Below are 114159 nucleotides of genomic sequence, written 5' to 3'. Positions count from 1 at the left end.
GTGACGGTTCCACTGGTGACCGTGCCCTCGTCGCCGCGGCTGATGCTCTGCACCTTGACGCCCTCGGCGAGCACCTCGCCGGCCGCGACGCTGCCGGAGGAGCCGGTGCCGCTGTCGCCGCTGTCGCCGGTGGTCGGGCTGTCGCCGACGTAGTAGGCGTCGACGCGGGCGCCGTCGACCAGGCCGCCGGGCATCTGCGCGGCCTCCATGGTCACGCCGACCACGGTCTGGCCCTCCTTGAGGCCCTTGCCTTCCTGGATCATCTCGGGGACCAGGACGCTGCCGGGGACGAGGTCGGTGGTGGCGTAGAAGTCGCCGAGCTGGCTGCGCTGGTCCCAGCGGATGTACGGGACGTCGCTGTCCTTCGGCATCATCACCTGCTCGACGTCCGAGTCGGAGATGCCCTCGCCCGCGGGGACGCGGTCGGAGATCTGCACGGCGGCGACCTGGTTGCCCGCGCGCAGCACGAGCACGGCGGTGCCCAGCGCGCCGGCGAGGATCAGGAGCACGGCCAGTGCCGCCAGCGCCGGTTTGCGTTCGCGAGGAGCAAACGGCAGTCTGTCGCCGGACTGCGGAACAGGGGCGGCCGACCTGCCGCCCGCGGCTGCCGTGCGTTCCCTGGTCTTCACGGAATCACCCCGTAACTCGCCGTTTCCTGGCCGAAATTCCCCTACCTGATCGGCCGAGAACGCCGCAACAGGTTGTCAAGCCATCGAACCGTAGCAGTAGCCTAAACCCCCCTCAACCCGCGTCAGGCAACGAGAGCGTCACAGCCCATCGACAGTTCCGATAGCTGAGACGACAACCGTGCCGGGACCGCAAATCACCAGCTTGCAGGGGCGCGGGGGGCACGCACCGACGGGCGTACGGGCCCACGCGCGCGCCGGGTGCGGGGGCCGGCGGGCCCGTTGGCGGGCTCCTCTGTGACAGACGAGCGGACCGGGTATTGGCGAATCCGGATATGTGCACTCGCCAACTCGTCAAATGGATGGAATTCCGCGGGCGTCGGGGCGCGATTACGGATGTCGGTGGTCGTCGCTACGATCCGGTGGGAAAGGGGGATACACATGCGACGGCCGGTGCGGCAGCGGGTGCGCGGCGGGCTCGGGAGGTCCGGGGGGATGGTGAAGGCCGTGAGGGCCGCGGCCGCGTCGGCGTGCGCCGGGGGCGCCCGCCGGTCCGTGGCCGTCGGACTGCTGCTGCTCCTGGCGCTCCTGCCCGGGACGGCGGCGGGCGGCGCGGTCGCCGCGGGCCGGGCGGAGGGGGACGGCGCCGGGCAGGCGGCGTATCTGGCGGAGCGGTTGCGCGAGGACCCGGTGTACGTGACGGACCAGGCCCCCCGCGAGATCGCGCGGTCCTCCGCACCGGAGTTCGCGAAGACCGCGGAGAAGGCGGGTGTGCCGACGTACGTCGTACTGCTGCCCGAGCGCGGCCCGTTCGACGAGCGGCTGCTCGGCGCGGTGCACGACAGGCTGCGCCGGGACGGGCTGTACGTCCTGCTGGACAGCAGCGGCATCGGCGTCACCGCGGTGCCCTTCGGCGTCGACGTGCCGGCGGAGTCGGCGACGACCGTCGCGCAGTATGAACTGCCGTACGACGCCGGGCCGCTGCTGACGTTCCAGCGCTTCGTGGAGGCGCTGACCGACGACGACCCGGCGGGGCGCGCGGAGGAGGCGCGGGAGAAGTACGGCAGCGACGCTGGCAGCGCGCCGGACGAGGAGCCGGACCGGCTGCACATCACGCGTACCGACCGGGAGAACCAGTCGTTCCTGACGGGCATCCTGCTCGCCGGGGTGCCGCTGCTGGCGCTGCTGCTCGTGCTGTACGTGCTGCGCCGGCGGGCGCGGCGGGCGGCTCTCCCGGACGCCGAGTCCCGGGCCCGCGGCGGCGTCGCGGGTGCCCTCGGAGGCGGGGCGGGCGCTGCGGTCGCGACGGCGGTGGTGCTGGCCGGGGCCATCGCGCTGGGCGCGGCGGCGGTGTTCGACGACGAGACGACGGACCCGGGCCCGCCGCCGACGCGTGCGGACATGGCGGCCCGGCTGGACCGCGTGTCGGCGGGGCTGGCCGAGGACCCGGTGTACGTGGACCCCGAGTCGCCCGCGCAGATCGACGAGGAGGAGCGGACGGGGCTGCGCAGGAAGATCGGCAGCCTCGAAGTCCCGGTGTACGTGGCCTCCGTACCGATCGCGCCGGAGGACGAGTCCGGCGGGCAGGGGGACACGTTCCTGAAGTCGCTCGGGCGGGCGGTCGGCGAGGACGGCGTCTACGTGCTGGCCGATCCGCGCAGCGGCCAGGTGCAGGCCGTGGACCACGGGATCGGGCTGGACGTCGACCTCTATCTGCTGCCGCGGGAGATCGGGTACCCGCCGCGGGACGCGGACGACGACGACCTGCGGCTGGGCGAGCGGGTGGAGTTGCTCATCGAGGAGCTGACCGGCGCGCGGCCGGGCGGCGACCCGGGGGCGGCGCCATCGCCGATGGACCCGCCGGACCCGGTGGCGGAGGACGCGCTGCCGTCGGTGTTCGCGGCGGACTTCGTACCGGGGCTGGTCGTGGGGGCGCTGGCCGCGGGGCTGGCGTTCGGCCTGGTCGCGGGCGCGGTGCGGCTCGTCGGCGGCGGGCGGCGCGGGCCTGCCGGCGCCACCGGCGGCCCGGGGCCGCTGTACGAGGCGCCGGCCGCCCCCTCGGAGGCGTACCTGAGGCGGACGGCGCACGCGGAACTGGAGGCGCTGGCGGCGGAGTTCGAGGCGGCCGACCCGCGCGGGGCGGTGCGGGTCAGGGTGTGGGACTGCCTGGACGCGGCGCAGTTGCTGGTCGACGCGGAGGAGGACGGCCGTATCGACGCGGCCGCACCCCCGGAGGCGCTGGCCGCGGCCATCGCCCTGGCCCGCGCGGGCCGCGCGACGCTCGCCGGCCCCGGCACCCCGGTCCACCTGTGCACGCTGAACCCGATGCACGGCCCCGCCCGCGCCAGGCAGCGCACCCGCCTGGCACCGGGAGCCCCCGCCCGCGCCGTGCCGCTCTGCCCGGGCTGCCGCGCGGCGGCTGCGGCGGACCCGCGTGAGGCGCACGCGCTGCGCCTCACGCTCCCGGCGCCGCGAGGGCAGGCGCGTGTCCCGTACGAGACGGTCCCCGGCCCGCTGCGCGCGGCGGGCGAGGGAGTCCCCCGACTGATCCGCGAGGTACAGGAGGCCGCAGGTGTCCCCGACTGAGTACGGACCCGGGCGCGCCGGCGGGACGCCGGGGCGCGGCGCGGCTGTTGCCGCACTGACGACGCTGGCCGCGCTGGCCGCGCTGCTGCTCGTCCTCCTGCCCACCGCCGCCGCCCAGGCGGCGCCCAGCCCCGGGGAGCGGATCGCCGACCGGCTCCGCGACTCCCCCGTCTACGTGCACGACGCCTACACCGGGGCCGTGGACAAGGCGCGGCAGCGCGCCCTCGCCGCGCGGATCGAGGAGACCGGGCTGCCCGTCAAGGTGGTGCTCGTGCCGCTCGCCAAGGGCGACGACTTCGCCGGGGACCCCGGGACGCTCGCGGAGGTGGTGCGGGGGCGGCTCGGCGGCGGGGACCTGATCCTCGTCACGACGAGCGAACAGGCCGACTGGCTGGCGGGCTTCGAGTGGCCCGGCGACGCGCACCAGGCGCGTGACGCGGTCGGCGCCGTGGGGCACCTGGACGAGATGAGGGACGCCGGGCTCGCCGCGCGCGTGGAGAAGGCCGTCGACCTGATCGCCGCGGGCAACGGCACCGAGGTCTACGACGAGGCGGTGGCCGACCTCGGCGCGGGCACCGGCCCCGCGGAGAAGACGGAAGAACCGGAGCAGGAGGGGGACGAGGACGGCGGCGGTTCAGCCCTGCTGCTGATCCTCGGCGCGGTGGCGGTCGCGCTCGTCGTCGCCGCCGGGGTGCTCCTCCGCCGCCGCGGCTCCCGCACCGCCGCGGCGCCGTTCGCGACGCCGCAGGCGGTGTTCGCGGCGGCCCGCGCCGCGGACGAGGCGGAGCTGAGGCGCCGCGCGGAGGAGGAGGTCGTGGCCCTGGGCGAGGCGGTACGGGAAGTGGAGGCCGGCGCCCCCGACCGGGCCGCCCACCTCCACGCCGCGCTTGACGCATACGCCGCCGCGGGTACCGTCCTCGACGGCGCCCGCGGCCGCGCCGACCTGGCCGGCGTGCTGGCCCTGGTCGCGGAGGGCCGCGACGCCCTGGAAGCCGCCCGCACCACGCGCCCCCGGCGCAGCGCCCCGCTCCCGCTGTGCTTCTTCAGCCCCCTCCACGGCCGCGCCGCCCACCGCACCCGCTGGCGCCCGATGGGCAGCCGCCGCCAACTCCACGTCGCCGCCTGCGGCACCTGCGCCAAGGCGATCCGCGAACGCCGCGCCCCGGAGGTCCTGACGGACACGGCGGCCGGCCGGGAGGTCCCGTACTTCGAGGTGCCCGCGGAGTCCAGCGTCTGGGCGGCCACGGGCTACGGCTCCCTGACCCGCGACCCCCTGGCCCCCCGCATAGCGAGGGGCGACTTCACCCGCAGCCGGGACTGACGGCCCGTACGGCACGCGGTGTCAGCCGGGGGCGTTCCCCGGCGGCCACTCGATGCCCGCCTGCTCCAGCATCGTGCTGTACCTGCGCTGCCCCCGCTGCATGAGGGCCGACGCCAGCCACAGGTACAGCCACCACGCCACCGAGATCCCGCCCGCCACCGCCAGCGGCACCGGGTCCAGGGCGCCGTTGACCGCCAGGGCGAGCAGGACGCCGAGCGGGACCGCCACCGCGAGCATCCTCAGGCGGCCGCGGCGCGACGTGCCGTAGAGGTCCACCTTGATCCGGGCGTGCAGCAGCTCCACCTCCTGCCGCGCCTCCGGCAGCGGCTCGGCCCCGCGGCCCGGCGCCAGACCCGGGAGGGGGCCGCCCAGGGGGGCGTCCGGGTACCGGGCGCGGGTGCGGGTCGCCCGTTCCACCGCGTCCGGGAGGCGGCGGAAGGCGAAGACGGGGTGGCTGCGGCTCGTGCCGTGCTTCGCGGAGAGGCCCGCGTAGCGGTATCCGTACTGCTCGGCGAGGTAGGCGAAGGCCGCGAACGTCTGCCGGGAGTTCCAGGGGTTGATCGTCGTATACGTCTCGGCGCCCTGCTCTCCCGCCTTCAGCAGCGCCCCGAGCTGGGTCCGGAGTTGCGGCCGTAGTGACATCGCCGTCCTTCGTGTGGAACCGTACGTGCCCTATTCCGCTTCCTATCATGCGGCGACAGGCATCTTAGGTTGGGTAACAGTTCCGACCTCCGGGGGGATTTGTGTCATTTCTGAGGTTCTTCCATGACGACGTCATGGCGATGGCCAGGACCCTGGAGTCCAGCGGGGACCGCATGAAGGAGTCCTCGAAGAAGATCGCGAACACCGACGCGAGCCTCGTCGGCCACGACGAGCTGCGCTCGGCGTGCGACGACTTCGCGGATTCGTGGGACTACGGCTTCGGCCAGCTCTCCAAGCTCACGAAGGGTGTCTCGAAGTTCGTCGTCACGGCCGCCGACGAGTTGGAGAAGCTGGACAAGAAGCTCCACGACGAGTTGCAGAAGGCGGGCAAGAAGTGACGCGCCCGGAGGACTTCACGAACCTGGGCTTCGACCCGGCGCCCGGCGACCTCGACACGGTAAGCCGCCTCGTCACCGCGATAGGCGCGGTCACCGGCCAGAGCGGGACCGCGCAGTCCCAGCTCAAGCGGATCGGGGAGACGGACGGCATCTGGGTCGGCAAGGCGGCCGACGCCTTCAGCGACTCCGTGTCCGAGATCCCCCCGTATCTGGAGAAGGCCCTCACCTCCCTCAACGCCGCCCACCGGGCGCTGTCCTCGTGGGAGACCAGCCTGACCGGCTACCAGAGCCGCGCCCGCAAGCTGGAACGGGAGGCCGAGGACGCCGCCGCCCGCGTCGGCACGGCGCAGCGGGCGCTGGACGGGCTGTCGGGCGACACCGAGGGGATGACGGACAAGGAAAAGGAAGAACACAAGAAGGACAAGAAGGGCAAGAGCGATTCGCTCGACACCGCGAACGCCGAGCTGGAAGCGATCCGGGGCCGGGCGCGGACACTGAACGCGGAGTTCAACGGCGACGCCGAGACGGCCGCGCGGCAGATCAAGAACGCGGCGGACGACGCCCCGCCGGAGCCCAACTGGTTCGAGCGCCGCCTCGACGACCTCGGGAACCTCCTCGAAGCCGCGTGGGACACGATCACCGACCCGAACTTCTGGAAGCTGATCGGCGACATCCTGGCCGACGTCGCCATGGTCATCGGCATCATCTGCCTCTTCGCCATCCCGTTCGGCGGCATCGCGGGCCTGGCGCTGATCGGCCTGTACGTCGGCATCGGGGCGTTCGCGGCGCACGCCATCGCGCTGGCCGGCGGCGCGGAGGGCATGACGTGGCAGACCCTGGCCTGGGACGCGGCCGGCGTGTTCGCCGGCGGCCTCAGCGTCGCCGGGGCGCGGCTCGCGCAGGGCGGCCGGGCGCTGGTACAGGCCGGGCGGAACCTGCGCGCCACCGAAGGGCTCGCCGCCACCCTCGGCCGGATCGGCCCCGGCAACTGGGGCAACCTGGCCAGGCTGCCCAGCGGCATGGCCAACTCCCTGCGCGGCTTCGCCATGTCGGGCCAGGGCTGGGCGCACGTGGCCGCGGGCAACCTCGTCGACTGGTCCGCCACCATCGCCGGCGCGGGCTTCGCCATCGGCTCCAACATCAACCCCGGCCGGTGGACCGACGGCAACTGGAACATCGCCGACATCCCCGTCGTCGGGCCGATCTCCGCGCTGGCCGCCTACCGGCCGCCGGAGCCCGACGTGGTCGCGCCCGGTCCGCTGGGGCCGCAGGTCGACCCGCCGGCGATGCTGGCGTCGGCGGGCGACAGCTTCACCCGCGGGCTCAACCCCTCGCAGATGGGGACGGCGGCATGACGACACGGGAGGGTACGCGCAAGGTCCCGTACGCGTTCAGCTACCGGGTGCCGGACGAGTTCGTCCGCCTCCCCGAGGCGGACACCCTGGCGGGCTGGGACGAGGCGCTGGGCCGGCTGATGCCGGAGGCGAACGAGGAGGAACTGGCGGCCGCCGGGCTGCAGATGCGCAGGTTCCTGCCCATGCTGGAGGAGGGCGGCGAGACGACCGTCCTGACCGCCATGTGCGCCGGCACCGAGGACGTGGGGGGCGAGGAGCGGCTGTCCATGGGGCTGCTCGCCGTGTCCGCCCGGCCCAGCGACCACGACGACCAGCTCATGGCGGCCGAGGGGATCTACCGCGCCAAGGAGCAGAAGTTCTTCGCCGGGCAGAAGGAACCGGCGGAGCTGGACTACGAGTTGGGCAAGGGGCTCCAGGGCGAGCAGGACATGCTGCTGGCGGTGAAGCTCCCCGGCGGGCCCGGAGTGATGTCGGCGTCGCTGCGCTCGCTCACCCTGCCGGCCGGCGAGTCAGGGGCCGCGGGGCCGGTGATCCCGTTCGCGTCGCTCCAGCTCGTCGTGCCGGCGCCGTACGGCTATTGCGCGTACGTCACGATCGCCACGCCGTCCGTCTTCCTGCTGGACTCCTACTGCATGCGGCTCGCGCACGTCGGCCGCACCTTCGGCTTCGACGTGCCCACGGGCGGCGGCTCGGCGGAGAGCGGGGAGTAACGGGAAGCAAGGAGCGGGAGGAACGGGAGGAAGGGCCCGGCTCCGGCGGTCACTGCTTGCCGCCGCCGACCTGGCTCTCCTCCTTCTTCGTGCCTTTCTGCAGTTCCTTCTCCAGGTCCACGTCCACCTTGTGGGCCTCGCGCACCACGGTGTCGGACATCTCCGCCAGGCTCGTCAACTGGTCGTCGATGTCGCCGCGGCCGTCCTTCCAGCCGGATTCGAAGTCCTCCAGCTTGTCGACCACGCCGCCGTCACCGATGTCGTCGCGGTACGACTCGAAGGTGGCCTTGGTGCGGTTCATCCGGTTCTTGATGCTGCGCAGCCGCCCGCCGAAACCGTCGAGTTCGCTGAGCGGAATCGCCAGCCTGTCGCCGTCGTTGCCCATGAGCCTCTCCCCCAGTCCCTACGAAGCGGGGCGCCGCCGCACCGAACCAACGATGCCACGGCGCCCCGGCCAAGCGAAACGAACCGAACCGAATCGCGAAGGTCAGCCCTTGAGGCCCTTCTCCAGCTCGGAGTCCAGGTTCTCGAAGGCCTCGGCGGCGGACTTCAGGAAGTCGCCCATTCCCTCAAGGCCCTCGATGGTCTTCTTCGCACCGGTGGTGAACTCGTCGAAGGACTGGTCGAACTGCTTCGAGGACCGACCGGTCACGTAGCCGTCGCTCACCAGGCTCTGGATGTACTTGCGCAGGTCATCCAGCTTGCGGTCGATGTCCTGCCGCTCGTCCTTGAGTCGCTTGGCGGCATCCCGCATGTCCTGATATGTAACATCGACATCGGCCTTGCCCATGGCAGCTACCCTCCCGTTTTTCTCGTCGTCGCGAGGGCCCTCCCCGAGACGTCAGTCATGCATCGTTCGTATCTCGCAACCGTAGACGCAATCCGCCGCCCCCGCGGTTGCAGGGTCATATCCGGCCGCGGCGGCGGCAGTCACGCCAGCGGCGTCGTCACCGCGAACGGCTCGCCGTCGCCCAGGTGCAGCAGGCCCTTGCCGGGCTGCACCTGGTCGCCGACCGAACCGCGGTTGAGCCGGATGCCGATGAGGTCGCCCGCCGACGGGTCCTGCGGGGACAGGGCGACACCGCGGCGGGCCTTCTTGGCCTCCACCTGCCAGCCGGAGAAGCCCGAGGCGACCTCCTCCTCGTCGCCCGCGAGCACCAGCGCCCAGCCGCGCTCCGCGCCGCGGCGCGAGATGGCCTTGAACTCGTCGCCCGCGTCGCAGTTGGTCAGCATCTCCGCGTCGTCCACCAGCACCGCGATCGGCTCGTCCGGGGACGCCTGCTTGAGCAGGTCGTGCATCTCGTCCTCGTCGATGTCGTCCTCGGTGAAGACCTGCAACACGCCCTCGCGGTCCGCCAGATCGCGCATCGGCGACGGGCGCGGCGCGGCGATGACCAGGCGCACGCCCTGCTGGAGCAGGGTCAGCGCCATCGACTTCAGCACCGTGCTGCGGCCGGACTTGGCCGGGCCGCCGATGATGAACGCCGGGATGCCGTCGGCCAGGTTCGGCCCGAAGCCCATCAGCTCGTCGCCGCCGACGCCGACCAGCGCCCACAGCTTCGATCCCTCCTGGGCCTGCACGTCGCGCATCTCCCACGCCTCCTCGAAGCCGAGGCGGCTGGGCAGCACGTCGACGCGGAACGGGCGCAGCGAGCGCGGCACCGCCGCGTCCCGCTCCGTCGCCGCCTCGCCGATGGCGGCGACGGCGGCGGCCTGGGCGGCACCGGACAGGTCGTCGGAGAGGACCGCGATCTGCGTCTCCAGACCGCTCTCCGCGCGGAACATCCGGCCGGGCTCGATGTCCTCCGGGATGTTGCGGGCGTTGAGGCTGATCATGGAGAAGTCGGAGCGGTCGGGCAGCCGGAAGGCGAACTTGTCCTCCGTGAGCGTGCTGATCCGGCCGGTGAGCACGCTGCGGTCACCGGTGATGATCATGTGGATGCCGACGCTCGCGCCCTCGCGCAGCAACCCGTAGATCTCGTCGGTCAGATCGCCGTGGTTGATCTCGCCGAGGGTCGGCAGCCAGCCCTCCCAGCGGTCGAGGAGCACCACCGTGTAGGGCAGCTTCTGCTCCGGGTCCGACGCCGCGGCCCGCTGCTCGGCGATGTCGGCGAAGCCGTCGGCGGCCAGCAGTTCCTGGCGGCGGCCCAGCTCCTGCTTGAGCCGGCCGATGAGGCGCACCGCGCGCTCCGTCTGGTTGCGGCTGACGACGGCGCCGCAGTGCGGCAGCCGGGTCAGCGCGTTGAGCGCGCCGTTGCCGCAGTCGATGCCGAACAGGTGCAGGTCGGCGATCGAGTGCGTACGGGCCAGGGAGGCCGCGATCGTACGGAGCATCTGCGAACGCCCGCTGCGCGGGGCGCCGCCGACGATGAGGTGCCCGAAGTCGGCGAAGTCGATGGCGACGGTGCGCCGGGCCTGCTGCGCCGGCAGGTCCTCGATGCCGTACGGCGCCGGGGGCAGCGGTCCTGCGCCCTGCGGCGCGGGCAGCGCGTCCAGCTCGACGCTGTCGGGCAGCGCGGGCAGCCACGGGCTGTGCTGCTCGGGGATGCCCAGGCGCTCGTTCGCCTCGTTGACCGCGTCGACGAGCACCTTCAGGTCGGTGATCTCGTCCTCCTCCTGCTGCGCGCCCGCGGGCCGCTTCAGCGCGCCGCGCCCCAGCTCGGCCCAGCCGAGACGGCCGGCCCAGGGCCGGGCCGTCGCCGGGTCGGCGGCACCGGGGCGGCGGCCGCCGACGCGGCCGGACTGGAAGGGGACGAGGGAGGCGTGGCCCAGGCGCACATAGGCGCGGCCGGGCATGGACTTGGCGATGAAGCCGGCGTCCGGGGCGTCGATGACGTCCGCGGACTCGCCGCCGTCGGTGACGCGCAGCGCGATGCGCAGGTTGGTGTTCGCGCGGATCTCCGGGGAGACCACGCCGCTGGGGCGCTGGGTGGCGAGCATCAGGTGGATGCCGAGGGAACGGCCACGGGCGGCGATGTCGACCAGGCCGGTGACGAAGTCGGGCAGCTCGCGGACCATGGCGGCGAACTCGTCGATGACGAGCAGCAGCCGGGGCAGCGGCGCGTACCTCCCGGGCTCGCGGCGCAGCAGGTCCTGGAAGTCCTCGATGTCCTTGGCCTCGGCGTCGGCGAGGATGTGCTCGCGGCGGTGCAGCTCGGCGCGCAGCGACTCCAGGGCGCGGGTGACGAGGTGGTTGTCGAGGTCGGTGACCATGCCGACCGTGTGCGGCAGCTTGACGCAGTCCTTGAACGCGGACCCGCCCTTGTAGTCGATGAGGACGAAGGTCATGTTCTCGGGGGTGTTGGTCACCGCGAGCGCCGCGACGATCGTCTGCAGCAGCTCGGACTTGCCGGAGCCGGTGGTGCCGGCGATGAGGCCGTGCGGGCCGTCCTTGCGGATGTCGATGGCGAACGGGCCGTCGTACGACTCGCCGATGACCGCGGTCGTCGACTGGCCGCCGATCTGCCAGCGGGCGGCGATGGCGTCCCCGGTCGGCGGCTCCAGCTCCACCACGTCGAGCAGCCTGCTGGACGACGGGATGGCCGCGTCCTCGGCCTCGCCGCTGATGTCGCGCACCGGCGACAGGCCGCGCGCCACCAGCGCGCACCACGCGGGCGAGACGAAGTCCGGGCGCACCCCGCGGCGCCGCTCCGCGCCGGCCTGTTCGACGCGGAGCCGGATCGGCCCCGTGCCGTCGGCGGCGGCGGCGCGCTGCGCGGCGTCCTGCGAGTGGCCGGTGCCCCAGGCGCCGACCTGGAACGGGGGGAAGCCCCCGGCGCCGCCGGGCCCGCCGGCCCCGGCCACCTGCTGCATGGGGATGCCCTGCGCGGCGACTGCCCGCGGGCCGTGCTCCTCCGGCTTGGGCTCGGCGACGACGATCGCCTGGCACTCGCCCGGCAGGAAGCGGTCCTCGGAGTCGAGGCAGATGGCGAACATCGACACCGCGGGGCCCTCGCGCAGCAGCCGCACCACGCCGGGCAGCGAACGCAGCCGGCGCGAGCCGTCGAAGACGATGACGATGTCGGGGTCCTTGAACGACGTCGGCCCGCTGGCCCGCTGGTCCTTGGCGGCCTTCTGCCGGGCGTCGAGCAGCTGGGTCAGCTCGGCGATGCGCGCGGCGACGGTCTCGGTGTCGGTGCCGACCAGCGCGTTGGTGTCGTACTCCCCGGGCGGGCGGGCGTGCGGCAGCCAGCGCATCCAGTCCCAGCCGGACTGCCCGCCGGGCTCGGTCAGCACGTAGAACTGGACGTCCAGCGGGCTGTGCAGGACCGCGGCCTGCGCGACGGCCCAGCGGCCGAGGGAGCGCGGGGTGTCGCCGGCGCCGGCGATGCCCAGGACGCCGGCCTGCCGCAGCGGCACGGTGACCGGCGCGTCCTGGATCTTCCACAGCACCTGGCGGCGGTGCTCGTCCTGCTCGGGGTCCTCCAGCAGGACTTCGGAGTCCAGCTCCGCGGTGCCGAAGCGGATCAGCAGGTGGTCGGCGTCGGTACGGCGCCGCTCCCACAGCCGGGTGCGCGGACCGGTGGCGGTGGAGAGCAGCAGCGCGGGGTCGGGGCCGCCCAGCCGCCGCTCGTTGCGCTCGGCGACGAGGGCGTCGCGGGCGTCCTTCTCGATCCGGGCCTTGTGTTCCTTGTACTCGGCGACGGCCTTCACGTGGGACTTGCGGCCGTGCTTCTTGTCCATGAAGTAGTTGCCGATCATGATGATCGGGCTCATGAACGCCATCAGCAGGTAGTACCAGCGGCCCATGACGAGGCACATCGTCACGCCCATGACGGCCGGCATCAGCGCCATCAGCCAGGGCAGCGGCCGGGCCTGGCCCTCCTTGGGCGGCGCGGGCAGCTTGAAGCGGGTCTCGCGGTCGGGCGGCAGCAGGCGCGGCGGGCGGTTGTAGTCGAGCCCGGCGCCGTCGTCGGAGACGGCGACGGCGGCGTCCGGCGGGGCGTAACGCACCAGCTCGAACAGCGAGTTGCCCACGGCGACCTGGGACCCGTACGGCCAGGCGTCCTTGCTCTGCGGCGGCTCCTGCGGCAGCGGCGGGGCCGCGGGGGCACCCGAGCGCCGGCTGCGGCGCGCCTCCCGGCGGGCCTCGCGGCGGCGGCGCCTGCGGGCCCTGCGGGTGTCGTCGTCGTCCGACTTCTCCCTGGGCTTGGCCAGCTCCGCGAACGTGGTGCCGTCGAGGGTGGCCTTCTCCTGGTCGCCGTGGACGTGGACCTTGCACGTGCCGTCGGCGGAGACGGTGAGGCTGAAGGCGCGCTCGGGCAACTCCGGGTCGCCGACGCGGATGTGCGTCGCGTTGCCGCTGCCGACGTCGACGCGGCCGAGGCCCAGGCGGTGCACCGCGCCGGCCATGGGGCCACCGACGACGCGCAGCTCGACCAGGCCGGTGACCTCGCGGGGCGGGCAGCCCACCGGGTCGTAGAGGCTGACGACCGTGCCCTCGCGCAGGGGCGACTGGGCGACGGGCAGGCCGGGGTCGACGGCGAAGCCGTCGACGAAGACGGGCGGGGGCGCGGGCGCCACCGGTCCTGCCTGCTGCGGCGGGGCGCCGGGCGCGCCGAAGGGCGCGGCCGCCGGCGGCGGGCCGGCCGCGGCCCAGCCGCCGGGCGCCTGCGCCGGAGCTGCCTGGACGTGCGCGTGCTGGGCCTGTTGCGCATGCTGGGCCGGGACCTGGACGGCCTGCGGCGCGCCGTACGCCGCCGGAGCGGCCGGCGGTGGCGGCGAGTCGAGCTGCCCGGCCAGGACGCGGGCGACGTCGCCGACGGACGACTCCGCCTCGGCGTCGAGGACGACGTCGGCACGGTCGCCCCCGAGCGGATCGACGACGGTCAGGGTGAGGCGCACGCTGATCCTCCTCGAACGTCCCCGGCTGTTCCCCGGCTTTCCCCCCGCGGAAATGCGTTCAGCTCGGACACTAGGGTCTACGAAACGATATCCGCCCCGGGCTTCGCGGGAACAGCGCGTATCCGGGATTGTGGATAACTACGCCGCCGCGGCCCGGCCGCGGGGCACGGCGCGCGACGGGGCGTGCGACACGTGCGACAGAGGGGGCAGCATGAGCCGCTGGATGGAAGCGCTCACGATCGAGCGCGGAGGCTTCCGGATCCGGGTGCCGGAGTCGTGGTGGGAGTTCGACGTACGGCCCGAGTCCCGGGACGACGGCATCCGGCAGATGGTCAACGACCGGGTCCGCCGCAACCCCGAACTGGCCGAGCAGCGCGGCGTGCTGGAGGCGTTCCTGCGCAAGGCCGCCAAGGACGCCTGGGCCTCCGGCGCCCTGTACTGCGGCTGCATGGCGGAGACCTTCGGCGGCGAGGTGCCGGTGACCGGCTCGATCACCGTCTCCCTCATCGGCGCCCGCACCGAGAGCGGCGAGCTGCTGCCGACCGACCCGGCGCTGATCGTGGGCCAGATCAAGCAGATCCGGCCGAAGAAGGAGGGCGACGCCTGGCGGAAGGTCTCGACGGTCGAGATCGAGGGCATCGGCACCGCGGCCCGCACGCAGGGCGTCGAGGACGTCAAGATCCCCGGCGACGACCGCACGATCCGCGCCGTGCTGATGCAGACCTTCATCCCGGTTCCCGGCCAGGAGGGCAAGGTGGCGCTGGTCGCGGGCAGCAGCCAGGTGCTGGACCTGGCGGACTCGTTCTTCGACGTGTTCGACGCGATCACGTCGACCTTCCGGTTCGTCGGCGAGTAGCGGGCGGGCAACGCGCCCCGCTCCCCCGTCACTTCGGCGTGAGCACGTCCTTCAGGAACGGCTCCACCGCGCGGTGGAACGCCTCGGGGTCCTCCAGGTGCAGCAGGTGGCCGGCCTCCAGCTCGGCGTACGCCCCGCGGGGCAGGACGCGCACCATCTCCTGCGCCTCCGCCCGCCCCAGCTCGCCGTCGATGCCGCGGATCACCAGGGCGGGGCACTGCACGAGGGCCAGCTCCTCCCAGTGCGCGTCGTGCACCCAGGTCTCACGGGCCCGCAGCATCTGCCGGCGGGAGAAGACGGGGCGCCAGCCGTCCGCGCGCTCGGCCATCACCTCGGCGTAGAACTCGCCGCGCGCGGGGCGCGGACGCTCCAGGACGGGGTCGTCCTCGCCGAACCACCTGCGGACGTCGGCGAGCGTGGCGAAGGGGGTCGGCCAGGAGCGGAACCACTCCTCCCACTCGCGCTGCGAGGCCGCGCCCAGCGCGGAGGCCCGCATGTCGCAGATCACCAGCCCGCGTACCAGGTCGGGGCGGCGGGCGGCGAGCTGCCAGGCGGTCAGCGCGCCCATCGAGTGGCCTATGAGGACCACGGGCGCGAGGTCGAGCTGTTCGATGACGGCCTCGGCGTCCGCGATGTACGCCTCGCGGTCGAACGGGCCGTCCCCCGGTTTGTCGCTGCGTCCGTGCCCGCGCTGGTCGAGCGCGATGGCGCGGGAGCGGCCGGAGAGCCAGCGGGCGGTGGTCGCCCAGTGGGAAGCGCGGCCCATCAGGCCGTGCAATAACAGCACGCCGGGGCGGTCCTGCGGGGCCGTGCCCGGCGGGCCCCCGGCCGGGGCTGCGGCGGACCGCGCACGCGCCACGATGCGGTCGGCACCGCGCTTCGGCGGGTCTCCGTACTCCCAGGCGGCGAGACGCAGCCCACCCGCCCCCGTCACGTTGATACGACGAACCATGTGCCGACACCCCCAATCCGTTCGGCGAAGCTCAGGCTATCGAATATCTATTCGAACACCGCGGTACGGGCCCCAACACCCCTCGTTCGAGTGACCACGGCCGGGGATTGGCCGCGATCGTCGCGGGGAGACAGAGACCGGGAGGCGGACCCGCATCGGGGACATCGGGTCCGTGGGGAGACGACCCTGGGAGCTCGGGGCTCCGGGTCGGTACGGGGAGGCGGGGCCCCGGCGAGCCAGGCGCCGGGGCCCTCGGCACACCTCCGGAAGCCGCACGGGCGTCCGGATATGTCAGCGGCATGACCCACCCCTCCCTGGTGACGTCAGCGACAGCGTGGCACGCCCGGCCCCGGTGCGCTGCCGTTCGGACAGGAATCCCGCGGTCCGCTTAACGCCAACCGCGGGTACGGCGCAAACCCGCCACAGGTCTGGCCCGAACGGATCTAGCGCTTGGCCACGAAGACGTGCGAAGCGACCTCGGCGTCCAGCTCGGCGGCCTCGCCGCCGCTGCCGACGAGCACGCCGCCCGCCGAGTCCGTCACGCTCACCACGGCGCCCGGCTGCACACCCGCCCGCCGCAGCGTGTACATGAGCGCGGAGTCCTTCTGGATCGGCTCCCCGATCCGGCGGATGATCACCGTCCCGGCGTCCGGGCCCAGCGCGCCCAGGCTCACCATGCCCTCGTCCAGGAACGGGTCCGCCTCGGCCTCCTCGCCCAGCTCCTCCAGGCCCGGGATCGGGTTCCCGTACGGCGACTCGGTCGGGTGCTTCAGCAGCGTCAGCACGCGGCGCTCCACCGCCTCGCTCATCACGTGCTCCCAGCGGCACGCCTCCGCGTGCACGTGCTCCCACTCCAGGCCGATCACGTCGACCAGCAGACACTCCGCCAGGCGGTGCTTGCGCATCACCCGGGTCGCGAGCATGCGCCCTTCTCCCGTCAGCTCCAGATGCCTGTCCCCGGCCACGCGCACCAGGCCGTCCCGCTCCATGCGGGCGACGGTCTGGCTCACCGTGGGGCCGCTCTGGTCGAGCCGCTCCGCGATTCTCGCGCGCATGGGGACGACGCCCTCCTCTTCGAGTTCGAGGATGGTGCGGAGATACATCTCCGTTGTGTCGATCAGTCCGGACATGCGTGCCCCTAGATTTCTCGTGCGGTGGCCCTGCACCAATTCTGACTCATCCCAGTGACAAGTGGACCTGCCGCGTTCTCTTCGCCTGACTATCGCCGCCGATCTGCGGGAAAAAGACGATCTGCGCCCGGCCCCTGAGCACGGTCGCCAGGCCCCGCCCGGGCGGTTCCCTAACCCAGCAGCTCCGCCAGGTCCAGCGAGGCCGCGACCCGTACGGCCACGTCCTCCGCGTACGCCGCGTCCTGCCGCGTGAAGCCGCGCCGGCCGCCGCCGCGCAGGAACGTCACGACCCCCAGCGTCCGGCCGCGGCTGCGCAGCACCGTGCAGAGCGCGTGCATCGTGCCCGGCGGCCACTTCCGCGCCACCGACCAGCCCTCCGCGACCTCCGGGTCCACGCCGCCGCAGCCCGCGCGCACCGTGCCGCCGCGCTCCACGGCCTGCAGCGCCGGGTGCCCGGCCGGATAGCGCACGGGGAAGCCGTGCGGCCCGGCGGGCAGGCACGGTCCCGGGCCCTCGGCGGGGGTGGCCGCGGCCCGGGTGAGCTGCACCGGGCCGGGCGGCGCACCCGCGTCGTGCGGGGCGCCGGGGCCGGGCGGTGAGCCGGGCTCCGCGGGGGCGGCGGCCAGGTCGACCAGCGCGTGGTCGGCGAAGCCGGCGAGCGCGAAGTCCAGGTAGACCGTCGCCGCCTCCATCGGGTCCTCGCACTCGGCCGCCGCGCGCGAGGCGCGGTGCAGCTGGTGGTCGCGGAAGCGCAGCACGGAGGCCGCGTCCTCGGCGAGCTTCGCCTCGGTGACGTCCTGGAAGAGCCAGCCGACGCCGAGCGGCACCGGGTGCTCGGCCAGCGGCGAGGCGAGGCGTACGAACGCACCGCGCAGGCAGCGCCGCCGTGCCGCCGGATCGCCGCCGGCCTCGCCGCGCACCGTCACCCACACGTCGGCGGGGACCGCGGCGCTGCCCTGCGCCAGGACGTGCTGCAGCGCGCTCTCGACCTCCTCCGCGCCCTGCTCCAGCAGCTCGCCGAAGGGGCGCCCGAGCAGCCCCGAGCGCCGGGCGCGCAGCACGCGCGCCGCCTGGCCGTTGGCCAGCGCAGGCCGCAGGTCCGCGTCCACGAGGAGCACGCCCCAGGCGGCGTCCTCGCACAGCGCCTCGCTGAAGGCGATCGACCGCTCCAGGTCCATCTGCGCGTGGACCTCGCTGAACGCGCAGTAGACCCCGACCGCGACACCGCCCGCCTCGCCGCCGGCCCCGCCTCTGCCCGGGCGGACGGCGGACGTCTGGGTGCGTACGAGCACGCGGCCGCCGTCCTTGCGCACCAGGGCGAACTCCTGCACCTGCCGCCCCGGCGCGTCCATCGCGCCCATCAGGCGCGCCTCCATCTCGGCGGCGTCCTCCGCGCGGGCCGCCCAGCCGGCCAGCCCGCGGCGGCCGACGGCCTCGGCGGCGGTCCAGCCGAGCAGCCGCTCGGCCTCGCGGTTCCAGTGGGTGACGACGCCGTCGGCGTCGAAGGCGCACAGGGCGGCGTCCATGCCGTCGAGCAGCGCCACCAGCAGGTCGGGGGCCGCGGCGCGGCGGTCCTGCGCCGGCGCGTCCGCTGCCGCCGCGTCCGCCGCCGCAGGCGGGGACCCGGCGGCGTCGTCTCCCGCTTCCGGAGCGTCCGCGGCCTGTTCGCCGGAGGCGTTCCTGCGGTCCCGGTTGGTACGCCGGGTCGCGCTCATCAGGCACCCCCTGCTCGCCGCGGCGTCGTGTGCGTGGTGTGGTGCACCCGGATCATTCAACTCGAACGTGACGCAGCACACACCCCATTCCGCCGAAATCGTTGCGCAGCAGAAATCAGTTGAGTGGCCGCAGAGGCGTGCCTAGTGTGTGAGGCACACGAGAAGGGAGGTGGTTCGGCAGATGATGAAGTACCGGACGCGTGAGGTGACTGCGGGCTAGTGGTCCGCCGTCGCGCTTGAGCGCAATGCCGGACCGGGGCGCCTAGGACGCGCCCAGCCGGCCCTTATCCCAAGCAGTTCACCCGACCCGCGGTCCGCCGGTACGTCCGACCGGCTCCCCTGAAGGGGAATGGGCCGCGGGTCGCCCTTTTTCCCGGCGGGTACGGGTGCGCGGGTGCACCGCCGCCCCGGACGCCGCCCGCACCGCTACGGGCAGAGGCGCTCCACCGTCCAGCCGCCGGCCGCGCCCTCGGTGCGTACGTACCGGAGGCGGTCGTGGAGCCGGTTCTCGCGGCCCTGCCAGAACTCCACCGTCCGCGGCCTGACCCGGAAGCCGCCCCACTCCGGCGGCGCCGGCACCTGCTCGCCCTCCGGATAGCGGTCCGCCAGCTCCGCGTACATCCGGTCCAGCTCCGCCCGCGACGCCACCGCCGACGACTGCTCGCTCGCCCACGCGCCCAACTGCGAGCCGTGCGGCCGGGTGCGGAAGTACGCCACCGTCTCGTCCCGGCCCGTACGCTCCGCCGCCCCCGCGACGATCACCTGGCGGGCGACGGGGTGCCAGGGGAAGAGCAGCGACACATGGGGGTTGGCGGCCAGCTCGCGGCCCTTGCGCGAACCGTAGTTGGTGTAGAAGACGAACCCCCGCTCGTCCACGTGCTTCAGCAGCACGGTCCGGGAGCTGGGCCGGCCCTCGGCGTCGGCGGTGGAGACGACCATCGCGTTGGGCTCGTGCAGCCCGCTCTCGGCGGCCTGCGTGAACCAGCGGCCGAACTGCTCGAAGGGATCGGCGGCGAGGGAGTCCTCCGACAGTCCAGCGGCGCGGTAGCGCGCACGCATGGCAGCCGGATCGAGGGAGCGTTCGGTGTCAACGTCAACATGTCGCACCCACACATCTTGCAGTATGAGCGGCCGTCGCGGCGCGGGAGTTTGCCCGCTCGACGCCTCCCGTAACCCTCCGGGCCGGGATCCGTGGAGTGTGCCCGATCTCACGCCCGCCCGCATGTGCGCGACCCGACAGAACAGCCGCCCGACCACTGTAGAAAGCCCACACCCCCGGCTATGGTGGCCCGGAATGCACGCCCCGGACCGCGAGCGATGGCGCCGCGGAGCCTGGCCAGCAGGTACACCCCCCGCACCACACCACGCCCTGGGGCCGACCCAACCGCCGCTGCACACCCCACCGCAGCGCACGCAACACAGTAGGGAGCCGCCTGATGTCCGACTTCGTACCCGGGCTCGAGGGAGTCGTCGCCTTCGAGACGGAGATCGCCGAACCCGACAAGGAGGGCGGCGCCCTCCGCTATCGGGGTGTGGACATCGAGGACCTGGTGGGTCACGTCTCGTTCGGAAACGTCTGGGGTCTTCTGGTCGACGGCGCGTTCAAACCCGGTCTGCCGCCCGCGGAGCCGTTCCCCATCCCCGTGCACTCCGGCGACATCCGCGTCGACGTCCAGTCCGCGCTGGCGATGCTCGCGCCCGTCTGGGGCCTGCGCCCGCTGCTCGACATCGACGAGTCGCGTGCCCGCGAGGACCTGGCGCGGGCCGCCGTCATGGCGCTGTCGTACGTCGCGCAGTCCGCCCGCGGGCAGGGCCGGCCGATGGTGCCGCAGCGGGAGATCGACAAGGCCCGTACGGTCGTCGAGCGGTTCATGATCCGCTGGCGCGGCGAGCCCGACCCCAAGCACGTCGCCGCCGTCGACGCCTACTGGACCTCCGCCGCGGAACACGGCATGAACGCCTCCACCTTCACCGCCCGCGTCATCGCCTCCACCGGCGCCGACGTGGCCGCGGCGCTGTCCGGCGCGGTCGGCGCGATGTCCGGGCCGCTGCACGGGGGCGCGCCGTCGCGGGTGCTCGGGATGATCGAGGAGATCGAGCGCACCGGCGACGCCGAGGGCTACGTGCGCCGGGCGCTGGACGGCGGCGAGCGGCTGATGGGCTTCGGCCACCGCGTCTACCGCGCCGAGGACCCGCGGGCCCGCGTGCTGCGGCGGACGGCGAAGCAGCTCGGCGCGCCGCGCTACGAGGTCGCGGAGGCGCTGGAGAAGGCGGCGCTGGCGGAGCTGCGGGCGCGGCGGCCCGACCGGGTGCTGGAGACGAACGTCGAGTTCTGGGCGGCGATCGTGCTGGACTTCGCGGAGGTGCCGGCGCACATGTTCACGTCGATGTTCACGTGCGCGCGGACCGCGGGGTGGTCGGCGCACATCCTGGAACAGAAGCGCACGGGGCGGCTGGTACGGCCGTCGGCGCGGTACGTGGGGCCGGGGTCGCGGTCGCCGCAGGAGATCGAGGGCTACGCGGAGTCGGGCGGCGCGGCCTGAGCAGCAGGGCGCCCGGGCCTCCGCGGGGAGGCGGGGGCCGGGGCGCCCGACAGGGCCGTCGTCAGCAGGTGCGACCACCGCGCCACGACGCGGTCGCGGCGGGCGCTGTCGTCCGTGAGCAGGGTCGCCAGGCCCAGGCCCCGGGCCATGTCGAGGAAGCCCTGCACCGTCTCCCGTACGCCCGGCACCGACTCGTCGGCGCCGAGCAGCGCCACCGTCATGCGGTGCGCCTCGCGCCCGACGCGGGCCTCGAGCGCGGCGACTCGGGGGCGTAGCTGGTCCTCGTTCGCGGCGGCCACCCAGAGCTGGAGCGCGGCGCGGAAGAGGGGCCCGGTGTAGAGGTCGACGACGCCGCGCACGACGGCGGCGGTGGCGTCGTCGGCCCGTACGGGATCCTCCCCGTCCGCCCGTATCGCATCCGGCCCGTCCGCCCGTACGGGATCCGGCCCGGCCGCGCCCGCCCGGTCAGCGCCCTGCGCCGCCGTCCTCACCCCGCCGCGCGGCGGGAGTGCGCTCAGTGCCGCCGAGCGTTCCGCCGCCACGTGCTCCACCGCCGCCGTGAACAGGTCCTCCCGGGTCGGGAAGTGGTGCTGCGCCGCGCCCCGCGAGACGCCCGCGCGCTCCGCGACCACGCTGACCGTGCTCCCGCCCCAGCCCAGTTCCGCCAGGCACGCGACCGCCGCCTCCAGCAGCCGCTGCCGCGTCGCCCGGCTGCGGTCCTGCCGCGGGTCCCGGCCCCGCGGCTGGCGGGGGGCGTCCGTCAGCGGGACCACTTCGGCTCCCGGCGCTCCAGGAACGCCGTCATCCCCTCGCGGGCCTCCGGGGACGCGAACAGCGACGCCGACAGCTCCGCGAACGGCTCCGTGTCGCGGTCGAACGTGCGCAGCACCTCGCCCGTGACCAGCCGCTTCGACGCCGCCAGCCCCTGCGGCGACGCCGCGCGCAGCCCGTCGAGGACCGGTGCCAGCAGCGCGTCCACGTCGTCGCCCGCCAGCGTCACCAGCCCGATGCGGGCCGCCTCCTCCGGGCCGAAGCGCTCGCCGGTGAGGTAGTAGCGGGCCGCCGCGCGGGCGTCGAGGCGCGGCAGCAGCGGCATCGAGATGACCGCGGGCGCGAGCCCCAGCCGCGCCTCGGTGAACGCGAACGTCGCGCCCGTGCCCGCCGCCGCCACGTCGCAGGCGCCGAGCAGCCCCAGGCCCCCGGCCCGTACGTGCCCGGTGACCCGCGCGACGACGGGCTTCGGGCACTCCACGACCGCGCGCAGCAGCCGCGCCAGCGCCAGCGGCCCGTCCGTGGGGGCCGCGGCCGCCGTGGCCTCGCCGAGGTCGGCGCCGGCGCAGAAGGTGTTGCCGGTGTGGGTGAGCAGGACGGCCCGCACGTCGTCGTCCGCCGCGGCGGCGGCGAGGCCCTCGTGCAGTTCGGTCATGAGGCGGGTGGAGAGCGCGTTGCGGTTGTGGGGCGAGTCGAGGGTGAGGGTGGTGATGACGCCGCGGTCGTCGCGCGCGATCCGGACGAGGGGCGCGGGCGCGTCGGCGCCGGCGGCCGGCCCTGCGGGTGCGTCGGTCATGGCGTGGGGTGCTCCTTCGGTACGTCGGCGTCAGTACGACTTGGGCAGGCCCAGCGTCTGGTGCGACACGTAGTTGAGGATCATCTCCCGGCTGACCGGGGCGATCCTGGCCACGCGGGACGCGGTGAGCATCTGCGCAAGACCGTACTCGGTGCTGAGCCCGTTGCCGCCGAGGGTGTGCACGGCCTGGTCGACGGCCTTCGCCGCCGCCTCGGCCGCCGCGTACTTCGCCATGTTCGCCGCCTCGCCCGCGCCGGCGTCGTCTCCCGCGTCGTACAGCGCGGCGGCCTTCTGCGTCATCAGCCGGGCCAGCTCCAACTCGATGTGCGCCTGCGCGAGCGGATGCGCGATGGCCTGGTGCACACCGATGGCGCCGCCCTTCCACACCTGGCGCGTACGGGCGTAGTCGACGGCCCGCGCCACCGCCTGCCGGCCGAGGCCGAGCGCGAACGCGGCGGTCATGATGCGCTCCGGGTTGAGGCCGGCGAAGAGCTGGAGGAGCCCGGCGTCCTCGTCGCCGACGAGGGCGTCGGCGGGCAGCCGCACGTCGTCGAGGACCAGCTCGAACTGCTTCTCCGGAGCGTGCAGCTCCATCGGTATCCGCGTGCGCTGGAAGCCCTCGGCGTCCCGCGGGACGATGAACAGGCAGGGCTTGAGCTTGCCGGTGCGGGCGTCCTCGGTGCGGCCGACGACGAGCGTGGCGTCGGCGATGTCGACACCCGAGATGAACACCTTGCGGCCGGACAGCACCCAGTCGTCGCCGTCGCGGCGGGCGGTGGTGGTGATGCGGTGGGAGTTGGACCCGGCGTCGGGCTCGGTGATGCCGAAGGCCATCTTGCGGGTGCCGTCGGCGAGTCCCGGGAGCCAGCTCCGCTTCTGTTCCTCGGTGCCGAAGCGGGCGATGACGGTGCCGCAGATGGCGGGCGAGACGACGAGCATGAGCAGCGGGCAGCCGGCGGCGCCGAGTTCCTCCAGCACGATCGCCAGCTCCGCGATGCCGCCGCCTCCGCCGCCGTACGCCTCGGGGAGGTTGACGCCGAGGTACCCGGCCTTGGCGGCGTCGGCCCACAGCTCGTCGGTGTGCCGTCCGTCGCGTACGGCGGAGGTGAAGTACTCGCGGCCGTAGCTCGCGCCGAGCGCGGCGACGGCGGCGCGGAGGTCGCGGTGCTCCTGGGATTCGAGGATGGCACTGGTCATGGCTGTCGGCCTTCCTGGTCGCGGGACGGGGCGTCTTCGACTGCGGCTACGGGTTCGCTGCGGGTTCGGGTCCGGGTCCGGGTTCGGCTTCTGCTTCGACTACGGCGAGGAGGGCGCCCACCTCGACCTGGCCGCCGGGGGCGGCGTGCAGGGCGGTGAGCACGCCGGAGGCGGGGGCGGTGACCTTGTGCTCCATCTTCATCGCCTCCAGCCAGAGGAGGGGCTGGCCCTGCCGGACGGCCTGTCCGGGGGCGATCCCGTCGGCCAGCCGGACGACGGTGCCGGGCATGGGGGCGAGGAGGGAGCCGGGCGGGGTGTCGGCGCGGGGGTCGGGAAAGCGGGAGAGGGGGCGGAGGGCGTACGAACCGTGGGGGGTGTCGACGTACGCGGCGGGGGCGGTGGGGTCCGGGGCCGCGGGGGCGGCACCGTACGCGGTGTCGTACGCGGCGACGTCGAAGGCACGGGCGACGCCGGCGACCTCGAGCACCACGCGCCCGGGGGCGGCGGAGAGCACGCGCACGCCGGGCAGGTCGTCGGCGCGTATCCCGTCGCGGGTGAGCCGGTAGCGCACCTCGGCCTCGGCACCGCCGGGTTCGGCCCGGTACGCCTTCGCCTGCGGCTGCGACGGCACGTTGCGCCACCCCCCGAAGCGGGCGGGCAGCACGGCTCCGCCGGCCTGCTGCCGTGCGGCGGCATCGGCGAGCGCGGCGGCCAGGGCGGCGAGTCGGAGGGGGGCGGGCCCGGCGTCGTCCGCCGGAGGGTGTGTCAGCGTCGCCAGGTGGTCGTCGTAGAACGACGTCGTCATCCGCGCGCCGGTGAACTCCTCGTGCTCCAGCGACCGCACGAGGAGGTCCCTGTTCGTCACCGGGCCGTGGATCCGCGCCCCGCGCAGCGCCGCCGTCAGCCGCCGGATCGCCTCCGCGCGGGTCGGGGCGTGGACGATCACCTTGGCCAGCAGGGCGTCGTAGTACGGGGTGACGGTGTCACCCGACTCGTACCCCGTGTCGAGGCGGAGGACATGGGGCGCTCCGGCCCCGGCGCCCGGGAGCTCCAGGCGGTGGAACCGGCCCGTCTGGGGGGTGAAGGACGAGGCCGGGTCCTCCGCGTAGAGGCGGGCCTCCACCGCGTGGCCGCTCGGCCGCGGTGCCGACGGCGGCAGCGGTTCGCCCTCCGCGATCCTCAACTGCTGGGCCACCAGGTCCACCCCGTACACCGCCTCCGTGACGGGGTGCTCCACCTGCAGCCGCGTGTTCATCTCCAGGAACTGCGCCCGCCCGTCCGGCGCGAGCAGGAACTCCACCGTCCCCGCGCCCACGTACCCGATCGACCGTGCGGCCCGTACCGCCGTCTCCTCCAACTCGGCGGCCACGCCCGCCGGCAGGCCCGGCGCCGGCGCCTCCTCCACCACCTTCTGGTGCCGCCGCTGCAGCGAGCAGTCGCGCGTGCCCAGCGCCCGCACGCCCCCGTGCGCGTCCGCGAGCACCTGCACCTCCACGTGCCGCCCGCCCTCGACGTACGGCTCGACGAACACCTCGCCGTCCCCGAACGCCGCCGCGGCCTCCGCCGACGCCGACGCCAGCTCGGCGTCGAGCAGCGCCAGTTCGCGTACGACCCGCATGCCGCGGCCGCCGCCGCCCGCCGCCGCCTTGACCAGCAGCGGCAGGTCGGACTCGACCGCCTTCGACGGGTCGAACGGCGCGAGGCCCATCAGCTCCTTCGCCCGCGTCTTGGACGCCATCGCCTCCACGGCCTCCGGCGGCGGCCCGACCCACGTCAGCCCCGCCGCCGTCACCGCGCGCGCGAAGTCCGCGCTCTCGGAGAGGAACCCGTAGCCCGGGTGCACCGCGTCCGCGCCCGCCGAGACGGCCGCCGCGACCAGCAGATCGGCCCGCAGGTACGTCTCCGCCGCCGTCTGCCCCGGCAGCCGGACCGCCGCACCGCCGGCGTCCAGCGCGGTGCGTACGTGCAGCGCGCCCGCGTCGGCGTCCGAGTGCACGGCGACGGGCGTGATGCCCAGGTCGCGGCAGGTGCGGAAGACGCGGCAGGCGATCTCGCCGCGGTTGGCGACAAGAAGGGTGCGGATCATCGGTCCTCCCACGTGGATGCCGGTCGCGCGGTCACAGTCGGAACACCCCGTAGCCGTCGTGCACGCCCGCGTACGGCGCCGTGTGGATCGCCGACAGGCAGATCCCCAGCACCGTGCGGGTGTCGCGCGGGTCGATGACCCCGTCGTCGTACAGCCGCCCCGACAGGAACACCGGCAGCGACTCCGCCTCGATCTGCTGCTCCACCATCGCCCGCAGCGCCGCGTCGCCCTCCTCGTCGTACGGCATGCCCTTCGCCTCCGCCGACGCCCGCGCGACGATCGACAGCACGCCCGCGAGCTGCTGCGGGCCCATGACCGCCGACTTGGCGCTGGGCCAGGCGAAGAGGAACCGCGGGTCGTACGCGCGGCCGCACATGCCGTAGTGGCCGGCGCCGTAGCTGGCGCCCATGAGCACCGACAGGTGCGGGACGCGGGAGTTGGAGACGGCGTTGATCATCTGGGCGCCGTGCTTGATGATGCCGCCCTGCTCGTAGTCCTTGCCGACCATGTAGCCCGTGGTGTTGTGGAGGAAGACCAGCGGGATGTCGCGCTGGTTGGCGAGCTGGATGAACTGCGCGGCCTTCTGCGACTCCTCGCTGAAGAGCACACCGCGCGCGTTGGCGAGGATCCCGACGGGGTAGCCGTGCAGCCGCGCCCAGCCGGTGGCCAGGCTCGTCCCGTACAGCGGCTTGAACTCGTCGAAGTCCGAGCCGTCCACGATCCGCGCGATCACCTCGCGCGGATCGAACGGCACCTTCAGGTCGCCCGGCACGATCCCCAGCAGCTCGTCCTCGGGGTACGCGGGCGGGGGGGCCGGCGGCGGGTCGGGGTGCGCCTTGCGCCAGTCGAGGCGGGCGACGACGCGGCGGGCGGTGTGCAGGGCGTCGGGTTCGTCGACGGCGAAGTAGTCGGCGAGGCCGGAGGTACGGGCGTGCATGTCGGCGCCGCCCAGCGACTCGTCGTCGCTCTCCTCGCCGGTGGCCATCTTCACCAGCGGCGGGCCGCCGAGGAACACCTTCGCGCGCTCCTTGACCATGATCACGTGGTCGCTCATGCCCGGCACGTACGCCCCGCCCGCCGTGGAGTTGCCGAAGACGACGGCGACCGTGGGGATGCCGGCGGCGGACGAGCGCGTGAGGTGCTTGAAGAGCGCGCCGCCCGGAATGAAGATCTCCTTCTGCGACGGCAGGTCGGCGCCACCGGACTCCACGAGGTGGATCGACGGCAGCCTGTTGGCGAGGCTGATCTCGTGGGCGCGGAACGCCTTCTTCAGCGTCCAGGGGTTGGACGCGCCGCCGCGCACGGTCGGGTCGTTGGCGGTGATGAGGCACTCCACACCGGAGACGACGCCGATGCCGGTGACGAGCGAGGCGCCCACCGCATAGTCCGAGCCCCAGCCGGCCAGCGGGCTCAGCTCCAGGAACGGGGTGTCGGGGTCGAGGAGCAGCTCGATGCGCTCGCGTACGAGCAGCTTGCCGCGGGCGCGGTGCCGGGCGGTGTACTTCTCGCCGCCGCCCGCCACGGCCTTGGCGTGCTCGGCGTCGAGGTCGGCGAGCTTGTCGAGCATCGCGGCGCGGTGCTCCGCGTAGTCCGGGCCCGCGGTGTCCAGCGACGAGGCGAGGACGGTCACAGCAGCTCCTCGGGTATGTCGGCGTGCCGGGCGCGCAGCCACTCGCCGAGCGCCTTGGCCTGCGGGTCGAAGCGGGCCTGCGCGGCGACGCCTTCGCCGAGGAGGCCCTCGACGGTGAAGTTGAGCGCGCGGAGGCGGGGCAGGACGTGGCGTACGACGGGGAAGGGGGCGGTCTCCGGGAGGAGTTCGCGCAGCCGCTTGACGGTGAGGGTGTGGGCCAGCCACGGCCAGGCGGCGTCGTTCCGGGCCCACACGCCGACGTTGGCGCTGCCGCCCTTGTCGCCGCTGCGCGCGCCGGCCACGGTGCCGAGGGGGGCGCGGCGCGTCGGTCCCGGCGGCGGGGGCGGCGGCAGGGGCGGTTCGGGTACGGGGGCGAGGGCCCGGGTGCGCGGCGGCGGGTCGACGGGGACGCGGGTGCCGTCGGGCAGCACGGCGGTGTGGGGGACGTCGTCGGCGGGGACGTACGCGGCCTCGAAGACGCCGTACGGCTGCGCCCTGCCGGGCGGGGCGGTGACGTGGAAGCCGGGGATGCTGGCGAGGGCCAGTTCGATGGCGGCGCCGCTGACGGCGCGGCCGACGGCGGCCTCGTCGGGGTCCCGGACGGCGAGGCGGAGCAGGGCGGACGCCTCCTCCTGCACGTCGGCGTCGGGGCGGTCGGTGCGGGCGAGCGTCCAGCGGACGTCGGCGACGCCGGCGAGGGCGGGGGCCATCTGGGCGCGTACGAGGGCGGCTTTGGCGTCGATGTCGAGGCCGGTGAGGACGAAGACGACCTCGTTGCGGTAGCCGCCGAGGCGGGACAGGCCGACCTTGAGGTCGGGCGGCGGGGGCTCGCCCCGTACGCCCGTGATGCGGACGCGGTCGGGGCCGTCGGGGGCGAGGCGCACGGAGTCGAGGCGGGCGGTGACGTCGGGTCCCGCGTAGCGGGGTCCTGCGGTCTCGTAGAGGAGCTGGGCGGTGACGGTCCCTACGGTGACGGCGCCGCCGGTGCCGGGGTGCTTGGTGATGACGGAGCTGCCGTCGGGCTCGATCTCGGCGAGGGGGAAGCCGGGGTGGCGGACGTCGTGCTCGGTGAAGAAGGAGTAGTTGCCGCCGGTGGCCTGGGTGCCGCACTCCAGCACGTGGCCGGCGACGACGGCGCCGGCGAGGGCGTGGAGGTCGGGGTCGTCGGGCTTGGTGGGGTCGCCGGCGTCGGGGCCGCCCCAGCCGTAGTGGGCCTGGGCGACGCCGGTGACGAGGGCGGCGTCGGTGACGCGGCCCGTGACGACGACGTCGGCGCCTGCGCGCAGGCAGGCGGCGATGCCGCCGCCGCCGAGGTAGGCGTTCGCGGCGAGGGCGCCGGGCCAGGTGCCGCGGGCGGTGAGGTCGTCGCCCTCGACGTGCGCGACGCGGGCGGGCACGCCGACGCGTACGGACAGCTCGCGGACGGCGGCGGCGAGGCCCGCGGGGTTGAGGCCGCCGGCGTTGACGACGAGGGTGACGCCGCGGTCGCGGGCGAGGCCGAGGCCGTCCTCCAACTGGCGGAGGAAGGTCTTGGCGTAGCCGGCGGCGGGGTCCTTGAGGCGGTCGCGGGCGAGGATGAGCATGGTCAGCTCGGCGAGGTAGTCGCCGGTGAGGACGTCGAGTCCGCCGCCGGTGAGCATCTCGCGGACGGCGGCGAAGCGGTCGCCGTAGAAGCCGGAGGCGTTGCCGACGCGGAGGGTCACGGGCGGGCCTCCGGAGCGGCGGTTCCGCCGGTACGGGCCGGGCCGCCGGCGGCGTCGCCCGCCCGGTCCCGTCCGCCGCCCGGCGGGCCGGCGAACGCCTGGGCGATGCCGAGCCAGCGCTCCGCCTCCGCGCCCTCGGCGACGAGCGCGGTGTCGGCGCGGTGCACGCGCTGGGTGGCCAGGAGGCAGAAGTCGAGCGCGGGCCCGGTGACGCGCTCGGCGGCGTCCGTCGGCCCGTACGCCCACACCTCGCCGCCCCCGCCGGGCGCGGTCAGCTCCACGCGGAACTCGGCGGCGGGCGGGGCGAGCCGGTTGACGGCGTACGCGAAGTCCCGCGTCCGTACGCCGATACGGGCCACGTGCCGCAGCCGCGCGGTGGGCTCCCGCCGTACGCCGAGCGCGTCGGCGACGTCCTGCCCGTGCGCCCAGGTCTCCATCAGCCGCCCGGAGGCCACGCCGCCGACGCTCATCGCCGGCCCGAACCACGGCATCCGCACCCCCGCCGGCTGCGCCAGCAGCACCCGCCGCAACTCCTCGCGCCCCTCCCGCCACCGCCCGAGCAGCACCTCGGGCGCCAGCGCGGCCCCGCTCGCGGCGCCGTCGTCCACGAAGCCGTACGGCGCCTCCTGGGCGTGCGCCAGCATCCGCTGGAACTCGTCGGGATCCACGGCGGCGGCGAGCGCGGCGCGGTCGGTCCACGCGAGGTGGGCGATCTGGTGCGCGACGGTCCACCCGTCGGCGGGCGTGTCGAGCGCCCACCGCCCGGGCGGCAGCCCGGCGACGAGGGCGTCCAGCGCGGCGCCTTCGTCGCGGAGGTCGTCGAGCAGCGAGATGATCTCCGGCCCCGCCATGGCGCGCTCCCCTCGTGACTACTGCGCAGTAGGGTGGCAGGGGACCCAAAAACAAGCAAGCACGCTTGCCCGATTATTTGATCGGCTACTCCCCGTGACCGAGGGGCCGCACGTATCGTTTGGGGAGCGGCAGCATGCCACCCACGGAGCTTCGGGGAGGAGAGCCGGAATGACCCTCGTCGACGACAGGATCGAGATGGCCGACACCGACGACAAGACACACCTGGACGAGCTGTTCGAGGTGTTCGAGCGGACCCCCGCCTTCGAGGGCTATCGCGTCGAGGTCGTCGAAGGGGTCGTCTACATGGTGCCGCAGCGCAGCGTTCACTGGGAGATCATTCTTGAGATCATCCGCGCGCTGGACAGGACGTTCGACGGCAAGATCAAGGTTTTCTCAGACGTGCGGATCGACTTCCCCGGCGAGGAGAACGCCTTCTGTCCGGACGTGGCGAAGCTCCGCGACGACGCCAAGCCGGACGGCATGGGCCGCTGGCGCCACCAAGACGTCGAGTTCGTCGCCGAGGTGGTGTCCCGCGGCACCGGGAAGAACGACTACGGCCCCAAGAAGACCGCCTACGCCCTCGCGGGCGTGCCCGTCTACTTGATTGCCGATCCGTATCAGCGCAAGTGCCACGTCTACACCGAGCCCGGGGACGGCGACTACGTCAAGGAAGTCGTCGTCGCTTTCGGTGCGGCCCTGGATCTCAAGGTGACTCCTCTCGGCTTCGTCCTCCGCACCGACAGGTTCCCCTCCGACTGATCACTCCTCCTCCGGCAGGCCCTCCGCCAGGAGTTCCGCCAGGTGGCGGGCGCGGATGCCGGCGAGTTGGTCGAGTTGGGTGCGGCAGGAGTAGCCGTCCGCCACGACCGCCGCGTGCTGCGGGGCACTGCGTACCGCCGGGAGCAGTTGGTCCTCGGCGCAGGCCGCGGAGACCTCGTAATGGCCGCGTTCGAAGCCGAAGTTGCCCGCCAGGCCGCAGCAGCCCGCGGCAAGTCGCCCCTCCAGGCCGGCCTTCGCCATCAGGCGCCGCTCTGCCGCGTCGCCGAGGATCGCGTGCTGGTGGCAGTGCGTCTGGCCGGTGACCGGGCGGTCGAGGCGCGGCGGGGTCCAGTCGGGGGCGGCGGTTTCGAGGGCCTCGGCGAAGGTGCGGACACGGGCGGCGAGGCGCGGGGCGCGTTCGTCGTCGGGCAGCAGCTCCACGAGGTCGGTCTTGAGCGCGGCGGCGCAGGGGGGTTCGAGGACGACGAGCGGCGGGCCTGCGGCGTCCGCGGCCGTACCGGCAGCCACGTCACCGCCTGCCGGCTCCAGCGCGTCCAGCGTGCGGCGCATCACCTTCTTGGCCTGGTCCAGCTGCCCCGTGGAGACGTACGTCAGCCCGCAGCACACCCTCCCGGCCCCCCGCGGCAGCCCCACCCGCAGCCCCGCCGCCCGCAGCACGCGGACCGCCGCCGTACCCGCCTCCGGCGACAGGTAGTTGGTGAAGGTGTCCGGCCACAGCAGCACGTCCGGATCCGCGTCGACGCCCCGCCCGAGCGACCGCGTCAGCGGCACCCGCGCGATCGGCGGGATCGCCCGCTCCCCCGCCAGCCCCGCCACCCGCTTCGCCACGGCCGCCAGCGGCCCCACCCCGGCCAGCGCGTTCGCCGCCGCGGCCGCCCGCAGCGCCGCCGTCAGCCGCAGCCACTGCGGCAGCCGCCCCATCGCGTAGTGCGCCATCGGCCGCCGCCGCCCGGCGTAGTGGTGGTGCAGGAACTCGGCCTTGTACGTGGCCATGTCGACGTCCACCGGGCAGTCGCTGCGGCACCCCTTGCACGACAGGCACAGGTCGAGCGCCTCGCGTACCTCCTCCGAGCGCCACCCGTCCGTGATGACCTCCCCCGCCAGCATCTCGTGCAGCAGGCGCGCGCGCCCGCGCGTGGAGTGCCGCTCCTCGCCCGTGGCCCGGAACGACGGGCACATCACCCCCGGACTCCCCGCCGGGTTGCGGCACTTGGCGACCCCCACGCACCGCCGCACCGCCGCCGCGAAGTCGCCGCCCTCCGGGCCGTCGTGCGGATACCCGAACTCCACCGGCACCGGCCCGCGCGGCAGCGGCGCGAAGCGCAGGCCGGCGTCGAGGGGCGCGGGGCGGGCGATCACGCCGGGGTTGAGGGCGTCGTCGGGGTCCCAGAGGTCCTTGAAGCCGCGGAAGAGGCCGACGAGTTCGTCCCCGTACATCGCGGGCAGCAGCTCCGAACGCGCCCGCCCGTCGCCGTGCTCGCCGGACAGCGAACCGCCGTGGGCGACGACGAGGTCCGCCAGCTCCCCCGAGAACTCCCGGAAGCGGGCGACGCCGCCGGCCGTCAGCAGGTCGAAGTCGATCCGCACGTGGATGCAGCCGTCGCCGAAGTGCCCGTACGGCAGCCCGCGCAGCCCGTGCGCGGCGAGCAGCGCGCGGAACTCGCGCAGGTACGCGCCGAGCCGCGCGGGCGGCACCGCGCAGTCCTCCCAGCCGGGCCACGCCTCGCTGCCGTCGGGCATGCGGGTGGCGGTGCCGGAGGCGTCCTCGCGGATACGCCACAGGGTGCGCTGCGCGGCCGGGTCCGCGACCACCGCGTGGTCGACGGCGTCGGCGGCGCGGCACACATCGTCGGCCGCGGCCCGCGCGGCGGCGGGCGTGTCGCCGCCGGTCTCGACGAACAGCCAGGCGCCGCCGCGGGGCAGCGCGTGCGCGTCGGGTACGAGGTCGGCGGCCATGCCCTCGACGGTGAGGGGCCGCAGCGGCAGCAGCCCGGGGGCCGCCTCGGCGGCGGCGGACTCGTCGGCGTAGCCGAGGACGGCCAGGGCGCGGGCGGGGGGTGCCTCGACGAGGCGGACGGTGGCCCGGGTGAGGACGGCGAGGGTGCCCTCGCTGCCGGTGAAGGCGCGGGCGAGGTCGGGGCCGCGCTCGGGGAGGAGGGCGTCGAGGGCGTAGCCGGAGATGCGGCGGGGGAGGTCGGGCCAGCCGGGGGCGGCACCGCCGTCCCGTACGCCGGGCGCGGCCGCGCCCGTTGGCACACCCGCGTCCGCGCCCCCGGCCGGAACCCGGCCCGCGTGTCCGCCCGTCCGCAACGCGGCCAGATGCCGCGCGACGAACTCCTCCAGCCCCGGCAGCACCCCGAGGTCCCGCTCCAGCCGCACCGCCCGCCCCCGGTACGTCACCACGTCCAGGTCCCGCACGTTGTCGGCCGTCGTCCCCCACGCGACGCTGTGCGAGCCGCATGAGTTGTTGCCGACCATCCCGCCGATCGTGCACCGGCTGTGCGTCGACGGGTCAGGCCCGAACGTCAGCCCGTGGTCCGCCGCGGCGTCCCGCAGCCGGTCGAGCACGAGCCCCGGCTGCACGACGGCGGTACGCGTCCCGGGGTCGAGGTCGACGAGCCGGTTCAGGTGCCGGGTGAAGTCGAGGACGACGCCCACGCCCACGGCGTTGCCCGCGATGGACGTACCGCCGCCGCGGGCCACGACGGGCGCGCCGTACTCGCGGCACACGGCCAGCGCGGCGGCGACGTCGTCGGCGTCGCGGGGCGCGACGACACCGAGGGGGACGCTGCGGTAGTTGGAGGCGTCCATGGTGACCAGGGCCCGGTCCCGGGTGCGGAACCCCACCTCGCCCCTGACGGCGTCCCGCAGCCGCCGCTCCAGCGCCACGACATCCACACCGGTGTCCGTACCCGCGTCCGCGCCCGTCTGCGTATCCATGGCCCCAGCGTGCCGGACACCCCCGCCCCTCCGCGCGTATTGACGTGCCCCACTCGCGCCTCTAACGTCCGACCCCAGAAAGATTCGAAATCAGTCCCGAAATATTTCGAAGCTCCATCCCCCACCCGGCACACCCGCACGCACGGATCCGGCGCCATCACTCCACCACCGCCCGCGCCTCGCCCGCGGGGGAAGAAGGGGAACATGCGAAGACTCCGCAGCAGGCCGAGGACCCCCCGGGCCCTGCTCGCCGCGCTCGCCGGCGCCCTCTGCCTGTACGGCCTCGGCGCCGCCGCACCCGCGCAGGGGGCGGCCCCCGCGGAAGCCGCACCGCCTACGGCCGCCGCGACCCAGTCCGCCGCCGCCCAGCCCGCGCCCGCCGCCGCCTCGCTGAACCAGCTCGCGCAGGCGCACGGCAAGTTCATCGGCTCCGCAGCCGCGACATCGCACTTCTCCGACACCCAGTACACCGGGATCCTGGGCAGCGAGTTCGGCCAGGTGACGGCGGAGAACGAGATGAAGTGGGACACCGTCGAGCCGTCCCGCGGCCAGTTCAACTACGGCCCCGGCGACCGGATCGTCGACTTCGCGCAGCAGAACGGCCAGTCCGTCCGCGGCCACACCCTCGTCTGGCACAGCCAGCTCCCCGGCTGGGTCTCCGGCCTGCCGAGCGGCGAGGTGCGTACGGCGATGGAGAACCATGTCACGCAGGTCGCCGGCCGGTACGCGGGCGACATCGCCGCCTGGGACGTCGTCAACGAGCCGTTCAACGAGGACGGCACGTTCCGCAACAGCCCCTTCTACAACGCCATGGGCCGCGACTTCGTCGCCCACGCGCTGCGCGCCGCGAAGGCGGCGGACCCGAACGCGAAGCTGTGCATCAACGACTACAACATCGAGGGCGTCAACGCGAAGAGCACCGCGATGTACAACCTCGTACGCGACCTGAAGGCACAGGGCGTACCGATCGACTGCGTCGGCATCCAGGGCCACCTGGCGATCCAGTACGGCTTCCCGAACGACCTGCGGCAGAACATGCAGCGGTTCGCGGACCTGGGGGTCGACGTGGCGGTCACGGAGCTGGACGTACGGATGCAGCTTCCGGTCAGCTCGCAGAAGGAAGCCACCCAGTCGCAGTACTACGCGAACGTCATCGACGCCTGCCTGGCGGTCACCCGCTGCACGGGAGTAACGGTCTGGGGCTTCCCCGACAAGTACTCATGGGTGCCGGACGTCTTCGACGGCGAGGGCTCGGCGACCCTCTGGAACGACAGCTACCAGCCGAAGCAGGCGTACAGCGCGGTGGCCGAAGCCCTGGGCGGCGACCCCGGCCCGGGGCCGGGCCCGGGCGACGGCTGCAGCGCGGGCTACGCGGTACCGCAGGAGTGGAACGGAGGCTTCACCGCGGCGGTGACGGTGAGCTGCGACGGCGACTCGCTGTCGGGCTGGTCGGTCTCCTGGGACTACGCGGCGGGCCAGCGCGTCACCAACGCCTGGAACGCGACGTGCCAGCAGAGCGGCACGAGAGTGACCTGCACCAACGCCCCGTACAACGGCAACGTCCCGGACGGCGGCTCGGTCACCTTCGGCCTCAACGGCACCTGGACGGGCACCAACCCGACCCCGGCCACCCTCACCCTCGGCTGACCCCGCACCCGCCCGCCGGGACCCACCGCCACCGAGGTGGCCCCCCGGCGGACGGCTGCGCCCCGCCACCCCGGCAACCTCGGCCGCCACGAGACCGGTGCCCCCCAACAGGGACGTGGCTGCCCGACGGCGTCCCGGTCCGTCCCGGCGGCCCCCCGTCGCGCTCCCGCCGCCTGCTCGCACAAAGTCGACGGCGGTCACTCACGGGTGTGAAGGCGGGTCCGGGACCGCGGTGCCGGACGCCCACCACGTGGGTGTTCTCGTCTCAGAGCGTGGACGGGAGCGTCGTCGGCGGGGGGTCCCGCCGTAGGCTTCGGGCGTGGCTGAGATCGAGATTCCCGCTGACATCAAGCCCGCCGACGGTCGCTTCGGGTCGGGTCCTTCCAAGGTGCGCACCGAGGCACTCGAGGCCCTGGCCGCCACCGGTTCCTCCCTTCTCGGTACGTCCCACCGGCAGGCTCCCGTGCGGAACCTCGTCGGGCGGGTGCGTGACGGGGTGCGTGAGCTGTTCTCGCTGCCCGAGGGGTACGAGGTGGTCCTCGGCAACGGGGGGTCCACCGCGTTCTGGGACATCGCCACCCACGGGCTGATCGAGCGCAAGTCGCAGCACCTGTCCTTCGGCGAGTTCTCCTCGAAGTTCGCCAAGGCCGCCAAGCTCGCCCCGTGGCTGGACGAGCCGACGGTCGTCGCGTCCGAGCCCGGTACGCACCCGGAGGCGCGGGCCGAGGCCGGGGTCGACGTGTACGCGCTGACGCACAACGAGACGTCCACCGGTGTCGCCATGCCGCTGCGCCGGGTCGAGGGGGCCGACGACGGGGCGCTCGTGCTCGTCGACGCGACGTCCGGGGCCGGCGGGCTGCCGGTGGACGTGGCGGAGACCGACGTGTACTACTTCGCTCCGCAGAAGTCGTTCGCCGCCGACGGCGGGCTGTGGCTCGCCGCGTTCTCGCCGGCCGCGCTGGAGCGGGCCGCGCGGGTGCACGCATCCGGGCGGCACGTGCCGGAGTTCTTCTCGCTGCCCACGGCGATCGACAACTCCCGCAAGAACCAGACGTACAACACCCCCGCCCTCGCGACCCTCTTCCTCCTGGCCGAGCAGCTCGACTGGCTGAACGGGCAGGGCGGTCTGGACTGGGCCGTGCGCCGCACCGCCGCCTCTGCCCAGGCGCTCTACGGCTGGGCCGAGGAGGCGAAGGCCACCACGCCGTTCGTCACCGACCCGGCCCAGCGGTCGGCGGTCGTCGGCACGATCGACTTCTCCGACGACGTGGACGCCGCCGCCGTCGCCAAGACGCTGCGCGCCAACGGCATCGTGGACACCGAGCCGTACCGCAAGCTGGGCCGCAACCAGCTGCGGATCGCGATGTACCCCGCGGTCGACCCGGCCGACGTCGAGGCCCTGACCCGCTGTATCGACTACGTCGTCGAGCGGATCTGACACCTGTCCGTCTCACCGGGGGCCCGGCGCGGGAACGCGCCGGGCCCCCGGCGTACGGGCCTCGCTCAGAGCGACAGCCGCTGGTACTTGCGGACCGCCAGCGGCAGGAACACCGCCGTGATCACCACCGGCCACACCAGCGCCATCAGCATCGCGTGCTGCTCGATCCACGAGTCGCCCAGCCGCCCGGGGTTGCCGAACAGCTCACGCACCGCGTTGGCCGTGGACGACACCGGGTTCCACATCGCTATCGAGCCCAGCCAGCCCGGCATGTCCGCGGGTGAGGCGAACACGCTGGAGACCATGCCGAACGGGAACGCGACCGCGAAGAGGTTCCCCGCCGCTTCCTGGTTGGGCGTCAGCAGGCCGAGCACCACCCCGACCCAGATCAGCGCGAAGCGCAGCCACAGCAGCAGCCCGAACGCCGCCGCCGTCTCCAGCACCGAGCCGTCCGAGCGCCAGCCGATGATCAGCGCGATCGCCGCCATCACCGCCAGGTCCAGCGCGGCACCGATGAGGTCGGACACGCCCCGGCCGCTGACCACGGCCGAGGGGGACATCGGCATGGAGCGGAAGCGGTCGGTGATGCCGTGCTCCTTGTCGATGGCGATCAGCATGGCGGTGTTCATGAACCCGAAGGCCATGGTCATCGCGAACATGCCGGGCATCGCGTACGACTTGTAGGCGTCCGCGCCGCCTTCCATCGCGCTGCCGAAGACGTACACGAAAAGCAGCACGGAGACGACGGGGAAGCCGAGCTGCCAGGCGATGTTCGACGGCTGCCTGCGGTAGTGCAGCAGGCCGCGCCGCACGATCGTCCAGCAGTCGGCGAACGCCCACTTCAGCGCCCCGCCGGGGGCCTGCTCGCCGGCCGGGGGGCGGGGCCGCTTCTCCCCCGCCGCGGTTTCGGTGACGGTGGTGCTCATACGACCGGGGCCTCCTCTTTCTTGCCCTCTTCCGTGCCTTCCGGGCCTTGCGTGCCTTCCTTGCTTCCCTTGCCCGTCCTGCTGCCTCCCTTGCCCTGCTTACCCTGCTTGCCCTCCTTGCCGCCGGCGGTCCCGGCCGTCTCCGGCTCCGCCGCCGTGTGACCCGTCAGGCTCAGGAACACGTCGTCGAGCGTGGGCCGCCGCAGCGCTATGTCGTCCACCGTGACCCCCTCGTCCTGGAGCGTGCGCGCCACCTCCGTCAGCGCCGCGACCCGGTCCGCGACCGGGCCGTGCACCCGCAACTCCTCCAGGTCGATCGCCGGGTCGGCGCCGGAGACGCGGGCGACGGCCCGCACCGCGTCCGGGATCTCCTCGGCCGAGCCGACGACGACCTCGATACGGTCGCCGCCGACCGTGTTCTTGAGCGCGGCCGGGGTGTCGTCCGCGATCGTCCGGCCGTCGTCGATGACGGCGATGCGGTCGGCGAGCTTGTCGGCCTCGTCCAGATACTGCGTCGTCAGCAGCACCGTCGTGCCCCCGGCCACCAGGTCCCGCACCGCCTCCCAGACCTCGCCGCGGCTGCGCGGGTCCAGGCCCGTCGTCGGCTCGTCCATGAACAGCACGTCCGGCGCGAGGATCATGCTCGACGCCAGGTCGAGCCGGCGCCGCATGCCTCCGCTGTACTCCTTGGCGCCCTTGTCCGCGGCCTCCGTCAGCCCGAACTGCTCCAGCAGCTCCGCCGCCCGCTCGCGGGCGCGCCGGGAGCCGAGGTGGAACAGCCGGGCGAACATCTCCAGGTTCTGCCGGCCGGTCAGCACCTCGTCCACCGCCGCGTACTGCCCGGCGAGGCCGATCCGCCGGCGCACCTTGACCGGCTCCTTCATCACGTCGTGCCCGCCGACGCGGGCGCGCCCGCCGTCCAGGCGGATGAGGGTGGACAGGATCCGCACCGCCGTGGTCTTGCCGGCGCCGTTGGGGCCGAGCAGGCCGTAGACCGTGCCGTACGGCACGGTCAGGTCGAAGCCGGCGAGGGCCTGCTTCTCTCCGTATCGCTTGTGCACGCCGTCCGCCACGACGGCGTCGGCCGAGCTTGCCTCCACGCTCTTCCTCCCCTATCTGAGTACGCCGTACCCATTTACGCATACGGTGTACGCAGATCGCAAGCCGGTGGCTAGACTCGGGTCCATGGCGGCGAGGGAACACAGTGGCAGCGGCGACCTCAGCCGCAGCATGGCTCTGCTCTGGGGCATCGACGAGCGCGGCAAGCGCGGCCCGAAACCCGGCATCTCGGTGGACCGGATCGTCTTCACCGCGATCCGCATCGCCGACGCCGAGGGGCTGGAGGCGGTCTCGATGCGCAAGATCGCCGGGAGTCTGGGCGTCGGCACCATGTCGCTGTACCGGCACGTGCCCGGCAAGGCCGAGCTGCTCGACCTGATGCTCGACGGCGTCGGCTCCATCGAGCCGGAGGAAGTCGAGCGCTTCCAGAGCCGGCCGGGCTGGCGGGAGCGGCTGCGGGAGCTGGCCCACTCGTTCTGGGAGCACTACCTCGAACACCCGTGGCTGCTCCACGTCGACCAGGGCCGGCCCGTGCTCGGCCCCAACGGGCTGGACTCCTTCGAGCTGGCCCTCAGCGGCTTCGACGGGCTGCTGCTCACCGACCAGGAGAAGGTCGGCTTCATCACCTCGCTCGACTCCACCGCCGCCGGCCTGGCCCGGGTGCACGTCAACGCCAAGCAGGCGGAGGAGCGGACCGGGATAAGCGACCAGGAGTTCTGGGAGGCGCAGTCACCGGCGCTGGAGTCGGCGATGGAGTCCGGGCGCTACCCGAGGATCGCCGGGCTGTCCGAGGACTCCTTCTCGGCCCTGGACGAGGAGACGTACAAGTTCGCCACGGAGCGGATGCTCGACGGCCTGGAGGCGCTGCTCGAACACCGCCGCGAGACAGGATGGACCCTGCCGCAGGCCGGGGCGAAGGTCTTCCACTCGGAGGAGTGCCAGAGGGAGGACGCCTGAGGGAGGACGCCTGAGGGAGAGCGCCTTGGGGAAGGGCTTAGGGGGCTCCGGTCCGGTCAGTCCGGGCGCGGGCGCCGCGCCAGCAGCTTGCGCAGCCCCACCACCGCGCCGATGCCCCCGGCCACCAGCAGCACCGTCTTCACCGGGTCGCGGCCCTCGTCCTCCCCGGCCCCGCCCGAGCCGCCGCCCGACTCACCGGACCCCTCCGCACCGTCCGACGACGAGTCGCCGCCCCCCTCGACCTCCCGCCGGACCAGGTCGCTCTGCTCCCCCTCGCTGCCGAAGACGATCGCCGACCCGTCCGCCGTGTACGTCATCGACTCGCCCTGCCGCTGCAGCGGTACGTCCAGCCGCCCGTCCTCCGCCGGCTTGCCGTCCTCGAAGCGGTACATCCGCCCGCCGACGTAGCTGCGCAGCGCCATCCGCGTACCGTCCGGAGAGAACGCCCCGTCCGTCACCCACAGGTTGACCGGCGCGACCCGCCGGAAGATGTTCATCGACCCCGTCGACAGCTCCTTGGGCCCGGCGTACAGGGCCGCGCCGCCGTCCTTCTTCTTGCTCACGACGTACACCCGCCCCGTCTTCGGGTGGACCATCAGCGCCTCCGCGTCGCGCGGCCCGTCGTCGTACTGCGCCTCGTACTGCACAGCGTCCACGGTCGCGTCCTTGAGCTGCTTCGGCTCGGGGAAGCGGTAGATCCACACGTACGACCAGGAGCCGTCCATGTTGTCGCCGATGTCGCCGACGTAGAGCTGGTTGCCGGGCCCGAGGGAGATGGCCTCGACGTCGCGCGGTTCTCCTATGCCGCGCAGCGTGATCGTGGCCAGCGTCTCGCCCGTCTCCCCGTCGACGGCGTAGACGTACGGGCCGTCCTCGGAGTCGTTGTGCGTCCAGTACACGCCGTCGTGCTGCCGGCTGGCGGCCAGGCCGCTGGACTCGGTGATGCGGGGGTCGGTGAGTATCACGTCGTCCTGCGCCGCGGCGGGCGGGGCGTACGCGGCGGAGGTCACCAGCGCCGCCGCGGTGAGGAGGGCGGCGGCGGTCGGCAGGCGGTGGGCGCGCATGGCGCCAAGCCTGCCATGCGCCCGCGCGGGCACGGGGGCCGGTACGGGCAGGGGTCACGCCCCGCATTACGCGCGCACGATGCACTTGCTTCGAGCGCGCTCGAAGCAGTTGGCTTGATCCTCATGAGGTATACGCAGTTGGGACGTACGGGACTCAAGGTCAGCCGGATCGTGCTCGGCACCATGAACTTCGGGCCGCACGCCGACGAGGCCGACAGCCACGCCATGATGGACGCGGCCCTCGACGCCGGCATCAACTTCTTCGACACCGCCAACGTCTACGGCTGGGGTGAGAACAAGGGCCGTACCGAGAAGATCGTCGGCTCCTGGCTCGCCCAGGGCGGCGGCCGGCGCGACAAGGTCGTGCTCGCCACCAAGGTCTACGGATCCATGGCGGCGGACACCGACACCACCTGGCCCAACCACGACCGGCTCTCGGCGCTCAACATCCGCCGCGCGGTCGACGCCAGCCTCAAGCGGCTGCAGACGGACCACATCGACCTCTACCAGTTCCACCACGTGGACCGGCGCACGCCCTGGGAGGAGATCTGGCAGGCGGTCGACGTCCTCGTCCAGCAGGGCAAGATCCTCTACGCGGGCTCCTCCAACCACGCCGGCTGGCACATCGCGCAGGCCAACGAGGCGGCGCGGCGGCGCAACTCACTGGGCCTGGTGAGCGAGCAGTGCCTGTACAACCTGCACGAGCGGCGCGCCGAGATGGAGGTCATCCCGGCCGCCGAGAGCTACGGCCTCGGCGTCATCCCGTGGTCCCCGCTGGGCGGCGGGCTGCTCGGCGGGGCGCTGCGCAAGGAGCGCGAGGGCGGCGGCGCGCGGTCGGCGGGGGCGCTGTCGCGCGGTGGGGTGCGCGAGCAGGTGCAGGCGTACGAGGACCTGGTCGCCGAGCACGGCCAGGACCCGGCGGAGGTGGCCCTCGCATGGCTGCTGACGCGCCCGGGCGTCACGGGCCCGATCGTGGGCCCGCGCACGATGGAGCAGCTCACGTCGGCGCTGCCGGCGCTGGACCTGACGCTGTCGGACGAGCTGCTGGCGTCGCTCGACGAGATCTTCCCGGGCCCGGGTCCTTCACCGGAGGCGTTCGCGTGGTGAGCGCCCGGTAGGCCGGGGGCTCAGCCGCCGAAGGCGGCGGCGATGGCGACGACGGCGAAGATCAGCACGAGCGTGGCGCTCACGACGCGGATGCGGGTCTTGGCGTTCACGCGTACGAGCTTACGGGCCCGCCGCCCCTGGGGGAGCGGCGGGCCCGTGACGGTCCCGGCTCGGGCCGTGTCGAATGATCATTCATATCGTTGCACTGTCGACTGCAAGCAAGCGACAGGGATCGAATTGGTCGACGTGAGCAACGAACTGACCCTTGACTCGATGTTCGACTGGCTGGAGCGGCTGCCGGCGCCCGAGGGATACAAGGTCGAGATCGTCGAGGGGACCATCTACATGGTCCCGCAGCGGGACACCCACTGGGACATCACCATGGACCTCATCGAGCAGCTCCGCGCGAGCTACCCCCGGAAACGCCTCACCTCAGATGTCCGCATCGACTTCCCCGGCCCGCTCAACGGCTTCGCCTGCGATATCGCCGGGCTGGCCGACGGCACCGGGCACGAGGGCGAAGGCCGCCCGCGCGCACAGGACGTGGAGTTCGTGACCGAGGTGGTCTCGCGCGGCACCGCGGCCAACGACTACGGTCCGAAGAAGGCAGCGTACGCAGCGGCAGAAGTGCCCGTTTACCTGATCGTGGACCCGTACACCGCCAAGTGCCACGTCCACACCCTGCCCAAGGACGGCGCGTACCACGTCGAGACGACCCTCGACTTCGGTGTGGACGTCGACCTCACCGGCACCCCCGCCGGGCTCAAGCTGGCGACCGGCGAGTTTCCGCGCGACTGAGCCGACTACTCCCCGCCCGCGCCCAGGGGCCAGGCTGCTACGGGTTCGTAGTGGGGTTGCGCGCCGGGGTGGTTCGGGGGCGGGGAGTGGCTGCGGAGCAGGGTGAGGGTGGTGATGTCGCGCTGCGGGGTGGCGAAGTCGCGCAGGGCGTACGTGAACGGGGTCAGGTCCGTGCCGCCGCCGTGGCGCTGGCGCGCCAGGGTCAGGTGCGGGCGGTAGCGGCGCTCCGGGCCCCGCCCGGCGCGCCCGCCGCGCCCGGCGCCCCTGCCGCGCCCCGGCGCCCCGGGCACCCCTCGCGTACGGCGGCCCGCCGCCGCCGCGCCCGCCCCGAGCCGGCCCAGTTCCCCGACGTCCCCGGCCGTCCCCGTCCACAGCGCCGTGTCGGAGAACCGTCCGCCCCCCGCCAGCCCCAACCGCACAGGACCCCGGCGCCGCGCCGCCCGCGCCAGCCGCTCGCCCAGTTCCGCGACGGAGCCGGCCGGCACCTCCCCGTAGAACGCCACCGTGACGTGCCACCCCTCGGGCCGCACCCAGCGCAGCCGCTCCGCGTCCGGCAGCCCGCGCAGCCGTCCCACGGCCTCCGCCAGCACCGCCAGCACCTCCGGGGGCGGGACCACGGCGGCGAACAGCTTCACCGGAGCCACCTCAACGGAGCCACCTCACCGGGACCACCTCACCGGGGCCACCTCACCGGATCGCTTCGACGAGACCACCTCGGCAGGGCCGCCTCACCGGCACGCCCCACCCGTACAGCCCCATCCGCGACCCCGACCGCCGACCGCACCCGGCCACCGCCCTAGGGTCTGTCTTCGATCTCGCGTCGTTCGCCCGAAGGGCGGGCGGCGCGGCGTCTGGTGCGTGCGATCGCAAGGCGGAGGGTCGACCGCATAGTGGGCCTATTCGGTCGATCCCGACAACGCAGCGAGCGTGCGTGCCAGGCTCCCCCACAGCGCGCTGCGCGCACGTGGGCGGTGCCCCCAGCCGCAGACGCGAGATTGAAGACAGACCCTAGTCCGGGAACCGCCGCGTCACCCACCGCCACGCGAACTCCAGCAGCACCGCCGCCGCCACCGCGATCCCCACCGCCGTCCACGGCATCTCCGCGCCCACCAGCTTCAGCGCGAAGAAGTCCTGCAGCCACGGCGTGACCAGCACGATCACGAACCCCAGCGCCATCGTCGCGACCAGCCCCACGCGCCACCACGTGTACGGCCGCGCGATGATCACCAGCACCCACATCGCGATGAGGAACAGCGTCAGCGTCGCCGCCGACGTCTCCGCGTCCAGCGCCCCGTGCCCGGAGTAGTGCGTCCGCGCCAGCATGTACGTCACGAACGTCGCCGTCCCGGCGATCAGCCCCGCCGGGATCGCGTACCGCATCACCCGGCGCACGAAGTGCGGCCGCGCCCGCTCCTTGTTCGGCGCCAGCGCCAGGAAGAACGCCGGCACGCCGATCGTCAGCGTCGACAGCAGCGTCAGGTGCCGCGGCAGGAAGGGGTACGGCACCTGCGTGGCGACGACCAGCAGCGCGAGCAGCACCGAGTAGACCGTCTTGACCAGGAACAGGTTCGCGACCCGCTCGATGTTGCCGATGACCCGGCGGCCCTCGGCGACCACCGACGGGAGGGTGGAGAAGCTGTTGTTCAGCAGCACGATCTGCGCGACGGCCTTCGACGCCTCGGAGCCGGAGCCCATGGACACGCCGATGTCGGCGTCCTTCAGCGCCAGCACGTCGTTGACGCCGTCGCCCGTCATCGCCACGTCGTGGCCGCGGGACTTCAGCGCGGCGACCATGTCCCGCTTCTGCTGCGGGTTGACGCGGCCGAAGACCGCGTTGTCGTCGAGGACGGCGGCCATCTCGTCGCGGTCCGCCGGCAGCGTGCGCGCGTCGACCGTGCGGTCCGCGCCCGCCATGCCGAGCTTCGCGGCCACCGCGCCGACGGAGACCGCGTTGTCACCCGAGATGATCTTCGTCTCGACGTGCTCCTCGGCGAAGTAGCCGAGGGTGTCGGCGGCGTCCGGGCGCAGCCGCTGCTCCAGGACGACCAGCGCGGCCGGCTCGACGCCGCGCGCCACCTCCGGGTCGTCCAGCTCCCGTACGGCGCGGGCGAGCAGCAGCACGCGCAGGCCCTGCGCGTTCAGGTCGTCGATCTCGGCGAGGGAGGCGTCGCCGTCGGGCAGCAGCACGTCGGGGGCGCCCAGCAGCCACGTACCCGCACCGGCCCCGTCCCCGCTGAACGCCGCCCCGCTGTACTTGCGCGCCGAGGAGAACGGCAGCGACCCCGTGCAGCGCAGCTCCTCGGTGTCCGGGTACGCCTCGACGATGGCCTGGAGGCTGGCGTTCGGCCGCGGATCGGACGAGCCGAGCGCGCCCAGCACCCGCCGGACGTCCGCCTCCGCCGCGCCGCCCAGCGGCCGCAGCTCGGTGACGTCCATGCCGCCCTCGGTGAGGGTGCCGGTCTTGTCGAGGCAGACGACGTCGACCCGCGCGAGCCCTTCGATCGCGGGCAGCTCCTGTACGAGGCACTGCTTGCGGCCGAGCCGGATGACCCCTATCGCGAACGCCACCGAGGTCAGCAGCACCAGCCCCTCGGGCACCATCGGCACGATGCCGCCGACCATGCGCCGGATGGCGTCCCGCGGGCCCTCGTTCTCGACCACGAGCTGGCTGATGACCAGGCCGATGGCGGCCGGGATCATCATGTACGTCACGTACTTGAGGATCGTGCTGATGCCGCTGCGCAGCTCGGAGTGGACGAGCGTGAAGCGCGACGCCTCCTCCGCGAGCTGCACGGCGTACGCCTCGCGCCCCACCTTCGTCGCCGTGAACGCGCCGCCGCCGGCGACGACGAAGCTGCCCGAGAGCACCTTGTCGCCGGGCTGCTTGACGACCGGGTCGGCCTCGCCGGTGAGCAGGGACTCGTCGATCTCCAGGCTGTCGGACTCCAGCACCTCGCCGTCGACGACGACCTTGTCGCCGGGGCCCAGCTCGACGAGGTCGCCGAGGACGATCTCCGCCGTGGGGATCTCCAGGGTGCGGCCGTCGCGGCGCACCTGCGGCTTGGCCTCGCCGATGACGGCGAGGCTGTCGAGGGTCTTCTTGGCGCGCAGCTCCTGGATGATGCCGATGCCGGTGTTCGCGAGGATCACGAAGCCGAAGAGGCTGTCCTGGATGGGCGCGACGGCCAGCATGATGACCCACAGGACGCCGATGATGGCGTTGAAGCGGGTGAAGACGTTGGCGCGGACGATGTCGGCGGTGGAGCGGGAGGAGCGTACGGGAACGTCGTTGACCTCGCCGCGGGCGACGCGCTCGGCGACCTCGGCGGTGGTGAGCCCGTCGTGCCGCAGCGCAACGGCGGCCGCGCCCGCTCCGTTTGCCCCCGCGCCGCCCGCCTTGCCGCCCTTGCCGCCCTCGTCGCCGTTACCGCCCGTCGCCCCGCCCGGCCCGCCGCCGGGCTCCGGCCCCTCGCCGCCGTCGGCGGCCGTCTCGACCCGCTGCGTCATGCGTACGACGTTACGTGTTCGACTCTGCGCCTGCGCGCCCGCCCCGGGCGAGGGCGGCCTCGCGGCGGCGTACGTACCAGATGCCGAGGAGCCCGAGGCCGGCGCCCGCGAGGCAGGTCCACAGCCACCACATGCGGTCGTGGTCGTCCAGCCAGCCGACGAACGGCAACTGGACGAGGAAGAGCACGAACCACAGCACGGTGCCGCCGACGGTCACCGCCATGATGTCGCCCTCGAACGGCTCCGGCGCCGGATGCCTGTACGCCTTCTTGCCCATGTCATCAGGGTACGGGCCCGGGGCCGGCGGCATACTGAGTGGGCGCCGAAGTCCGGCCGCCGTACAGCGCGAAGGTCACGCATGCCCCCCACAGCGAAGACCGCCAGCACGGACCCCGGGGACGGCCCCCCGCCCCGGCCGTCCGCCCCCCGCTCCCGTATCGACGCCTACTTCCACATCTCGCGCCGCGGCTCGTCCGTCACCCAGGAACTGCGCGGCGGGCTGGCGACCTTCTTCGCCATGGCGTACATCATCGTGCTGAACCCGATCATCCTGGGCTCGGCGACGGACAAGTTCGGCCACAAGCTGGACCACGGCGAACTGGTCACGGCCACCGTGCTGGTCGCGGCGGTGACCACGCTCCTCATGGGCGTCATCGGCAACGTCCCCGTCGCGTGCGCCGCGGGCCTCGGCATCAACGCCGTCGTCTCGCTCCAGCTCGCGCCGGAGATGTCGTGGGCGGACGCGATGGGGATGGTGGTGCTCGCGGGGCTGATCATCATGCTGCTGGTGGCCACGGGTCTGCGGGAGCGGGTGATGTCCGCGATCCCCGACGGCCTGCGCAAGGCCATCGCAATCGGCATCGGCCTGTTCATCGCCCTCGTCGGCCTGGTCGACGCCGGCTTCGTCACCCGCAACCCGGACTCCGCGCAGACCACCGTCCCGCTCACCCTGGGCACGGCGGGTCACCTGAAAGGGTGGCCCGTACTGGTCTTCATGCTGGGCCTGGGGCTGACCTTCGTCCTGCTGGCCCGCCGCTTCCGCGGCGCGATCCTGGTCAGCATCGTGACGATGACGCTGCTCGCGATGATCATCCACGCGACCGGGAACCTCCCGGCGGAGGAGTGGGGCCTGACGGCCCCGGTGGTCCCCGACAACATCGTCGAGGCCCCCCACTTCGGCCTGCTCGGCGAGGCGAGCCTCTTCGGCGGCTTCCGCGAGGCGGGGATCCTGACGGGCTGCCTCTTCGTCTTCACCGTGCTGCTGTCGGGCTTCTTCGACGCGATGGGCACGATCCTCGGCGTCACCGAGGAGGCCCGCCTCCTCGACGAACACGGCCGCCTCCCCGAGATGAACCGGGTCCTCATGGCCGACGGCGCCGCCGTCGCCCTCGGCGGCGCCGCCTCCGCCTCGGCCAGCACCGCCTTCGCCGAGTCCACGGCGGGCGTCGGCGAGGGCGCCCGCACGGGCCTGGCGAACCTCGTCACGGGCGCGATGTTCCTGCTGGCGCTGGTCTTCACGCCGCTGGTGACGATCGTCCCGTCGCAGGCGGCGACGCCGGCGCTGGTGGTGGTCGGCTACCTGATCCTGTCGGCCAACATCCGCAGCATCGACTGGTCCGACCCGACGATCGCGGCCCCGGCGTTCCTCACGATCATCCTGATGCCCTTCAGCTACAGCATCACGGTGGGCATCGGCATCGGCTTCCTCGCCCACACCCTGCTCCGCACGGCGGTCGGCCGCCCGACGAGCGTCCGCCCGGCGCTGTGGGTGACGTCGGCGGTGTTCGTCGTCTACTTCGCCCTGGACCCCATCGAACGCTGGCTCGGCCTCAACTGACGTCCCGCCGGACCGCCTGCGCGGCATCGAGCACCAGTTCCCACGGATACGCCTCGGGCAGCCCCTCGCCGGGCTCGTTCGGCACGAAGCCGCCGTCGCCGTAGAGAACCCGCACGCCCATGTCGCGCAGCGCGGCGACGCTGCGGTGGAACTGGCTGTGCTGTACGTAGGCGGCGTTCACACACGGCATGGCGATCAGCGGGATGCCCTTGCCGATCGCTTCGGCGGCGAAGCCGACGACGAACTTCTCCGTGATCCCCAGAGCCCACTGGTTGAGCGTGTTGAACGTCGCGGGCGCGACGACCCCGACATCGGCGGGCGGCCACACGTCCGGCTCACCCGGCATCTTGTACGCGCTCCGCACGGGAAACCCGGTCATCTCCGCCAGCCGGTCGATGTCCCCCGCCAGCCACCGGGCGGCAGTGGGCGTCAACCCCAGACACACCGTCCACCCGAGCCCCTGCGCCCGTTGGATGACGCCTCCGACATGCAGCACAGGCGGAGCGGCACAGCCCATCAGGTAGAGCACACCCTTGTCGACCACCCGCGCAGTCCATCGCGCCGGAACGGCCCAGCGCAAGCGGGTAGCTTCGAAGGAGCAGCGACGGAACGGAGCCGTGGATGCCCCCCAATGACGATCACCCGGGCGCGCGCATCGCGTACCACCGGAAGCGGGCAGGGCTGACGCAGCGCGCCCTGGCCGGGCGGATCCCGTACTCGTACAGCCTGCTCACCCAGGTCGAGAGCGGCCACAAACCGGCAAGCCCCGACCTGGTCGCCACCGTCGCGCGCACGCTGGCCGTCGACGTCACGGCGCTGACCGGCCAGCCCTACGTGACCGAGTTGCAGCAGGACCGCCTGGCCGAGCTGATCCGCCCCATCCGCGAAGCCCTCGACCTCTACGACCTGGGCGCGGACCCGGAAGTCACCCCCCGGCCCGTGCCGCAGCTCCTCTCCGCCGCCGCGCACCTGTGCGTCCAGGTACGGGCGACGCGGCTCCACGACGCGGCATTGCACCTCCCGGAGGTGATCGCCGCGATCACCACCGCCGCCCACCGCACCGGGTCCTCGGAGCTGTGGGCCGCGCTCGCCAGCACGTATCGCACGGCGCACGACATCTCGGTGAAGCTCGGCTTCTACGACCTGTCGACGGTCGCACTCGACCGCATGGACTGGGCCGCCGCCCGCGCATCCGACCCGGTACTCGGCGCGGTTCGCCAGTACATGCGCGCGCTCGTCTATTTCCGCGAAGGTGAGTACACGATCGGCAAGCGCCTCATCTCATCCGGCCACGGCCTGCTGGACCAGGCCGCACCGTCGAGAGAGCGGAACGCGGTCACTGGCCAGCTCCACTTGGGCGCATGCATCATCGCGGCCCGGGCCCGCGACAGCGGCAGCGTGGACACGCACCTTGCCGAAGCACACGCACACGCGGAACGAGTGGGCGAGGCCGTGGACGTGCATTGGCTGTCCTTCGGCCCTGCCAACGTCGCCGCACACGCGGTGTCGGCGGCCATCGAAATGCGGGAGTACGGGCGGGCGCTCGCGTATGCGTCGGAGGTCGAATTCCCGGAGGACTGGCCGGTCTCACGGACGGCACACCTCCACATCGACCGCGCCCGAGCCCAGATGGAGACGGGCCGCAGCGAAGCCGCCATGGCCTCGATCGTGCAGGCGCGCCGGCTGGCGCCCCAGCAGACCCGCTACCACCCGGGCGCCCGCGAGACCATCAGGGGCCTGGTCCACCAGGCGCGGCGCACCCCGGACACCCTGGATCATCTGGCCGCATGGATCACTAGCCGGATTCACATTCCGTAGCCGCGCTTTCACTCAACAGTGAAAGTTGAAGGGCTACCGCCTCACCATCCTGGATCACGTGCCGGTCGAACCAGCGGCGCACGACCCACGTTTCGAGGCGATCAACGATGCGGGACCTGAGGACCGTTCAGTCGGAAACCACGCCAGAACAGGCGGTGGTATGGCGCTGGCGGAGGCACCGCCGATGCGTGGCACTGGCCCGTTCACAGCTCCGCAGGACGCTGGCCCAATGGAAGCAGCCCGACCTCACGGACAAGGCGGTGTCGGTCCTGTCGGAACTGCTGGCAAACGCCGTGGTCCACGCCCATGTTCCACCGGGCCGCGAGATCGAAACCCGCTTCATCCCGATGGGCACGGGCGTACGCATCGAAGTCCACGACGCATCCGACGAGCGACCAGTGCTGCGGGCCCCGGATGAATCGGGCGGCTTCGGCCTGCAACTCGTGGACAGGTTGTCCACCCGGTGGGGTGTCTCCGAGCGGAGCGGGGTGGGCAAGTGCGTATGGGCCGTGGTGAGCAGGGAAGGCAGAGGAGCGCGAAGTAGCAGCTCGTGATCGTCTCAGCTATCCGGTCTGGCCCGGACAATGGCCAGGTCCTTGCGGCTGGCGAGAGTGTCGGGGTGATCCGGCCCCAGAACGCGCGTTTGGATGCCAAGTACAGCACGGAGCTCGGCCTCGGCCTCCGCCCAGCGTCTCAGGCCCGCAAGGACAGACGCCAGGTTGTAGCGGCTGGTCAGCGTCTCCGGGTGCTCACCGCCCATCACCCGCGTACAAATGCCCAGCTCCGCACGGTGCTGGTCCGCGGCCTCCGCCAACCGACCCTGATGTCTCAGCACGATGGCCAGGTTGTTGCGACTGGTCAGGGTTCCTGGGTGCGCTGTGCCCATGGTGCGGGAACGGATTTCCAGAACGGCGCGGATCTCTGTCTCAGCTGCTTCCCAGTGCCCTTGGTCCGTCAGCACGGTGGCGAGCGTATCGCGGAGCGCCAGGGTGCCCAGATGGTCGGGACCCAGAACCCGGTTGGCGATTTCCAAGAGGACTCGAAGCTCAGCCTCGGCTTCCTCCAACCGTCCCAAACCTGCCAGCACGGTGGTGAAATTGCCGCGACTGTTCAAACTCCCGGGATGCTCTGCGCCCAGGACGCGCGTCTGGATTTCCAGAACGGCGCGGAACTCCCGCTCAGCTTCTTCCAGTCGCCCCAAAGCGGCAAGCGATGCGGCGTAGTGCCCTCGGCAGGCGAGTGTGTCTGGATGTTCCTCCCCCATGACCCGAGTAGTGACATCCCGGACGACCCGACCTTCCTCCTCGGCCTCGTCCAACCGCCCTAGCCGCCTGAGCGTGAGGGCCAGGTTGCTGCGACTCGGCAAAATCATCGAGTCGTTCTCTCCGCCGGCGGATTCCAAGATCTGCAAAACTGTTCGCCAACCAGCCTCCGCAAGACCGTAGCGGCCTTGGGCATGGGCGGTCATGGCGATTGCGTGGGCGTCTTGCGCGTCGCAGTCGGTCATGACCGTCCGGACGACGTGTTCGGGGACATGGTCATCCGGGGCGCTTCGACGCTGGACCGCGTCGGCCAAGTAGTCGAAGACACGGACGCAGTCGTCCTCCTCGGGCTGCAGCAGTGCCGTGGTGGCGCGGCGGGAACGGGTGGCCCACTCCCACGCGTCGGTCAGAGGTTCCGGCCGAAGGCGGGCGCCTCCGCGGGTATTGAGGTAGTGCTCGTGGACGGCCCGGAGGATGCGCCGAGACACGGGTGAGGTGTAACCAGCGCGGCGGATGTCAATGGCGGCGGCGATCAGTGCCGCAGCCCTGGGATGGGTGGGGGCCGCAGGGTCGGTGTTGGGACTCCAGGCGTCCTGCCAGTCGCGGAGAAGATCCGGGCCGGCGGCCATGCACTCGGCGATGCCGTAGTCATCCGCATGGGCCAAGGCGTCGGCGATCCGCGGGTCCCGGTCGTGGGCTCTCGCCCGGTCCCGTTCGGCAGCGCTGAATATGCGGTCCAGGCGCAGGGATTCGGCTTGTTCAAGCGTCTCCCGCGCTTCGTTGAAAGCCGTCCTTCCGGCCTCGTCCGGTTCCGTCCCGGCATCCACGAGGCGAGCCTGCTCGGCCGCTCGCAGGGTCGCCAAGATGACCCGGTGGTGGCCTTCACCGGCCACGACCCGCGCGACACCGGTACGAGTCAGTCCCTCCGCGCCGAGATACTTCTCCAGGTCACTCAGCCACAAGACGCAGCGCTTCATCTCTGCCGCCCGCGCCAGAGCCGCCGGGAGTGCCGCACGGTCCCGCGGGGCGATCAGCACGTGGTGCGGCAGCACCGCGCGCATCGCCTCGTACGCGGCACGGGACTTCCCCGCGGTCGAATCGCCGATCAGTAGAACGAAGCCACCGGCCGCCAGGCGCTCTCGTAGCTCCGCGTCGATGTCACGCCCGACGTATGCCGGGATTCTTCCCGGCACCAGGCCGCCGGTGAAGGCGGGGTGGACTCCGAGCTGTAGCGGATCCTTCGCCTGGGTGACTTTTGGGAGTCGGCCGGTGGAGAGTACGAGACAGCCGTCCCGGAGCAGCAGCGCGTGCTCATCGCGCTGCTGCGCGACGCGCTTATAGCGCTCCTGCCACACCACCACTACCGACACCAGTACCGCAGCGCCACCCGCTGCCAAAGTTACCGCCCAAGGATCGGTTACCTTCAGCGCCGTCAGCACGGCTGGCGTGCTTGCCAGAAGCGCCAGGGCGGCCACGATCAACAACAGGCGGCTCTCCCGCCATCCATTCCTGCCCACAAGCCCCCTCGGGTACGACAGCGGCCTGTGCGCGCCCGAACCACTACTCTCGCGTGGCGCCGACCTGCCAGGGCAGCGCCGTAGGCGTGGGCCAGTGGGTGAGGCGGGCGGATTCTTCTGTGGCCGTGCGGAAGCGTTCGTCGAAGTCGTTGCGCTGCAGCAGTTGCAGCACGTAGTCCTGCACCGGCATGTCCCGCTTCGCCGCGTGGGTGCGGATGCGGTCGAGGAGGTTGCCGTCTATTCGCAGACTCAGCACGTGTGTCCCCATGACGCCCAGGGTCGCCCGTCGCGTATACCGGGGGCGGGCTTTCCCGTACGCGGTCATCCTTTCGGGTGGCCCGCCCCACCAGGCCGTAACCTCCTCTGTCTCGGCTTCCGAACTTTACTTAGACAAAGTAATGAGGTACGCTAATGACCATGCCTGACCTGTCCCAGGAGGAGAACGCCGCCGCGGTGAACTCGCTCCGCTCCGCGATCATGCGGCTGACCCGCCGGCTGCGGCACCAGCGCGTGGACGAGTCGCTGAGCCCGACCGAGATGTCGGTGCTCGGCACGCTCTTCCGCTGCGGTCCGCTCGGCCCCGGTGAGCTGGCGCGCAAGGAGCACGTCCAGCCGCCGTCGATGACGCGCATCGTCGCCATGCTGGAGACCAAGGGGCTGGTCCGGCTGGAGCCGCACCCGGAGGACCGGCGGCAGAAGGTCGTCAGCCAGACCGAGCAGGCCGAGGCGATGCTCGAGGAGAGCCGCCGCAAGCGCAACGCCTGGCTGGCCGAGCTGGCCGGGGGCCTCTCCGAGGAGGAGTGGGCCACCCTGCGCGCCGCGGCGCCGGTGCTCGAAAAGCTCGCCCACCTGCCGATGACGGAGGCAGCACCACGCTGACGAAGGACGATGACCGGAGGAGAACGCCTTGAGTACGGGACCCGGAGCAGACTCCGCACCCGCACCCGCGCCCGATGACTACGAAGAAGAAGAGGACAGCAGCAGACGCGGCACCTTCAGCTCGCTGAGGATCCGCAACTACCGGCTCTTCGCCGGCGGCCAGGTGGTCTCCAACACCGGTACCTGGATGCAGCGCATCGCACAGGACTGGCTGGTGCTCAGCCTCACCGGCTCCGCCACCGCCGTCGGTATCACCACCGCGCTGCAGTTCCTGCCGATGCTGCTGTTCGGCCTGTACGGCGGCGTCCTCGCCGACCGGCTGCCCAAGCGCAAGCTGCTCCTCGCCACCCAGGCGGCCATGGGTCTCATCGGCCTCGCCCTCGCGGCGCTCACGCTGAGCGGAGCCGTGACGGTGTGGCACGTCTACCTCATGGCGTTCCTGCTCGGCCTCGCCACCGTCGTCGACAACCCGGCGCGGCAGGTGTTCGTCGCCGAGCTGGTCGGCAAGGAGCAGATGCAGAACGCCGTCAGCCTCAACGCCGCCAACTTCCAGACCGCCCGGCTCCTCGGGCCGGCCGTCGCCGGCGTGCTCATCACGGCCGTGGGCAGCGGCTGGGCCTTCCTGCTGAACGGGCTCTCGTTCCTCGCCCCCATCACCGGGCTGCTGCTCATGCGCACCGCGGAGCTGCACCGCGTCGAGCGCGCGCCGCGCGGCAAGGGGCAGTTGCGCGAGGGCCTGAAGTACGTCGCCGGGCGGCCGGAGCTGCTCTGGCCGATCGTCCTGGTCGGCTTCATCGGCACGTTCGGCTACAACTTCCCGATCTGGCTCACCGCCTACGTGGACGAGGTCTTCCACGGCGACGCCGGCACGTACGGCCTGCTGAACTCGCTGATGGCCGCCGGCTCCCTGGGCGGCGCGCTGTTCGCGGCGCGGCGCGGGGCCAGCCGGCTGCGGCTGACGGTGCTCGCGGCGCTGGCGTTCGGGGTGCTGGAGATCGTCGCGGCGGTGTCGCCCGCGTTCTGGCTCTTCGCGGCGCTGCTGGTGCCGGTGGGCGCGGCCGGGCTGCTCTTCAACACGACCGCGAACGCCAACGTCCAGCTCGCCACGGACGAGGCCATGCGCGGGCGCGTGATGAGCCTGTTCGTCATGGTGTTCGTCGGCGGCACGCCGATCGGCGGCCCGGTCGTGGGCTGGGCGACGGACACGTTCGGCGCCCGGATCGGCTTCCTGACCTGCGGGGTGGTGTCGGCGGTCGCGGCCGTCACGGTGGGCCTGGTGCTGGCCCGGGTCGGCGGGCTGCGGCTGCGGATAGACCTGCGGCGGGGGCGCAAGCACGTCGCGTTCGTGCCGTCGCAGCGGGCGGAGGAGCTGGCTCCGGCGGCGTAGACCCGCGGGGCGGGGGCGCTCGCGTTCCCCGGGGTCGTACGAGGCACCGGCCTCGTACGACCCCTTCGTACGCCCTCAGTCGAACCAGCGCGCCTCCCCCAGCTCCCGCGTCCGCGTCGGGTCCTCCAGCAGCGCCGCCGCCTCGAACCGCCGCTGCCACTGCCCCGTCGCCCACGCGAGCCCCGCCGCCAGGCCCTCCATCGTCGCCGCGTGGACCGTGCCGTCCGGGGTGCGGCGCCAGTCGAGTTCGGTGCCGCCGGCCGTCAGCTGCTCGTGCTCCTCGTACGTCGCCGGGGTGTCCGGACCCAGCAGCTCCCGTACGGGTCCGGGGACCTCGCGGGTCTCGCCCGCGGTCTCCACCGGGGCCTCGTACGCCTCCGTGAGCCGGCGGACCTGGAGCAGCTCCCCCAGCGCCGCCGCCTGCGGCGGGGCGACCGGGAGCAGCGGGTGGGCGGCGGCCAGGGGGACCAGGTCGGGGGCGTCCGCGATCAGCGCCTCGCCGGCCGGGACCACCTCCGTGGCGGCGTCGCGGACCGCACGGAGGTCGTCCGGGAGGGTGACGTCGGCGGGGTCGAGGTCGGCGAGCAGGGTGTACAGGGCGTGCAGCCGCGGCGGGGTGACGTCGGCGTCGGGGTCGGCGAGGCGGGCCAGCAACTCCGCGGCGCCGCCCGGCTCGTCGAGGAGCGCGGCGGCCGAGGTGCGTACGCCCAGGGCCCGCAGCACCTGCTCGTCGCCGACCGCGGAGGCGTCGGCCGGCTCGTACAGCCCGGTGAGCAGCGGGTCGCCGCCCGCGGCGCGCAGGCCGGCGGGCCGGCGGCCGTCGAGCACGGGGTTGCCGCGCAGCCACCAGGCGGTGTACGGGCGTACGGGGTACGCCTCCCCGTCGGGCAGCAGGACGCGCGCCGGCCGCGTCAGGGCCTCGCGCAGCGGCGGGCGGGAGAGCAGCGCGAGGGCCCGCGGCCAGTGCGCGTCGTCGACGAGGTCGAGGTCCCGTACGCCCACCAGCTCGGTGAGCACCGGCGGCACGGGGGTGTCCGGAAGCTGGTCGAGCACGTCCTCGCACCACACGTCGACGGCGTCGAGCAGCCCGGCGTCGTCGGGTTCGGGGTAGGCGGCGTCGCGGGGCTCCAGCTCGTCGGGGTCGAGGACGACGTCCTCGGCCCGTACGAGCACGAAGTCCGCCTGCACCCCCACCGCCGTCAACGGCTCCTCGCCCCACCGCTCGACCAGGTCGGCGGCGCAGGCCGCCAGCTCACCCGGTCGGATGACGGCGGCGAACGGGCTGCCGGGGTAGACGAGTTCGCCGGCGGGGGCCGGCTCGCCGTCCTCGTCGGGCAGCGCGAGGGCGGCCAGCCACGGCTCGTCGCCGGGGGCGAGACGGGCGTCGCGGACCAGCCCGAGGACGATGTCCGCCAGCTCCTCCGGACCCGGCGCGCCCTGCTCGGGACCCTCGTCGAACCAGACCTCACCCGCGTCCAGCGACCCCGCCACCGCCGCCCGCACCTGCGGCGTCGTCAGCACCGCGCGCGGCGTGGCGGGCACGGCGCCGAGCTGCTCCAGCACGGGGTGCGCGGCGACCGGGTCGGCGACGCGCAGCCCGAGGCGGGCGAGGCGCGCGGACCGCCGGTCGGCGGTGCCGGTGCCGGCACCGGTGTCGGTCCCGGTGTCGGTGGCGCCGACGGGCAGCAGCACCTGCCGCGGGCCGACGACGACGCGGCCGTCCGCCAGCGGCACCGGCAGCCCGCCCAGCTCCTCGGGGTCGGTGCCCGCGAGGGAGCCGTAGAGGCCGTGCCACCAGGCGGCGGGACGCTCGACGCTGCTGAGCCGCTCGACGAGTTCGCCGAGCGGCACCCGGGCCACGCCGAGGGTGCGCAGCTCGCCGCGGCGTTCGAGACCGGCGGGGAGCAGGTGCGGGAAGACGTCGCCGAGCCGGCGCACCGTCTCCGCGCCGGCGCCCTCGGCGACGAGCGCGTCGCGAGGGCGCAGCGGCTGCGGCTTGGCGCCTTCCTCGGGCGCGGCGGGCGGCAGGAACGCGACGTCGGGGAGCAGCCGCAGGATGCCGGCGCGCAGGGCGCCGTCCAGCTCGCCTCGGCCGAGGGGGCCCGGCACGAGGTCGATGGTGCTGGCGGACAGCGGCTCCCACTCGGCGAGGAGCCCGGCGTACGCGTCGGCGGCGCGGGCGACGAGGAAGTCGGTGAGCGGGCCGGGCGCGAGGTGGCGGCGGGTGGGTTCGAGGGGGAAGGAGGCGATGAGGAGTGCGGGGACGCCGAGGGGTTCGTCGGTGGGGGTGGGGGCGTGCAGGACGGGGGCGGTGGCGGGCGCGGCGGGGGCGCCGTCGGGGGTGACGGGGACGGCCCAGGTGACGGTCCAGGTGGGGCGCAGTCGCTCCTCGACGGGGCGGTCGGCGAGGAGTTCCGGTTCGAGGCGGCCGGCGGCGGTGCGGGTGCGGTAGCGGGTGGCGGCGGAGGCAGGGGCGGCGGCGGGGGCCGCGGGGTCTGCGGTCCCGGCGGCGGGCTGTCGGTCCGTACGGCCCGTGTCCTCGATGACCGTGTACGGGCCGTCCTCCCGGCGGCGCAGCGTGCGGACGCCTTCCTCCGTCGCCACGACGACCTCGGCGAGGCCCGGCAGGGCGAGCAGCAGCGCGTCGTCGATGCCCGCGAGCAGGCGGCGGGCCAGCGCGGCGGCGGCCTCGTCGCGCAGCGGGAGGCGGACGGCGGTGTCGTACCCCTCGGGTACGGTCGGGGCGTCGGCTTCCGCGAGGGGCAACGGGAGGCGGAGCAGGGGGACGTGGCCGTCGCGGCGGGCGGCCTCGTCGGCGAGCGCGGGGTTGCGCGCGGCGGTCGTACGGACCAGGTCCCGCGCCTGGGCCAGCGACCACCGCACCCGGGCGCCGCCGCGGGAGGCGGCCTCGGGGGCGTCGCTGACGGCGAGTACGGCGGAGAACCCGACGCCGAAGCGCCCGACGGCCTCGCCGGTGTCCTCGCCCCGCTTGGCGGAGGCCCGCAGGGTGGACAGCGACTCGACGCCGGCGGCGTCGAGGGGCGCACCGGTGTTGGCGACGGTCAGCACCCCGGGGGCGCCGCCGGAGCCGCCCGCCGTCAGCGTCAACCGCAGGCGGCCCGCCGCACCTGCGCGCGCCGCCGCGTCCGCCGCGTTCTGGGCAAGTTCGACCACGAGGCGGTCGCGGTAGCCGCCGAGGGCCAGGTCCTCCTCCGCGTTGGCGTCCTCCCGGAAGCGGGCGGCCGAGGCCGCCCAGGCGTCGAGCGCCGCGGCGCGCAGCCGGGCGGTGGGGTCGGCCACGGGGTCCAGGGGGTCCACGGGGTCCACTGAGGCTCCTTGTCGCGGGAGGTGCCGGTCCGCCGCAGCGTATTCGGTCGGCCGCCGCGTACGCGCGGCGCACCGGCCGCGGGGACGCCGGGACGGCGTGCGCGGGGGCGAGGGGGCGGCGTGCGCGCGGTACGGTCGAGAAGTCAACAGCGCACGGCCGTAGGGGATTCGGTGGGCATCGAGAGCGACCAGCTCGTGTACGACTACCTGAGCCGCGTCGGCGACATCGCGCAGCAGCGTGCCCTGCCCTCGGGGCAGCGCATGCGGCTGGTCAACGAACTGCGGGCCGGCATCGACAAGGTGCGCGCCGCCGAGGGCGCGCACAGCGTGTCCGCGGTGAAGCAGGTGCTCGCCCGGTTCGGCAGTCCCGGGGACATCGTCGAGGCCGCCAAGCGCGACCCCGCCACCGCGGTGCCGGAGGTCGCGGTGCAGCCCGGGGAGCCGCCGGGCGGGGGCGGCGGTCTCGCGTCGCGGCTGCCCCGGCCGCGGGTCGGCGGCTCCGAGGGGCGGCTGGGCCGGCTGCCCCGGCCGCGTACCGGCGGCGAGCCGGGCGGCCGGGAGCCGAAGCGGGCCGGCCGGCCCGCGCCGGAGGTGCCCGGGCCCGCGCCCGGGGACTTCACCCCGCCCGCCGAGCCGCCCCCCACCGCCGCCTCCCCGCCGCACCTCGCCGGCGAGGACGAACTCGGCCGCGGGCAGGCCGACCCCGACTGGTGGCGCGTGGAACCCGGGCCGTTCGGCGGCCCGGTGCCCGGCGCCGGCAGCGGCACCACGGACGTGCCGGGATTCACCGGCGGCATCGAACTCCCCGAGCTGTTCCGGCGGCCGGAGCAGCAGGACGGCGACGAGGACGAGGAGAAGGACGCGCGGGAGGACGGCCCGCCGGGCGCCATGGGCCGGGCCGCCCGCGCCGCGAAGGCGGCCAGGGCGGCGAACGCCGCGCGCGCGGCCAGGGCCGCCAAGGCCAAGCAGGCCCGCCGGGAGGCGGCGGAGGCAGAGGACGAGGAGGCGTACGAGGACGAGGAGCCCTCGCCCGCGCGCCCCCGCGGCGCCGCCACCCGCGAACTCCTGCGCAGCGCCGGCCTGCTGGAGGTGCTGGCGATGGGCGCGCTGCTGGGGGGTGCCGCGCTCGGCCAGTGGATGGCGTCGGTCGTCGGCTGGGCGCTGGTGTACGCCTCGCGCCGGCTGTCGATGACGGAGAAGAAGTGGGCGTCGCTCGTGGTACCGGGCACGGTGGGGTTCGGGGGGCTGGTGTGGCTGTGGGGGCGGAACCAGGAGCGGTGGGGCGAGCCGTTGAAGGAGGGGGCGATGGGGGACGAGTTCCAGGACTTGCTGCCCACCCTCGTGCAGTTCGCGGCGGTCGCCTCGACGCTGTTCCTGCTGTGGCGGGCGCGGCGGCGGCTGCGCAAGTAGGGCCGCGGGCTCCGGCTACGGCCGTACGCCCGTGAACTGCGGGGCGCGGGACGGCGGATGGCGGCGCGTACGACGGCGGCGTGCGCGGCGTACGGCCGCGGGCCGCCCCCGTACCGTACGGGCCCGGCTGTCTCGTGCAGCCCGCTGTACGGCGCCGTCCCCCGCCGCCACAATGAGCCCACCACTGCGCAGAGAGGCAGCCGCATGAGCAACTCGACCATCGGCCTCGTCGACCTCGAATCGTGGCGCTCCGGCGGCCCGGAGGAGCGGCGGGGGGTCCTCGCCCGGCTCGACGCCTCGCTGCGCGGCTCCGGGTTCGTGATGGTCACCGGCCACGGCGTGGACCCCGCCCTGCGCGCGGCCGTCAGGGACGGCGCGGGCGCGGCCTTCGGCCTGCCCCCCTCGGTCAAGGACGGCTACCGCAACGTGGGCAACGGCGGCTGGACCGGCCCCGGGGGCATATCGGCGGGCGCCATCCAGGACGCGGCGAGCCCGCCGGACCTGGTGGAGCTGTGGAGCTTCTATCCGCACCACCCGGGCGTGTGGCCGGCCGAGGCGCCCGCGCTGCGGGAGCCCGTCGAAGAGTATCTGCGCCAGATGCGGCGCCTGTCGCGCGAACTGCTGGAGCTCCTCGCCGCCGCGCTCGGCGAGCCGGCCGACTTCCTCACCCGGTACGACGCGGACGCGGCCTGGCAGTGCACCATCAACTGGTACGGGAGCCGGCAGCACACCGGCGCGCCGCGCCCGGGGCAGTTCCGCCTCGGCGCGCACCAGGACTGGGACCTGATGGCCGTGCTGGACCGCCAGCACGGGCTGGGCTGCCTCCAGGTCCGCACGGGCCCGGCGGACGGCTCGGCGGGTGACCCGGACGGCTCGGAGGCCGGGTGGGAGGACGCCCCGTACCACCCCGACGCCGACGCCCTGACCGTCAACCTCGGCGAACTGGGCGCCATGTGGAGCAGCGGGCGCTGGCAGGCGGGCTGGCACCGCGTGCTGCCGCCGCCCGCGGACGCCCCGGCGGAGGAACTGATGTCGCTGGTCTGGTTCTACAACCCCGGCCCGGACACCCCGATGCCGCCGGGCGCCGCCGCGCAGGGGGCGCACAATGCGACCGTGGGCGAGTTCCTGGACGAGCGGCTGCAGGCCGTCCTCCTGTCCTGACCCCCGCCCCGGGCCCGGCCCTGAGGCAGTCCCGGCCCGGTCCCGGCGCGGGTGCCGGCCCGGTCCCGACCCGGCACAGGCGGACCGCCTGTCCCGGCGAAATCCGCGGCGGGCAGAATCGACGTGTGCGTACTCCATCCCCGCCGCCGTCTTTCACGGTCGGCTTCGACCTGGACATGACCCTCATCGACTCCCGGCCGGGGATCAAGGCGGTGTACGAGGCGATCGTCGCCGAGACCGGCGTGTACGTCGACACCGACCTCGTGACCTCCCGCCTCGGCCCGCCGGTGGAGAGCGAGCTGGCGAACTGGTTCCCCGCGGACCGCGTGGCCGCCCTCGGCGACCGCTACCGCGCCCTCTACCCCGACCACGGCATCGCCCCCACCGCCGCCCTGCCCGGCGCGGCGGCGGCGATCGCGGCGGTGCGGGCGGCGGGCGGCCGGGCGCTCGTGGTCACCGCCAAGAGCCGGCCGCTGGCGCAACTGCACCTCGACCATCTGGGCCTGGCCCCGGACGCGGTGGTCGGCGGGCTGTGGGCGGACGCGAAGGCGGCGGCGCTGACGGAGTACGGGGCGTCGGCGTATGTCGGCGACCACGTCGGGGACGTCGCGGGGGCGCGGGCGGCGCGGGTGCTGTCGGTGGCGGTGGCGACGGGGCCGTGCCCGGCGGCGGAGCTGCGGGCGGCGGGGGCGGATGTCGTCCTGCCGGATCTGACGGCGTTCCCGGGGTGGCTGGCGGAGCACCGGGCGGCTGCGCCGCGGGGCTGACGGGCCCGGGGAGCCGGAGGACCCGGCGGCGGGCGCGGCCCGTACGGCCGTGGGCTCCGCCTCCGCGCTACGGCGCCGCCGCCTGCCGCGTCTCGCGCCGGGCCGCCGACGCGGAGCGGAAGAGCCCGGCCAGCGCCAGCCCGAAGCCGACGCCCATCAGCATCGACACGAGGTACGCCGCCGTCGGCAGCGGGTCCGCCCCGATGAAGAACGGGATGAACGTGACGAACGTGCCGAGTGCGCCGACGAGGAAGACGATCGCTCCGGCGCGTACGAGCAGATCCCCGGGGCGGGAGGTTCCGGTGTTCACGCAACCAGGGTAGAGGGCGCGCTCGGCGGCACGGGATATGCGCTGAGGAACCACCCGGCGACATCTTGTCACCACGCGGGGGACCATTAGCCTTGAGGTGGCGGGTCACTGGACCCGCTCTCCTGCTCTTTCGGCAGCGAGTACGAAAACGAAGACAGGGCGACGACACGTGCCTACCGGCAAAGTCAAGTGGTTCAACAGCGAGAAGGGCTTCGGCTTCCTCTCCCGCGACGACGGCGGTGACGTCTTCGTGCACTCGTCGGTGCTGCCGGACGGGGTGGAGACGCTCCGGCCCGGTCAGCGCGTCGAGTTCGGCGTGGTGGCCGGGCAGCGCGGCGACCAGGCGCTGTCCGTGACGCTGCTGGACCCCACCCCGTCGGTCGCGGCCGCGCAGCGGCGCAAGCCGGACGAGCTGGCGTCGATCGTGCAGGATCTGACGACGCTGCTGGAGAGCGTGACGCAGCAGCTCGAACGCGGCCGGTATCCGGACAAGGCACACGGCCGCAAGATCGCCGGGATGCTCCGTGCCGTCGCCGACCAGTTGGACGTCTGAGGGGGCGCGGGCAGGGGTACGAGCGCGCCGGCGGCCGGTCTGCCCGTGACGGCCGCGGCCGTCACGGGAACGCCAGCGCGTCCGGGGGGACGGCCGGCACCAGGCCCTCCGCCGCCGCCCGGGTGAGCAGGCCGCGCACGGCCGCGTAGCCGTCCTCGCCGAGGTCGGCGGTGAACTCGTTGACGTACAGGCCGATGTGCTGGTCCGCCACCGCGGGGTCCATCTCCTGCGCGTGCTCCATGACGTACGCCCGCGACGCCTCCGGGGCCTCCCACGCCATCCGCACCGAGGCGCGGGTCGCGGCGGCGAGCGCGTGCAGCGTTTCGGCGCCGAGGTCGCGGCGGGCGACGATGGCGCCGAGAGGGATGGGCAGGCCGGTGGTGGCCTCCCAGTGCTCGCCCATGTCGGCCAGGCAGTGCAGGCCGTAGCCCCGGTAGGTGAAGCGGGCCTCGTGGATCACGAGCCCGGCGTCGACCTTGCCGTCACGGACGGCCGGCATGATCTCGTGGAACGGCATGACGACGACCTCGCCGACGCCGCCCGGCACTTCGGCCGCGGCCCAGAGCCGGAAGAGCAGGTAGGCGGTCGACCGCTCGCTGGGCACGGCGACGGTGCGCCCGGCGAGGTCGCCGGGCCGCTGCGGCCCGGCGGTCAGCACCAGCGGCCCGCAGGCCCGGCCGAGGGCGCCGCCGCAGGGCAGGAGCGCGTAGCGGTCGAGGACGTACGGGAGGGCGGCGTACGAGATCTTGAGCACGTCCAGCTCGCCGCGCTCCGCCATGCCGTTGGTGAGGTGGATGTCGGCGAACGTGACGTCGAGGGGCGGGGCGCCGGGGACGAGGCCGTGGGCCCAGGCGTGGAAGACGAAGGTGTCGTTGGGGCAGGGGGAGTAGGCGATCCGGAGCGGGTCCGAGGGGGTGGTCGGAGTGCTCGGGGTGGTCGGCGAGGTCATCGGGACTCCTCTCCGTCGGGTGGTCGGTTGCGTCCCGGGGCGGCGGCGGGTCCGGTCGGGGGACGGGGCGTACGGGCTGCGGCGGCGGGGGGTGCGTGCGGGCGGCGGGCCGGTGCTGTCAGAGGGGCGGCCTACCCTTGGGCGGGCGTGCGGGTGAGGTGGGTGGGGGAACGGCGGAGCGGGGGATGGTGCCCGCGTCCGTACCCGTGACGGACTCGGGGCGGGCCGCGGACTCGGGGCGGGCCGCGGAGTCGGGATGGGCCGCTGAGCCGGGATGGGCCTCGAAGTCGGCGAGGGCCGCGGCGTCGGGGCGGGCCGGGAAGTCTCGGGGGGCCTCGAAGTCGGGGAGCGCCTCGAAGGCGGAGGTCAGGGCGGTGAGCGCCGCCGGGATGCGCCAGGCGGCGCGGTCGCGGGGACCCACGGCGTTGGACACCGCGCGGATCTCCAGCACCGGGACGCCGTGCCGGGCGGCGGCCTCGGCGACGCCGAAGCCCTCCATCGCCTCGGCGGCGGCGCGCGGATGGCGCCGGAGCAGCGCGGCGGCCCGCTCGGCGGAGCCGGTGACGGTGGACACGGTCAGCACCGTACCCAGCACCGCGCCGGCCGCCTCCGCCGCGGCCCGCGCCGCCTGCGGCGGCGGGCGGTGCGCGACGGTGCCGAAGCCCAGGTCCGTGACGGGCACGAAGCCCTCCGGCGTCTCGGCGCCCAGGTCCGCGGCCACGATCTCGTCCGCCACGACCACGCCGCCCACGGGCGCGACGCCGGCGAAGCCGCCGCCGATCCCGGCGGCGACGACGAGGCCGTACGGCACGGACGCGGCGGACGCCGCGGCCAGCGCGGTGGCGGCGCCCGCGGCGGCGGCAGCGGGTCCCACGCCGCCGACCACGACGTCGTAGCCCCGCCCGGCGCGCTCAACGGCTTCGGCCTCGGCGTCAACGGCGACGATCACCAGCACGCGCGCGCGGCCCCCGGGAACACCCGCGGCGGCGCCAGCGCCATCCGCATCGGCACCGGCATCGGTCTCGGCGTCAACGGCGTCACCACCGGACGCGGCACCGGACGCCCCGTCTCCGCTTCGCATCGCACCTCCCCCGCGCACCCGCCCAAGGGTAGGCCGACCCGCCGACAAACCCCGCCGGCCGCCGGGCGCTCGCGCCTCCGCGGCCGGGCGGGCCGAAGGCCGGCGTACCGTCAGGACTGCTTCCGCTTCAGGTCGAAGCTCCACGCGCCCTTGTAGTTGCCGTCATCGTCGATCTCCACGATGCCGACCTTCGCCTTCTCGCTCGGCACCGGCGCCTGCCCCGGCTGCGACTGCGCGTTGAAGAACTGGTCCGCGTTGTACGAGGCGTACGTGTGCTTGCTCGGCGTCGGCGTCACCAGCCGGCCGTCCACGAACAGCACCCACCCGTTGTCCGCGATGTCCGGCTCCACGCCGATCCTGACGGGGTCGCCCGAGTCCACGGTGATCGACTTCTCCGCGCGCTCCGAGACGCAGGTCTCAAGCTCCTCGTTGGGGATGTTCTTCCCGTCGTCGTAGCACTGCGCCTCCGTGGTCGCCGTCCTGGACCCCACCGTGATCTGCGCCACCGGCGTCGGCTTCTCGCACGCGGACAGGGCGAAGGCGGAGACGACGACGGCCCCGAGAGCCGCCGCGCCGCGGCGGCTGCGGAGGCCGCGGGCACGGGAGAACGCGGTGGTGGCGGGCGCTTGGGTCATGCGGGCAGGCTACCTGTCGGCCCCGGTCAGGCCACGCGCGGGTGCGGCGTGCCGTGGCGCCCGGCGGTGAGCAGCCCCCGTACGGTCGCCGCCAGCCCCACGGCGACGACGGCGGCGCCCGCGGCCATGCCGCCGACCCCGTTCAGCGGCAGCAGGATGCCGATCGCACCGCCCACGACCCACGACAGCTGGATCACCGTCTCCGAGCGCGCGAAGGCGGACGTGCGCACGAACTCCGGTACGTCCCGCTGGATCAGCGCGTCCAGCGACAGTTTCGCCAGCGACTGCGCAAACCCCGCCATCGCCGCGACGCAGATCAGCAGCGGCAGCGAGTAGAAGACCGCCGCCAGCACCGTCGTCGTCAGGGCGAGCGACAGCAGCACGGCGATCAGCTTCTCCGGCCCGCGGGACCGCAGCCAGGAGCCGATGACCGAGCCCAGCGCGTTGCCCGTGCCGGCAGCGACCGCCGCCATGCCGAGCGTCAGCTCCGGGCGCAGCCCGCCCGGCGGGTTGTCGCGCAGCAGGAACGCCAGGAACAGCGTCATCAGCCCGGACAGCACCCGCAGCGAGGAGTTGGCCTGGAGCGCGTACAGCACCGAGGGGCCGACGGAGCGCAGCCCCGGCTTCTGCGGCGTCCGCAGCCGGCCCTCCTCGCCGGACGCGAGCTGCGCCTTGCCCTCGCCTCGCGCGGAGTCGACGGCCGGCGGCATCCGGAACGCCAGGAAGACGCCGAAGCCGAAGATGACCATCGCGCCGTACAGCGGGAACCCGGGGCCGATGAAGTGCAGCAGCCCGCCGACCGGAGCGGCGATGCCGGTGGCGAGCAGCCCGGCGAGCGTCACCCGGCTGTTGGCCTTCACCAGCGAGATGCGCCGCGGCAGCAGCCGCGGCACGACGGCCGAGCGCACCACCCCGTACGACTTGGAGCACACCAGCACCCCGAGGGCCGCCGGGTACAGGCTCAGGTCCCCGGTCTGCACCGCCCCCGACAGCACCAGCGCCAGCAGCACGCGCGCCAGCATCGTGCCGGCCATGGCGGCGCGGCGGCCGTGCGGGATCCGGTCGAGGAGGGGGCCGACGACGGGGGCGAGCAGCGCGAACGGCGCCATCGTTATGGCCAGGTAGAGCGCGACGCGGCCGCGGGCCTCGTCCGTCGGCACGGAGAAGAACACGGTCGACGCCAGCGCGATGGTGATCATCATGTCGCCGGCGGCGTTGACCATGTGCAGTTCCATCAGCCGCCCGAGGCCCGACTCCCCCGCGCCCTGCGCGTCGGTGGCGCGGCGGATCCGCCGGCCCGCGCCGACGACCGGCCGGCGCACGGCACGCCCGACCGCCCGGCCCGCCTGCTGCAGCAGGCCGGCCGCCGGAGCCGTCCCCTCATCCGCCACCTCGCCATAGTGCCCGCATGCGGGACCGTAGGGCGAGAACCCCGCGGGGGCGCATGCGGTCATCGCGGGTGCCGGGGGTGGTCCGTACGGGGCACGCGGCAGGCCGGCGGGGGGCGCAGGGGCGCGGCGGGGCCCCGGGGCGGACGGTGGGCGTACGGGCCCGGCGCGGCGCCAGGTAGGGTGAACGACGCGCCTCTGAGTGTGTCGTGAGGATACGAGCGTTGACGCGGCCCCCCGGTCCGCTCCCTCGGCTCCCGCGTCCGCCCGGCCGTCCGTACCGAAAGACTGTGAGCCAGATGAGCCCTGCGAACAGCCCCGCCAAGACGACCGCCGTGCGCGGCGCCGCGGTCCGCGGCCGCGTCACCCCCGACCAGCAGTGCGCCGATGCCGTCGACCTCGCCCGCGCGGCGGCCGAGGAGGCCGCGGGCGCCGAGCAGATCGGCGACCACATCGGCGTCACCGCCGACGACACGCGCGTCGTGACCCACCTCTTCGAGTGCCGGCTGCCGGGCTACCGCGGCTGGCGCTGGGCGGTGACCGTCGCCCGGGCGTCCCGCGCGCGGACGGTGACGCTCGACGAAACGGTGCTCCTGCCCGGCCCGGACGCGCTGCTGGCGCCGGAGTGGGTGCCGTGGAACGAGCGGCTGCGCCCCGGCGACCTGGGCCCCGGCGACCTGCTGCCCACCGAGGGCGAGGACCTGCGGCTGGAGCCGGGGCTCGCGGTGGGCGACGAGGAGCTGGTCGAGACCGACGGCGTCGCGCCGGCTGCCGGCGAGGCCCCCGCGGAGGGCGCGGCTGCGGCTACGGCCGAGGGCGCCGGTGCAGGTGAGGACGCGGGCGCGGCAGCCGCGGCACCCGGCGGCGTACCGCGGCGCGCGGAGATCGCCGCCGTCGCCGACGAACTGGGCATGACCCGCCACCGGGTGCTCTCCCGCTACGGCCTGCACATCGCCGCGGACCGCTGGGAAGAGGAGTACGGCCCCAAGACGCCGATGGCGCAGGCCGCGCCGGCGTCGTGCGTGAGCTGCGGCTTCCTCATGCCGCTCGCGGGCTCGCTGCGCCGCGCCTTCGGCGTCTGCGCGAACGAGTTCGCCCCGGCCGACGGCCACGTGGTCTCGCTCGCGTACGGCTGCGGCGGCCACTCGGAGGCGGCGGTGATGCCGAAGCCGGTGGAGCCGCCGCCGCCGGTGCTGGACACGATGGGCGCGGACCCGACGTAGGGTCTGTCGTTTGGATCTTCGCCGGGCTCGCGGCGAAGATCCAAACGACAGACCCTGGTCCCGGCGGGCGTCCTTCCCGGCACCGTCGACCCGGCTCCGTCCGGTACGCCCCGCCCGGCGAGGACTACTGTGGAGCGGATGACGACCGGCAACCCCGCCCGGACCCTCGCCGAGGAGCTCCGCGGCCGACCGGACACCGCGCTGGCCGAGCTGCTCCACGCCCGGCCCGATCTGCTCACCCCGGTGCCGGGCGACCTCACCCAACTCGCCACCAGGGCCGGCACCCGCGCCTCCGTCGTCCGCGCGCTGGAACGGCTCGACCGGTTCACGCAGCAGACGGCCCAGGCCCTCGCCATCGCGCCGGACCCGTGCCCGTACGACGTGCTGGCCGGGCTGATGGGCGACGAGCCGGACACCGCCGCCGCGCTGCCGCACGCCGTCGCGCGGCTGCGGACGCAGGCGCTGGTGTGGGGCGACGAGCAGCGGCTGCGGCTGGTGCGTACGGCACGGGAGTTGCTGACGCCGCAGGCGTCGGGGTCGCCGACCGGCCTGGGGCCGGCCGCCGTGGAGGTGGCGACGGGGATGTCGCCGGGGCGACTGCAGCAAGTACTGGCGAACGCGGGGCTGCCGGCAACTCATGACCCCGTCTCGGCCGTCGAGTCGCTGACCGCGCTCTTCTGCGACCCGAAGCGGATGGCGGACCTGCTGGACCAGGCCCCGCCGGAGGCGGTGGCGGTGCTGGGCCGGCTGACGTGGGGACCGCCGCACGGGACGGTGTCGGCGCAGCCGCCGGCGTACGTCCGGTGGCTGCTGGACCGGGGGCTGCTGCTGCCGACGGCACCGGGCAGCGTCCTGCTGCCGCGCGAGGTGGCGCTGTACCTGCGCGACGGGCGGGCGCACCGGAGCGTGGCGGCGGTGCCGCCGGAGCCGGTGGCGGCCGGTTCGTACGGGGCGCGGGTGGTCGACGCGACGGCCGCGGGGCAGGCGGCCGTGGCGGTGGAGACGGTCGAGGAGCTGCTCGGGCTGTGGGCGACGGCGAGCCCGCCGGTGCTGCGCGCGGGCGGCCTGGCCGTACGGGAGCTGAAGCGCACGGCGACGGCGCTGGACGTCACGGAGCCGCAGACGGCGTTCTGGGTGGAACTGGCCTACGGGGCGGGGCTGCTGGCCTCGGACGGGGAGACGGACGAGCGGTACGCGCCGACGCCCGCGTACGACGAGTGGCTGGCGCTGCCGGCGGACCAGCGGTGGGCGGAGCTGGCGGCGGCGTGGCTGGCGGCGACGCGGACGCCGGGGCTGGTCGGCGGCCGGGACGGCAAGGGCCGGGCGCTGTCCGCGCTGGGCGAGGGCCTGGACCGCGGCGCGGCGCCGGAGGTGCGCCTCGCGGTGCTGCGGCTCCTCGCGGGGCTGCCGGAGGGCACGGCGGCGACGGCCGACTCGGTGGCGGCGCGCCTGCGCTGGGAGCGGCCCCCGCGCGGCGGGGAGCCGGCGGAGGGCGGGGAGGACGACCCGCGCACGCGGCTGGCCCGCTGGACGCTGGAGGAGGCGGAGCTGCTGGGCGTCACGGGCCGCGGCGCGCTGGCGGCCCACGGCCGCGCCCTGCTCCCCCCACCGGACGCCGCAGACCCCGCAGACGCAACAGATGCCGCAGGCCGCGCAGGCCCCGCAGACGCCCTCCCCCCGCGCACCCGCCCCAGGGTAGGCCTCCCCTCCGACAATCAGCCCGCGCCACCCCTCGCGACCAGCGCCGACGCCGCAACCCCCGGCGTCCCCGCCACCCCCGCCGAGGCCCACGCCGCCGCGCTGCGGGCCGCCCGGGTGCTCGCGCCGCAGCTGCCACCGCCCGTCGACCACGTGCTGCTCCAGGCCGACCTCACCGCCATCGCCCCCGGCCCCCTCAAGCGCGAACTCGCCGCCGTCCTCGGCGTCCTCGCCGAGGTCGAGTCCAAGGGCGGCGCGACCGTCTACCGCTTCACCCAGGGTTCCGTGCGCCGCGCGCTCGACGCCGGGCGGTCCCCCGCCGAACTGCACGACTTCCTCGCCGCCCACTCCCGCACCCCCGTGCCGCAGCCGCTCAGCTACCTCATCGACGACGTGGCCCGCAAGCACGGCCGGCTGCGGATCGGCGCCGCCGGCGCGTATCTGCGCTGCGACGACGACGCCCTCCTCGCCGAGATCCTCGCCGACCGGCGCTCGGAGGAGCTGCGGCTGCGCCACCTCGCGCCCACCGTCCTGGTCTCCCCCACCCCGCCCGACGTGCTGCTGGCCCGGCTCCGCGAGATGGGCTACGCCCCCGCCGCCGAGTCGCCGGACGGCGCCGTCCTCGTCGCCCGCGCCGCCGCTCACCGCACCCCGCCCCGGACGCCGCCGGCGCCCGTCCCCGACGGCCCGCCGGCCCCGGACGCCGCCCTCCTCGCGGCCGCGGTCCGCGCCGTACGGGCCGGGGACCGCGCCGCCACCGCCCCTCTCCGCACCCCCCAGGCCCCGCAGGAACCGCAGGCCTCGGAAACCCCGCGCGCACCTCAGGCCCTGCACGCCCCCGGCGGCCTCCCCCGCACGCCCTCGGCCGAGACCCTCGCCGTCCTCCAGGCCGCCGTCCTCGGCAACGCCGCCGTCTGGATCGGCTACGTCAACGCCGACGGCGCCGCCAGCCAGCGCGTCATCGCCCCCGTCCGCGTCGAGGGCGGCTACGTGACCGCGTACGACCACACCGCCGACGAGGTGCGCACCTATCCCCTCCACCGCATCACCGGCGCCGCGGAACTCGCCGACGAAGCCACCTGAGCGGCACACCGCGCTTCCGGCCGGCACCCCCTCCCGGGCCGCATACTCCTCACAGGGCGGGCACCCCTTGACCCTCACACCGTGTCAGCCCCTCCACTGGAGCACGCCATGTTCACCATCGGAGAGTTCGCCCGCCACGGCCGCGTCTCGGTCCGCATGCTGCGCCACTACGACGCCCTCGGCCTCCTGCGCCCCGCCCGCGTCGACGCCCGCAGCGGCTACCGCAGCTACGAGGCCGCCCAGCTCGCCCGCCTCAACCGCATCGTCGCGCTCAAGGACCTCGGCTTCACCCTCGACCAGGTCGGCTCGATCCTGGACGAGCAGCTGACCGCCGGGGAGCTGCGCGGGATGCTGCGGCTGCGCCGCGCGGAGCTGGAGACCGCCGCCGCCGACGCGGCGCGGCGGCTGGCCGGGGTGGCGGCGAGGCTCCGCACGATCGAGAGCGAGGGCCGCATGCCCGCCACCGACGTCGTCCTGAAGTCCGTCCCCGCCGTCCGGGTCGCCGAGCTGAGCGGCAGCGCCGCGAGCTTCGAGCCGGCCGACGTCGGCCCCGTGATCCAGCCCCTCTACGACGAGCTGTGCCGCCGCCTCGACGCCGCCGGCGTCGAGCCGACCGGCCCCGGTGTCGCCTGGTACGAGGACGCCGCCGACGGCACGGTCACCGTCCACGCCGGCCTCCAGGTCGGCGTCGGGCCCTCACCCGCGTACGACTTCGCCGTCACCGACCTCCCGCCGCTCGACACGGCGGCCACCACCGTCCACCGCGGCGACATGGACGCGGTCCTCCCGGCCGTCCAGGCCCTCGCCGCGTGGATCGACGAGAACGGCTACCGCTCCACCGGCTACCCCCGCGAGCTGTACCTCGAAGTCCACGAGTGCCACGCCGACTGGGTCACCGAACTCCAGGAACCGGTCACCCCCGCCTGACGCCCGCCCCCGCTGCCCCGCCCGCCCCGCCGCCGGACGTCGCCGGCCCGTACTCCCGTACCGCGATGCGCGCCAGCTTCGTCAGCATCATCCCGTTGCGCACCGCGACCAGGTAGTCCACCGGCAGCCCGTGCATCCTCGTCCCCGGTCCGCGCAGCGGGTGCCAGTCCAGGAAGAACAGCGTGTGCCCGCCCCACGGCTCCAGCCGCATCGCGATCCTGGCCGCCCCGAAGGGGTCGGCCTTCGCCTCCAGCTCCAGCCGCCGCACCGGCTCGCAGATACGGACCACGCAGGTGTCGTCGAGCACCAGCGGCCCGACGCCGACGCGGACCCGCAGCCGGGCGCCCACCTCGGGCCAGTGCGGTTCGGCGGCCAGGACCTGCCGGGTGCCGGTGACCCACTCCCCGTAGCGACGGCCGTCGCTCAGCAGATCCCAGACGTTCTCCGGCGGGGTCAGGATCAGACGGCGGGTACGTGCCACGGCCGGGCTCCTTCGGCGTCACTCCAGCGGTCGTCCGAGCGGTCAGTTTTGGAGAAGTCGTCGCCGCTGATTCTTCGTAGGCTGAGGTGCGGACCAGGTCGGACCCCAGAAAGGTACTGCTATGGCGGACGCGAAGAAGGCAGCCACGGCCGACGAGGGCGAGTCCTACGAGGGCTTCACCGAAGCGGAGATCGCGGCCATGAAGGACCGCGCGAAGGAGCTGAAGAAGGGCAGGCGCGGCGGCCCCAAGACGGACCCCGTGGCCGAACTGCTGGAGAAGATCGCCGAGATGCCGGAGTCCGACCGGACCATCGCCGGCAGGCTGCACACCCTCATCACGGAGGCGGCGCCCGAGCTGTCGCCCCGCCTCTGGTACGGGATGCCCGCGTACGCCTCGGGCGCCAAGAACGGCAAGGGCGGGAAGATCGTCTGCTTCGTGCAGTCCGCGGACAAGTTCTCCTCCCGGTACCTGACCCTCGGCTTCAACGACGCCGCCCACCTCGACGAGGGCACCATGTGGCCGACCGCCTTCGCCCTCACCGAGCTGACGCCCGCCCACGAGAAGACGGTCACCGAGCTGGTGAAGAAGGCCATGAGCTGACGGCCGCCGGGCCCTCTCCGGGACCGCCGCCGGACCGCCGCACGCCTTCGCCGCGCCGAGGTAGACTTCCCTGTTTCCCGAGTTTCCCCGAGTCCTGAGTGCCCGGGCGCGGCAGCAGGGGGAGGAGGTCCGTATGTCCTGTCTGATCGTGCAGTCGGACAAGACGCTCCTGCTGGAAGTCGACCACGAGCTGGCGGAGGAGTGCCGGCGCGCCATCGCGCCCTTCGCCGAGCTGGAGCGCGCCCCGGAACACATCCACACCTACCGCGTCACCCCGCTCGGCCTGTGGAACGCACGGGCCGCCGGCCACGACGCCGAGCAGGTCGTGGACGCCCTCGTCACCTACTCCCGCTACCCCGTGCCGCACGCGCTGCTCGTGGACGTCGCCGAGACCATGGCGCGCTACGGGCGGCTGACGCTCACCAAGGACCCCGCGCACGGCCTCGTGCTGTCCACCACCGACCGGCCGGTACTGGAGGAGATCCTGCGGTCCAAGCGGATCCGCCCCCTGGTCGGCGCCCGGCTCGACGAGGACACCGTCGCCGTGCACCCCTCCGAGCGCGGGCAGATCAAGCAGGCGCTGCTGAAGCTCGGCTGGCCCGCCGAGGACCTCGCGGGGTACGTGGACGGGGAGGCCCACCCGATCTCGCTCGTCGAGGAGGGCTGGGGGCTGCGCCCGTACCAGAAACAGGCGGTCGAAGGCTTCTGGCACGGCGGCTCCGGCGTCGTCGTGCTGCCCTGCGGGGCGGGCAAGACGCTGGTGGGCGCCGGGGCGATGGCCGAGGCGAAGGCGACGACGCTGATCCTCGTGACGAACACCGTCGCGGCCCGGCAGTGGAAGAGCGAGCTGCTGCGCCGCACCTCGCTGACCGAGGAGGAGATCGGCGAGTACAGCGGCGCCCGCAAGGAGATCCGCCCGGTCACCATCGCCACGTACCAGGTGCTGACGACCCGCCGCAAAGGCGTCTACCCGCACCTGGAGCTGTTCGACTCCCGCGACTGGGGCCTGATCGTCTACGACGAGGTGCACCTGCTGCCCGCGCCGGTCTTCAAGTTCACCGCCGACCTCCAGGCGCGCCGCCGGCTCGGGCTGACGGCCACGCTCGTACGGGAGGACGGCCGCGAGTCCGACGTGTTCTCGCTCATCGGCCCCAAGCGCTTCGACGCCCCGTGGAAGGAGATCGAGGCGCAGGGCTACATCGCGCCCGCGGACTGCGTCGAGGTGCGGGTCAACCTCACCGACGCCGAGCGGCTGGCCTACGCCACCGCGGAGGCGGAGGAGAAGTACCGCTTCTGCGCCACCACGGACACCAAGCGCAAGGTCGCCGAGGCGCTCGTCGCCCGGCACGCGGGCGAGCAGACGCTCGTCATCGGCCAGTACATCGACCAGCTCGACGAGCTGGGCGAGCACTTGGACGCGCCCGTCATCAAGGGCGAGACGACCAACGCCCGCCGCGAAAAGCTCTTCGACGCCTTCCGCAGCGGCGAGATAAGCGTCCTCGTCGTCTCGAAGGTCGCGAACTTCTCCGTGGACCTGCCGGAGGCGACGGTCGCCATCCAGGTCTCGGGCACGTTCGGCTCGCGGCAGGAGGAGGCGCAGCGCCTCGGCCGCGTGCTGCGGCCCAAGGAGGACGGGCACGAGGCGCGGTTCTACTCGCTCGTTGCGCGCGACACCATCGACCAGGACTTCGCCGCGCACCGGCAGCGGTTCCTCGCCGAGCAGGGCTACGCGTACCGGATCGCGGACGCCGACGACGTCCTGGCGGGCGACGACGCCTGAAGCCGGCGGGCTCCACGCCGCGTACGGGCCGTCCTCAGGCCGTCGTGTACGCGTACGCCAGCATCGCGTACGCCACCGCTGGCACCGCCAGCGCGCCGAGCACCAGCGCCACCCCGCGCCGCTCCCGGCCCGTCTCCGCCGTCCGCCGCCCCACGGCCTGCGCGACCGCGCCGGCCGCCAGCAGCGTGAGGACCCCCAGGCCCAGCCCGGCGGCGGAGCCGGCGCTCATCTCCTGGATGCGGTCGCACGGCCCCGTGTGGTCCGGCGGCGCGCAGTACTCCCGCTCGCCGCGGAACAGCGGGATCATGACGGCCATCAGCGCCGCGGGTAACGCCCCCAGCGCGTACGCCATCTGCCCCAGCGTCGTCGTCACGCCCACCCACGGCGGACGGCTCAGCAGCGGCGGCTCCCCCAGAGACATCCGTACCCCCCTTTGGATACCTGCTGCCTCAACAAGACGCGCAGGAGGAGGGCGGGGTTCCCGCGGCCCGGCCCCTCCCCCCGCGGTGGGGGCCGGGGCCGCGGGAAGTCGTCAGGCGTAGAAGGCCGGGCGCTCCACGAGCTTCACGTCCACCACCGCGCCCGTGCGCTGCGCCTCGACCGTCGCCGCCGCGACCGCCGTGGCGGCGTAGCCGTCCCAGGCGCTCGGGCCCGTGGCCGCGCCCGCGGCCACCGAGTCGACCCACGCCTGCACCTCGACGTCGAACGCCTCGGCGAAGCGGCCGCCCCACTCCTGGTCGATCTCCGTGCCCACCCGCGCCGCGGCCCGCACCTCGGCGCGCGCCGGGTCCGGCAGCCGGATCAGGCCCGTCTCGCCGACCGTCTCGCACTGGATGTCGTACCCGTACTGGCAGTTGACGAAGACCTCCAGGTCGATACGGACCCCGCCGGCGGTCTCGAAGAGCATGAACTGCGGGTCCTTCAGGTGCGGGTGCCGACGCTCGGTGGCGCGGGGCATGATGACCTGCGCCGAGACGATCTCGTCGTCGAGCAGCCAGCGGGCGGCGTCGATCTCGTGGACGCCGGTGTCCTGCGCGGCCATCTCGGTGGTGTACCGCTCGGGCGCCGACCGGTTGCGGTGCGCGCAGTGCATCATCAGCGGCCGGCCGATGCCGCCGCCGGCGATGACGCGCTTCAGCTCCCGGTAGCCCGGGTCGTAGCGGCGCATGAACCCGACCTGCACCAGCCGCCGCCCGTGCGCCTCCTCCGCGGCCAGCACGCGCAGCGCGTCGTCCGCGGTCGTGGCGAGCGGCTTCTCGCAGAGCACCGGCTTGCCCGCGGCGATCGCGGAGAGCACGTGCTCGGCGTGGGTGGCGTGCCAGGACGAGACCAGCACGGCGTCCACGTCGTCCGCGGCGATCAGCGTCCCCGCGATGTCGGCGGCGTCGGCGACCCGCGCGCCGCCCGCCTCCGCCGCGGCCTTCCCGGCCAGCGCCGCGTCGATGTCGGCGACGGCGCTGACGCGGGCGCCGCTGATGACGCGGCTGATGCGCTCGATGTGCTCGCGGCCGATGGCGCCGGTGCCGACGACTCCGATGCGTACGGTCATGACTTCCTGCTCCTCAGTACTCGTTCTCAGCGGGCCGCTTCAGCGGGGGCGGCGCGTGCCGCTCAGGCCGACGCCCGCCAGGTAGTCGCGGGTGCGGACCGCGATCGGCAGCGGCACGTCGGGCTCGCACGGCCACAGGTCCTGCTCCACGACCACGAACAGCTCCGCGTCAAGACCCGACAGGGCCTCGACGATGTCCCCCGGGTTCGGTACGCCCGCGGGCGGCTCCACGGCCACGCCGCGGCTGACGGCCTCGCTGAACGACAGGTTCTCGGCCCGGACCTGCTCGATGATCACCGGGTCCATCTGCTTGATGTGGACGTAGCCGATGCGCTCGGCGTAGCGGCGGATGAGGTCGAGGTTGTCGCCGCCGCCGTACGCGACGTGGCCGGTGTCCAGGCAGAGGTTGGCGTACCGGGAGTCGGTGGCGTTCAGGAAGCGCTCGATCTCCGGCTGCGTCTGGATGTGGCTGTCGGCGTGCGGGTGGACGACGAGCCGGACGTCGTAGTCGTCCAGGAGGATCCTGCCGAGGTCGTCGGCGGCCTTGCCCAGGGCCGTCCACTGCGCGGCCGTCAGCTCCGGCGGCTCGGTGAAGTCGCCGGTCTTCTCGTCGCGGTACAGCGGGGGGATGAGCACGAGGTGGTGCGCGCCGGCGGCGGCGGTCAGCTCCGCGACGCGGCGCACGCCGGCCAGCGTCTCGTCCCACTCCTCGGGGCGGTGCAGGGCGCCGAAGATCGTGCCGCCGGAGACCTGGAGGCCGCGGTCGGCGAGTTCGCCGGCGAGGCGCTGCGGGTCGGTGGGCAGATAGCCGTACGGGCCCAGCTCCAGCCACTTGTAGCCGGTCCCGGCCAGCTCGTCGAGGAAGCGGGTGTACGGGACCTGGTGCTCCTCCTCGGGGAACCAGACCCCCCAGGAGCAGGGGGCGGAGCCCAGGCACAGGTTGCCCGCGGCGGGGCGCGGGGCGCCGGGTGCGTTCGTCATGAGGGTGCGGCCTCTCGGTGGTCGGGGCTCGTAACGGGCTGCGGGGCAGCTCAGTTGGCGGTCGGGAACGCGAACGCCGCCCCGCGGGCCGCCGGGTTGCCGCCGGCGGGCCAGCGGGTGGTGACGACCTTGGGGCGGGTGTAGAAGCGCACGCCCTCCGGGCCGTGCACGGGGCTGTCGCCGATGAGCGAGTCCTTCCAGCCGCCGAAGGAGTACGCGGCCATCGGCACCGGCACGGGCACGTTGATGCCGACCATCCCGACGTGCACCCCGCGCTGGAAGCGCCGGGCCGCGCCGCCGTCGCCGGTGAAGAGCGCCGTGCCGTTGCCGTACGGGTTGGCGTTGATGAGCGCGATCGCCTCGTCCAGGGTGGCGACGCGGATCACCGCGAGCACCGGGCCGAAGATCTCCGTGCGGTACGCGTCCATCGTCGCGGTGACGTGGTCGAGCAGCGACGGCCCGGTGAAGAAGCCCTCCTCGTGGCCCTCGACCTTCAGGTCCCGGCCGTCGACCACGACGGTCGCACCCTGCTCGGCCGCCGAGGCGACCGCGCCGCCGACGCGCTCCTGCGCGGCGCGGGTGACGAGCGGGCCCATCTCGCTGGCCGGGTCGTCGCCCGGCCCGACGCGCACCGCGCGCGCCTTCCGCTCCAGCACCTCGACCAGCGGCTCGGCGGCGTCGCCGACCGCGACGGCCACGGAGATCGCCATGCAGCGTTCGCCCGCGGAGCCGTAGGCGGCGGCGACGAGCTGGTCGGAGGCGTAGTCGAGGTCCGCGTCCGGCAGGACGACGGCGTGGTTCTTCGCGCCGCCGAGCGCCTGGACGCGCTTGCCGGCGGCGGTGCCGCGCTCGTGCACGTACGTGGCGACGGGCGTGGAGCCGACGAAGGAGACGGCGGAGATGCCGGGGTGGTCGAGGATCGCGTCGACGGCGGTCTTGTCGCCGTGGACGACGTTGAACACGCCGTCGGGCAGCCCGGCCTCCGCGTAGAGCCGGGCGACCAGGTTCGACGCGGACGGGTCGCGCTCGCTGGGCTTGAGGACGAAGGTGTTGCCGGTGGCGATGGCGATGGGGTGCATCCACAGGGGCACCATCGCGGGGAAGTTGAACGGGGTGATGCCCGCGCACACGCCCAGCGGCTCGCGGAAGGAGAGGACGTCGACGCCGCGCGAGTACTGGTCGGAGTAGCCGCCCTTGAGCGCGTCGGCTATCCCGCAGGCGTACTCGACGACCTCCCGGCCGCGGACGATCTCGCCGCGCGCATCCGAGATGATCTTGCCGTGCTCGGCGGAGATGATGCGGGCCAGTTCGTCCTCGTGCCTGGCCAGCAGCTCGCGGAAGGCGAACATCACGCGCATCCGCTGGGACAGCGAGCTGTCGCGCCAGGTCTCGTACGCCTTGGCGGCGGCGCTGACGGCGGCGTCGACGTCGGCGGTCTCCGCGAGCAGGACGCGGGCCTGCTCGCGGCCGGTGGCCGGGTCGTAGACGGGGGCGGTGCGGCTGGACGCAGCCGAAACGGACGCGGCGGGGCCGCCGGCGATCCAGTGCTCGATCGTGTGCATGAGGGTCTCGCTTAACTTGCCGGGGAGGTACAGGGGTTGGCGGCTGTCAGAGGTACGGGCGCTGCGCGCGCTTGCCGTCGCGGTACTCCTCGTACGCCTTGCGCGTGGAATCCAGCTCGGACACCTCGCTCACGGGCACGTCCCACCACGCGGAACTCGGCGGGTTGGGCCCGGTCAGGTCGGTGACGACGTGCACCACCGTGGTGCGTTCCGCCTCCTTGGCGCGTACGAAGGCGTCGCGGAACTCCGCGACCGTCGCCGCCCGCAGCACGTCCGCGCCGAGGCTCGCGGCGTTCGCGGCCAGGTCCACCGGCAGCGGCCCGCCGTCCAGTTCGCCGGTGTCGGGGTTGCGGCCGGCGTAGCGGGTGCCGAAGCGCTGCGACCCGAGGGACTCGGACAGCGCGCCGATGGACGCGAAGCCGCCGTTGTCGACGAGGACGACGATCAGCTTCAGCTCCTCGGCGACGGCGGTGACGATCTCCTGGGAGAGCATCAGGTACGAGCCGTCGCCGACGAGGACGACGACCTCGCGGTCCGGGGCGGCGAGCTTCACGCCGAGTCCCGCGGCGATCTCGTAGCCCATGGTGGAGAAGGCGTACTCGACGTGGTACGCCTTCGGGTCGCGGGCGCGCCAGAGGGCCTGGAGGTCGCCGGGCATGGATCCCGCGGCGTTGATGACGACGTCGCGGTCTCCGGTCAGGTCGTTGACGGCGCCGAGGATCTCGGTCTGCGCGGGCGGCGGGCCGTGGCCGCGGTCGGGGTGGTAGACGGCGTCGGTGGTGCGGCGCCAGTCGTCGGCGAGTTCGCGTACGCGCGCCCGGTAGGCGTCGTCGACCTGCCAGCCGGCCAGCTCGGCGCCGAGCGCTTCGAGGCCGGCGCGGGCGTCGGCGACCAGCGGCTCCGCGGCGTGCTTGACGGCGTCGAGGCGGGCGACGTTGAGGTTGACGAACGCGACATCGGGGCGGGCGAAGACGGTGCGGCTGGCGGTGGTGAAGTCGCTGTAGCGGGTGCCGACGCCGAGGACCACGTCGGCCTCGGCGGCCAGCGCGTTGGCGGCGGCGGTGCCGGTGGAGCCGAGGGCGCCGACAGCGCAGGGGTGGTCCCAGGGGACGGCGCCCTTGCCGGCGTGGGTGTCGGCGACGGGGATGCCGGTGCGGAGCGCGAAGGCCCTCAGCTCCTCCCACGCCTCGGAGTACACCGCGCCGCCGCCGGCGACGAGCAGCGGCCGGCGGGCGCCGCGCAGCAGCGCGACGGCGCGGGCCAGCGCCGCGGGCTCGGGCGCGGGGCGGGGCACGTGCCAGACGCGGCGGCGCAGGAACGCCGCCGGCCAGTCGTACGCCTCGGCCTGGACGTCCTGCGGCAGCGCGAGGGTGACGGCACCGGTCTCGGCGGGGTCGGTGAGCACCCGCATGGCGGCGAGCGCGGCGGGGATGAGCTGCTCGGGGCGTTCGACGCGGTCGAAGTAGGCGGAGACGGGGCGCAGCGCGTCGTTGACGGTGATGTCGCCGTTGCGCGGGTCTTCGAGCTGCTGGAGCACCGGGTCGGCGGCGCGGGTGGCGAAGACGTCGCCGGGCAGGAGGAGGACCGGCAGCCGGTTGGTGGTGGCGAGGGCGGCGCCGGTGACCATGTTCGTGGCGCCGGGGCCGATGGAGGAGGTGCAGGCGAAGGTCTGGAGGCGGTTCGCCGTCTTGGCGTAGGCGGTGGCCGAGTGGACCATCGCCTGCTCGTTGCGGGCGAGGTGGTACGGGAGGTCCGCCTCGCCGGTACGGGCCGCCTGGAGCAGCGCCTGCCCGACGCCGGCGACGTTGCCGTGGCCGAAGATGCCCCAGATGCCGGGGATGAGGCGCTGTTCGACGCCGTCGCGTTCGCTGTACTGGTTGGCCAGGAAGCGCACCAGCGCCTGGGCGGTGGTGAGCCTGACGGTCCCCTCCGCGTGCTCTGCGGTCATCGCGTCCCTCCTCCGAACGGCAGCCTCGGGTCGGTGTCCTGGTCGTCCCAGGTGCTGCGGATCCAGCCGTGTGCCGGGTCGTCGCAGATCAGCCAGGCCCGTTCGGCACCGGGGCCGGCCATGACGTTCAGGTAGTACAGGTCGTAGCCGGGCACGGCCATGGACGGGCCGTGCCAGCCGTGCGGGATGAGCACGGTGTCGCCGCTGCGCACCTCGGCGAGCACCTCCAGGGGCCGTTCTGCGGTGCCGTAGACGCGCTGGTAGGCCATGCCGGGGCGGCCGTCGGGGCCTTCGGCGACCTCGAAGTAGTAGATCTCCTCCAGCTCGCTCTCCTCGCCGGGGCGGGCCTCGTCGTGCTTGTGCGGCGGGTAGGAGGACCAGTTGCCGCCGGGGGTGAGGACCTCGCAGACGAGGAGACGGTCGGCGTCGAAGGTCTGCGGGAGGCAGTAGTTGTGCACCTCGCGGCTGCAGGTGCCGGCGCCGCGCAGCTCGACGGGCACGCCGGCGGCGGGGCCGTAGCGCACGGGCAGCCGCTTCTCGCAGCGCGCGGAGGGCAGCGCGAAGCGGCCGCCGCGGGAGCTGGTGATGCGGACCTCGGCGTCGCGCGGCACGTAGGCGAAGTCGGTGGGTGCGCCGAAGACGCCGTCGCGGCCGGTGAGTTCGAGGGTCTCGCCGTCGGCCTCGACGGTGCAGCCGCCGGCGAGGGGGAGGACGAGGTGTTCGGCGTCGCCGGTGGCCAGGGTGTGGCTCCCGCCGGGGGCGAGTTCGAGGATGCGCAGGCCGGAGTAGCCCCAGCCGGCGGACCGCGGGCCGATGTCCGTGCGGTACGGGCCGGAGGCGGCGCCGCCGGCGGGTACGTACAGGTTGTCGTCGGTGCCGTTCACAGCAGGCCCACCGCCCGGTCCACCGCGCCGCCGACGTCGCCGTCCGCGGGGTAGAGCAGCGATCGGCCGACCACGAGGCCCTGTACGCCGGGCAGCCGCAGCGCGCCCCGCCAGGCGTCGAAGACGGCGCGCTGGCTGTCCGCGCCGCCGGCGTCGCCGCCGAGGAGCAGCACGGGCAGGGTGGTGGCGGCGACGACGCGCTCCATGTCGGGGACGACGGGGAGCTTCAGCCAGGTGTAGGCGCTGCGCCGGCCGAGTCCGGAGGCGATGGAGACGGATTTGACGACGGCGTCGGGGGTGAGGTCGTTGCGTACCCGGCCGTCCTGCCAGTGGGACAGGAAGGGCTCGACCATGGCGATGAGCCGCCGGTCGGCGAGGGCGTCGACGGCGCGGGCGCTGGCTTCGAGGGTGGCGGCGGTGGCCGGGTCGTCGAGGGCGATGCGGGTGAGCATCTTGCCGCCGTCGAAGCCCATGGCGGCGATGGTCTCGGCGTCGTACCCGGTGAAGCGGTCGTCTATCTCGAACGCGGCGCCGGCGAGGCCGCCGCGGTTCATGGAGCCGAAGACGGACTTGCCGTCGAGGACGCCGAGGAGCAGGAGGTCTTCGAGGATGTCGGCGGTGGCGAGGACGCCGGTGACCCCGGGGCGTTCGAGGGCCAGGCAGAGGCGTTCGAGGAGGAGGCCGCGGTCGGCCATGGCGTGGGCGTCGCCGCCGACGGCGTTGGCGCCGCGGGCGGGGTGGTCGGCGGCGATGATCATGGCCCGGCCCGTGTCGCCGCCGCCGAGGGGTGAGGCGGCCGGGCGGCGGGCGGCCGCCGCGACGGCGACGGCCTCGGGGTTGTGGACACGGGTGGCGGTCAGGTCGCCGATCTTCTCAACGGTCATGCCTGGATCTCCGGGGAGTGGGCGCGTACGCGGGTGGTCACAGCGGTTGCGGTGCGGACTTCGATCGTCGCATTGCGGGGCTGTGTACGGTGCGTGCGCGTGCTGTCACAGGGGCGGCCTACCCTTGGGCGGGTGCGCGGGGGGTGTGGGGGGTGGGGGGTACGGGTCACGCCTCGGCCCCCTGTGCTCGCTGCGCCCCCTGCGACTCCGTCCCCGGTGCCTTCGATCCCTGCGGCTGCGATCCCTCTGCCTGCGATCCCTGTGCCTGCGATCCGTCTGCCTGCGATCCCGGCGCCTGCGGTCCCTCTGCCGCCGCCGCCCGCAGCCGGGCCTCGACCTGGGCCGCCGTGGGCATGGCGTCGGAGCAGGCGAGTTCCCCGGCGACGTGCGCTCCCGCGGCGTTGGCGAAGGCGATCGTGCGGTCGAGCTCCCAGCCCTCCAGCATGCCGTGGATCAGCGCCCCGCCGAAGGCGTCGCCCGCGCCGAGGCCGTTGACGACCTCGACGGGTACGGGCGGCACCTCGGCCTCGGCGCCGTCGCGGTGGACGGCCAGTACTCCGCGCGGACCCTGCTTGACGACGGCCAGTTCGACCCCCGTGGCCAGCAGGGCCCGCGCGGCGGCACGCGGCTCTCGCTCCCCCGTGGCGACCGCGCACTCCTCCAGGTTGCCGACGGCGACGGTGGCGTGGGCCAGCGCCTCGCGGTACAGCCCGCGCGCGAGCCCGTCGGCGGACTCCCCCGCACCCTCGGGCCAGAACATCGGCCGCCAGTCGAGGTCGAAGACGGTGTGCGCCGCCCGCCCCCGCGCTTCGAGGGCCGCGAGGGTCGCGGTCCGCGAGGGTTCCTCGCTGAGCCCCGTGCCCGTCATCCAGAACACCCGCGCGGCGCGGACCGCGTCCAGGTCGACCTCGCCGGCGGCCAGGTCCAGGTCGGGTGCCTTGGGGTAGCGGTAGAAGTAGAGCGGGAAGTCGTCGGGCGGGAAGATCTCGCAGAACGTCACCGGGGTGGGCAGCCCCGGCGAGGTGCCGACGAAGTCGGTGCCGACCCCGAATCCGCGCAGCGCGTCGCGGATGAAGGTGCCGAAGGGGTCGGCGCCCGTCTTCGTGATCACCGCCGCGCCGTGCCCGTAGCGGGCGGCGGCGACGGCGACGTTGGTGGCGCTTCCGCCGAGGTACTTGCCGAACGTGCTGACTTCCGCGAGGCCGACGCCGGTCTGCAGTGGATAGATGTCCACTCCGACCCGCCCCATGGTGACCACGTCGTACGGCTTCGGCATCGGCTCTGCCACTCCCAACTCCCTTGCTCCTCTTATTCCTTCACCGCTCCGGTGAGCATTCCCTCGATGAACCGCCGCTGCAGCGCGATGTAGACGATCACCACGGGCAGTGCGATGAGCACGGCCGCGGCGGCGAGCAGCGAGGTGTCGGAGGTTTGCTGTCCCTGGAAGAAGGCGAGCCCGAGCGGTACGGTGCGCAGCCCCTCTTCGCTGATCATGACCAGCGCCATCAGGAACTCGTTCCACGTCCACATGAAGGTGATGACGATCATGGTGGTGATCGCCGGCCGCCCCATGGGGACGAGGATCCGCCACAGCGTCGTGAAGCTGTTCGCTCCGTCGACCCGCGCGGCCTCCATGACGGACTGCGCGCTGTTGCGGAAGTAGGTCCGCATCCAGAACACGCCGAACGCCAGGGACTGCGCGGTCTGGGGCAGGATCAGCGCCCAGTAGGTATCGGTGATCTCGTAGTGCCGCAGGTCGAAGTAGAGCGGTACGACCAGCGCCTCCTGCGGCAGCGTCAGGCCGATGACGAACACGTAGAAGAGGACGTTCGAGCCGGGGAAGCGCATGACGCCGAAGGCGTACGCGGCCAGGATCGACAGGACGGTCGCGACGGTGACCACGACCACGGCCACCAGGATCGAGTTCCCGAGGTACCTGCCGAAGTTGCCCTGGCTCCAGGCGTCGGAGAAGTTGCTCCAGTTCAGACCGCCTTCGGGCAGCGAGAACCCGGTGTTGAGGGAGCCCTTCTCCCCGAACGCGGTGGACAGGATGCCGATGACGGGCGTCAGCGATATGACGGCGAAGATCGAAAGGATGCCGTAAGTAAAGGTGCGTTCGATCCTGGAGCTCATGAGCGGCGTCCTTCGACGAGCCGGGAGACCGTGACGGTCAGGGTGAAGATCAGCACGGTGAGCGCGACGCCCACGGCCGCGGCGGAACCGACCTGGTTCAGCTCGAAGGCGCGGTGGTAGACCTCGTACGCCGGCACGGAGGTGGCCTCGCCGGGGCCGCCGCTCGTCATGACGTAGATGAGGTCGAAGTTGCGCAGCCCGGCGACGATCGTCAGGGTCAGCGCGACCGCTATCTCGGCGCGCAGCGCCGGGAGGGTGACGGCGAAGAACTCGCGGAACGCGCCCGCGCCGTCCAGCCGCGCGGCCTCGTACAGCTCCTTGGGGATGCGCTGGGCACCCGCGAGGAACAGGACGAGACACAGACCGGTCATCACCCACGTGCCGACGATGCCGACGGCGGGCAGCGCCCAGTCGTAGTCGCCGAGCCAGGGGCGGGCCAGGGAGTCCAGGCCCACGCCGCGCAGCACGTCGTTCAGCAGCCCGTCGGGCGCGAGTATGGACTGCCAGGCGACGCCGACGACGACCATGGCGAGGACCTGCGGGAGGAACAGCACGGTGCGGAAGAACGTCATGCCGCGTACGCGGATCCGGGACATGGCGGCCGCGAGCAGCAGGCCGATACAGACCGGGAGCGCCGAGTAGAAGATCAGCAGCACCAGCGCGTGCCCGAAGGGGGCGCGCAGGGACGGGTCGGTGAAGATGTCGGAGTAGTTGGAGAACCCGGCGGAGGTGGCCCGGGTCAGGCCGTCCCAGTGCAGGAACGACAGCCACACGGACTGCCCGAAGGGGACGAGCAGGAACAGCGCGTAGATGACGAGCGCGGGCAGGACGTAGAGGTACCCGACCGCGCGGGGTTCGCCCGGCGCGCGGCGGCCGTAGCCGGCGGTGAGGGACTTCATCACGACCCCGCAGGCTCGGTGCCGGCGCCGTCGCCGCGCTGCTTCTCCATGAACGGCCCGTAGTCGTCCTGCAGCTTCTTCGCGAAGCCGTCGGGCGAGGTCTTGCCGGCGATGAGGTCCTGGAGCGCGGCGGAGGTGGTGTCGTAGAACGTGGGCGTGGCGTAGTCCAGGTACGGGACGAGGCCGTCGTCCGCGTTCAGCCGCTTCCAGGTCGCGATCATCTGGCCGTCGGGGCTGTCGGGGTCGACCTCGTCGGCGGCCTTGCCGGGCACCGCGGGCAGCACGCCGTTCTCGGTCATCACGTCGGCGGCGTGCTCGTCGGTGATGAAGTCGAGGTACGCGGCGGCGACTTCCGGGTGCGCGGACTTGGACGTGACGGACCACGACAGGCCCTGGCCGCCGGTGGTGGTCGGGTTGCCGCCCTCGGTGGCGGGCGGCGGCGCCATGACGCCGAGGTTGTCGCCCATGGGCTTCTTCAGGTCGGCCTGCAGCCAGGTGCCGGCGATCAGGTACCCGCCCTCGCCGTCGGCGAACTGCTTGTAGGAGTCGTCGTAGCCGCGGCCGTTGGCGTCCTTGGGCAGGTAGCCCTTGTCGATCCAGTCGGCCATCTCGGCGGCGGCGTCCTTCGTGTACGCGTTGTCGAAGCCGTCGCCGCGGCCGAGGACGGTGTCGCGCGCCTCGGCGGCGCCGTGCTGGTCCTGGAGCACGCCGAAGTTGTGGATGGCGGGCCACTGGTCGAGGTTGCCGAACTGGATGGGCAGCTCGCCCTCTTCCTTGAGGGTGGCGAGGCTGTCCGTGAACTCCTTCCAGGTCTTCGGCGGCTCGATGCCCGCGTCGGCCAGCTTCTCCTTGTTGTAGTACACGCCGATGAACTCGCCGGTCTGGGAGATGCCGTAGAGGCGGCCGGTGCCGAACTGCTTGCCGTCGGCGGAGACCCGGTTGAGGTTGAGCAGGGTGCTGGGGTAGCGCGTGTTCCAGTCGTACAGGCCCGCGTAGTTGTCGAGCGGCATGAGCAGCCCGGCCTCCACGAAGGCGACCATGTCGGGGTAGCCCTGGTTGGCCTGGACGACGTCCGGCGGCCGGTTGCCGGACAGGGCGAGCTTCAGCGTCGTCTTGAGGTCGTCGAAGCTCCGGGAGACCCGCTTGATCTTGACGTTCGGGTACTTCTCCTGGAACTCCTTGTTGAGCTGCTCCAGCTCGGCGTTGGTGCCGCCCCGGACCTCCTGGTCCCAGACGGTCAGTGTCACGTTCCCCGCCTTGGCCGGGTCCGGTAGGCCGCCGGTACCGCCGGCGCCCCCGCCCTCGACGGCGCCGGAGCCGTCGGTGCCGGGCACGCAGCCGGCCGCTATGACGGCAAGTCCCGCGGCGAGCGCGGCGGGCACGAGTGCCTTGGTCCGCCTTCTACCGCCGCCCTTGTTGCGCAATCCCATCAGAACTCCTTCGTTCTACTCGTCCCGGAAGCCGATGGTCGGAATGGCGCGCCGGCGCGGACGCTGCCGCACCAGGGCCGGGACCAGGCCGTCCAGGAAGTCGTACCGCCGGGCCACCTCGGCGGCATCCGCGTCGCCGGCCTTGGCACCGGCGGCGGCCTCGATCCACCATGCGGCCACCTCCGTCCAGTCGGGCGCGGACAGCGAGCCGCCGAAGTGCTGTACGGACAGCGCGGCGGTGAGGTTGGCGAAGGCGAGCCGGTCGGCGAGCGGCCAGCCCGCCAGGGTTCCGGTCATGAAGCCGGCGACGAACACGTCGCCCGCACCGGTGGGGTCGAGGGCGTCCACGAGCAGGCCGGGGACGTCGGCGGTCTCGCCGGTGACGCCGTCGACGGCGACGGCGCCGTCGGGGCCCTTGGTCACCACGGCGATCGGCACCAGCTCGGCGAGGGCGCGTACGGCCTGCTCGGGGGAGTCGGTGCGGGTGTACTGCATCGCCTCGGCGGCGTTGGGCAGGAAGGCGTGGCTGTAGCGCAGGCCGGTCAGCGCGCCCAGGTCCCAGCGGCCGGTCTCGTCCCAGCCGACGTCGGAGAAGACCTGCGAGCCTTGTTCGTGCGCGTGCCGCACCCACGCCTCGTCGCGGCCCGGCTCCAGCGACGCCACGACGGAGCGGGCGCGCGGGAGCGTCGCGCAGACGGGGGCGGGCGCGGGGTGCTCGTGCGTCACCATGGTGCGCTCGCCCTCGTACGCCATGGACACGGTGACCGGCGAGTGCCAGCCCGCGAGCCGCCGCGAAGGGCTGAGGTCGACGCCTTCGCTCTCGGAGAGGCTCTCCCAGATGTAGTCGCCGTAGAGGTCGGTGCCGAAGCTCGCGCAGAGCGTGGTGCGCAGCCCGAGGCGGGCCAGCGCGGTGGCCATGTTCGCGATGCCGCCGGGGCTGGAGCCCATGCCGCGGGCCCAGTTCTCGCTGCCGCGCACGGGCGCGCCTTCGAGACCGGTGAAGACGATGTCCATGAACACGGTGCCGGTGAGGAGAACGTCGTGCTCAGGATCGCCGGGAGCCCGTGTGCCCGCCAGCGGGTCGATCGCTGTGCGGACCGCCGAGGGAGTGCTCAACGGCGTGTCCTTCCTGCTCGTGGTTCACATTGAGCGACACCTTGCACCGCCGCGACGGATTTTGCAAGAGGTCACTCACACTCGCGCAAACTCGCTCAGGTGGAGTACATTGCCGTCCATGCTGCGAGAGACGCGCCACGAGAAGCTGCTCAGCATCCTCGGCGACGAGGGCGTGCTGCCCGTCCGGGAGATCGCCACGCGGCTCGGCGTCAGCGAGGCCACGGCCCGCCGCGACCTCACAGAGCTGGGCCGCGCCGGCCGCCTCACCCGGGTCTACGGCGGCGCCGTAGCGGCCCGCGCGGACGACGAGAGACCCTTCGCCGAGGTCGCGGACGACGACCCCGGCGGCCGGGAGTCGGTCGCCACCCGCGCCGCGGAGCTGGTCGAGGACGGGGACGTGGTGCTGCTCGACATCGGCACCACGACGCTGGCCCTGGCCCAGCGGCTGCGGGGCCGGCCTGTGACGATCGTCACCAGCAGTCTCGCGGTCTACGAGGAACTCCGCGACGACCACGCGGTCACCCTGATCCTGCTCGGCGGCGAGGTCCGGCGGAACTACCGCTCGGTCGTCGGCGTACTCACCGAGTCCAACCTCCGTGAGCTCTACGTCGGCCGCCTCTTCCTCGGCGCCAGCGGGATCCTCCCCGACGGCAGCGTGCTGGACAGCACGCACGTCGAGGTCCCCGTCAAGCGCGCCATGATCAGGGCGTCCCGGCAGGTGGTGCTGCTCGCCAGCGCCGGCAAGTTCCCCGGCGACTCGGGGCTCGTCCGCATCTGCGGCCCCGAGGACGTGCACATGCTCATCACGAACACGTCATCGGACCCGGCGACCCTCGCCGCCTTCGGCGAGGCCGGTGTGGAGGTAATCACGGTTTGACGTCCGCCACCCCGCGAGGGGTGGATTGCCGCTCGTCTCACCCAGGAAGGAGGAGAGATCGCGTTGAGGTTCGCGGCTCATCGGCCCGGTCACCCGGGTACCCTCCCCGCGCAGCACCACTGCCCGCCCGGCAGCTGTAGCGGTATTGACCGCTGCATCGATGTTGACCGCGGCGTTCACGTCCGCATGGCCGCGATGCCCGCAGTTGCGGCAGGCGAAGGTCGCTTGGCTCTCGCGATTCTCCGCCGCCACGTGCCCGCACACCGAACAACGCCGCGAGGTGTACGCCGCGGGCACCAGGACCACCCGGCCCGGCGCCTTGTCCTTCGTCCGTTCGACCAGCCCGCCCCAGGCGTGGAGCCGGATCGACCGGTTCAGCCCTGCTTTTGCCGCCACTCCCGTCCGCGGCGCATGCCCGGTGCCCTGCGCCCTTCTGGTCATGGCGACGACGTCCAGAGCCTCAAACGCGATGCGGTCATAGCTTCGCGCCAGGGAGGTGGACGTCTTCTCGAGCCAGTCCTTCCGCCGGTCGGCCTGGCGGGCCTTGAGCCTGGCGATCGCGCACCTGATCCGCCGGCGCCTGCCCGAGCCGCCCTCCGCCTTGGACAGCCGGCGCTGAAGCCTGACCAGCCGAGCGGACTCGGACGGGGTGGGTGTCGGGCACCGGAGCAGTTCCCCGTTGGACAGCGCCGCCGAGACCGCCACGCCCCTGTCGACCCCGATCGTCGCGCCGCTGCCCGGGGCGGCGATCGGCGTGGGCAGAGCGGCGAACGCAAGGTGCCACCGCCCGGCCCGGTCCCGCGTGATGCGGTACGACTTCGCACGGGGCGGCCGCCGCGACCAGCGGAAGCGCACCCACCCCACCTTCGGCACCCTGACCGCACCCGTCCTGCGCGACAGTCTGCGCACGTCACGCGCCTGGACCGCGACGATACGGAACCCCTCGTGCACGCCGGCCTTGCGCCAGGTCGGTCTGCGGTGCGTACCGGCGAAGAAGGCGGTCATCGCCTGCGCGAAGTCGCGCAGCGCCTGCTGCTGCACCATCTGCGCACCGGCCGCCAGCCACCGGCACTCTGCCCGCGCCTCGGTCAACTGCCGCGCCTGCTGCACGAATCCCGGCGCGGGTCCGCGCCGGGGCGTCCACCAGGCGTGCTGCTCCACCGCAAGGTTCCAGACGAACCGCGCATGGCGGCAGTGCTCGGTGAGCAGCACCTCCTGCTCACCCGTCGGACCAAGCCGGAACCGTGACATGACGACAACCTACAAATCCCCACTGACAACGCGACACGGTACAGACGGCGGCAAGCCGGTGATCTGCACCCAAGGAGTAATCGGATGAGGCTGACAGTGCTGGGCGGCGGCGGGTTCCGCGTGCCGCTGGTGTTCCGGGCCCTGCTCGAAGACAGCGGCGACGAGTCCGGGCGGTGCACCGAACTCGTCCTGTACGACACGGAGCCGCGGCGCCTGGAAGCCATCGGTGCTGTCCTCGCGCAGCACGCGGCGGACGCGGCGGCGTCCGGTGCCCGGCCGCCGGCGGTCCGTACCACCACCGACCTCGACGACGCCCTGCGCGACACGGACTTCGTCTTCTCCGCCATCCGCGCCGGCGGCCTCGAAGGCCGCAGCCTCGACGAGCGGGCAGCGCTCACCGAGGGCCTCCTCGGCCAGGAGACCGTCGGCGCCGGCGGCGTGCTCTACGGGCTGCGCTCCGTACCCGCCGCCATGCACATCGCCGAACGGGTCGCGGCCGTCGCCCCGAACGCCTGGGTCATCAACTTCACCAACCCCGCCGGCATGGTCACCGAGGCCATGCAGCGCCTCCTCGGCGACCGCGTCATCGGCATCTGCGACTCCCCCGTGGGCATGGCCCGCCGCGCCGCCCGCGCCCTGGGCGTCGACCCGGAGCGCACCGAGCTGGACTACGTGGGCCTGAACCACCTCGGCTGGCTGCGCCGCATCCTCGTCGACGGCGAGGACCGGCTGCCCGCCCTGCTCGCCGACTCCGCGGCGCTGGAGTCCTTCGAGGAGGGCAAGCTCTTCGGCGCCGAGTGGCTCCAGGCGCTGGGCTCGCTGCCCAACGAGTACCTGCACTACTACTACTTCAACCGCGAGGCCATCGCCGCCCTGAGCAACGCCCCCGCGACCCGCGGCGAGTTCCTCCGCGAGCAGCAGGCGGCGTTCTACGCCGCCGCCGCGGCGGACCCGGGCGAGGCGGCGGCGGTGTGGGAGCGCACGCGCAAGGAGCGCGAGGCGACGTACATGGCGGAGAGCCGGGAGAGCACCGGCGGCTGGCAGCGCGACTCGTGCGACCTGGACGGCGGCGGCTACGACCGCGTGGCCCTGGCCCTGATGCGCGCCATCGCCCGCAACGAGCACGCCACCCTGATCCTCAACGTCCCCAACCGCGGCACGATCCCGGGCCTGGACGCGGACGCCGTCATCGAGGTCCCGTGCCGCGTGGACGCCAACGGCGCGCACCCGATCCCGACGCGCCCGGCGGCGGCGGACCAGCTCGGGCTGATGCTGACGCTGAAGGACGTGGAGCGCACCACGATCGCGGCGGCGGACACGGGCAGCCGCGGGAAGGCCCTCCGGGCGGTGGCGCTGCACCCGCTGGTGGACTCCGTGAACGCGGCGAACCGCATCCTGGCGGCCCGCGGCATCTGACGGCGGGCCCTGCCCGCCGCGGGGGCGCCGGTCGGCGGGACCGGCGCCCCCGGTGGGCGGCGCGTCAACGCGGTGACGGTAGCTCACTCGTTCGAGGGGCAAGATCGACGATCCCGGTGGGTACGCTGGTCGTACCGGCGAGGATCCGTCGTATGGGAGCACCTGCTATGAGCGTGGCACCGAAGAAGCCGGAGCACACGACCCCGGCCTGGCCGATGCCGCCAGTCGGCGGCTACACGGCCGACGACCTGGACACGCTCCCCGACCTGCCTCCGCACACGGAGCTGATCGACGGGAGCCTTGTTTTCGTGAGCCCGCAGACCGCCTTTCACGTCCGGACCATCCGCATTCTGGAGTACGGACTTCTGCGAACCATGCCGGACGGTTTCGACGTGATGCGTGAGATGACCGTCGTCATCGACGATCAGCAACGGCCGGAGCCGGACCTGATTCTGCTGCGCGCCGACGCGCTGGGCGACGGGAGCGAGACGAAGTACGACGCCGCCGACGTCACGCTCGCCGTCGAGGTCGTCTCGCCCGAGTCCCGTGGGCGGGATCGCGAGACCAAGCCGCTGAAGTACGCGAAGGCGGGCATCGAGCACTACTGGCGGGTCGAGAACCAGGACGGCAAGCCCGTCGTCTTCGTCTTCGAGCTGGAGCCCGCGACCGGCGCCTACGTGCCGACCGGGATCCACCGCGACCGGCTCAAGCTCAGCGTGCCGTTCGACATCGACATCGATCTGGCGCTTCCGCACTGACCGGGGGCTACCGCCGGGCCACGTGGACTCCGACCCGGGCCCCCACCAGCAGGAATCCCGCCGCGGCCGCTCTGACCAGCCACATCTGCTGCTCCGCCGTCACCTGCACCTCCAGCTTCGGGGACGCCTCGCCCCGGGGGTCCCAGTGGACGGTCAGACGGTCGCCGGTGCGGGTGTCCCCGTCGCATCCCGGCCCCGCGACCTCCCGTTCCGTGCCGTCGGGCAGGCGCATCCGGCAGTTGTGGCCGGTGTGGCCCGTCTTCGGATCTTCGATGGCGCGTACGTCCGACACGGTGGCCGTCACCCGCTCCCCCCGCCGGTCGAGGATCACGTCGTCTTCGAAGGCGAGCGGGAGCAGCAGCAGCACGTGCAGCAGCGCCGTCGCCACCGCGTAGGGAAAGGGGACGCCCAGGAGCGCCACGACGATCATCCAGACGAGGCCCGTCATGAAGATCGCGACGGCGAGCACCACCGGACCCTCCATGCCTGACGAGCGGTCCGCCACCCACGTGCCGGCGCGGGTCCACAGCCCCGTCACCAGCAGGCCGGCGCCCGCCCCCAGCACCCCGCAGAAGACCGTCCACCAGACCGGCGTGCGCTGCTCGGAGCTCCGTATCGCCGCCACCGGGACCTCCCCACTCCAGGCGTCGCAGGGAACGTACCCACGGGGGCCGGGGAGGGGTCCGCACGCGGCTCCGGGGCCGTGCCGGCCGGGTGCCCGTCAGGTGCGGCAGACGCGGGTGACCAGGACCTTCCAGCCCTCCGCCAGCGCCCGCAGGGAACGCTCCCCCTCCGCCTCCCCCGGGTCGGGGACGGTGAGGTAGAGCAGGACCGGGCCCTCCAGGGCTGCGGCGAGCTGCAGGGTCAGGGCGTCGAGGTGGTCCGCGCCCACCCCCGCCCCTTCCAGCAGCACGCGGATGTGCGGGCGCGTGAGCCCCGGGCCGGCGACCGGCACGGGCCGGTTCTGGCCCATGGCCGCGCGGGCCACGGCGTGGTTCTCCAGCAGGAACGTGATGCGCCCCTGGCCGTACGCGATCAGCCGGTCCACCGGGTCACCCCCGGGACCCAGCGGCGGCGGGCCGGACAGCACGCGCTGCTGGAAGCCGCGTTCCTCCGCGTCCAGGAGCGCGACGAAGATCCCCGCGCGGGTACGGAAGCGGCGGTAGACCGTGCCCTTCCCCACACCGGCCTGCTCCGCGAGGCCGTCCATGGTGACGTTCTCCGCACCCGCCTCGTCGATCATCCGGCGGGCCGTCTCCAGCAGCAGCCTGCGGTTTCGCGCCGCGTCCGCCCGCTCCGCACGGGGGCGCTCCAGGGGGATCAGGTCACCGTCCACGGTCGCCACCGTATCGCCCGGGAATCTAACCGGGGTAAAGTCCGTTTATGCTGGATCGACGGTGCGGCGCAAGCCGCGCTCTTCCCCCTATATGGAGATGAACCCCCAATGAACCTTTTCCGTATCGACGCCAGCATCCTCCCCGGCGCCTCCGCCTCCGCCGAGATCGCCGACACCGTCCAGGCCGAGTGGGCCCTCGCCCACCCCGACGCCCCGGTCGAGCGCCGCCACCTGGGCACCGCCCCGCTCCCCGCCGACGCCTGGGCGCTGGCCACCACCGCCGGCTTCACCGCCGCCCCCGAGCGCACCCCCGAGCAGCTCCGGGCCATGGAGCTGGCCGCGGCGCTCGCCGGGGAGCTGGACCGCGCCGACGCCGTCCTGCTCGCCGTGCCGCTCTACAACTACGGCGTCTCCCAGCACTTCAAGACCTGGGCCGACCTGGTCATCAACGGCGCCGGCGCCACCGCCCCCGTGCTCAGGGAGAAGCCCACGGTGCTGGTGACCACGAAGGGCGGCGGCTACCGGCCGGGCGCGCCCCGGGAGGGCTGGGACCACTCCACGCCGTACCTGCGCCGGCTCCTGGTCGACATGTGGCAGGCGGACCTCACCGTCATCGAGCGCGAACTGACCCTGGCCGCCGGCACCCCCGGCATGGAGGAGCTGCGCGAGGAGGCGGCGCTGCGGCACGAGGAGGCGCTGGAAGCCGCGCGCGGCGCGGGGCGCGTCCTGGCGGACGCGGTGGCCCGGGTGTGAGCGCGGGCCGCGCCACCGGCGGGGCGCGGGGGCGGTAGGGGCCTGGAGCCGGGTGGCCCGGGGCGGTTCCGGGCGGGGCCGTCCTGGGGCCGGGGCCGCGGGCGGGCGGTTTCGCGGTTCGTGGCGTACGGCCCGTCCGCCCCCGCGCGTACGTACGGCACCGCCCCGTACGTACGCCCCTCCTGTACCGCGGGCACCGTCCCCGTAGCCCGTTTCGGTTGTCTCTCCCTCCGGGCGGCGGGGCAGCCCCCACGCACCCCTCGGCGATCACACAATCCCTTCGTCTCCACCCACACGCTCCACCGCCGAAGGGGATCCGCGTTGCCGTACGTGAGTCGCAGGACCGCCGTCATCGCCACGGGCTGGCTCGCCGCCGCCGTCGTTCTCGTGCCCACCGCCGGGTCCGCCGCGTCCGCGGCCGAGGAGGACTGCTTCGACCGCCGCACCGAGCCGTACACCTCGGTCGTCGACGGGCACCTGCACTTCCGGCCCTTCGGGGGCGAGGCCGTGCCCTTCCGCGAGGTCGTCGGCTACCTCAAGCGGACCGGCGTGGAGCACGCCGGGGTCTTCGGCATCGGGCAGAAGCTCCCCGTGGACTCCTCGTGCACGTACTACCTCGACTGCCCCGGCACCCCCGTGCTGCCCAGCATGAAGAACGACGTCGTCAACGCCGAGAACGTCGTCGAGCACAAGCAGGAGGACGTCGACCTGGCCCTGTCCATGACGTACCCGGACCTCGCCCACCCCGGGACCGTCATGGACGGGATGCGGCTGCTCGACAGGGAATTCCCGGGGATGTTCCAGTGGATGGGCGAGGTCAACCTCATCAAGCAGGCCCTCCTGCCCAACAAGCACGAGCCCGCCGACGAGGCGGACATCCGGGAGTGGGCGCCGTTCATGGACGAACTGCGCCGGCGCGACATGCCGATCACCATCCACTCCGACCTCGGCAACGACCAGGACCCGACGCAGTATCTGCACCTGATGGAGCGCGTGTTGCGGCTCTATCCGCAGAACAAGATCGTCTGGGCGCACATGGGGCTCTCCAAGGAGCTGTCGGCCATGGACCCCGACGAGCACATCGCCCTCATGGAGCGGCTCCTGGAGGCCTACCCGAACCTCACGCTCGACCTGAGCTGGCGGGTGCTGGAGGACATGTACTTCGGCAAGCCGGGGGTGCGGGAGAAGTACGCGGCGCTGTTCGACGCGTACCCGGAGCAGGCGATCCCGGGGACGGACTTCGTCGCGTCGCGGGACAAGGACTTCGGGGTCTACAAGGCGGAGCTGGAGGTGACCAGCCGGATCAACAAGGCCATGGGCGACGAGGCGTTCCGGCGGATCGCGCTCGGGCAGAACTACTTCGACCTGCTGGGGATCAAGAAGCGGGCGCCGGAGATCTGCGAGGCGTAGGGACGCAGGGGTACAGGGGCGCAGGGGTCCGCCCGCGTTCGGCCGTAGCACTCCGGCCGAACGCGGGCGGGGTCCGCGGGACCTGCCGGGCAGGTCCGGTCAGGGGCAGTCGGACCAGCGGTGGGACGACACGCTGTTGTTGGCGGCTCCCCAGTCGAGGTCGCTCCAGTAGTCGCCGCGCCTGAGGCAGCCGATGCGGGTGCTCTCGCCGCTGCTCTTGTAGTAGCCCTTGTAGAAGATCACGTCGTCGTTGCGGGCGCTCCAGCCCAGGTTGGCGACGGAGCTGGTGGCGTTGTTGTCGCCGCCCTTGCAGGCACCGCCGCTGCCGTAGTTGCTGTCGTTGTCGTAGTCCTTGCACATGGCGGAGCCCCCGCAGTTGCGGGCGTTGTACATGTTGACCGTGCCGGTGTTCCCGTACCTGTCGACGGTGGCCGCGCACTTCAGGTCCTGCGCCGACACGTCGCGCACCTCGGTGCCGGCGGTCGCCCGGGCCGTGGCGGCCGCCGGGTCGGCGGCGGCGGTGGTGGCCGGGACCAGGGCCCCGGCGGAGGCGACGGCCGCCGCGGCGGCCAGGGCCAGTTTGTACTTGCGCATGGGTGATCTCACTCTCCTCGTTGTCGCGTCGGTGAACGTGCGGGGGCGGGAGGGGTCTTGGGGCGGAGGGGTGGCCGAGTGCGGCGGGGCGTCAGCGCGGCGCCAGCTCCCGGGCCCGGGTCTCCTCCAGCGCCGTCAGCCGCATCCGGTCGCGGCCCTCGATCTCCGCGGCGTACTGCTCGCGGTCGGGCCGCGCCAGCTCGCGCGTCAGGCGGTCGACCGTCGCCGCCAGCGGCGTACTGCGCGCGCACTCGGCCTCCGCCGTCGCGAGTTCCACCTCGACGGCGTCGGCCTCGGCCGGGCTCGCGCCCCGGGTGAGCGCGGGCAGCTTGCGCTGTACGTCGTCGGGGCTGCGGTACGGGTGGCCGCGGCGGGCCATGCAGTCCGACCACTCCCCGACGGCGCCGCGGAACTCCGGCGCGCCGTGTACCTCGGCGGCGCGGTCGGGGAGGTTCGCCGCGACGGCGTCGACGCGGAACCACTCGCGGAAGTCGCCGTACAGCTCGCCCTGCGCCTCGGCGAGGCAGCCGGTGCGGGACCTGCGGACGTCGAGGCCGGTCGGGACGGTGACCTCGACGGCCTTCGTGGCGTCGCCGTAGAGGGCGGTGGTGTAGGCGCGCCGGCGGTCGGGCGGCAGGCTGCGTACGTACGCAGCGTTGGGGTTGTCCTTGCGCTCGCGTGCGGACGCGCGGTCGAGCGCGCTGCCGTAGCCGTGCTCGCGGGCCCACGCCGGGTCGTCCACGACGTAGCGGAAGTCGCGCCGCTCGTCGGCGGTGGCCGGGGCCGCGGGGTGGTACTCGAAGCCGCCGCGGACCATGCACTGCTCGACGAGGGTCTCCTCGGCCCGGTCGAGGAGGGCGAGTTCGCCGGGAGTGGCGGCGCGCGGCGGGTTCCTGCCGTCGCCGCCTTCGGTGCCGCCCGCGACGCCGCAGGCGGTCGCGGCGGCGAGCAGCAGCGCGCAGAGCGCGGCTCTGCCCGCCTTCCCGTACGGGCCCGGCGCTGCGGCCGGGACCGGTGTCGCTGCTGTGGAGCCCGCGGGTGCGGCTGCGCTCCCCGTTCCGTACGTACGCACGCGCACGGTCGTCCCCCGTTCCCCCGTGGTGCCCGGTCGCCCGGTCCTGCTGGTCGCCCCCTTCCCCGTACGGGGAAGGGGGCCCGGCGCCGCCCCGTGGTCGGTCCGAACAGGCGGCGCCGGGCTCTGGCAGGAGTGTGCGGGGGCGGCCGGGGGCGGGGGGAGGTGTTTCGGGCGTCGTCGAAAGTCGGGCGGGGGCGCAGGAGGGGGGGCGGGCGCTCCGCGGCTACCGGCCCTCGGCGCCCAACTGCCGCAGCAGGTCCCGGTTGTCGACGCGTACCCACTCCTCGACCAGCCGCCCGCGCCCGTCGAACCGGAAGATGTTGATCAGGTCGAAGACCACCCGCCGGCCGTTCGGCGGCAGCGGACCGGCCGGCGACTGCGTGAACTCCCGGACGAACGTGCCCTCGATCCACGTCCGGCACGCCACCCGGTCGCCCTCGGCGACGATCACGCCGCGCCGGATCGACCGGTCGTCGAACGCCGCGCGGAGGGAGGCGAAGTACGCGTCGAGGCCGGCGAAGTCCGACTCGAAGCCGTCGGGGCCGTGGAAGCGGAAGCGGTCCGTGTCGAAGTACGAGGCGGCCTCGGCCGGGTCGTCGCCGGAGACCTCCAGCTCACCGGCGCGGACGAGGCGGGCGACGAGTTCGTCCGCCGTGAACGGCGGGGCCGGCGCGGGCTCTTGGGCCTGTGCCCCGGATGCGTACGTCGTGGATTCCTGTGTCATGCCCTCAAGGCTGCAGCCCCTCAGCCATGCAGTCCAACGATGATTCAGCACCGTTTCCATGTGCTGAACGCATGCTAATTTCAGCCCATGTCCGAGTTCACGCTCACCGGCCTGCGCATCGTCCACCGCGTCGCGACCGCCGGTTCGTTCACCCGCGCCGCCGAGCAGCTCGGCTACACGCAGTCGGCCGTCTCCCGCCAGGTCGCCGCCATGGAGGCGGTGGCCGGGGCGCCGTTCTTCGACCGCAGCCGGCGCGGGGTGGCGCTCACCCCCGCGGGCGAGGTGCTGGTCCGGCGGGCGACGGAGGTGCTGGCCGCCGTGGCGGCGACCGAACAGGAGCTGACCGGCCTGCGCGACCGGCTCGCGGGGCGGCTGACGACGGGCGCGTTCCCCACCGCCGCGATGGCGCTGGTGCCGCGCGCGATGGCGCGGCTGGCCGCCGACCACCCGGGGCTCGCGGTGGCCGTGGAGGAGGCGGCGACGCCGGCGCTGCTGCGGCGGTTGCGCAACGGGCGGCTGGACGTGGCGGTCGTCGGCGTCGGCCACGGGCTGCCGGAGTACGACCTGGGCGGGCTGCGCCAGACCACGGTGCTGCGCGGCGACCTGCTGCTGGCGGTCGCGGAGTCGCACCGGTTCGCGGGCCGCGGGCGCGTCGCCGTGGCGGACCTGGCGCAGGAGGACTGGATCGCGGGGGACGGCCCGGCCGGTGAGCCCCAGTTCGGCGCCTGGCCGACGCTGCCGGCCCCGCGGATCGCGTACACCGCGCGCAGTTGGCCGGCCCGCCTCGGCCTGGTCGCGGCGGGCCTGGGCATCACGGCGGTCCCGCACCTGGCGGTCCCGGCGCTGCCGGTGGGGGTGCGGACCGTGGCGGTGGACGACGACTGGCCGGGCCGGGCGACGGTGGCGGTGACGCGGATGGAGGCGTCGGCACAGGCCAGGGCGATGGTGGGGGCGCTGCGGGAGGAGGGCGGACGGCTGGCGGCACGAGCGGAGGACGAGCGGGGCCCGCGGACCGGAGGCTGAGTCGCGCACGGGAGCCCGGGGGTTGCCGGTACGGGTTGCCGGTGCGAGGGCTGCCGGCAAGTGCCGGGGCGGCGGGCGGTTGTTGCGGGGGTGTTGCGGGTGCGTGGCCGGGACCGTCCGGCCCTTACGGCCGCCGCGAGCGCGCGGCTACGTTGCGCGTACGTTGCGCGTCCCCCCGAGCACGCGGAGTGGCACATGACGACGGACCACGGCGACCACGCACCCGCACACCCCCACCACCGCGACGGCGGGCCCCCCGCCGACCCCACGCTCTACCGCACCCCCGCCGACGCCGCCGCCGCGCCGCCGGAACACCTGGCGTACGTCGTCGGCTTCGACCGCGGCGCCGAGCGCCCCGACGCCCTGTTCACCCTCGACACCGACCCGGCCTCCGCGTCGTACGGCACCGTCGTCGACGTCGCCGAACTGCCCACCCTGGGCGACGAACTGCACCACTTCGGCTGGAACGCCTGCTCCAGCGCCCTGGCCCACGCCGACCACCACAGCCCCGAGCGCCGCTACCTCCTCGCCCCCGGCCTGCGCTCCTCCCGCCTGCACGTCTTCGACACCCACCCGGACCCCGCGCATCCGCGGCTGGTGAAGACCGTGGCGGCGGACGAACTCGCCGCCCAGGCCGGCTACTCCCGCCCCCACACCCTGCACTGCGGCCCCGAGGGCGTCTTCCTCTCCTGCCTCGGGAGCGCCGACGGCACGGACGGCCCCGGCGGTGTGGCGCTGCTGGACCACGAGACCTTCGACGTGCTGCGCGCCTGGGAGACGGACCGGGGCCCGCAGCAGCTCGCGTACGACGTGTGGTGGCACCTGCACCACGACATCGCCGTGACCAGCGAGTGGGGCACGCCGTCGATGGTGGAGGAGGGTCTGGACCCGGAGCTGCTCCTGGGCCGCAAGTACGGCCATGCGCTGCACTTCTGGGAGCTGGGCACGGGCCGCCACCTCCAGCGCGCCGACCTCGGCGACGAGCACCAGATGGTGCTGGAGCTGCGCCCCGCGCACGACCCGGAGGCCACGTGGGGGTTCGCCGGGGTGGTGGTGAACGTGACGGACCTGTCGGCGTCGGTGTGGCTGTGGCACCGCGATCCGGCCGGCGGGGACTTCACCGTACGCAAGGTGATCACGATCCCCGCCGAGCCCGCGGAACCGGCCGGACTGCCCCCCGCGCTGCGGCCGTTCGGCGCGGTGCCGCCGCTGGTCACGGACATCAACCTGTCGGTCGACGACCGCTGGCTGTACGTCTCGGCGTGGGGCACGGGCGAGCTGCTGCAGTACGACGTGAGCGACCCCTTCCACCCCCGCCGCACGGCCTCCGCGCGCCTGGGCGGCATCACCGCCCGCACGCCGCACCCGGCGGCGCCGGACACGCCGCTGACGGGCGGCCCGCAGATGGTCGAACTCAGCCGCGACGGCCGCCGCGTCTACCTGACCAACTCCCTCTACGGCTCCTGGGACGACCAGTTCTACCCGGACGGGATCGAGCCGTGGCTGGTCAAGCTGGACGCGGACCCGCAGACGGGCGGCCTGACGGTGGACCACCGCTTCTTCCCGCACGGCGCGGAGTTCCGGGGCCGGCGCGTACACCAGACGCATCTGCAGGGCGGGGACGCGTCGTCGGACTCGTACTGCTACCGCTGAGGGGACGCGGCGGCCCGCGCGACCCAGTGGGCGTGATGCGCACGGACGGCCTCGACGTCGGCGTGGTCCGGGCCGAGGGCCCGCGCCATGCCCTCCAGCAGCCCGGCCAGGTCGCCGGCCGCACCGGCGGCGTCGCCGGCTTCACCCCGGTAGTAGGCGGTGCGGTCCCGGGCCACGTAGGTGTCGGGGTGGTCCTCGCCGGACAGCCGGCGGCGGGAGGCGAGCAACTCCCCGTACGCGGCGCCCGCCTCGGCGGCGTCGACGGGCGGCCGGGCGCACGCCTCGGCCAGGGCACCGGCGAGCATGTCGGCGACGAGCCCTTCGCGGTGGCGGTCGCCGAGGTCCCGGAATCCGGCGATCGCCCCGGCAAGGACGGCGACGGCCTCCCGGGGCCTGCCCGCCTGCCGCAGAGCGGCGCCGTGGTTGCTCAGCGCATAGCACTCCCCGTGCCGGTCGCCGAGGTCCCGGAAGAGTGCGACGGCCCGCTCGCTGACCCGGAGCGTCTCCTCGAACCTGCCCGCCACGGCCAGCGCGGACCCGAGGACGTTCAGGGCCACACCCTCGCGGTAGCGGTCGCCGAGATCCCTGAAGGTGTCGATCGCCGCGCCGAGGACGCCGATCGCCTCACCGGCCCTGTCCATGTGAGTCAGATCGGCCCCCAGGTTGCCCAACGCCTCGCTTTCGCCGTGCCGGTCGCCGAGGTGCCGGTTGATGTCGACGGCCCGGGTGCGCGCCCGGACCGACTCCTCGAACCTGCCCGACTTCACCAGGGGGATGGCGAGATTGTTCAACGCCGTGCCCTCGAACAGGCGGTCGCCGACTTCCCGTGCGTAGGCGACGACCTCGGTGAGGACGTCGATCGCCTCCTCGAACCGACGCACCTCGGCGAGAGCGGCGCCGAGGTTGCTCAGCGCGATGGCTCCCGAACGGCGGTCGCCGACTTCCCTGGCGTACGCCACGGCCTCGGTGAGGACGTCGATCGCCTCGTCGAACCGACGTGCCTCGACGAGCGCGGCCCCGAGGTTTCCCAGGGCCTGGCTCCGGCGTCCGCGATCACCGATGCCCTCGCACATGGCGGCCGCCTGCTCCTGGGTGTCGATCGCCTCCTCGAATCTGCGCATCTGCCGCAGCGCCGTTCCCAGGATGCCCAGCGCGAGGATCTCGCAGCGGCGGTCGCCGGCCTCCCGGCTGACGGCCAGGGTGATGCCCGCGAGTGCGTAGCCGTCTTCGAAGTAGCGGCGCTGGTCGAGGTATTCGGCCAGGTCGAAGGTGAGCTCGACGGTCGCGTCCCTGTCGCCGAGGCCCGCGGCCGCGGTGGCGGCGGCCACCAGGTTGGGGTGTTCGGCGTCCAGCCACCGCAGCGCGTCGTCGCGGTCGCGGAAGCGCGGGTCGGGATTGCCGGCGGTGGCGGCCACGTGGGTGGCGGCCGCTCGCGTGGTCCGCCGGTAGTAGCCGTACAGGCGGGCCCGGGCGGCCGGACGTTCGTCCTCGTCCGCGCCACCGCCTCCGTCCCGGCCACCGCGATCGCCACCGCGCTCGTCCGCGTACAGGCGTACCAGGTCGTGCATCCGCCACCGCCCCCACGTGTCGCGGGACGTCTCGATCAGGTGCGCCTCCGCCAGGTGCTGGAGCAGGGCCTCCGCCGCCGCGGTGTCCGTGCCGGCGAGGTGGGCGGCGGCTGCCGTGGACAGGTCGGGTCCCGGTGCCAGGGGCAGGAGGCGGAAGAGGCGGGCGTGCGCGGGGCCGAGGACGTCGTACGACAGGTCGAAGGCGGCGCGGACGGCGCGGTCGGGGCGGGTCAGGGTCCCCAGCCGGAGGTGCTCCTCGCCGAGGGCGGCGGCCAGCGACGCGGCGGAGCGGTGCGGCGCCACGGCCAGCAGGGCGGCGGCGATGTGCAGGGCCAGCGGCAGGCCGGCGCAGAGGCGGGCGATCACGGCGGTGCCGGCGGGGTCGTCGGTGAAGCGGCTGTCGGCGTCGCCGCGGGCGTGGCGCAGGGCCTGGTCGAGGAGGACCGTGGAGGCGGGGGCGTCGAGCATGTCGAGGTCGTGGAGGCGGGCGCCGAGGCCGTCGAGGGTGTGGCGGGAGGTGACGAGGGCGGCGGTCACGCCGTCGGTGGGCAGCAGCGGCCGGGCCTGCGCGCTGTCGGAGGCGTTGTCGACGACGACGAGCAGCCGGCGGCCCTCGGCGGCGTACGCGGCCAGGGCGCTGCGGTAGAGGCGCCGGCGGTCCTGGAGTCCGCCCGGGATGTGCTCGCCGGGTACGGCGAGGGCGCGCAGGAGGCCCTCCAGGGCGCGTTCTGGGGTGACGCGCTGGTCGGGATCGGGGTGGTAGCCGGACAGGTCGGTGAAGAGCACGCCGCCGGGGAACCAGCCGGGTTCGGCGAGCGCCCGGGCGGCGGTCTGCACGGCGAGTTCGGTCTTGCCGATGCCGGCAAGCCCGGCGACGGCCGTGACGAGCACCGGCCGCTGCCCGCCCCCGCCGGAGTCCTCGCCGGCCGCCCCGGCGGCCGGTGCCAGGTCTGCCAGCAGCCGCTCGACGGCCTCGCCGCGGCCCGTGAACGTCGGCGAGGGCGCCGGCAGCCCGGCGAGCGCCGGGGTGATCCGGGGCGGCAGGTGGACGGTGAAGTCCCGGCCCTGCAACAGGGGCCCGAACAGGACGCCGCCGGAGACGGTGTTGACGACCCGGTCGCCGCCGCCCTCCTCGGGCACCGTCACCCGCCCGCCCCGGAGGTGCCGCCGGGCGGGGGCGGGGCCGCGGGACGGGTCGGCGGCGGGGGCTGAGCCGGCGGGGGCTGAGCCGGGGGCGGCGGGGGCGGGGCGTGGAAGGTGAGGCCCGAGAAGTCGCGGCCCTGCACGACCGGCCCGTACTGGACGCCGCCGCTGACGCTGTTGACCACCGAGCCCCCGCCGCTGTCCGGCAGCGGCGGCAGGTCCTCCTGCCACGCCCGCAGCCCGGCCCGGAACTCCGCGTCCAGCGCGGCCCGTACGGCCAGCGCCGTACTCAACGCCTGCGCCCGCGCCTCGTCCTCCGGCTCCTCCGCCAGCCGCGCAAGCTCCGCCTCCCCCGAACCGCCTCCGGCGCCGTCGCCGTCCCCGTCCCGCCGGAACGGCGACCGCACCAGCCGCACCAGCCCCGCCCAGGCCCCCCGCCCGATCTCGCCCCCGGCCCCGCCGGCCAGTGCCACGAGTAACGCCACAGAAACCGGATCCACCCGAACCACCCCATCCACGGATAGGCCACACCCCGCAACAGGAGTGACGCCCACCCGCCCCCGCGGGTTCCGGCCGCACCCGCGGCGCACTCCGCGGCTACGGAGCGGGCACCCCGGGCGCCGCGGGCGCCGGGTGACCGTCAGGCCGGGACGCGGTCGTCCGGGGCCGTGGCCGCGGCCTGCTTGGTGCCGGGGGTCGGCTCGTCCGCGGGCTCGTCCTCGGGCGGGTTCTCCACCCGGCGGGGCAGCGTGGCCGCCAGGACGATCGTCGCCGCCGCCAGCACCGCCGCCACCCCGAAGGCCAGCTTCATGCCGCTGACCTGGGCCGGGATCGGGGCCGTGCCGTCCGCCACCAGGCTCGTCGCACGCGACGACATCACCGTCACCACCAGCGCCGTACCGAACGCCGCCGCGACCTGCTGGAGCGTGCCGAGGATGGAGCTGCCGTGGGAGTACAGGTGCGAGGGCAGCGCGCCCATGCCCAGGGTGAAGACCGGGGTGAACGTCGCCGCCAGGCCGACCATCAGCAGCACGTGCAGGGCCAGGATCTGCCAGTACGGCATGGTCGTCGAGATCTGCGTGTAGCCGAGGAGGCCCAGCGCGATGGCGGCCGAGCCCGGCACCACCAGGCGCCGGCTGCCGAACCGGTCGAACGCCTTGCCGACCGTCGGGCCCAGCAGGCCCATCGCCAGACCGCCCGGCATGACCAGCAGACCCGTCTGCAGAGGGCTGAGGTCGCGGACGTTCTGCAGGTACAGCGGCAGCAGGATCATCGAGCCCATCATCGCCAGGAAGCCGACGGACATCACGGCCAGCGACCGGGTGAACGCCCCGTACCGCAGCGTCCGCAGGTCCATCAGCGGGGTGCCCGACCGCTGCAGCCGCAACTGGCGGAGGGCGAAGAGGCCGATGGCCACGACGCCGGCGGCGGCGATCCCGAGGCCGAGGCTCCTGCGGTCGCTCTCGCCGATCAGGCTCAGCCCGTACACCAGGCCGCCGAAGCCGAGCGCGGCGACGCCGACGCTGACCCAGTCGATGGAGCTGACCTGCGGCTCGCCGATGTCCTCCAGCTTGCGCAGCCCGAACACCGTCACCAGCGCCGCGATCGGCAGCACCACCACGAACAGCAGCCGCCACGACCCGGCCTGGAGGATCACCCCGGACACCGTGGGGCCCAGCGCCGGTGCGGTCGACATCGCCAGGGTGACGTGGCCCATCACCTTGCCGAGATGCTCGGCCGGCACCACGGCCATCAGCGTGGTCATGAGCAGCGGCATCATCACCGCCGTCCCGGCGGCCTGCACGATCCGGCCGGCCAGCAGCACGGCGAAGGTCGGCGCGACGGCCGAGATCACGGTGCCGGCGAGGAAGGTGCTCATGGCGACGGCGTACGCCCTGCGGGTCGTGATCCGCTGCAGGAACCAGCCGGTGACGGGGATCACGGCGGCCATGGTGAGCATGAACGCGGTGGACACCCACTGCGCCGACTGCTCGGTGACGTGCATCGACTCCATCAGCCGCGGAATCGCGTTGATCATGATGGTCTCGTTGAGGATCACCACGAACGTCGCCAGCACCAGCAGCCGCACGACGGTCGGCGTCCGGCCGTCCTCGTCCGCGGCGGCGGGTCGTTCGGATATCGCAGCTCGCATGACAGCTCCTCGCTGGGTTCCTGATCACAGTCACCTGGCAGCCGGGGCCGCGGACTGGATGGTTTCGGTCGCTCCACAAGACAGACCGACGGACCGGCCGGAACTCATCGGCCCTCGGATAATCCCACGTCAACCCGGGAACCGCCTCCGAATAACCCCGCCCCCGGGCAGCGCGGAACACGCCGGACCGACCGTGCACTCGATGGGGGCGGAACCAGTCCCACGGCTCCGGTGAGTACGGGAGCCCGAGCCGGGCCGCACCCCAGGACCGGACGCCTCCGGCAGCGGAAAACCCCAGCTCAGGGTTGCCGAGCTGGGGTGTCTGAGCCCCCTGTCGGATTCGAACCGACGACCTACGCTTTACAAGAGCGTTGCTCTGACCAGCTGAGCTAAGGAGGCGCGCCCGTGCAGTGTAACCGGGGGCCGGTGCGCTGCGGTGATGCGTTTTCGGGACCTTCGAGGTGGTGACAACGGGCCTGACCGGCAGGTACGGTCGGCGCCAAGGTTCACTCAGTGGACTACACCACATCCTTTACTCGGATCGTCCGGCACGTTCCTGCCGGTGAAGGGAAACACCATGGCAACCGTTTCGTTCGACAAAGCCACCCGGATCTACCCGGGCTCCGAGAAGCCCGCGGTCAGCGAGCTGGAGATCTCCATCGACGACGGCGAGTTCCTCGTCCTCGTCGGTCCGTCCGGCTGCGGCAAGTCGACCTCCCTGCGCATGCTCGCGGGTCTGGAGGACGTGAACGCCGGCACCATCCACATCGGCGACCGTGACGTCACGCACCTGCCCCCGAAGGACCGGGACATCGCCATGGTGTTCCAGAACTACGCGCTGTACCCGCACATGACCGTCGCCGACAACATGGGCTTCGCGCTCAAGATCGCCGGCGTGCCGAAGACCGAGATCCGGCAGAAGGTCGAGGACGCCGCCAAGATCCTCGACCTCACCGAGTACCTCGGCCGCAAGCCGAAGGCCCTCTCCGGTGGTCAGCGGCAGCGTGTCGCGATGGGCCGCGCCATCGTCCGTGAGCCGCAGGTGTTCCTCATGGACGAGCCGCTGTCGAACCTCGACGCCAAGCTCCGCGTCCAGACCCGTACGCAGATCGCCGGCCTGCAGCGCCGCCTCGGCGTCACCACCGTGTACGTCACCCACGACCAGGTCGAGGCCATGACCATGGGCGACCGGGTCGCGGTGCTCAAGGACGGCCTGCTCCAGCAGGTCGCCACGCCGCGCGAGATGTACGACAAGCCGGAGAACCTCTTCGTCGCGGGCTTCATCGGCTCCCCGGCGATGAACCTGGTCGAGGTCCCGATCACCGACGGCGGCGTCAAGTTCGGCAACAGCGTCGTGCCCGTCAGCCGCGAGGCCCTGGCCGCCGCGTCCGACAAGGGCGACCGCACCGTCACCGTCGGCGTCCGCCCCGAGCACTTCGACCTGGCCAACGGCGACGCGCCCGCGGAGAAGAGCCTGTCGAAGGAGTCGGACGGCGCCCCGGCCGGCCTGCCCGTCACGGTCAACGTCGTCGAGGAACTGGGCGCCGACGCCTACGTCTACGGCTCCGCGAACGTCGGCGGCGAGGACAAGGACCTGGTCGTCCGCGTCTCCGGCCGCGCCGTGCCGGACAAGGGCGCCACGCTGCACATCATCCCCCGCTCCGGCGAGACCCACGTGTTCTCCACCTCCACCGGCGCCCGGCTCAGCGACTGACATGACGTACTGAGCCGCGTCACCCGGCAGTTCCTCCGGAACGGCGCCGCACCCTCGGCATCGAGGGCGCGGCGCCGTTCTGCTTTTCCGGCCCGAATCTGCAAGTGCGTCGGAAAGTCCGCCACTTCGTTCGACACGGGCGTCAACACGGAATTCGAATTTCCCGGCCAACCGCGCCCGTTGGAGTGACGCAATGTCGCCAAATCACTACCGCTCGCTACCATCGCCCTCGTGAAACAGGCAGCCCGCCGTATCGGCAGAACCATCGCATTCGTCCTCCCCGTCGTACTCGTTCTGTCGGGTACGCTCGCGGTCGCCACCGTCCCCTGGGCGTCGCCCTCGACCGACTCCCGGATGCTCAGCGCCTCCGCCCGGAGCGCCGCCGCCAAGTCCGGTGCCGGCGCCCCGCAGGTAGTGCTACGGGACCGGCTCATCGCCGAGTTGCAGGAGAAGGACCCCGGCGCCGCGCTCACGCAGTTGCAGCGCGAGGTGCACGCCCGGCCGTCGCTCGCACGGCACTGCGCCGGCATCGCCCGCGCGCTGGGCGAGGCTGCGGTCGCCAAGTACGGCGTCGCCCGCGCGCAGTCGTTCTCGCGCCCGGTGTGCGACACCGCGTTCGCGTCCGGGGTCGTCACGGCCCAGTAGGCCCTGTAAGCCCCCGGGCCGGTGGGCCCGAAGGGGCGTCCGGTACCGGTCGGGAGCGCAGGACCCCGCACCCGCGGCCTTGTTGCTACCGGCCGGTTAGGGTGCGGGGTATGACCGCAGCCGCAGCAGCACAACCCACTCAAGCCGTGGTCCTTGCCGGTGGGCAGGGGTCACGGCTTCGTCCGTACACGGACGACCGGCCCAAGCCGATGGTCGAGATCCCCGGCACCGGCGTGCCCATCATCGGGCACCAACTGGCGTGGCTGGCGGCCGAGGGCGTCACCGACGCGGTGGTGTCCTGCGGGCACCTCGCCGAGGTGCTGATGGAGTGGCTGGACACCACGGAGCTGCCGCTGAAGGTGAGCTGCGTGGTCGAGAAGGAGCCCCTCGGGCGCGGCGGCGGGCTGAAGTTCGCGGCGGCGTCGCTGCCGCGTCCCGACGAGCCGTGGTACGCGACGAACGGCGACATCTGGACCAGGTTCTCCCTGACCGAGATGGCGGCGTTCCACCAGGAGCGGGGCGCGGACGCCACGCTGGCGCTGGCGCGGCCGAACATGCCCTGGGGCGCGGTGGAGACGGACCAGTTCGGGCACGTCATCGACTTCATCGAGGCGCCCCCGTCGCCGTATCTCATCAACGCGGGCGTGTACGTCTTCTCCGCCGCCTTCCGCGACCTGCTGCCGGACCGCGGCGACCACGAGCGCGCCACGTTCCCGCGGCTGGCGCGGCAGCGGCGGCTGGCGGGCTTCCCGCTGCCGCAGGGGGCGTACTGGCGGGCCATCGACACGGCGAAGGACCTGACGGAGGCCGCGAAGGAACTGCGCCAGGGGTAGGGCGTACGGGGCCGGAGGCCCGGCCCCGGCCCGTACGCCCCGCTCCTAGCCCAGCAGTCCGCCGACCAAGCCCTTCGGCTTCTCCTCGCCGCCGCCCGTCGACCCGCCGTCCGACGGGCCGCCGCCCCCGGTGCTCCCCGCACCGTCCGCGCCCGACTCCGCCGGCCCCGCGCCCGTGCCCGGGTCCGCGCCGGACCCCGTGCCGGAGGGCGGCGGCGCCGGGTTCTCGGCGGACGGGGGCGGCGGCGCCTGCGACGCCCGGGGCGCCGCCGGCTGCTGCGCCGGGGGGACGCTGCCCGACTCCGTCGCCGGACCCGCCTCCTCCGTGCCCGCCTCGGCGCCCGCACCGGGGGTGGACTCCGCGCCGCCCGGCTCCGCGGAGCCGTCCCGCGACGGGGTGGCCGAGCCCGCGTCGCCGCCCCGGCCCTTGCCGCCGGGCGTGGCGGGCAGCGGGGTGCCCGGCAGGTGGTTGACGGGCGGCTCGTCGGGGCCCGGTACCCGTACCGTGCTCGACGACCGCACCGCCGCCCCCAGCATCGACCCGACCAGCAGCGCGAGGCCCACGATCACCGTGGCCAGCACCGTCCCGCGGCGCAGCACCCGGCGGCGCAGCTCCCACAGCTCCGAGCGCGGCCCCAGCGTCCGCCAGGCCTCGCCGGCGAGCCGGGCGTCGAGGGAGTAGACGGGGGCGCCGGCGATCACGAGCGGGGACCAGGCGGCGAGGAACAGGGCGTCCGTCGCGTCGTACGCGGACGACGTCTGCCACGCCACCGTCACCAGCAGCCCGAGCGCGAGCAGCCCGCCGATGCCCGCGGCGAGCCGCTGCCACAGCCCGCAGATCGTCAGCACGCCGACGATGATCTGGAGGAACGCCACCGTCAGGCCGGTGCCGACGGGGTGCGCGAGGGCGAAGTCGTACAGCGGCCGGGCGACGAACCACGGGTCCATCCGCTCCAGCCAGCTCCGCATCGAGCCGTTCTCGCCGCCGTCGAAGAACAGCGGGTCGCTGAGCTTGCCCATGCCGGCGTAGAGGGAGACGAGGCCGAGGACGATGCGCAGGGGGAGCAGGACGACGCCGAGGTTCATCCGGCGCCCGGGGTAGTAGGCGTGCCGCACCGGGTCGGCGCCGTGGCGCTGGGTGCGGCGGCCGTCGTCCCGGGCGGTGCCGGGGTCGGCCCCGGCGGGCTCGGTGTACAGGTCGTACGGCCCGTCGTAGCCGTCCTGCCCGGTACCGTACGCGCCGTCCGGCCCGGCGGGGGAGTAGGGCCCGGCGGGCTCCGGGACACGCGGGAGCAGCTGTGTGGCGTCCCCGGCGGCTCCCGGCGGCATGCCGGAGGGGTCGATGCGGGGCAGGCGCTGGGTGGCGTCGTCGACGGGCGGGAGGACCTGCGTGCCGTCGTCGTAGCGCGGCAGCACCTGCGTCCCGTCGTCGTAGCGCGGGAGGACCTGCGTGCCGTCGTCATAGCGCGGCAGCACCTGCGTCGGCATCGCGTCGGCGCCGCCCGCGGGGTACCGCGCGGCGTCGCCCCGGGGGACGGCCTGGAGCAGCCGCCCCGCCGCGGTGTCGTCGACGCGCCCGGTCCAGACGACGGGAACCCGCCGCCGCGCCGCGCCGCGGGCGCCCACGCCCCCGGCGCCCATACCCCCGGCGCCGGCGCCCAGTCCCGCGCCGACCCCCGCGCCCACGAGGGCCGGGGCGAGCCCGCCCCCGCCGCCGTACAGCGGTGCGGCCGCCGCGGCGAGCGTCCGGCGGGACGAGGGCCCGAGCTGCACCCGGAAACTGGGGTTGTCGACGTTGATCCGGGTAGGCTCGCTCGGCACCCGCACCATCGTCAGCCGGCCGGTGTCCTCGGGCTCCTGGGCGCTACCACCCGTGGGGGTGGGCGGTGTTCTGGTGTCCACGCTCCACTAACCGAGTGACACGCCATGAAGACACTGCCTGACACAGCCCTTTTGTGTCGGAGGCCGGTCAAACACACGGTTCGCCGGGGCTCGTGCCGTTTCGCTACGCGCCGCCCCGTACGGCGTTCACGCCCGCCGGCGTGCCGCCTCGTACAGCACCACACCGGCCGCGACGCCCGCGTTCAGCGACTCCGCGCCGCCGGGCATCGGGATCCGCACCCGTACGTCGCACGTCTCCCCCACCAGCCGCGACAGGCCCTTGCCCTCGCTGCCGACCACGATGCACACCGGGCCGTCCAGCAGGTCCAGCTCCGGCAGCTCGGCCTCGCCGTCGGCGGCCAGGCCGACGACCATCACGCCGGCCTTCTGGTACGCCTCCAGGGCGCGGGTGAGGTTCCCCGCCCGCGCCACCGGCGTACGGGCCGCCGTGCCCGCCGACGACTTCCACGCACCCGCCGTCATCCCCGCCGCCCGGCGCTCCGGGATGACGACGCCGTGCCCGCCGAAGGCGGAGACGGAGCGGACCACGGCGCCGAGGTTGCGCGGGTCGGTGACCCCGTCGAGGGCGACGGCCAGCAGGTCCTCGGCGCCCTCGGCGGCGGCGTCGAGCAGGTCCTCGGGGTGGGCGTACTCGTAGGGCGGGACCTGGAGCACCAGGCCCTGGTGGTTGAGGCCGTCCGTCATCCGGTCCAGCTCGGGGCGCGGGGCCTCCATCAGGTGGACGTCGCCGCGGTCGCCGGCGAGCTGGAGGGCGGCGCGCACCCGGTCGTCGCTGTCCAGGTACTGCTGGACGTACAGCGTCGTCGCCGGCACGCCGTCGCGCAGCGCCTCGTACACCGAGTTGCGGCCGACGACCAGCTCGCTGCTGCCCTTGCCGCCGCGGCGGCCGCCGGACGGGCGGCCGGAGGCGGCCTTCTTCGACCGCACCCGGGCGGCGCGCTGCTTGGCGTGCCCGGGGCGCTGCTCGGCGGGCGGCGTGGGGCCCTTGCCCTGGAGGGAGCGGCGGCCCTTGCCGCCGCTGCCCTTGGTCGCGCCCTTCTTGCTCGCCGTTCTGCGGCCTCGGCGCTGACTGTTCCCGGCCATGGGAGCTCCACCTGCTTCTGCGATCGTCGTTCTCTACGTCATGAGTGTGCCGCCCGGTCCCCCGGGCGGCACCACGGGGCTACCGCGCGCGGTCCGGGGCGGTCAGCACAGCGTCCAGCGCGGCCCGTCCGGGGTGTCCTCGATGGCGAGGCCCGACTGCTGGAGCTGGTCGCGGATGGCGTCCGCCGCCGCGTAGTCCTTGCGCGCCCGCGCCGCCTCGCGCTGCTCCAGCACGAGGCGTACGAGCGTGTCGACGGCCCCGTGCAGATCGGCGCCGCGGTCGGCGCCGCCGGTGCCCGTCCAGTGGTCGTCGAGGGGGTCGAGGCCGAGGACGCCCAGCATGGCGCGTACCTCGGCGAGCCGGGCGACGGCGGCTTCCTTGTCGTCGGCGGACAGGGCGGCGTTGCCCTGCCGGACCGTGGTGTGCACGACGGCGAGCGCCTGCGGCACCCCGAGGTCGTCGTCCATCGCCTCGGCGAACGCGGGCGGCACGTCAGCGGCGGGGGCGACGGTGCCGCCCGCCTTTTCGACCACACGCTGCACGAAGCCCTCGATCCGCGCGAACGCGGACTCGGCCTCGCGCAGGGCCTCCTCGCTGTACTCGATGGTGGAGCGGTAGTGCGGGGTGCCCAAGTAGTAGCGCAGGACGATGGGGCGCCAGCGCTCGACCATCTTGGAGACGAGCACCGAGTTGCCGAGCGACTTGGCCATCTTCTCGCCGGCGATCGTCACCCAGGCGTTGTGCATCCAGTAGTCGGCGAACTCGTCGCCGAAGGTCTTCGACTGCGCGATCTCGTTCTCGTGGTGCGGGAAGACGAGGTCGATGCCGCCGCCGTGGATGTCGAAGCGGGAGCCCAGGTACTTGTGGGCCATCGCGGAGCACTCCAGGTGCCAGCCGGGCCGGCCGCGGCCCCAGGGAGTCTCCCAGGACGGCTCGCCGGGCTTGGCGGCCTTCCACATGGCGAAGTCCCGCTGGTCGCGCTTGCCGGTCTCGCCCTCGCCCTCGGGCTGGCGGAGGTTGTCCAGCTCCTGGTTGGACAGCGCGAGGTAGCCGGGGTACGAGCGCACGTCGAAGTAGACGTTGCCGTCGGCGGCGTAGGCGTGCCCGGAGTCGATGAGCGCCCGCATCATCTCGATCATCTCGGGCACGTGCCCGGTGGCCCGCGGCTCGTACGTCGGCGGGAGGCAGCCGAGCGCGTCGTAGCCGGCGGTGAACGCCCGCTCGTTCTCGAACCCGATGGCCCACCAGGGGCGGCCCTGGTCGGCGGACTTGGAGATGATCTTGTCGTCGATGTCCGTGACGTTGCGGATGAACGTCACGTCGTAGCCGCGGTGGAGCAGCCAGCGGCGCAGGATGTCGAAGTTGAGCCCCGAGCGGATGTGCCCGATGTGCGGGGGGGCCTGCACGGTGGCGCCGCACAGGTAGATCGAGACACAACCCGGGATGATCGGGGTGAAGTCACGGATCTGCCGGGCGCTGGTGTCGTACAGGCGAATGGTCACGCCTCAAGGGTAGTAGGGCCGGGGCCCCTCGAGGGCCCCAGCCCGTGGATAGCCCGCGGAGGCCCTCAGTGCAGGTTTCCCTGGCCCGAGACCTTCTCCGGCGTGACGCGGACGACCACCCGGGTCCCGTCGCCGCCGTGGCCGCCGCTGAAGGTGTCGTAGTCCTTGCCGGTGTACTTCACCGACAGCTCGTCGATCAGCTCCCGGCCGCCCTCGGTGGTGACGCTCGCGGTCCCGTAGACCTGGGCGTAGTTGTACGGGGCCGCCGGGTCGATCACGACGACGCTGACCCGTGCGTCGCGCTTGAGGTTGCGGGCCTTGACGCGCTCGGCGGTGGTGCAGAACAGCAGTTCGTCGCCGTCGCGCTTCACCCAGACGGGCGATGCCTGCGGGGCGCCGTCGGGCTGCACGGTGGCGACGGTGACGAAGACCTGGCCGTCGAGTACCTGCTTGAGGTTGTCGGAGAGGGCGACAGACACGGGGGACTCCTCCGGTTGCGCGTCGGGTGGGACTACTTGCGTACCCAACAACCGGCGCGCCGCGGACCTTCCGCGCGGCGGCGCGGAGATCGCGTCACCCGGGCGGCGGCAGGACGAGCGCGGTGGCGACCGCCGCGAGGCCCTCGCCGCGGCCGGTGAGCCCGAGGCCGTCGGTCGTGGTGCCGGAGACCGACACCGGCGCCCCGGCCGCCGCCGACAGCGCCGCCTGCGCCTCCGCCCGCCGCTTGCCGATCTTCGGCCGGACGCCGATCACCTGGATCGCGACGTTGCCGATGCGGAAGCCGGACGCGCGGACGATACGGGCCGCCTCGCCGAGCAGCGCGACGCCCGCGGCGCCGGACCACTCCGGGCGGTCGGTGCCGAAGTGCGCGCCGAGGTCGCCGAGGCCCGCGGCGGAGAAGAGCGCGTCGCAGGCGGCGTGCGCCGCGACATCGCCGTCGGAGTGGCCGTCGAGGCCGTGGCTCTCGCCCTCCCAGAGCAGGCCGGCGCACCACAGCTCGCGCCCCGCCGCGAAGGCGTGCACGTCGGTGCCGACGCCGATGCGCGGCAGCACGCCGTACGCACCGGGCGTACCCGGCCCGCCGGGGGCACCGGAAGCACCGGCGGGGCCGGCCGGGCCGGTCTGCGAAGGCGGCACGTCAGAAGGCATCCGTCGCCCTCCTGCGCGCCAGCACGGCCTCGGCCAGCACCATGTCCAGCGGCCGCGTCACCTTGAACGCCTCCTCGTGCCCGGGTACGAGCACGACCTCGACGCCCAGCCGCTCCACCATGCCCGCGTCGTCCGTGGCGCCGTCGCCGGCGGCGGGCACCTTCTCGTGCGCCTCGGCGAGCACCCGGCGGTCGAAGCCCT

Annotated in this window: 97 protein-coding genes and 1 tRNA gene (2 of these 98 cut by a window edge); 37 read left to right on the top strand and 61 right to left on the bottom strand. The window is 73.8% G+C overall.

Features of this window, described 5'->3' with window-relative positions; genetic code table 11:
- Window positions 1–629 carry the 5' portion of a CpaB family protein gene (locus LG396_RS04000; protein WP_026276585.1) on the bottom strand. It extends 97 nt beyond the left edge of the window, so 629 of the gene's 726 nt are visible here — the first part of the coding sequence; it begins with the start codon at window positions 627–629; the stop codon falls past the left edge of the window.
- Window positions 630–1121: 492 nt separating this feature from the next.
- On the opposite strand from LG396_RS04000, the gene LG396_RS03995 reads away from it, so the two are divergent.
- The gene (locus LG396_RS03995) at window positions 1122–3212 is read left to right on the top strand and encodes a hypothetical protein (protein WP_225793563.1); all 2091 of its coding nucleotides are present in this window, start codon (window positions 1122–1124) and stop codon (window positions 3210–3212) included.
- A complete protein-coding gene (locus tag LG396_RS03990; RefSeq protein ID WP_225793562.1) occupies window positions 3199–4533 on the top strand; it encodes a hypothetical protein in 1335 nt (444 codons plus the stop codon). The genes LG396_RS03995 and LG396_RS03990 overlap by 14 nt, the downstream gene beginning before the upstream one ends.
- A 21-nt stretch (window positions 4534–4554) precedes the next feature.
- Here LG396_RS03990 and LG396_RS03985 read toward each other — a convergent pair whose 3' ends face one another.
- On the bottom strand, window positions 4555–5175 hold the full coding sequence (locus tag LG396_RS03985; protein WP_018839440.1) for a hypothetical protein: 621 nt from the start codon (window positions 5173–5175) through the stop codon (window positions 4555–4557).
- A 101-nt stretch (window positions 5176–5276) separates the two neighbouring features.
- On the opposite strand from LG396_RS03985, the gene LG396_RS03980 reads away from it, so the two are divergent.
- From LG396_RS03980 to LG396_RS03970, 3 genes are read left to right on the top strand one after another with little or no spacing between them, the layout of a single operon-like run.
- Entirely contained in the window at window positions 5277–5573 is a 297-nt protein-coding gene (locus LG396_RS03980; protein ID WP_026276584.1) for a hypothetical protein, read from the top strand.
- Window positions 5570–6928 carry a putative T7SS-secreted protein gene (locus LG396_RS03975; RefSeq protein WP_225793561.1) on the top strand — a complete coding sequence of 453 codons (1359 nt, stop codon included), beginning with the start codon at window positions 5570–5572 and terminating at the stop codon, window positions 6926–6928. The genes LG396_RS03980 and LG396_RS03975 overlap by 4 nt, the downstream gene beginning before the upstream one ends.
- Window positions 6925–7638 carry a hypothetical protein gene (locus tag LG396_RS03970; RefSeq protein ID WP_225793560.1) on the top strand — a complete coding sequence of 238 codons (714 nt, stop codon included), beginning with the start codon at window positions 6925–6927 and terminating at the stop codon, window positions 7636–7638. The genes LG396_RS03975 and LG396_RS03970 overlap by 4 nt, the downstream gene beginning before the upstream one ends.
- Window positions 7639–7687: 49 nt before the next feature.
- On the opposite strand, the gene LG396_RS03965 is transcribed toward LG396_RS03970, so the two are convergent.
- The 3 genes from LG396_RS03965 to LG396_RS03955 all read right to left on the bottom strand — a co-directional run bounded on the left by LG396_RS03965 (window position 7688) and on the right by LG396_RS03955 (window position 13482).
- Window positions 7688–8023, bottom strand: a complete 336-nt coding sequence (locus LG396_RS03965) for a hypothetical protein (protein WP_018854195.1) — start codon at window positions 8021–8023, stop codon at window positions 7688–7690.
- Window positions 8024–8125: 102 nt separating this feature from the next.
- Entirely contained in the window at window positions 8126–8428 is a 303-nt protein-coding gene (locus LG396_RS03960; RefSeq protein WP_026276583.1) for a WXG100 family type VII secretion target, read from the bottom strand.
- A 140-nt stretch (window positions 8429–8568) separates the two neighbouring features.
- Window positions 8569–13482, bottom strand: coding sequence for an FtsK/SpoIIIE domain-containing protein (locus LG396_RS03955; protein ID WP_225793559.1), 4914 nt, complete (start codon window positions 13480–13482; stop codon window positions 8569–8571).
- A gap of 211 nt (window positions 13483–13693) precedes the next feature.
- On the opposite strand from LG396_RS03955, the gene LG396_RS03950 reads away from it, so the two are divergent.
- Window positions 13694–14338, top strand: a complete 645-nt coding sequence (locus tag LG396_RS03950) for a hypothetical protein (protein ID WP_026276582.1) — start codon at window positions 13694–13696, stop codon at window positions 14336–14338.
- Between the two features lie 28 nt (window positions 14339–14366).
- On the opposite strand, the gene LG396_RS03945 is transcribed toward LG396_RS03950, so the two are convergent.
- The 4 genes from LG396_RS03945 to pdxH form a co-directional block, all read right to left on the bottom strand.
- Window positions 14367–15290, bottom strand: a complete 924-nt coding sequence (locus LG396_RS03945) for an alpha/beta fold hydrolase (RefSeq protein WP_026276581.1) — start codon at window positions 15288–15290, stop codon at window positions 14367–14369.
- A gap of 443 nt (window positions 15291–15733) precedes the next feature.
- The gene (locus tag LG396_RS03940; RefSeq protein ID WP_018839431.1) at window positions 15734–16420 is read right to left on the bottom strand and encodes an iron-dependent transcriptional repressor DtxR; all 687 of its coding nucleotides are present in this window, start codon (window positions 16418–16420) and stop codon (window positions 15734–15736) included.
- 170 nt (window positions 16421–16590) lie between these two features.
- On the bottom strand, window positions 16591–18135 hold the full coding sequence (locus LG396_RS03935; RefSeq protein ID WP_225793558.1) for a PAS domain-containing protein: 1545 nt from the start codon (window positions 18133–18135) through the stop codon (window positions 16591–16593).
- Between the two features lie 426 nt (window positions 18136–18561).
- Window positions 18562–19194 (bottom strand): pyridoxamine 5'-phosphate oxidase, encoded by a 633-nt coding sequence (gene pdxH, locus LG396_RS03930; protein ID WP_037737998.1) that lies wholly within the window; start codon window positions 19192–19194, stop codon window positions 18562–18564.
- Between the two features lie 377 nt (window positions 19195–19571).
- Here pdxH and LG396_RS03925 point away from each other — a divergent pair, with 377 nt between their 5' ends.
- Window positions 19572–20678 (top strand): citrate synthase 2, encoded by a 1107-nt coding sequence (locus LG396_RS03925; protein ID WP_027742771.1) that lies wholly within the window; start codon window positions 19572–19574, stop codon window positions 20676–20678.
- Here the strand turns inward: LG396_RS03925 and LG396_RS03920 are convergent.
- Genes LG396_RS03920 through LG396_RS03890 form a run of 7 tightly spaced genes read right to left on the bottom strand, consistent with a single transcriptional unit; the run spans window position 20651 to window position 29712 of the window.
- Window positions 20651–21451 (bottom strand): TetR/AcrR family transcriptional regulator, encoded by an 801-nt coding sequence (locus tag LG396_RS03920; protein ID WP_225793557.1) that lies wholly within the window; start codon window positions 21449–21451, stop codon window positions 20651–20653. The two genes, LG396_RS03925 and LG396_RS03920, sit on opposite strands and share 28 nt — an antisense overlap.
- Window positions 21439–22245, bottom strand: coding sequence for an enoyl-CoA hydratase family protein (locus LG396_RS03915; RefSeq protein WP_037749941.1), 807 nt, complete (start codon window positions 22243–22245; stop codon window positions 21439–21441). The genes LG396_RS03920 and LG396_RS03915 overlap by 13 nt, the downstream gene beginning before the upstream one ends.
- Window positions 22246–22275: 30 nt before the next feature.
- Window positions 22276–23442, bottom strand: coding sequence for an acyl-CoA dehydrogenase family protein (locus tag LG396_RS03910; protein ID WP_145900354.1), 1167 nt, complete (start codon window positions 23440–23442; stop codon window positions 22276–22278).
- Between the two features lie 46 nt (window positions 23443–23488).
- On the bottom strand, window positions 23489–25528 hold the full coding sequence (locus LG396_RS03905) for an ATP-binding protein (protein WP_225793556.1): 2040 nt from the start codon (window positions 25526–25528) through the stop codon (window positions 23489–23491).
- 31 nt (window positions 25529–25559) lie between these two features.
- On the bottom strand, window positions 25560–27158 hold the full coding sequence (locus LG396_RS03900; protein ID WP_225793555.1) for an acyl-CoA carboxylase subunit beta: 1599 nt from the start codon (window positions 27156–27158) through the stop codon (window positions 25560–25562).
- Window positions 27155–28861: an acyclic terpene utilization AtuA family protein gene (locus LG396_RS03895; protein WP_225793554.1), complete on the bottom strand. Its 1707-nt coding sequence runs from the start codon at window positions 28859–28861 to the stop codon at window positions 27155–27157. Before LG396_RS03895 ends, LG396_RS03900 begins: the two co-directional genes overlap by 4 nt.
- On the bottom strand, window positions 28858–29712 hold the full coding sequence (locus tag LG396_RS03890; protein ID WP_225793553.1) for a TIGR03084 family metal-binding protein: 855 nt from the start codon (window positions 29710–29712) through the stop codon (window positions 28858–28860). The genes LG396_RS03895 and LG396_RS03890 overlap by 4 nt, the downstream gene beginning before the upstream one ends.
- Window positions 29713–29881: 169 nt before the next feature.
- Between LG396_RS03890 and LG396_RS03885 the strand changes: the two genes are divergently transcribed.
- A complete protein-coding gene (locus tag LG396_RS03885; protein WP_037749925.1) occupies window positions 29882–30472 on the top strand; it encodes a Uma2 family endonuclease in 591 nt (196 codons plus the stop codon).
- Here LG396_RS03885 and LG396_RS03880 read toward each other — a convergent pair whose 3' ends face one another.
- Window positions 30473–33433 (bottom strand): FAD-binding and (Fe-S)-binding domain-containing protein, encoded by a 2961-nt coding sequence (locus tag LG396_RS03880; RefSeq protein WP_225793552.1) that lies wholly within the window; start codon window positions 33431–33433, stop codon window positions 30473–30475.
- Between the two features lie 204 nt (window positions 33434–33637).
- Here LG396_RS03880 and LG396_RS03875 point away from each other — a divergent pair, with 204 nt between their 5' ends.
- On the top strand, window positions 33638–35080 hold the full coding sequence (locus LG396_RS03875; protein ID WP_225793551.1) for a glycoside hydrolase family 10 protein: 1443 nt from the start codon (window positions 33638–33640) through the stop codon (window positions 35078–35080).
- Between the two features lie 319 nt (window positions 35081–35399).
- Window positions 35400–36518 (top strand): phosphoserine transaminase, encoded by a 1119-nt coding sequence (serC, locus tag LG396_RS03870; protein WP_225793550.1) that lies wholly within the window; start codon window positions 35400–35402, stop codon window positions 36516–36518.
- Window positions 36519–36583: 65 nt separating this feature from the next.
- On the opposite strand, the gene LG396_RS03865 is transcribed toward serC, so the two are convergent.
- Complete coding sequence (locus LG396_RS03865) at window positions 36584–37444, bottom strand: ABC transporter permease (RefSeq protein WP_018839417.1); 861 nt, start codon at window positions 37442–37444, stop codon at window positions 36584–36586.
- Complete coding sequence (locus LG396_RS03860; RefSeq protein ID WP_225793549.1) at window positions 37441–38544, bottom strand: ATP-binding cassette domain-containing protein; 1104 nt, start codon at window positions 38542–38544, stop codon at window positions 37441–37443. Before LG396_RS03860 ends, LG396_RS03865 begins: the two co-directional genes overlap by 4 nt.
- A 130-nt stretch (window positions 38545–38674) precedes the next feature.
- On the opposite strand from LG396_RS03860, the gene LG396_RS03855 reads away from it, so the two are divergent.
- Window positions 38675–39460, top strand: a complete 786-nt coding sequence (locus tag LG396_RS03855; protein ID WP_372483246.1) for a TetR/AcrR family transcriptional regulator — start codon at window positions 38675–38677, stop codon at window positions 39458–39460.
- A 56-nt stretch (window positions 39461–39516) separates the two neighbouring features.
- Here LG396_RS03855 and LG396_RS03850 read toward each other — a convergent pair whose 3' ends face one another.
- Window positions 39517–40524 carry a TolB-like translocation protein gene (locus LG396_RS03850; RefSeq protein ID WP_225793547.1) on the bottom strand — a complete coding sequence of 336 codons (1008 nt, stop codon included), beginning with the start codon at window positions 40522–40524 and terminating at the stop codon, window positions 39517–39519.
- Between the two features lie 123 nt (window positions 40525–40647).
- On the opposite strand from LG396_RS03850, the gene LG396_RS03845 reads away from it, so the two are divergent.
- Window positions 40648–41631 carry an aldo/keto reductase gene (locus tag LG396_RS03845; protein WP_037749907.1) on the top strand — a complete coding sequence of 328 codons (984 nt, stop codon included), beginning with the start codon at window positions 40648–40650 and terminating at the stop codon, window positions 41629–41631.
- 237 nt (window positions 41632–41868) lie between these two features.
- Window positions 41869–42429, top strand: a complete 561-nt coding sequence (locus tag LG396_RS03840; RefSeq protein ID WP_225793546.1) for a Uma2 family endonuclease — start codon at window positions 41869–41871, stop codon at window positions 42427–42429.
- Between the two features lie 5 nt (window positions 42430–42434).
- On the opposite strand, the gene LG396_RS03835 is transcribed toward LG396_RS03840, so the two are convergent.
- From LG396_RS03835 to LG396_RS03825, 3 genes are all read right to left on the bottom strand, one after another.
- A complete protein-coding gene (locus tag LG396_RS03835) occupies window positions 42435–43064 on the bottom strand; it encodes a 2'-5' RNA ligase family protein (RefSeq protein ID WP_225793545.1) in 630 nt (209 codons plus the stop codon).
- Window positions 43065–43437: 373 nt separating this feature from the next.
- On the bottom strand, window positions 43438–45936 hold the full coding sequence (locus LG396_RS03830; RefSeq protein WP_225793544.1) for an HAD-IC family P-type ATPase: 2499 nt from the start codon (window positions 45934–45936) through the stop codon (window positions 43438–43440).
- A gap of 10 nt (window positions 45937–45946) precedes the next feature.
- Complete coding sequence (locus tag LG396_RS03825) at window positions 45947–46213, bottom strand: DUF2530 domain-containing protein (protein WP_037749899.1); 267 nt, start codon at window positions 46211–46213, stop codon at window positions 45947–45949.
- Window positions 46214–46294: 81 nt separating this feature from the next.
- On the opposite strand from LG396_RS03825, the gene LG396_RS03820 reads away from it, so the two are divergent.
- Complete coding sequence (locus LG396_RS03820; RefSeq protein WP_037749896.1) at window positions 46295–47773, top strand: NCS2 family permease; 1479 nt, start codon at window positions 46295–46297, stop codon at window positions 47771–47773.
- Here LG396_RS03820 and LG396_RS03815 read toward each other — a convergent pair.
- Window positions 47766–48290, bottom strand: coding sequence for a flavoprotein (locus LG396_RS03815; RefSeq protein WP_225793642.1), 525 nt, complete (start codon window positions 48288–48290; stop codon window positions 47766–47768). The two genes, LG396_RS03820 and LG396_RS03815, sit on opposite strands and share 8 nt — an antisense overlap.
- 104 nt (window positions 48291–48394) lie before the next feature.
- Here LG396_RS03815 and LG396_RS03810 point away from each other — a divergent pair, with 104 nt between their 5' ends.
- Together LG396_RS03810 and LG396_RS03805 are read left to right on the top strand one after the other, a co-directional pair.
- Window positions 48395–49591 (top strand): helix-turn-helix domain-containing protein, encoded by a 1197-nt coding sequence (locus tag LG396_RS03810; RefSeq protein ID WP_225793543.1) that lies wholly within the window; start codon window positions 48395–48397, stop codon window positions 49589–49591.
- A 188-nt stretch (window positions 49592–49779) separates the two neighbouring features.
- Entirely contained in the window at window positions 49780–50145 is a 366-nt protein-coding gene (locus tag LG396_RS03805; RefSeq protein ID WP_225793542.1) for an ATP-binding protein, read from the top strand.
- 5 nt (window positions 50146–50150) lie between these two features.
- Here the strand turns inward: LG396_RS03805 and LG396_RS03800 are convergent, their stop codons facing one another.
- Window positions 50151–52328: a tetratricopeptide repeat protein gene (locus LG396_RS03800; RefSeq protein WP_225793641.1), complete on the bottom strand. Its 2178-nt coding sequence runs from the start codon at window positions 52326–52328 to the stop codon at window positions 50151–50153.
- Window positions 52329–52413: 85 nt separating this feature from the next.
- Entirely contained in the window at window positions 52414–52638 is a 225-nt protein-coding gene (locus tag LG396_RS03795; RefSeq protein WP_225793541.1) for a BrnA antitoxin family protein, read from the bottom strand.
- A 149-nt stretch (window positions 52639–52787) separates the two neighbouring features.
- Here LG396_RS03795 and LG396_RS03790 point away from each other — a divergent pair, with 149 nt between their 5' ends.
- Window positions 52788–53249, top strand: a complete 462-nt coding sequence (locus LG396_RS03790; RefSeq protein ID WP_026276750.1) for a MarR family winged helix-turn-helix transcriptional regulator — start codon at window positions 52788–52790, stop codon at window positions 53247–53249.
- Between the two features lie 28 nt (window positions 53250–53277).
- Window positions 53278–54636, top strand: a complete 1359-nt coding sequence (locus LG396_RS03785; RefSeq protein WP_225793540.1) for an MFS transporter — start codon at window positions 53278–53280, stop codon at window positions 54634–54636.
- A 75-nt stretch (window positions 54637–54711) separates the two neighbouring features.
- Here LG396_RS03785 and LG396_RS03780 read toward each other — a convergent pair whose 3' ends face one another.
- A complete protein-coding gene (locus tag LG396_RS03780; RefSeq protein WP_225793539.1) occupies window positions 54712–57963 on the bottom strand; it encodes a sacsin N-terminal ATP-binding-like domain-containing protein in 3252 nt (1083 codons plus the stop codon).
- Window positions 57964–58134: 171 nt separating this feature from the next.
- Between LG396_RS03780 and LG396_RS03775 the strand changes: the two genes are divergently transcribed.
- From LG396_RS03775 to LG396_RS03765, 3 genes are all read left to right on the top strand, one after another.
- A complete protein-coding gene (locus tag LG396_RS03775; RefSeq protein ID WP_225793538.1) occupies window positions 58135–59373 on the top strand; it encodes a hypothetical protein in 1239 nt (412 codons plus the stop codon).
- 204 nt (window positions 59374–59577) lie between these two features.
- Complete coding sequence (locus LG396_RS03770) at window positions 59578–60534, top strand: 2-oxoglutarate and iron-dependent oxygenase domain-containing protein (protein WP_225793537.1); 957 nt, start codon at window positions 59578–59580, stop codon at window positions 60532–60534.
- A 125-nt stretch (window positions 60535–60659) separates the two neighbouring features.
- Window positions 60660–61301 carry an HAD family hydrolase gene (locus tag LG396_RS03765; protein WP_225793536.1) on the top strand — a complete coding sequence of 214 codons (642 nt, stop codon included), beginning with the start codon at window positions 60660–60662 and terminating at the stop codon, window positions 61299–61301.
- Between the two features lie 67 nt (window positions 61302–61368).
- Here the strand turns inward: LG396_RS03765 and LG396_RS03760 are convergent, their stop codons facing one another.
- A complete protein-coding gene (locus LG396_RS03760; RefSeq protein ID WP_018836125.1) occupies window positions 61369–61611 on the bottom strand; it encodes a hypothetical protein in 243 nt (80 codons plus the stop codon).
- A gap of 169 nt (window positions 61612–61780) precedes the next feature.
- Here LG396_RS03760 and LG396_RS39590 point away from each other — a divergent pair, with 169 nt between their 5' ends.
- A complete protein-coding gene (locus tag LG396_RS39590; RefSeq protein ID WP_018836124.1) occupies window positions 61781–62164 on the top strand; it encodes a cold-shock protein in 384 nt (127 codons plus the stop codon).
- A 61-nt stretch (window positions 62165–62225) separates the two neighbouring features.
- On the opposite strand, the gene LG396_RS03750 is transcribed toward LG396_RS39590, so the two are convergent.
- From LG396_RS03750 to LG396_RS03735, 4 genes are all read right to left on the bottom strand, one after another.
- Window positions 62226–63113, bottom strand: a complete 888-nt coding sequence (locus LG396_RS03750) for a 1,4-dihydroxy-6-naphtoate synthase (protein WP_225793535.1) — start codon at window positions 63111–63113, stop codon at window positions 62226–62228.
- Window positions 63114–63231: 118 nt separating this feature from the next.
- Entirely contained in the window at window positions 63232–64068 is an 837-nt protein-coding gene (locus tag LG396_RS03745) for a futalosine hydrolase (protein ID WP_308190060.1), read from the bottom strand.
- A gap of 236 nt (window positions 64069–64304) precedes the next feature.
- Entirely contained in the window at window positions 64305–64829 is a 525-nt protein-coding gene (locus LG396_RS03740; RefSeq protein ID WP_100299755.1) for a hypothetical protein, read from the bottom strand.
- A 26-nt stretch (window positions 64830–64855) separates the two neighbouring features.
- The gene (locus LG396_RS03735) at window positions 64856–66220 is read right to left on the bottom strand and encodes an MFS transporter (protein ID WP_308190059.1); all 1365 of its coding nucleotides are present in this window, start codon (window positions 66218–66220) and stop codon (window positions 64856–64858) included.
- 332 nt (window positions 66221–66552) lie between these two features.
- On the opposite strand from LG396_RS03735, the gene LG396_RS03730 reads away from it, so the two are divergent.
- The 3 genes from LG396_RS03730 (at window position 66553) to LG396_RS03720 (ending at window position 71148) form a co-directional block, all read left to right on the top strand.
- On the top strand, window positions 66553–67440 hold the full coding sequence (locus LG396_RS03730) for a DUF3027 domain-containing protein (RefSeq protein WP_372483243.1): 888 nt from the start codon (window positions 66553–66555) through the stop codon (window positions 67438–67440).
- 138 nt (window positions 67441–67578) lie between these two features.
- The gene (locus tag LG396_RS03725; protein WP_225793531.1) at window positions 67579–70221 is read left to right on the top strand and encodes a helicase-associated domain-containing protein; all 2643 of its coding nucleotides are present in this window, start codon (window positions 67579–67581) and stop codon (window positions 70219–70221) included.
- Between the two features lie 108 nt (window positions 70222–70329).
- Entirely contained in the window at window positions 70330–71148 is an 819-nt protein-coding gene (locus LG396_RS03720) for a MerR family transcriptional regulator (protein ID WP_225793640.1), read from the top strand.
- On the opposite strand, the gene LG396_RS03715 is transcribed toward LG396_RS03720, so the two are convergent.
- Window positions 71135–71629, bottom strand: a complete 495-nt coding sequence (locus LG396_RS03715) for an SRPBCC family protein (RefSeq protein WP_100299760.1) — start codon at window positions 71627–71629, stop codon at window positions 71135–71137. The genes LG396_RS03720 and LG396_RS03715 overlap by 14 nt on opposite strands.
- A 121-nt stretch (window positions 71630–71750) precedes the next feature.
- Between LG396_RS03715 and LG396_RS03710 the strand changes: the two genes are divergently transcribed.
- Both LG396_RS03710 and LG396_RS03705 read left to right on the top strand, forming a co-directional pair.
- A complete protein-coding gene (locus tag LG396_RS03710; protein ID WP_037749872.1) occupies window positions 71751–72230 on the top strand; it encodes an iron chaperone in 480 nt (159 codons plus the stop codon).
- Window positions 72231–72363: 133 nt separating this feature from the next.
- The gene (locus LG396_RS03705; RefSeq protein ID WP_018836114.1) at window positions 72364–74010 is read left to right on the top strand and encodes a DNA repair helicase XPB; all 1647 of its coding nucleotides are present in this window, start codon (window positions 72364–72366) and stop codon (window positions 74008–74010) included.
- 34 nt (window positions 74011–74044) lie between these two features.
- Here the strand turns inward: LG396_RS03705 and LG396_RS03700 are convergent, their stop codons facing one another.
- The 12 genes from LG396_RS03700 to LG396_RS03645 all read right to left on the bottom strand — a co-directional run bounded on the left by LG396_RS03700 (window position 74045) and on the right by LG396_RS03645 (window position 87396).
- Window positions 74045–74431, bottom strand: a complete 387-nt coding sequence (locus LG396_RS03700; RefSeq protein WP_225793530.1) for a hypothetical protein — start codon at window positions 74429–74431, stop codon at window positions 74045–74047.
- 111 nt (window positions 74432–74542) lie between these two features.
- The gene (locus tag LG396_RS03695; protein ID WP_225793529.1) at window positions 74543–75559 is read right to left on the bottom strand and encodes a Gfo/Idh/MocA family protein; all 1017 of its coding nucleotides are present in this window, start codon (window positions 75557–75559) and stop codon (window positions 74543–74545) included.
- 39 nt (window positions 75560–75598) lie between these two features.
- Window positions 75599–76540 (bottom strand): TIM barrel protein, encoded by a 942-nt coding sequence (locus LG396_RS03690; RefSeq protein WP_225793528.1) that lies wholly within the window; start codon window positions 76538–76540, stop codon window positions 75599–75601.
- Window positions 76541–76590: 50 nt separating this feature from the next.
- The gene (locus LG396_RS03685; protein WP_100299761.1) at window positions 76591–78102 is read right to left on the bottom strand and encodes a CoA-acylating methylmalonate-semialdehyde dehydrogenase; all 1512 of its coding nucleotides are present in this window, start codon (window positions 78100–78102) and stop codon (window positions 76591–76593) included.
- 46 nt (window positions 78103–78148) lie between these two features.
- Window positions 78149–80050, bottom strand: a complete 1902-nt coding sequence (gene iolD / locus LG396_RS03680) for a 3D-(3,5/4)-trihydroxycyclohexane-1,2-dione acylhydrolase (decyclizing) (RefSeq protein ID WP_225793527.1) — start codon at window positions 80048–80050, stop codon at window positions 78149–78151.
- Window positions 80047–80934, bottom strand: a complete 888-nt coding sequence (iolB, locus tag LG396_RS03675; protein ID WP_130456250.1) for a 5-deoxy-glucuronate isomerase — start codon at window positions 80932–80934, stop codon at window positions 80047–80049. The genes iolD and iolB overlap by 4 nt, the downstream gene beginning before the upstream one ends.
- Complete coding sequence (locus LG396_RS03670) at window positions 80931–81818, bottom strand: Cgl0159 family (beta/alpha)8-fold protein (protein WP_037749857.1); 888 nt, start codon at window positions 81816–81818, stop codon at window positions 80931–80933. Before LG396_RS03670 ends, iolB begins: the two co-directional genes overlap by 4 nt.
- A gap of 166 nt (window positions 81819–81984) precedes the next feature.
- Entirely contained in the window at window positions 81985–83094 is a 1110-nt protein-coding gene (iolC, locus tag LG396_RS03665) for a 5-dehydro-2-deoxygluconokinase (RefSeq protein WP_225793639.1), read from the bottom strand.
- A 32-nt stretch (window positions 83095–83126) separates the two neighbouring features.
- Entirely contained in the window at window positions 83127–83951 is an 825-nt protein-coding gene (locus LG396_RS03660) for a carbohydrate ABC transporter permease (protein WP_018836105.1), read from the bottom strand.
- A complete protein-coding gene (locus LG396_RS03655; protein WP_018836104.1) occupies window positions 83948–84850 on the bottom strand; it encodes a carbohydrate ABC transporter permease in 903 nt (300 codons plus the stop codon). The genes LG396_RS03660 and LG396_RS03655 overlap by 4 nt, the downstream gene beginning before the upstream one ends.
- A complete protein-coding gene (locus tag LG396_RS03650; protein WP_225793638.1) occupies window positions 84850–86232 on the bottom strand; it encodes an extracellular solute-binding protein in 1383 nt (460 codons plus the stop codon). Before LG396_RS03650 ends, LG396_RS03655 begins: the two co-directional genes overlap by 1 nt.
- A 63-nt stretch (window positions 86233–86295) precedes the next feature.
- A complete protein-coding gene (locus tag LG396_RS03645; protein WP_018836102.1) occupies window positions 86296–87396 on the bottom strand; it encodes a carbohydrate kinase family protein in 1101 nt (366 codons plus the stop codon).
- Between the two features lie 118 nt (window positions 87397–87514).
- Between LG396_RS03645 and LG396_RS03640 the strand changes: the two genes are divergently transcribed.
- Window positions 87515–88273: a DeoR/GlpR family DNA-binding transcription regulator gene (locus LG396_RS03640; protein WP_018836101.1), complete on the top strand. Its 759-nt coding sequence runs from the start codon at window positions 87515–87517 to the stop codon at window positions 88271–88273.
- Here the strand turns inward: LG396_RS03640 and LG396_RS03635 are convergent.
- Window positions 88211–89524 (bottom strand): RNA-guided endonuclease InsQ/TnpB family protein, encoded by a 1314-nt coding sequence (locus tag LG396_RS03635; protein WP_225793526.1) that lies wholly within the window; start codon window positions 89522–89524, stop codon window positions 88211–88213. The two genes, LG396_RS03640 and LG396_RS03635, sit on opposite strands and share 63 nt — an antisense overlap.
- An 84-nt stretch (window positions 89525–89608) precedes the next feature.
- Here LG396_RS03635 and LG396_RS03630 point away from each other — a divergent pair, with 84 nt between their 5' ends.
- Window positions 89609–90940: a 6-phospho-beta-glucosidase gene (locus LG396_RS03630; protein WP_225793525.1), complete on the top strand. Its 1332-nt coding sequence runs from the start codon at window positions 89609–89611 to the stop codon at window positions 90938–90940.
- A 167-nt stretch (window positions 90941–91107) separates the two neighbouring features.
- Window positions 91108–91698 (top strand): Uma2 family endonuclease, encoded by a 591-nt coding sequence (locus LG396_RS03625; RefSeq protein ID WP_225793524.1) that lies wholly within the window; start codon window positions 91108–91110, stop codon window positions 91696–91698.
- A 7-nt stretch (window positions 91699–91705) separates the two neighbouring features.
- Here LG396_RS03625 and LG396_RS03620 read toward each other — a convergent pair whose 3' ends face one another.
- Together LG396_RS03620 and LG396_RS03615 are read right to left on the bottom strand one after the other, a co-directional pair.
- A complete protein-coding gene (locus LG396_RS03620) occupies window positions 91706–92323 on the bottom strand; it encodes a hypothetical protein (RefSeq protein WP_225793523.1) in 618 nt (205 codons plus the stop codon).
- A 96-nt stretch (window positions 92324–92419) separates the two neighbouring features.
- Window positions 92420–93043, bottom strand: a complete 624-nt coding sequence (locus LG396_RS03615; protein ID WP_100299770.1) for a TetR/AcrR family transcriptional regulator — start codon at window positions 93041–93043, stop codon at window positions 92420–92422.
- A 99-nt stretch (window positions 93044–93142) separates the two neighbouring features.
- Here LG396_RS03615 and LG396_RS03610 point away from each other — a divergent pair, with 99 nt between their 5' ends.
- Both LG396_RS03610 and LG396_RS03605 read left to right on the top strand, forming a co-directional pair.
- Entirely contained in the window at window positions 93143–93787 is a 645-nt protein-coding gene (locus LG396_RS03610) for an FMN-dependent NADH-azoreductase (RefSeq protein ID WP_225793522.1), read from the top strand.
- Between the two features lie 330 nt (window positions 93788–94117).
- Window positions 94118–95197: an amidohydrolase family protein gene (locus LG396_RS03605; RefSeq protein WP_225793521.1), complete on the top strand. Its 1080-nt coding sequence runs from the start codon at window positions 94118–94120 to the stop codon at window positions 95195–95197.
- A gap of 99 nt (window positions 95198–95296) precedes the next feature.
- On the opposite strand, the gene LG396_RS03600 is transcribed toward LG396_RS03605, so the two are convergent.
- From LG396_RS03600 to LG396_RS03590, 3 genes are all read right to left on the bottom strand, one after another.
- Complete coding sequence (locus LG396_RS03600; protein WP_225793520.1) at window positions 95297–95791, bottom strand: hypothetical protein; 495 nt, start codon at window positions 95789–95791, stop codon at window positions 95297–95299.
- A 91-nt stretch (window positions 95792–95882) separates the two neighbouring features.
- The gene (locus LG396_RS03595) at window positions 95883–96863 is read right to left on the bottom strand and encodes a hypothetical protein (RefSeq protein ID WP_225793519.1); all 981 of its coding nucleotides are present in this window, start codon (window positions 96861–96863) and stop codon (window positions 95883–95885) included.
- A 226-nt stretch (window positions 96864–97089) separates the two neighbouring features.
- Window positions 97090–97590, bottom strand: coding sequence for an ester cyclase (locus tag LG396_RS03590; protein ID WP_225793518.1), 501 nt, complete (start codon window positions 97588–97590; stop codon window positions 97090–97092).
- Between the two features lie 87 nt (window positions 97591–97677).
- On the opposite strand from LG396_RS03590, the gene LG396_RS03585 reads away from it, so the two are divergent.
- Together LG396_RS03585 and LG396_RS03580 are read left to right on the top strand one after the other, a co-directional pair.
- A complete protein-coding gene (locus LG396_RS03585; RefSeq protein WP_225793517.1) occupies window positions 97678–98613 on the top strand; it encodes a LysR family transcriptional regulator in 936 nt (311 codons plus the stop codon).
- Window positions 98614–98808: 195 nt separating this feature from the next.
- Window positions 98809–100266, top strand: a complete 1458-nt coding sequence (locus tag LG396_RS03580; RefSeq protein WP_225793516.1) for a selenium-binding protein SBP56-related protein — start codon at window positions 98809–98811, stop codon at window positions 100264–100266.
- On the opposite strand, the gene LG396_RS03575 is transcribed toward LG396_RS03580, so the two are convergent.
- From LG396_RS03575 to LG396_RS03560, 4 genes are all read right to left on the bottom strand, one after another.
- Entirely contained in the window at window positions 100257–102980 is a 2724-nt protein-coding gene (locus LG396_RS03575) for a tetratricopeptide repeat protein (protein WP_225793515.1), read from the bottom strand. The two genes, LG396_RS03580 and LG396_RS03575, sit on opposite strands and share 10 nt — an antisense overlap.
- A complete protein-coding gene (locus tag LG396_RS03570; protein ID WP_225793637.1) occupies window positions 102977–103450 on the bottom strand; it encodes a hypothetical protein in 474 nt (157 codons plus the stop codon). The genes LG396_RS03575 and LG396_RS03570 overlap by 4 nt, the downstream gene beginning before the upstream one ends.
- Window positions 103451–103617: 167 nt before the next feature.
- Window positions 103618–105129 (bottom strand): MDR family MFS transporter, encoded by a 1512-nt coding sequence (locus LG396_RS03565; RefSeq protein WP_100299778.1) that lies wholly within the window; start codon window positions 105127–105129, stop codon window positions 103618–103620.
- A gap of 325 nt (window positions 105130–105454) precedes the next feature.
- Window positions 105455–105528: transfer RNA gene (locus LG396_RS03560), tRNA-Thr, on the bottom strand.
- A gap of 178 nt (window positions 105529–105706) precedes the next feature.
- Here LG396_RS03560 and LG396_RS03555 point away from each other — a divergent pair.
- From LG396_RS03555 to LG396_RS03545, 3 genes are all read left to right on the top strand, one after another.
- Window positions 105707–106843, top strand: a complete 1137-nt coding sequence (locus LG396_RS03555) for an ABC transporter ATP-binding protein (RefSeq protein ID WP_018836086.1) — start codon at window positions 105707–105709, stop codon at window positions 106841–106843.
- Between the two features lie 231 nt (window positions 106844–107074).
- The gene (locus LG396_RS03550) at window positions 107075–107488 is read left to right on the top strand and encodes a hypothetical protein (RefSeq protein ID WP_018841456.1); all 414 of its coding nucleotides are present in this window, start codon (window positions 107075–107077) and stop codon (window positions 107486–107488) included.
- A 110-nt stretch (window positions 107489–107598) separates the two neighbouring features.
- Window positions 107599–108321 (top strand): nucleotidyltransferase family protein, encoded by a 723-nt coding sequence (locus tag LG396_RS03545; protein ID WP_078523941.1) that lies wholly within the window; start codon window positions 107599–107601, stop codon window positions 108319–108321.
- A 45-nt stretch (window positions 108322–108366) separates the two neighbouring features.
- Here the strand turns inward: LG396_RS03545 and LG396_RS03540 are convergent, their stop codons facing one another.
- From LG396_RS03540 to ispD, 6 genes are all read right to left on the bottom strand, one after another.
- Window positions 108367–110151 carry a DoxX family membrane protein gene (locus tag LG396_RS03540; RefSeq protein WP_225793636.1) on the bottom strand — a complete coding sequence of 595 codons (1785 nt, stop codon included), beginning with the start codon at window positions 110149–110151 and terminating at the stop codon, window positions 108367–108369.
- A 198-nt stretch (window positions 110152–110349) separates the two neighbouring features.
- Window positions 110350–111306: a 23S rRNA (guanosine(2251)-2'-O)-methyltransferase RlmB gene (gene rlmB, locus LG396_RS03535; protein WP_037749806.1), complete on the bottom strand. Its 957-nt coding sequence runs from the start codon at window positions 111304–111306 to the stop codon at window positions 110350–110352.
- Window positions 111307–111408: 102 nt separating this feature from the next.
- Window positions 111409–112809 carry a cysteine--tRNA ligase gene (cysS, locus tag LG396_RS03530; protein ID WP_225793514.1) on the bottom strand — a complete coding sequence of 467 codons (1401 nt, stop codon included), beginning with the start codon at window positions 112807–112809 and terminating at the stop codon, window positions 111409–111411.
- Window positions 112810–112874: 65 nt separating this feature from the next.
- Entirely contained in the window at window positions 112875–113288 is a 414-nt protein-coding gene (locus tag LG396_RS03525; protein ID WP_018850746.1) for a PPOX class F420-dependent oxidoreductase, read from the bottom strand.
- A 94-nt stretch (window positions 113289–113382) separates the two neighbouring features.
- Window positions 113383–113958, bottom strand: a complete 576-nt coding sequence (gene ispF, locus LG396_RS03520) for a 2-C-methyl-D-erythritol 2,4-cyclodiphosphate synthase (RefSeq protein WP_225793513.1) — start codon at window positions 113956–113958, stop codon at window positions 113383–113385.
- Window positions 113948–114159: the 3' portion of a 2-C-methyl-D-erythritol 4-phosphate cytidylyltransferase gene (gene ispD, locus LG396_RS03515; protein WP_018841452.1), read on the bottom strand. The gene runs 598 nt beyond the window's last position; 212 of the gene's 810 nt are visible here — the last part of the coding sequence; its start codon lies beyond the right edge, outside the window; the stop codon is at window positions 113948–113950. The genes ispF and ispD overlap by 11 nt, the downstream gene beginning before the upstream one ends.

Origin of the sequence: Streptomyces aculeolatus, from assembly GCF_020400605.1 — a bacterium.
GTDB lineage: Bacteria > Actinomycetota > Actinomycetes > Streptomycetales > Streptomycetaceae > Streptomyces > Streptomyces aculeolatus.
This window is presented reverse-complemented; position numbering and strand designations above follow the sequence as displayed.

Excerpts from the sequence above, each read along its gene's own strand:
- LG396_RS03655 (WP_018836104.1), bottom strand. The coding sequence starts at position 84,850 with ATGAAGTCCCTCACCGCCGGCTACGGCCGCCGCGCGCCGGGCGAACCC.
- LG396_RS03590 (WP_225793518.1), bottom strand. The coding sequence starts at position 97,590 with ATGACACAGGAATCCACGACGTACGCATCCGGGGCACAGGCCCAAGAG.
- LG396_RS03815 (WP_225793642.1), bottom strand. The coding sequence starts at position 48,290 with ATGGGCTGTGCCGCTCCGCCTGTGCTGCATGTCGGAGGCGTCATCCAA.
- LG396_RS03630 (WP_225793525.1), top strand. The coding sequence starts at position 89,609 with ATGAGGCTGACAGTGCTGGGCGGCGGCGGGTTCCGCGTGCCGCTGGTG.
- LG396_RS03725 (WP_225793531.1), top strand. The coding sequence starts at position 67,579 with ATGACGACCGGCAACCCCGCCCGGACCCTCGCCGAGGAGCTCCGCGGC.
- LG396_RS03685 (WP_100299761.1), bottom strand. The coding sequence starts at position 78,102 with ATGCACACGATCGAGCACTGGATCGCCGGCGGCCCCGCCGCGTCCGTT.
- ispF (WP_225793513.1), bottom strand. The coding sequence starts at position 113,958 with ATGCCTTCTGACGTGCCGCCTTCGCAGACCGGCCCGGCCGGCCCCGCC.
- LG396_RS03660 (WP_018836105.1), bottom strand. The coding sequence starts at position 83,951 with ATGAGCTCCAGGATCGAACGCACCTTTACTTACGGCATCCTTTCGATC.
- LG396_RS03600 (WP_225793520.1), bottom strand. The coding sequence starts at position 95,791 with ATGCGCAAGTACAAACTGGCCCTGGCCGCCGCGGCGGCCGTCGCCTCC.
- LG396_RS03705 (WP_018836114.1), top strand. The coding sequence starts at position 72,364 with ATGTCCTGTCTGATCGTGCAGTCGGACAAGACGCTCCTGCTGGAAGTC.
- LG396_RS03585 (WP_225793517.1), top strand. The coding sequence starts at position 97,678 with ATGTCCGAGTTCACGCTCACCGGCCTGCGCATCGTCCACCGCGTCGCG.
- LG396_RS03905 (WP_225793556.1), bottom strand. The coding sequence starts at position 25,528 with ATGATCCGCACCCTTCTTGTCGCCAACCGCGGCGAGATCGCCTGCCGC.
- LG396_RS03985 (WP_018839440.1), bottom strand. The coding sequence starts at position 5,175 with ATGTCACTACGGCCGCAACTCCGGACCCAGCTCGGGGCGCTGCTGAAG.
- LG396_RS03995 (WP_225793563.1), top strand. The coding sequence starts at position 1,122 with ATGGTGAAGGCCGTGAGGGCCGCGGCCGCGTCGGCGTGCGCCGGGGGC.
- LG396_RS03790 (WP_026276750.1), top strand. The coding sequence starts at position 52,788 with ATGCCTGACCTGTCCCAGGAGGAGAACGCCGCCGCGGTGAACTCGCTC.
- LG396_RS03960 (WP_026276583.1), bottom strand. The coding sequence starts at position 8,428 with ATGGGCAAGGCCGATGTCGATGTTACATATCAGGACATGCGGGATGCC.
- LG396_RS03580 (WP_225793516.1), top strand. The coding sequence starts at position 98,809 with ATGACGACGGACCACGGCGACCACGCACCCGCACACCCCCACCACCGC.
- LG396_RS03820 (WP_037749896.1), top strand. The coding sequence starts at position 46,295 with ATGCCCCCCACAGCGAAGACCGCCAGCACGGACCCCGGGGACGGCCCC.
- LG396_RS03700 (WP_225793530.1), bottom strand. The coding sequence starts at position 74,431 with ATGTCTCTGGGGGAGCCGCCGCTGCTGAGCCGTCCGCCGTGGGTGGGC.
- LG396_RS03830 (WP_225793544.1), bottom strand. The coding sequence starts at position 45,936 with ATGACGCAGCGGGTCGAGACGGCCGCCGACGGCGGCGAGGGGCCGGAG.
- LG396_RS03865 (WP_018839417.1), bottom strand. The coding sequence starts at position 37,444 with ATGAGCACCACCGTCACCGAAACCGCGGCGGGGGAGAAGCGGCCCCGC.
- LG396_RS03720 (WP_225793640.1), top strand. The coding sequence starts at position 70,330 with ATGTTCACCATCGGAGAGTTCGCCCGCCACGGCCGCGTCTCGGTCCGC.
- LG396_RS03950 (WP_026276582.1), top strand. The coding sequence starts at position 13,694 with ATGAGCCGCTGGATGGAAGCGCTCACGATCGAGCGCGGAGGCTTCCGG.
- LG396_RS03850 (WP_225793547.1), bottom strand. The coding sequence starts at position 40,524 with ATGCGCGCCCACCGCCTGCCGACCGCCGCCGCCCTCCTCACCGCGGCG.
- LG396_RS03885 (WP_037749925.1), top strand. The coding sequence starts at position 29,882 with ATGACCCTCGTCGACGACAGGATCGAGATGGCCGACACCGACGACAAG.
- LG396_RS03640 (WP_018836101.1), top strand. The coding sequence starts at position 87,515 with ATGCTGCGAGAGACGCGCCACGAGAAGCTGCTCAGCATCCTCGGCGAC.
- LG396_RS03855 (WP_372483246.1), top strand. The coding sequence starts at position 38,675 with ATGGCTCTGCTCTGGGGCATCGACGAGCGCGGCAAGCGCGGCCCGAAA.
- LG396_RS03910 (WP_145900354.1), bottom strand. The coding sequence starts at position 23,442 with ATGACCAGTGCCATCCTCGAATCCCAGGAGCACCGCGACCTCCGCGCC.
- LG396_RS03880 (WP_225793552.1), bottom strand. The coding sequence starts at position 33,433 with ATGGATACGCAGACGGGCGCGGACGCGGGTACGGACACCGGTGTGGAT.
- rlmB (WP_037749806.1), bottom strand. The coding sequence starts at position 111,306 with ATGGCCGGGAACAGTCAGCGCCGAGGCCGCAGAACGGCGAGCAAGAAG.
- LG396_RS03915 (WP_037749941.1), bottom strand. The coding sequence starts at position 22,245 with ATGACCGACGCACCCGCAGGGCCGGCCGCCGGCGCCGACGCGCCCGCG.
- iolC (WP_225793639.1), bottom strand. The coding sequence starts at position 83,094 with ATGCCGAAGCCGTACGACGTGGTCACCATGGGGCGGGTCGGAGTGGAC.
- LG396_RS03740 (WP_100299755.1), bottom strand. The coding sequence starts at position 64,829 with ATGACCCAAGCGCCCGCCACCACCGCGTTCTCCCGTGCCCGCGGCCTC.
- LG396_RS03940 (WP_018839431.1), bottom strand. The coding sequence starts at position 16,420 with ATGTCCGGACTGATCGACACAACGGAGATGTATCTCCGCACCATCCTC.
- LG396_RS03750 (WP_225793535.1), bottom strand. The coding sequence starts at position 63,113 with ATGACCTCGCCGACCACCCCGAGCACTCCGACCACCCCCTCGGACCCG.
- LG396_RS03670 (WP_037749857.1), bottom strand. The coding sequence starts at position 81,818 with ATGACCGTTGAGAAGATCGGCGACCTGACCGCCACCCGTGTCCACAAC.
- LG396_RS03610 (WP_225793522.1), top strand. The coding sequence starts at position 93,143 with ATGAACCTTTTCCGTATCGACGCCAGCATCCTCCCCGGCGCCTCCGCC.
- iolD (WP_225793527.1), bottom strand. The coding sequence starts at position 80,050 with ATGACCGCAGAGCACGCGGAGGGGACCGTCAGGCTCACCACCGCCCAG.
- LG396_RS03565 (WP_100299778.1), bottom strand. The coding sequence starts at position 105,129 with ATGCGAGCTGCGATATCCGAACGACCCGCCGCCGCGGACGAGGACGGC.
- LG396_RS03935 (WP_225793558.1), bottom strand. The coding sequence starts at position 18,135 with ATGAGCGCGACCCGGCGTACCAACCGGGACCGCAGGAACGCCTCCGGC.
- LG396_RS03545 (WP_078523941.1), top strand. The coding sequence starts at position 107,599 with ATGACCGCAGCCGCAGCAGCACAACCCACTCAAGCCGTGGTCCTTGCC.
- LG396_RS03690 (WP_225793528.1), bottom strand. The coding sequence starts at position 76,540 with ATGACGAACGCACCCGGCGCCCCGCGCCCCGCCGCGGGCAACCTGTGC.
- LG396_RS03845 (WP_037749907.1), top strand. The coding sequence starts at position 40,648 with ATGAGGTATACGCAGTTGGGACGTACGGGACTCAAGGTCAGCCGGATC.
- LG396_RS03825 (WP_037749899.1), bottom strand. The coding sequence starts at position 46,213 with ATGGGCAAGAAGGCGTACAGGCATCCGGCGCCGGAGCCGTTCGAGGGC.
- LG396_RS03945 (WP_026276581.1), bottom strand. The coding sequence starts at position 15,290 with ATGGTTCGTCGTATCAACGTGACGGGGGCGGGTGGGCTGCGTCTCGCC.
- LG396_RS03795 (WP_225793541.1), bottom strand. The coding sequence starts at position 52,638 with ATGGGGACACACGTGCTGAGTCTGCGAATAGACGGCAACCTCCTCGAC.
- LG396_RS03710 (WP_037749872.1), top strand. The coding sequence starts at position 71,751 with ATGGCGGACGCGAAGAAGGCAGCCACGGCCGACGAGGGCGAGTCCTAC.
- LG396_RS03925 (WP_027742771.1), top strand. The coding sequence starts at position 19,572 with ATGTCCGACTTCGTACCCGGGCTCGAGGGAGTCGTCGCCTTCGAGACG.
- LG396_RS03695 (WP_225793529.1), bottom strand. The coding sequence starts at position 75,559 with ATGACCGTACGCATCGGAGTCGTCGGCACCGGCGCCATCGGCCGCGAG.
- LG396_RS03875 (WP_225793551.1), top strand. The coding sequence starts at position 33,638 with ATGCGAAGACTCCGCAGCAGGCCGAGGACCCCCCGGGCCCTGCTCGCC.
- LG396_RS03810 (WP_225793543.1), top strand. The coding sequence starts at position 48,395 with ATGCCCCCCAATGACGATCACCCGGGCGCGCGCATCGCGTACCACCGG.
- pdxH (WP_037737998.1), bottom strand. The coding sequence starts at position 19,194 with ATGCGTGCGCGCTACCGCGCCGCTGGACTGTCGGAGGACTCCCTCGCC.
- LG396_RS03970 (WP_225793560.1), top strand. The coding sequence starts at position 6,925 with ATGACGACACGGGAGGGTACGCGCAAGGTCCCGTACGCGTTCAGCTAC.
- LG396_RS03625 (WP_225793524.1), top strand. The coding sequence starts at position 91,108 with ATGAGCGTGGCACCGAAGAAGCCGGAGCACACGACCCCGGCCTGGCCG.
- LG396_RS03540 (WP_225793636.1), bottom strand. The coding sequence starts at position 110,151 with ATGGTGCGGGTGCCGAGCGAGCCTACCCGGATCAACGTCGACAACCCC.
- LG396_RS03555 (WP_018836086.1), top strand. The coding sequence starts at position 105,707 with ATGGCAACCGTTTCGTTCGACAAAGCCACCCGGATCTACCCGGGCTCC.
- LG396_RS03635 (WP_225793526.1), bottom strand. The coding sequence starts at position 89,524 with ATGTCACGGTTCCGGCTTGGTCCGACGGGTGAGCAGGAGGTGCTGCTC.
- LG396_RS03890 (WP_225793553.1), bottom strand. The coding sequence starts at position 29,712 with ATGGCGGGGCCGGAGATCATCTCGCTGCTCGACGACCTCCGCGACGAA.
- LG396_RS03770 (WP_225793537.1), top strand. The coding sequence starts at position 59,578 with ATGAGCAACTCGACCATCGGCCTCGTCGACCTCGAATCGTGGCGCTCC.
- LG396_RS03965 (WP_018854195.1), bottom strand. The coding sequence starts at position 8,023 with ATGGGCAACGACGGCGACAGGCTGGCGATTCCGCTCAGCGAACTCGAC.